General features: G+C 65.7%; 87 protein-coding genes, 1 tRNA gene, 1 pseudogene and 1 riboswitch. Of the genes and pseudogenes, 33 read left to right on the forward strand and 56 right to left on the reverse strand.

What is annotated here, in order from left to right; genetic code table 11:
- A partial coding sequence (recC, locus tag A5766_RS14810; protein WP_231894660.1) for an exodeoxyribonuclease V subunit gamma occupies positions 1–3,011 on the reverse strand: 3,011 nt, incomplete at its 3' end.
- Between the two features lie 18 nt (positions 3,012–3,029).
- Positions 3,030–3,536 carry an acyl-CoA thioesterase gene (locus tag A5766_RS14815; RefSeq protein WP_231894661.1) on the reverse strand — a complete coding sequence of 169 codons (507 nt, stop codon included), beginning with the start codon at positions 3,534–3,536 and terminating at the stop codon, positions 3,030–3,032.
- A gap of 216 nt (positions 3,537–3,752) precedes the next feature.
- On the opposite strand from A5766_RS14815, the gene A5766_RS14820 reads away from it, so the two are divergent.
- Both A5766_RS14820 and A5766_RS14825 read left to right on the forward strand, forming a co-directional pair.
- Positions 3,753–4,370, forward strand: coding sequence for a GNAT family N-acetyltransferase (locus tag A5766_RS14820; protein ID WP_005206823.1), 618 nt, complete (start codon positions 3,753–3,755; stop codon positions 4,368–4,370).
- Between the two features lie 176 nt (positions 4,371–4,546).
- Positions 4,547–6,007 (forward strand): NAD(P)/FAD-dependent oxidoreductase, encoded by a 1,461-nt coding sequence (locus tag A5766_RS14825; protein ID WP_005206826.1) that lies wholly within the window; start codon positions 4,547–4,549, stop codon positions 6,005–6,007.
- Between the two features lie 25 nt (positions 6,008–6,032).
- Here the strand turns inward: A5766_RS14825 and A5766_RS14830 are convergent, their stop codons facing one another.
- The 8 genes from A5766_RS14830 to A5766_RS14865 form a co-directional block, all read right to left on the reverse strand.
- On the reverse strand, positions 6,033–6,740 hold the full coding sequence (locus tag A5766_RS14830; RefSeq protein ID WP_005206828.1) for an urease accessory protein UreD: 708 nt from the start codon (positions 6,738–6,740) through the stop codon (positions 6,033–6,035).
- The gene (gene ureG / locus A5766_RS14835) at positions 6,740–7,426 is read right to left on the reverse strand and encodes an urease accessory protein UreG (RefSeq protein WP_005206829.1); all 687 of its coding nucleotides are present in this window, start codon (positions 7,424–7,426) and stop codon (positions 6,740–6,742) included. The genes A5766_RS14830 and ureG overlap by 1 nt, the downstream gene beginning before the upstream one ends.
- Positions 7,427–7,495: 69 nt before the next feature.
- Entirely contained in the window at positions 7,496–8,164 is a 669-nt protein-coding gene (locus tag A5766_RS14840) for an urease accessory protein UreF (protein ID WP_005206830.1), read from the reverse strand.
- 38 nt (positions 8,165–8,202) lie between these two features.
- Complete coding sequence (locus tag A5766_RS14845) at positions 8,203–9,921, reverse strand: urease subunit alpha (protein ID WP_005206831.1); 1,719 nt, start codon at positions 9,919–9,921, stop codon at positions 8,203–8,205.
- Position 9,922: 1 nt separating this feature from the next.
- Positions 9,923–10,252 carry an urease subunit beta gene (locus tag A5766_RS14850; RefSeq protein ID WP_005206832.1) on the reverse strand — a complete coding sequence of 110 codons (330 nt, stop codon included), beginning with the start codon at positions 10,250–10,252 and terminating at the stop codon, positions 9,923–9,925.
- 178 nt (positions 10,253–10,430) lie between these two features.
- Positions 10,431–10,733 carry an urease subunit gamma gene (locus A5766_RS14855; RefSeq protein WP_005206833.1) on the reverse strand — a complete coding sequence of 101 codons (303 nt, stop codon included), beginning with the start codon at positions 10,731–10,733 and terminating at the stop codon, positions 10,431–10,433.
- Positions 10,734–10,829: 96 nt separating this feature from the next.
- The gene (locus A5766_RS14860; protein ID WP_005206834.1) at positions 10,830–12,077 is read right to left on the reverse strand and encodes a DUF6986 family protein; all 1,248 of its coding nucleotides are present in this window, start codon (positions 12,075–12,077) and stop codon (positions 10,830–10,832) included.
- On the reverse strand, positions 12,074–12,505 hold the full coding sequence (locus A5766_RS14865; protein ID WP_005206835.1) for a PaaI family thioesterase: 432 nt from the start codon (positions 12,503–12,505) through the stop codon (positions 12,074–12,076). The genes A5766_RS14860 and A5766_RS14865 overlap by 4 nt, the downstream gene beginning before the upstream one ends.
- A gap of 252 nt (positions 12,506–12,757) precedes the next feature.
- Between A5766_RS14865 and A5766_RS14870 the strand changes: the two genes are divergently transcribed.
- From A5766_RS14870 to A5766_RS14885, 4 genes are all read left to right on the forward strand, one after another.
- Positions 12,758–13,156, forward strand: a complete 399-nt coding sequence (locus tag A5766_RS14870) for a BlaI/MecI/CopY family transcriptional regulator (RefSeq protein ID WP_064905202.1) — start codon at positions 12,758–12,760, stop codon at positions 13,154–13,156.
- A gap of 99 nt (positions 13,157–13,255) precedes the next feature.
- Entirely contained in the window at positions 13,256–14,206 is a 951-nt protein-coding gene (locus tag A5766_RS14875; RefSeq protein ID WP_005206839.1) for a M56 family metallopeptidase, read from the forward strand.
- Positions 14,207–14,310: 104 nt separating this feature from the next.
- Positions 14,311–15,771: an NADP-dependent phosphogluconate dehydrogenase gene (gene gndA / locus A5766_RS14880; RefSeq protein ID WP_005206841.1), complete on the forward strand. Its 1,461-nt coding sequence runs from the start codon at positions 14,311–14,313 to the stop codon at positions 15,769–15,771.
- A gap of 68 nt (positions 15,772–15,839) precedes the next feature.
- Complete coding sequence (locus tag A5766_RS14885) at positions 15,840–16,472, forward strand: PIG-L deacetylase family protein (RefSeq protein WP_082933814.1); 633 nt, start codon at positions 15,840–15,842, stop codon at positions 16,470–16,472.
- Between the two features lie 259 nt (positions 16,473–16,731).
- On the opposite strand, the gene A5766_RS14890 is transcribed toward A5766_RS14885, so the two are convergent.
- Positions 16,732–17,775: a glycosyltransferase family 2 protein gene (locus A5766_RS14890; RefSeq protein WP_064865207.1), complete on the reverse strand. Its 1,044-nt coding sequence runs from the start codon at positions 17,773–17,775 to the stop codon at positions 16,732–16,734.
- Between the two features lie 148 nt (positions 17,776–17,923).
- On the opposite strand from A5766_RS14890, the gene A5766_RS14895 reads away from it, so the two are divergent.
- The 6 genes from A5766_RS14895 (at position 17,924) to A5766_RS14920 (ending at position 26,588) form a co-directional block, all read left to right on the forward strand.
- Positions 17,924–19,363 (forward strand): GuaB1 family IMP dehydrogenase-related protein, encoded by a 1,440-nt coding sequence (locus A5766_RS14895; RefSeq protein ID WP_039856047.1) that lies wholly within the window; start codon positions 17,924–17,926, stop codon positions 19,361–19,363.
- Positions 19,364–19,513: 150 nt separating this feature from the next.
- A complete protein-coding gene (locus A5766_RS14900; protein WP_005206857.1) occupies positions 19,514–20,920 on the forward strand; it encodes a hemolysin family protein in 1,407 nt (468 codons plus the stop codon).
- On the forward strand, positions 20,913–21,989 hold the full coding sequence (locus A5766_RS14905; RefSeq protein ID WP_005206858.1) for a hemolysin family protein: 1,077 nt from the start codon (positions 20,913–20,915) through the stop codon (positions 21,987–21,989). The genes A5766_RS14900 and A5766_RS14905 overlap by 8 nt, the downstream gene beginning before the upstream one ends.
- Positions 21,986–22,963 carry a hypothetical protein gene (locus A5766_RS14910; RefSeq protein ID WP_064905204.1) on the forward strand — a complete coding sequence of 326 codons (978 nt, stop codon included), beginning with the start codon at positions 21,986–21,988 and terminating at the stop codon, positions 22,961–22,963. The genes A5766_RS14905 and A5766_RS14910 overlap by 4 nt, the downstream gene beginning before the upstream one ends.
- A 141-nt stretch (positions 22,964–23,104) precedes the next feature.
- Positions 23,105–25,321 (forward strand): malate synthase G, encoded by a 2,217-nt coding sequence (locus A5766_RS14915; RefSeq protein ID WP_005206862.1) that lies wholly within the window; start codon positions 23,105–23,107, stop codon positions 25,319–25,321.
- A gap of 67 nt (positions 25,322–25,388) precedes the next feature.
- On the forward strand, positions 25,389–26,588 hold the full coding sequence (locus tag A5766_RS14920) for a substrate-binding domain-containing protein (RefSeq protein WP_005206864.1): 1,200 nt from the start codon (positions 25,389–25,391) through the stop codon (positions 26,586–26,588).
- Positions 26,589–26,598: 10 nt separating this feature from the next.
- On the opposite strand, the gene gcvP is transcribed toward A5766_RS14920, so the two are convergent.
- From gcvP to secA2, 8 genes are all read right to left on the reverse strand, one after another.
- On the reverse strand, positions 26,599–29,493 hold the full coding sequence (gene gcvP / locus A5766_RS14925; protein WP_051993899.1) for an aminomethyl-transferring glycine dehydrogenase: 2,895 nt from the start codon (positions 29,491–29,493) through the stop codon (positions 26,599–26,601).
- A 167-nt stretch (positions 29,494–29,660) separates the two neighbouring features.
- A riboswitch (glycine riboswitch) is annotated at positions 29,661–29,752 on the reverse strand.
- A gap of 26 nt (positions 29,753–29,778) precedes the next feature.
- Positions 29,779–30,450 (reverse strand): MerR family transcriptional regulator, encoded by a 672-nt coding sequence (locus A5766_RS14930; RefSeq protein ID WP_442902961.1) that lies wholly within the window; start codon positions 30,448–30,450, stop codon positions 29,779–29,781.
- A 273-nt stretch (positions 30,451–30,723) separates the two neighbouring features.
- Positions 30,724–31,224, reverse strand: a complete 501-nt coding sequence (locus A5766_RS14935; protein WP_005206867.1) for a bifunctional nuclease family protein — start codon at positions 31,222–31,224, stop codon at positions 30,724–30,726.
- A 117-nt stretch (positions 31,225–31,341) separates the two neighbouring features.
- Entirely contained in the window at positions 31,342–32,028 is a 687-nt protein-coding gene (gene ftsR, locus A5766_RS14940; RefSeq protein WP_064865221.1) for a transcriptional regulator FtsR, read from the reverse strand.
- A gap of 43 nt (positions 32,029–32,071) precedes the next feature.
- Positions 32,072–32,521 (reverse strand): glycogen accumulation regulator GarA, encoded by a 450-nt coding sequence (gene garA, locus A5766_RS14945; RefSeq protein ID WP_005206869.1) that lies wholly within the window; start codon positions 32,519–32,521, stop codon positions 32,072–32,074.
- Between the two features lie 212 nt (positions 32,522–32,733).
- Entirely contained in the window at positions 32,734–33,138 is a 405-nt protein-coding gene (gcvH, locus tag A5766_RS14950) for a glycine cleavage system protein GcvH (RefSeq protein WP_005206871.1), read from the reverse strand.
- 28 nt (positions 33,139–33,166) lie between these two features.
- A complete protein-coding gene (locus tag A5766_RS14955) occupies positions 33,167–33,757 on the reverse strand; it encodes a CDP-alcohol phosphatidyltransferase family protein (RefSeq protein ID WP_064865224.1) in 591 nt (196 codons plus the stop codon).
- A gap of 31 nt (positions 33,758–33,788) precedes the next feature.
- Complete coding sequence (gene secA2 / locus A5766_RS14960; protein WP_064865213.1) at positions 33,789–36,242, reverse strand: accessory Sec system translocase SecA2; 2,454 nt, start codon at positions 36,240–36,242, stop codon at positions 33,789–33,791.
- 131 nt (positions 36,243–36,373) lie between these two features.
- Between secA2 and A5766_RS14965 the strand changes: the two genes are divergently transcribed.
- The 4 genes from A5766_RS14965 (at position 36,374) to A5766_RS14980 (ending at position 39,298) form a co-directional block, all read left to right on the forward strand.
- Positions 36,374–36,868, forward strand: a complete 495-nt coding sequence (locus A5766_RS14965; protein WP_231894662.1) for an META domain-containing protein — start codon at positions 36,374–36,376, stop codon at positions 36,866–36,868.
- A 114-nt stretch (positions 36,869–36,982) separates the two neighbouring features.
- Entirely contained in the window at positions 36,983–37,969 is a 987-nt protein-coding gene (locus tag A5766_RS14970) for a malate dehydrogenase (RefSeq protein WP_005206879.1), read from the forward strand.
- A 94-nt stretch (positions 37,970–38,063) separates the two neighbouring features.
- Positions 38,064–38,918, forward strand: a complete 855-nt coding sequence (gene ppk2 / locus A5766_RS14975; protein WP_005206882.1) for a polyphosphate kinase 2 — start codon at positions 38,064–38,066, stop codon at positions 38,916–38,918.
- Positions 38,919–39,001: 83 nt separating this feature from the next.
- The gene (locus A5766_RS14980; RefSeq protein ID WP_005206883.1) at positions 39,002–39,298 is read left to right on the forward strand and encodes a DUF503 domain-containing protein; all 297 of its coding nucleotides are present in this window, start codon (positions 39,002–39,004) and stop codon (positions 39,296–39,298) included.
- 55 nt (positions 39,299–39,353) lie between these two features.
- Here A5766_RS14980 and mug read toward each other — a convergent pair whose 3' ends face one another.
- Positions 39,354–39,923, reverse strand: coding sequence for a G/U mismatch-specific DNA glycosylase (mug, locus tag A5766_RS14985; protein WP_005206885.1), 570 nt, complete (start codon positions 39,921–39,923; stop codon positions 39,354–39,356).
- Between the two features lie 70 nt (positions 39,924–39,993).
- On the opposite strand from mug, the gene A5766_RS14990 reads away from it, so the two are divergent.
- Both A5766_RS14990 and poxB read left to right on the forward strand, forming a co-directional pair.
- Positions 39,994–40,395 (forward strand): hypothetical protein, encoded by a 402-nt coding sequence (locus A5766_RS14990; RefSeq protein ID WP_064861235.1) that lies wholly within the window; start codon positions 39,994–39,996, stop codon positions 40,393–40,395.
- A 96-nt stretch (positions 40,396–40,491) separates the two neighbouring features.
- The gene (gene poxB / locus A5766_RS14995) at positions 40,492–42,225 is read left to right on the forward strand and encodes a ubiquinone-dependent pyruvate dehydrogenase (protein ID WP_064905205.1); all 1,734 of its coding nucleotides are present in this window, start codon (positions 40,492–40,494) and stop codon (positions 42,223–42,225) included.
- Between the two features lie 12 nt (positions 42,226–42,237).
- On the opposite strand, the gene A5766_RS15000 is transcribed toward poxB, so the two are convergent.
- On the reverse strand, positions 42,238–43,620 hold the full coding sequence (locus tag A5766_RS15000; protein ID WP_064905207.1) for a DUF4185 domain-containing protein: 1,383 nt from the start codon (positions 43,618–43,620) through the stop codon (positions 42,238–42,240).
- Positions 43,621–43,753: 133 nt separating this feature from the next.
- A complete protein-coding gene (locus A5766_RS15005) occupies positions 43,754–44,566 on the reverse strand; it encodes a shikimate 5-dehydrogenase (RefSeq protein ID WP_064861237.1) in 813 nt (270 codons plus the stop codon).
- Positions 44,567–44,684: 118 nt separating this feature from the next.
- Here A5766_RS15005 and A5766_RS15010 point away from each other — a divergent pair, with 118 nt between their 5' ends.
- Positions 44,685–45,488 (forward strand): SGNH/GDSL hydrolase family protein, encoded by an 804-nt coding sequence (locus tag A5766_RS15010; protein ID WP_064861236.1) that lies wholly within the window; start codon positions 44,685–44,687, stop codon positions 45,486–45,488.
- On the opposite strand, the gene A5766_RS15015 is transcribed toward A5766_RS15010, so the two are convergent.
- Positions 45,460–45,876 carry an NUDIX hydrolase gene (locus A5766_RS15015; protein ID WP_064905209.1) on the reverse strand — a complete coding sequence of 139 codons (417 nt, stop codon included), beginning with the start codon at positions 45,874–45,876 and terminating at the stop codon, positions 45,460–45,462. The genes A5766_RS15010 and A5766_RS15015 overlap by 29 nt on opposite strands.
- Positions 45,877–45,962: 86 nt before the next feature.
- Positions 45,963–48,431, reverse strand: coding sequence for a Tex family protein (locus A5766_RS15020; protein WP_064861888.1), 2,469 nt, complete (start codon positions 48,429–48,431; stop codon positions 45,963–45,965).
- A gap of 175 nt (positions 48,432–48,606) precedes the next feature.
- Here A5766_RS15020 and A5766_RS15025 point away from each other — a divergent pair.
- Positions 48,607–50,500, forward strand: a pseudogene (locus A5766_RS15025) (acyl-CoA thioester hydrolase/BAAT C-terminal domain-containing protein).
- A gap of 59 nt (positions 50,501–50,559) precedes the next feature.
- Here the strand turns inward: A5766_RS15025 and A5766_RS15030 are convergent.
- The gene (locus A5766_RS15030) at positions 50,560–51,591 is read right to left on the reverse strand and encodes an LLM class flavin-dependent oxidoreductase (protein ID WP_064861893.1); all 1,032 of its coding nucleotides are present in this window, start codon (positions 51,589–51,591) and stop codon (positions 50,560–50,562) included.
- 178 nt (positions 51,592–51,769) lie between these two features.
- On the opposite strand from A5766_RS15030, the gene A5766_RS15035 reads away from it, so the two are divergent.
- The 6 genes from A5766_RS15035 (at position 51,770) to A5766_RS15060 (ending at position 59,099) form a co-directional block, all read left to right on the forward strand.
- Complete coding sequence (locus A5766_RS15035) at positions 51,770–53,728, forward strand: hypothetical protein (protein WP_064861894.1); 1,959 nt, start codon at positions 51,770–51,772, stop codon at positions 53,726–53,728.
- Positions 53,721–55,109 carry an MFS transporter gene (locus tag A5766_RS15040; protein WP_064861889.1) on the forward strand — a complete coding sequence of 463 codons (1,389 nt, stop codon included), beginning with the start codon at positions 53,721–53,723 and terminating at the stop codon, positions 55,107–55,109. The genes A5766_RS15035 and A5766_RS15040 overlap by 8 nt, the downstream gene beginning before the upstream one ends.
- 19 nt (positions 55,110–55,128) lie before the next feature.
- Positions 55,129–56,655 (forward strand): pyridoxal phosphate-dependent decarboxylase family protein, encoded by a 1,527-nt coding sequence (locus A5766_RS15045; RefSeq protein WP_064861895.1) that lies wholly within the window; start codon positions 55,129–55,131, stop codon positions 56,653–56,655.
- A gap of 37 nt (positions 56,656–56,692) precedes the next feature.
- Positions 56,693–57,769: a threonine aldolase family protein gene (locus A5766_RS15050; protein WP_039856055.1), complete on the forward strand. Its 1,077-nt coding sequence runs from the start codon at positions 56,693–56,695 to the stop codon at positions 57,767–57,769.
- 126 nt (positions 57,770–57,895) lie between these two features.
- Positions 57,896–58,750, forward strand: coding sequence for a sigma-70 family RNA polymerase sigma factor (locus A5766_RS15055; RefSeq protein ID WP_005206918.1), 855 nt, complete (start codon positions 57,896–57,898; stop codon positions 58,748–58,750).
- A 112-nt stretch (positions 58,751–58,862) separates the two neighbouring features.
- Positions 58,863–59,099 carry a hypothetical protein gene (locus A5766_RS15060; protein WP_005206920.1) on the forward strand — a complete coding sequence of 79 codons (237 nt, stop codon included), beginning with the start codon at positions 58,863–58,865 and terminating at the stop codon, positions 59,097–59,099.
- Here the strand turns inward: A5766_RS15060 and A5766_RS15065 are convergent, their stop codons facing one another.
- Together A5766_RS15065 and A5766_RS15070 are read right to left on the reverse strand one after the other, a co-directional pair.
- Complete coding sequence (locus tag A5766_RS15065) at positions 59,100–59,597, reverse strand: flavin reductase family protein (protein WP_005206922.1); 498 nt, start codon at positions 59,595–59,597, stop codon at positions 59,100–59,102.
- Positions 59,598–59,677: 80 nt separating this feature from the next.
- Positions 59,678–60,100: a nitroreductase family deazaflavin-dependent oxidoreductase gene (locus A5766_RS15070; protein ID WP_005206924.1), complete on the reverse strand. Its 423-nt coding sequence runs from the start codon at positions 60,098–60,100 to the stop codon at positions 59,678–59,680.
- A gap of 104 nt (positions 60,101–60,204) precedes the next feature.
- Here A5766_RS15070 and A5766_RS15075 point away from each other — a divergent pair, with 104 nt between their 5' ends.
- A complete protein-coding gene (locus tag A5766_RS15075; protein ID WP_005206925.1) occupies positions 60,205–61,578 on the forward strand; it encodes an NADP-dependent succinic semialdehyde dehydrogenase in 1,374 nt (457 codons plus the stop codon).
- A gap of 35 nt (positions 61,579–61,613) precedes the next feature.
- Here the strand turns inward: A5766_RS15075 and A5766_RS24430 are convergent, their stop codons facing one another.
- Entirely contained in the window at positions 61,614–62,162 is a 549-nt protein-coding gene (locus A5766_RS24430; RefSeq protein WP_064905211.1) for an Ltp family lipoprotein, read from the reverse strand.
- Positions 62,163–62,459: 297 nt separating this feature from the next.
- Here A5766_RS24430 and thiD point away from each other — a divergent pair, with 297 nt between their 5' ends.
- Together thiD and A5766_RS15090 are read left to right on the forward strand one after the other, a co-directional pair.
- Positions 62,460–63,272: a bifunctional hydroxymethylpyrimidine kinase/phosphomethylpyrimidine kinase gene (gene thiD / locus A5766_RS15085; protein WP_064863332.1), complete on the forward strand. Its 813-nt coding sequence runs from the start codon at positions 62,460–62,462 to the stop codon at positions 63,270–63,272.
- A 138-nt stretch (positions 63,273–63,410) separates the two neighbouring features.
- Complete coding sequence (locus tag A5766_RS15090) at positions 63,411–64,226, forward strand: DUF1684 domain-containing protein (protein ID WP_064863349.1); 816 nt, start codon at positions 63,411–63,413, stop codon at positions 64,224–64,226.
- On the opposite strand, the gene A5766_RS15095 is transcribed toward A5766_RS15090, so the two are convergent.
- From A5766_RS15095 to A5766_RS15105, 3 genes are read right to left on the reverse strand one after another with little or no spacing between them, the layout of a single operon-like run.
- Positions 64,223–64,831: an MSMEG_1061 family FMN-dependent PPOX-type flavoprotein gene (locus tag A5766_RS15095; RefSeq protein ID WP_064863350.1), complete on the reverse strand. Its 609-nt coding sequence runs from the start codon at positions 64,829–64,831 to the stop codon at positions 64,223–64,225. The genes A5766_RS15090 and A5766_RS15095 overlap by 4 nt on opposite strands.
- 50 nt (positions 64,832–64,881) lie before the next feature.
- Positions 64,882–66,024, reverse strand: a complete 1,143-nt coding sequence (locus A5766_RS15100; RefSeq protein WP_064863351.1) for a sensor histidine kinase — start codon at positions 66,022–66,024, stop codon at positions 64,882–64,884.
- A complete protein-coding gene (locus A5766_RS15105; RefSeq protein WP_064863333.1) occupies positions 66,024–66,713 on the reverse strand; it encodes a response regulator transcription factor in 690 nt (229 codons plus the stop codon). Before A5766_RS15105 ends, A5766_RS15100 begins: the two co-directional genes overlap by 1 nt.
- 160 nt (positions 66,714–66,873) lie before the next feature.
- Between A5766_RS15105 and A5766_RS15110 the strand changes: the two genes are divergently transcribed.
- The gene (locus A5766_RS15110) at positions 66,874–67,338 is read left to right on the forward strand and encodes a DM13 domain-containing protein (protein WP_005206938.1); all 465 of its coding nucleotides are present in this window, start codon (positions 66,874–66,876) and stop codon (positions 67,336–67,338) included.
- Positions 67,339–67,373: 35 nt separating this feature from the next.
- Entirely contained in the window at positions 67,374–67,853 is a 480-nt protein-coding gene (locus tag A5766_RS15115; RefSeq protein ID WP_156527465.1) for a DoxX family membrane protein, read from the forward strand.
- On the opposite strand, the gene A5766_RS15120 is transcribed toward A5766_RS15115, so the two are convergent.
- The 4 genes from A5766_RS15120 to A5766_RS15135 all read right to left on the reverse strand — a co-directional run bounded on the left by A5766_RS15120 (position 67,818) and on the right by A5766_RS15135 (position 70,157).
- Positions 67,818–68,711, reverse strand: a complete 894-nt coding sequence (locus A5766_RS15120) for an exodeoxyribonuclease III (protein WP_064863335.1) — start codon at positions 68,709–68,711, stop codon at positions 67,818–67,820. The genes A5766_RS15115 and A5766_RS15120 overlap by 36 nt on opposite strands.
- Complete coding sequence (locus A5766_RS15125) at positions 68,708–69,055, reverse strand: VOC family protein (RefSeq protein ID WP_039856015.1); 348 nt, start codon at positions 69,053–69,055, stop codon at positions 68,708–68,710. Before A5766_RS15125 ends, A5766_RS15120 begins: the two co-directional genes overlap by 4 nt.
- A gap of 47 nt (positions 69,056–69,102) precedes the next feature.
- Positions 69,103–69,684 carry a dihydrofolate reductase family protein gene (locus tag A5766_RS15130; RefSeq protein ID WP_005206944.1) on the reverse strand — a complete coding sequence of 194 codons (582 nt, stop codon included), beginning with the start codon at positions 69,682–69,684 and terminating at the stop codon, positions 69,103–69,105.
- 77 nt (positions 69,685–69,761) lie between these two features.
- Complete coding sequence (locus A5766_RS15135; RefSeq protein WP_005206945.1) at positions 69,762–70,157, reverse strand: tautomerase family protein; 396 nt, start codon at positions 70,155–70,157, stop codon at positions 69,762–69,764.
- A gap of 77 nt (positions 70,158–70,234) precedes the next feature.
- Between A5766_RS15135 and A5766_RS15140 the strand changes: the two genes are divergently transcribed.
- Positions 70,235–71,902, forward strand: a complete 1,668-nt coding sequence (locus tag A5766_RS15140; RefSeq protein ID WP_064905213.1) for an ABC-F family ATP-binding cassette domain-containing protein — start codon at positions 70,235–70,237, stop codon at positions 71,900–71,902.
- Between the two features lie 191 nt (positions 71,903–72,093).
- The gene (locus A5766_RS15145) at positions 72,094–72,780 is read left to right on the forward strand and encodes a DUF899 domain-containing protein (protein ID WP_064905214.1); all 687 of its coding nucleotides are present in this window, start codon (positions 72,094–72,096) and stop codon (positions 72,778–72,780) included.
- A 128-nt stretch (positions 72,781–72,908) separates the two neighbouring features.
- Here the strand turns inward: A5766_RS15145 and A5766_RS15150 are convergent, their stop codons facing one another.
- The 21 genes from A5766_RS15150 to A5766_RS15250 all read right to left on the reverse strand — a co-directional run bounded on the left by A5766_RS15150 (position 72,909) and on the right by A5766_RS15250 (position 93,265).
- Positions 72,909–73,469 (reverse strand): dihydrofolate reductase family protein, encoded by a 561-nt coding sequence (locus A5766_RS15150; protein ID WP_064905216.1) that lies wholly within the window; start codon positions 73,467–73,469, stop codon positions 72,909–72,911.
- 12 nt (positions 73,470–73,481) lie between these two features.
- Entirely contained in the window at positions 73,482–73,961 is a 480-nt protein-coding gene (locus A5766_RS15155; RefSeq protein ID WP_064905218.1) for an SRPBCC family protein, read from the reverse strand.
- A complete protein-coding gene (locus A5766_RS15160; protein WP_005206954.1) occupies positions 73,961–74,347 on the reverse strand; it encodes an ArsR/SmtB family transcription factor in 387 nt (128 codons plus the stop codon). The genes A5766_RS15155 and A5766_RS15160 overlap by 1 nt, the downstream gene beginning before the upstream one ends.
- A gap of 240 nt (positions 74,348–74,587) precedes the next feature.
- Positions 74,588–74,661: transfer RNA gene (locus A5766_RS15165), tRNA-Pro, on the reverse strand.
- 87 nt (positions 74,662–74,748) lie between these two features.
- On the reverse strand, positions 74,749–75,015 hold the full coding sequence (locus A5766_RS15170; protein ID WP_005206956.1) for a GlsB/YeaQ/YmgE family stress response membrane protein: 267 nt from the start codon (positions 75,013–75,015) through the stop codon (positions 74,749–74,751).
- A gap of 48 nt (positions 75,016–75,063) precedes the next feature.
- The gene (gene der, locus A5766_RS15175) at positions 75,064–76,512 is read right to left on the reverse strand and encodes a ribosome biogenesis GTPase Der (protein ID WP_064905220.1); all 1,449 of its coding nucleotides are present in this window, start codon (positions 76,510–76,512) and stop codon (positions 75,064–75,066) included.
- A complete protein-coding gene (cmk, locus tag A5766_RS15180) occupies positions 76,509–77,207 on the reverse strand; it encodes a (d)CMP kinase (RefSeq protein ID WP_005206959.1) in 699 nt (232 codons plus the stop codon). The genes der and cmk overlap by 4 nt, the downstream gene beginning before the upstream one ends.
- Positions 77,204–78,274 (reverse strand): pseudouridine synthase, encoded by a 1,071-nt coding sequence (locus A5766_RS15185; RefSeq protein ID WP_005206960.1) that lies wholly within the window; start codon positions 78,272–78,274, stop codon positions 77,204–77,206. Before A5766_RS15185 ends, cmk begins: the two co-directional genes overlap by 4 nt.
- 3 nt (positions 78,275–78,277) lie before the next feature.
- Positions 78,278–79,054, reverse strand: coding sequence for an SMC-Scp complex subunit ScpB (gene scpB / locus A5766_RS15190; RefSeq protein WP_156527466.1), 777 nt, complete (start codon positions 79,052–79,054; stop codon positions 78,278–78,280).
- Positions 79,051–79,974, reverse strand: coding sequence for a segregation and condensation protein A (locus A5766_RS15195; RefSeq protein ID WP_064905222.1), 924 nt, complete (start codon positions 79,972–79,974; stop codon positions 79,051–79,053). Before A5766_RS15195 ends, scpB begins: the two co-directional genes overlap by 4 nt.
- A complete protein-coding gene (locus tag A5766_RS15200; RefSeq protein WP_039856066.1) occupies positions 79,971–80,918 on the reverse strand; it encodes a ParA family protein in 948 nt (315 codons plus the stop codon). Before A5766_RS15200 ends, A5766_RS15195 begins: the two co-directional genes overlap by 4 nt.
- A gap of 103 nt (positions 80,919–81,021) precedes the next feature.
- Positions 81,022–81,954 carry a site-specific tyrosine recombinase XerD gene (xerD, locus tag A5766_RS15205; protein ID WP_005206967.1) on the reverse strand — a complete coding sequence of 311 codons (933 nt, stop codon included), beginning with the start codon at positions 81,952–81,954 and terminating at the stop codon, positions 81,022–81,024.
- A complete protein-coding gene (locus A5766_RS15210) occupies positions 81,951–82,604 on the reverse strand; it encodes an NUDIX domain-containing protein (RefSeq protein WP_005206968.1) in 654 nt (217 codons plus the stop codon). The genes xerD and A5766_RS15210 overlap by 4 nt, the downstream gene beginning before the upstream one ends.
- A complete protein-coding gene (locus A5766_RS15215; protein WP_005206969.1) occupies positions 82,601–84,355 on the reverse strand; it encodes a CTP synthase in 1,755 nt (584 codons plus the stop codon). The genes A5766_RS15210 and A5766_RS15215 overlap by 4 nt, the downstream gene beginning before the upstream one ends.
- Before the next feature lie 219 nt (positions 84,356–84,574).
- On the reverse strand, positions 84,575–85,510 hold the full coding sequence (locus tag A5766_RS15220; protein WP_005206970.1) for a copper transporter: 936 nt from the start codon (positions 85,508–85,510) through the stop codon (positions 84,575–84,577).
- A gap of 3 nt (positions 85,511–85,513) precedes the next feature.
- On the reverse strand, positions 85,514–86,695 hold the full coding sequence (gene steA, locus A5766_RS15225) for a putative cytokinetic ring protein SteA (RefSeq protein ID WP_197501469.1): 1,182 nt from the start codon (positions 86,693–86,695) through the stop codon (positions 85,514–85,516).
- A gap of 92 nt (positions 86,696–86,787) precedes the next feature.
- Entirely contained in the window at positions 86,788–88,611 is a 1,824-nt protein-coding gene (gene recN / locus A5766_RS15230; RefSeq protein ID WP_064863780.1) for a DNA repair protein RecN, read from the reverse strand.
- Complete coding sequence (locus tag A5766_RS15235; RefSeq protein ID WP_064863787.1) at positions 88,611–89,693, reverse strand: NAD kinase; 1,083 nt, start codon at positions 89,691–89,693, stop codon at positions 88,611–88,613. The genes recN and A5766_RS15235 overlap by 1 nt, the downstream gene beginning before the upstream one ends.
- Positions 89,694–89,729: 36 nt before the next feature.
- Positions 89,730–90,626 (reverse strand): TlyA family RNA methyltransferase, encoded by an 897-nt coding sequence (locus A5766_RS15240; RefSeq protein WP_064863781.1) that lies wholly within the window; start codon positions 90,624–90,626, stop codon positions 89,730–89,732.
- A gap of 44 nt (positions 90,627–90,670) precedes the next feature.
- Positions 90,671–90,928 (reverse strand): hypothetical protein, encoded by a 258-nt coding sequence (locus A5766_RS15245; protein ID WP_064863782.1) that lies wholly within the window; start codon positions 90,926–90,928, stop codon positions 90,671–90,673.
- Between the two features lie 12 nt (positions 90,929–90,940).
- Positions 90,941–93,265 carry an HAD-IIA family hydrolase gene (locus A5766_RS15250; RefSeq protein WP_064863783.1) on the reverse strand — a complete coding sequence of 775 codons (2,325 nt, stop codon included), beginning with the start codon at positions 93,263–93,265 and terminating at the stop codon, positions 90,941–90,943.
- Positions 93,266–93,426: the final 161 nt, after the last annotated feature.

Below are 93,426 nucleotides of genomic sequence, written 5' to 3' on the forward strand. Positions count from 1 at the left end.
AACCTGCCCCCATACGAGTTCGGGCGCCGTGAGTTGGTCGAGATCTCCGAAACGGTGTCACGTGTGTACGACGCGGTCGCCTCGGTACGCACGCAGCCGCCGGTCACCCGCGACGTCGTCGTCACATTGCCCGACGCTCGTCGCGTCCATGGCAGCATCGCCGACATCGTCGAGAACTCGCCGTTCGGAACGACTATCGTCACCGCGTCGTACACACGTGACACCGTTTCGGAGATCTCGACCAACTCACGGCGCCCGAACTCGTATGGGGGCAGGTTGCCACGTCGCAGCTCTGCTGCCTGACAGGTGACGAGATCGTCGCCCGCGAGCATCTGTCGTAGGAATCGGTCGCCGACGCCCCACCTGTCGAGAGCATCGAGTTCTACGTCGAGTTCGTCGGTGTGCGCCCGATCGTCGTCTGGCATTCGTGCCCCGAGTCGCTGACGCACGAAGCCCTCGATCGGATTCGCGAGGAACGCTACGAGGTCGCGCAACTCGATGTCGGTGGGTTCGAGATCGCCGACCTCGGCGTCGGACAATCGCGCGGACGGCACCGCATCTGCGTCGAGAGCCTGTGCGCCCGCGAGCAACTCGGCGTCGAAGCTGAACGGTGTCGGGATCGAACCGATCGCGCCGGGGGTGAAATTCAACCTATCGAATCCGTGCAGGGTGTGGGTGATGACGACGTCGGACGGGTTGTCGAGTCCTCGCAGGGTGGCGACACTCTCGGCGAGTTCGCTGACGACCACCGCGGGCGGGATGCGGCTGCCGTTCACCGGGTCGGCTCCGTTGTAGAACACGAGTAGCGAGTCCCCGGCGGCGCCGATCGCATCGAGGAACAGCTGCCTGTCCTCGTCGCGCGGATTCCGTTCCCCGACGAGCGGATCACGGCCCAGGACATCGTCGCCGTCGGTGCGCTGTGCGCGCGGGAAAGTGTCGGCGTCGACTCCGAGGAGCACGATCACACGGTGTGGCACCGAACGCATCGGCACCATTGTGCAGACCGTCAGTTCGCCGGTCCGGAAGTTGGCGCGCGTCGGTCTCCCCGCCACCACCCCGGCCACCAGGTCGCGGATGTCGGCGAGCAGCAGATGCTGCGAATCGGACTCATCGGCGTCAAGAGCGTCGGTGATCACCCGGACCGCCTGTGCCCGTTGCCATTCCTCGCCCGGATCGGACAGCGTGAGCTGGTCGACGACGTCGATCAGCGTCTGTTGCCACGCTGCACGCGAGGAACGACTGCCCATGCGGTCGAAGAGGTCTGCGAGCCGGTCGACGAATTCCGTGAACCTGCCGGCCAAGTCGATCTCGGTACTCTCCACACCTGCCAGCGGGAGCGCGGTGCCCAACCACTCGCCGTCGGCCTCCTCGGCGACCGCTCCGAGAGCGATGCGATCGACTCCGCTCGCGAAAGTCCCCTGCCGGAAGCCGGACAGTCCGAATCGGGCGCGTTCATTCTCTCCGAGACCCCAGCGAATGTTGCTGTGCGCCAACCACTCCCGAATCATGTCGAGATCGTCGTCGTCCATCGCGAACCGGGACCGAACCGGCGAACGGCTCAACAGGTCGACGACGTCGCCTGCCGCTGCTCGACTGGCGGCGAGTTCGACGATCGACGCCACCACGTCGAGGACGGGGTTCACCTGACGGGGACCGCGGTCGGCGAGGCGCACCCGGAGGTTGAACGCCGGGTGGTCGAGGCCGGATTGACCGAAGGCACCACGGATGAGCGGCGCGAACGACTCGACGTCGGGACACATGATCAGGACGTCGCGCGGTTCGAGCGTCGCATCGTCGGCGAACAGGTGCAGCAGTCTGTCGCGCATGACCTCGACCTGCCGCTCGGCGCCGTGGCACGCGTGTATCTCCAGCGACGAGTCGGCCGACGCGGTACCCGGGCGCACGGTGTCGTCGCGTAGGTCGGCCTGAAGGCGCGGCAGCAGACGTGCCGGATGGACGCCCGCCTCGACTCGCGGCTCGTGATGGATATCCCTGTCGACGATCGGAGCTATGCGTTGCTGGAGTTCCTGGACGTCGCGCGACAGCCCGGCGAGCAGCGGATGATCGATCGCGGGGATCGGCCGGTCGGCGCGGCGCGGCACCTGATCGACGGTCTCCGATGCCACTGCGCCTGTCTGTGTAGTGGCGCCCGTCTGTGTAGTGGCGCGCGCCACCGATGACCAGAGTGCGGGCGAGGGGTGCGGGAGGAAGAGGTGCACATCGCGGTGCGTCGCGAGCGCCGACAGTATTTGTCGGAATGATTCGGTGACGCGAGTCGTGCCGAAGACACTCAGTCGTTCGGGAAGGTCGACAGAATCCGGATCGGTGCGCACGCGTGCGCACACGTCGTCGAGGAGAAGCGCGGGATGGTCGACGCCGGTCCGCGCGTGCACCGCCCGCCAGAAACGTGCCTGCCACACCATGTCCGATGCGAGTTCGGTACCGGTTCCGTCGGTGTCGCGGCCGGTGGCCCATTCGACCAGCATCGCGGGACGCTGGCGCCCGTATCGATCGAAGAGGTCGGCGAGATGACGGGCAGTGGCGAAGCGCCGGCCGACCCGCAGGTCGTTGTCGCCGCCCGTCGCGGCGCGGCCCGAACGGCCCGTCCCGGCGCGACCCGAACCGATATGTCGCGCAATGATGTCGAGTGCCGGATCGTCGATGTTCTCGTCGAGGACGGCGAGGACCTGCCACACCATTCGCCCTGGCTCCCAGGGATCGTGACGGCCGTACGGTCCCGCATGCGACCGCGGCGTTGTGCGCACGGCATCCACCACGGCCTCGCTCAGTGCCGCAGGTGACGAGAAGTCGATGTTCGCGGCGATCCCGTCGGTTCCGCCGGCGCCTGCACCCAATGTGGTCGCGAGGTGTTGGGTCAGCCATCGTTCGACGCCGCGCGCAGGCACTGAGATGACCTCGGTTGCCATCGGATCGGCAAGCGGAACCCGCAGTACGTCGGCGAGTGCGTCGGCGAGGGTATCGCTGCGCTCTGCGCGGTGAAGGGTCAACACGGGTGATTCCGACCGCGGTCAGTTCGTGTGCATCGGCTGCGGCTCGATGCGATGCGATTCGAGAATGGCGCGGGCATCGTCGGAGAGGGGTCGCGGGCGAGAAGTACTCGGGTCGATGGCGACGAGCGTGGTCTCGGCAACGGCGCACACGAGACCGGACGGATCGGTCAGGACGGCGGACATCGTGTACGACGTCCGCCCGATTCGCGAGACGCCGGTGGTAATGGTGACCGGGTCGAACGAGTACTCGAGCACTGCGCGGAACTCGATGATCTGACGCGCGACCAGTATCGGTAGCACTACCGATACCCCCTCGAACCACTCCGCGAACGTGCGCACACGACTTTCTTCGAGCAGTCGAGCGAACTGCACGTTGTTGACATGTTTGTTGACATCCATGTCGCCCCAGCGCAACTGTAGGGAGACCGTGGTTGCACCCGACGGCGACACCGTGCCGGGGCTGGCGTCGGCGGCTGTTTCGCTACCGGGCCCGCCACCGACGATCGGAATAGTGGTATCTGACACGCTCCGCAGCCTATCCGGCGGAACCGACATCGGCGGCGGGGAGTCTTCGACAGGCGCCGCGTCGGAGACGCCCCTGGCACACCGCGTCGGAGACGCGCACGACACACCGCGATGATCTGACCCGGCTCGGGCTGAGACTACGTAGACTCCCTGACCGGGGAGAGACTTGCAGGGGGCCACGAACCACCCGGCACGCTCGGTTTTCTTGGGGGATGTGTGAACGTTGAGACTCGCCGTCTACGGCTGCGACCGGTCGACTCGACCGACGTCGATGCACTCGTGTTTCTCGACTCCGATCCCGAGGTCATGCGATTTGTCTCGGACGGGCGCCCGACGCCGCGTGCCGAGATCTCCGACTGGGTCATTCCCCGCGCCCGAGCGGAACTGAGCACCGGTCGGGGTGGGATGTGGATCGCCATCGACCAGCGCTATCAGGCATTTCTCGGCTGGGTGCTCCTGCGGGCGCCGCGTCACAGTCAGCGCTCGGAGATGGAGCTGAGCTATCGGCTGCGCCGCGACACGTGGGGCCGTGGCCTCGCCACCGAGGCTGCCCGCGCCGTCGTCGGACTCGCATTCGACGAACTGCACACCGAGCGTGTCTTCGCGAGCACCACTCTGCGCAATTCCTCGTCGCGACGTGTGATGGAAAAGCTCGGTATGCGGGTGTCGGGCGTTCGCGCGGGCGGCGACCACCTCGGCAGGCGGTACGAGCATGCTCACGGGAATCGCGACAACCTCGGAGAACTCGAGTACGAGCTGCTCAGACACCATTGGGAAGCGCTGGTCATGGGCGCCGACGCACGTCGACACCAGGTGATGAACCTTCCGGCGTGACGTCGGGGTGACGTGCCACATCAGACATACGTGACGCCGTCCGCAACACGGCCGCGCGAGCAGTTCGGCGTCAACCCAAGGCTCACCGCGACCTACGACTGATCATTGACTACCGTTGAGATGTACGCGCGCCCTGCGCGTCGTTCCTGCAATGCGCGAAGGAGATGTTCTCGATCATGAGCAGCCCCGCTCCGACAGCCCCCGCTCGTCCCCGTGTCGTCATCATCGGCTCGGGATTCGGCGGATTGTTCGCCGCGCAGCGACTCCGCAAGGCCGACGTCGACGTCACGTTGGTTGCCAAGACCACGCACCATCTGTTCCAGCCCATGCTCTATCAGGTTGCGACCGGAATCGTCGCCGAGGGTGAAATCGCTCCGGCAACCCGCGTCGTACTGCGGAAGCAGAACAACACCGCCGTCATCATGGGTGACGTCTTCGAGATCGATCTGAAGAACAAGGTCGTCAAGTCACGTCTGCTCGAAAGAGTGACCGAGACACCCTTCGACAAACTGATCATCGCGGCAGGCGCCGACCAGTCGTACTTCGGCAACGACCAGTTCGCCGAGTTCGCCCCCGGCATGAAGACGATCGACGACGCGCTCGAACTGCGAGGTCGGATTCTCGGTGCATTCGAGCAGGCAGAACTGTCCGACGATCCGGCCGAGCGCGACAAGTTGCTCACGTTCGTCGTCGTGGGAGCCGGACCGACGGGTGTCGAACTCGCAGGGCAGATCGCCGAGATGAGCGACAAGACCCTAAAGGGCGCATTCCGCAACATCGATCCCACCCAGGCGAGGGTGATCCTGCTCGACGCCGCGCCCGCCGTCCTTCCGCCGATGGGTCCGAAGCTCGGATCCAAGGCCGCCAAGCGCCTCGAGAAGCTCGGCGTCGAGATCCAGCTCAACGCAATGGTCGTCGACGTCGACTACGACGGTCTCGTGGTGAAGGAGAAGGACGGCACGACCCGTCGAATCGAGTCGCAGTGCAAGGTGTGGTCGGCCGGTGTTCAGGCCAGCCCACTCGGCAAGCAACTCGCAGAGCAGTCGGGCGTCGAACTCGATCGCGCGGGCCGCGTCAAGGTGCTCGCCGACCTGTCGATCCCCGGCTACCCCGACGTCTTCGTCGTCGGCGACATGATGTCCGTCGAGGGTGTGCCGGGCATGGCGCAGGGCGCGATCCAGGGTGGTCGGTACGCGGCCGACTGCATCAAGAACGAGCTCAAGGGTCAGACCCCGCAACAGCGCAAGCCGTTCTCGTACCACGACAAGGGTTCGATGGCGACGGTCTCGCGCTTCTCCGCGGTGATGTCGGTTCCGATTCCGGGTACCGACAAGCGGTTCGAGACCGAAGGCTACTTCGCATGGGTCGGCTGGTTGGCGCTGCACCTGGTCTATCTGGTCGGCTTCCGTAACCGCCTCAACACGCTGATCAATTGGTTCTTCGCGTTCAGCACCCGCGGTCGCACACAGCTCGCGGTGACCGAGCAGCAGGTCTACGCCCGCACCGCCATCGGGCATCTTTCCGAACTCGAGAACAAGCCCATCTACGAGGTGGAGGGCGAATCGGTCGGTGCCGACGCGAAGAAATCGGAGGCCGACGCCGAGGTCGCGAAGAAAACCGATACCAAGGCGAGCTGACCGCCGGCTCGACTTCTGGTTCAGGTCACGGCGCCATCGTCGCGAGTTCCATCTCGTCGACGAGGCGCCGTGTCTGTGCGACATTCTCTCCGAGTGCGGTAGCGAGCGACCCGCCCGATGCCAGGCTCAGGCGGGCGGCGAAAGCCTCTCCGTCGACCTGATCATCGCGCGTATCCGGGTAACGGAAGACGCTGCTGGCCGCGCGAAGGCCGGTCCGATGGGCGCTGGAGCCGACACCTAGCGCGACCCGGTGTCGCAGCGCGGGGGCGTCACCGACATCGACGTGCAGTCCGCCCTCCCAGCGCCCGGCGGCGTCCTTGTCGCCGAATTCCGCAGAACGTCCGATCTGCACGTCTTCGGCGAGGGTGAGGATCGCGTCGTCGGCCATTCCGACCACGATCTCCGACCGATGATCAGCACCGGCCGCGACGACGGTCGGCTCTGGATGCAGGTGCAACCGGGCACCTGGCCCGAGTTCGATGTGCCACGACATCGTCGAATCGACACGCCGCGTCGACGGCAGCGCGATGGTCGCGGCAACACTGCCGAGGTCGAGGTGGGCGCCCGCTTCGACGATGACGCGCACCTCGATGTCGTCACCGCCGAGCGGAGTTGCCGCCGTTCCGATGAGATGCGCTGCCTGCGAACCCGTTTGGCGCACAGCCAGTCCACCGGATGCCCGGTGTCGGAAGCGCCGACCGGGCTCGACGACGATCTCGACTCTGGTACGCATTACCCCGTCGCCACGGGGGCCGCGAGTTGCGTGCGAACCCACGCCAACACATCGGTGGCCGCCGGGTCGTCGGTCAACGAGATCATCGCGGTCGGTCGGTCGTCGCGAACCTTGGCGGCGTCGCGACGCATGACGTCGAGATCGGCATTGACCCGCTCGGCGAGGTCGGTCTTATTGATCACCAACAGATCCGAGAAAGTGACGCCCGGTCCGCCCTTGCGGGGCACCTTGTCGCCACCGGCGACGTCGATCACGAAGATCTGCACGTCGATCAGGCCGGTCGAGAAGGTTGCGGTGAGGTTGTCGCCACCGGATTCGACCAGAATCAGATCGAGCGGTGGATTCGCTGCGACCAGGTCGTCGATCGCGTCGAGATTCGCCGTGATGTCGTCGCGGATCGCGGTGTGCGGACAACCACCCGTCTGCACAGCGGTGATGCGCTCGTCGGGCAGAACGGCGTTGCGCCGCAAGAAGTCTGCGTCCTCGGTGGTGTAGATGTCGTTGGTCAGGACCGCGACGGAGAGTTCCTCACGAAGCTGACGGCACAGCGCGGCAACCAGAGCCGTCTTGCCCGAGCCGACCGGCCCGCCGACGCCGATCCGCAACGCCTCGCCCGGCTCGCGGTGGCGTCGCGGACGATCGTGATCGTGGCTGTGCGGCTCTCCGTCGATGAGATGCGGTGGCATGGTGATCCTTTCGGTGACTGTGGACAGTGCGGGTTGGACTACGTGAGTTGAGCGAATCGAAAGACAACGTCAGGACATGAAGAGTGGCATCGGTTGTCGCTCATGGCGTTCGGCGAACACGTCGAGAACCGGATCGGACAGATCGGCGAGACCCACCGCCGCCGACGCCGCGACACGTTCACACTCGGGACCGAGGTCGGCGATCATGAGCGCCACGTCGGCGGGGTCGAGTGCGAGGAGTCGCTGGCCCGCGGTCGCCGAACCGCTCATCGTCGTGTACACGAGCACAAGGGCGGTGTGAAATCCCGACAAGGCGCTTGCCGCACCCACCGCGCCACTGATGACCGGCAGATGCGTCGTCGGCGTGTGCGAGGACCAATCCCGTTCCGGCCACATGCGTTTGGCCAATCGGAGCATTCCTCGGCCCTGAGCAATCGACGCTTTGCGAGCGGCCGCCGACGGCGTGCGTGCGTCCGTTTCCTGCAGCGCACGCTCGACGTCGAGGCCGCCGTCGGCGACCGCCGCCGCGATGGACGCAGCAACCAGACCGCTCGTGGTGACACGGCGATGGAGGAAGGACGCGAGATCGCTGACCCCACGGATGAAACCGTCGGCGATGGCCTGTTCGACACCCCCCGAGTGCACGTGCCCGCCGACGGGTAGCCGAGAATCGGCCAGCGACAACATCATTGCCAGCGGCGCGCCCGCGTAGCGCGATGGTTGGTCAGGTGGGGTCATGGTGTGGTTTTCGAGATCGGAGCGGGAGCATGAACAACTCAGAACAGGAAATAGCGTTGTGCCATGGGCAGTTCGGTGACGGGCGGCGCATCCCACACCTCGCCGTCGACGGTGACGGTGAACGTGTCCGGATCGACGGTGATCTCCGGCCGCGCGTCGTTGTTGGTCATGTCGGCTTTTCCGATTCCGCGCGTGTCGGTGACCGGAACGAGTTTGCGTCGCACACCGATTCGCTCGGCGAGGTCGGGATCGCAGCCCGGTGCGACGAAACTGATCGACGTCGCGGCAGCCAACGGTGCGCTCGCCCCGAACATCGGACGCGGTAGTACCGGCTGCGGTGTGGGGATGGACGCGTTCGCGTCGCCCATCTGTGCCCACGCGATCGCGCCACCCTTGATGACGAGATCCGGTCGGACACCGAAGAATGCGGGATCCCAGAGCACGAGGTCGGCGAGCTTACCCGTCTCCACCGACCCGATCTCGGAATCGAATCCGTGCGCGACGGCCGGGCAGATCGTGTACTTGGCGATGTAGCGCTGCGCGCGATTGTTGTCGGCTGCGCCGTCGCCCGGCAGTGATCCGCGTTTGCGTTTCATCACATGCGCGGTCTGCCAGGTACGCAACACCACCTCACCGATGCGACCCATCGCCTGCGAATCCGAACCGATCATCGAGATCGCCCCGAGGTCGTGGAGCAGGTCCTCCGCGGCGATCGTCGACGGTCGGATACGACTCTCGGCGAACGCGAGATCCTCGGGCACCGTCGGATTGAGGTGGTGGCAGACCATCAACATGTCGAGGTGCTCGTCGAGTGTGTTGACGGTGTGCGGGCGCGTCGGATTCGTCGAACTCGGAAGCACATTCGGAACCGATGCGACAGTGATGATGTCGGGTGCGTGCCCGCCTCCGGCGCCTTCGGTGTGATACGCGTGAATGCTGCGTCCGGCGATCGCACCGAGCGTCGACTCGACGAAGCCCGCCTCGTTGAGGGTGTCCGAGTGCAGGGCGACCTGCACCCCGGTCTCGTCGGCGACGCGCAGGCACGCGTCGATCGCGGCGGGGGTACTCCCCCAGTCCTCGTGCAGTTTGAAGCCCGACGCACCCGCCCGGATCTGTTCGTGCATCGCCTCGGCACTCACGGTGTTGCCCTTGCCGAGCAGCGCGATGTTCATCGGCCAGCCGTCGGTGGCGGCGAGCATCGACGCGAGGTGCCACGAACCGGGCGACACCGTGGTCGCCTTACTCCCCTCCGCCGGACCGGTGCCGCCGCCGATCAGCGTGGTGATGCCGTTGCCGAGCGCCTCGTCCATGATCTGCGGGCAGATGAAGTGGACGTGGCAGTCGATGGCGCCCGCGGTGAGGATCTTGCCGTTGCCCGCGATGATCTCGGTGGAGGCGCCGATAACCAGATCGGGATGGACACCGTCCATGGTGTCGGGGTTACCCGCCTTGCCCAGCGCGACGATCCGGCCGTCGCGAATACCGACGTCCGCCTTGATGATTCCCCAGTGATCGAGGACGACCACACCGGTGATGACGGTGTCGGGAGCGCCGTCGGCGCGCGTGGCGCGACTCTGTCCCATCGACTCACGAATCACCTTGCCACCGCCGAAAACCGCTTCGTCGCCCGCGAGACCCGGTCCGCCGGAACGATCGTCGGTCACCTCGATGAGCAAGTCGGTGTCGGCGAGGCGAATTCGATCGCCGGTCGTCGGACCGAACAGCTGTGCGTAACGGTCGCGTCCCAGAATTGCCATGTCAGTCAACCTTTCCAGGCGCGTCCAGCGAAATCCCGTACACCTCACGGGTTCCGCCGAGCGGTACGAGTGTCACGGTCATCTCGATGCCGGGTTCGAATCGCACCGCGGTGCCGGCGGCGATGTCGAGTCGACGGCCACGCGCGGCGGCTCTGTCGAAATCGAGCGCCGAATTGGCTTGGGGGAAGTGCACGTGACTCCCGACCTGGACGGGTCGATCACCCGAGTTCACGACGGTCAACGTCACGGGGTCGGCTCCTGCGTTGAGCTCGATGGTTCCCGGTGCGGCGATCACCTCGCCGGGGATCACCGCGGGATTGTTGTCGGACATGGCACCTCTCGTTCTGGCAGCCGCGCGGGTGTCGCCGACACGCCGAGACACGGCATCACGAACTCGGAAAACGTTGTCGTCGTGCGCTTCTGCGATGCTCTGCGCTGGGGCATCGATGCTCTGCGCTGGGGCATCGCCGTGCTCGTCAGCGTCGCGGGCGCGCGGTGGTTCATCAGGATCACCCGATCGGATGATGCACGGTGACGAGCTTCGTCCCGTCCGGGAACGTCGCCTCCACCTGAACGTCGTGCAGCATCTCGGGCACACCGTCCATCACGTCGTCGCGAGCGAGTACCTCACGCCCAGATGCCATGAGTTCGGCGACGCTGCGTCCGTCCCGCGCACCCTCGAGCACGTGATCGGTGATCAACGCGACGGCCTCGGGATGATTCAGCTTCACGCCCCTGCCCTGCCTGCGCCGGGCCAGTTCCGCGGCGTAGGAGATGAGCAACCGTTCTTGTTCATGTGGCGACAGCCGCACCTGAACCCCTCTTCACGACGATCCGGGGTCGACACACCCCACTGCTGGTGTGGTCATACTGCCACGCGCGCTGCGCGGCGGCGCGTCGAAGCGCCGTCACTCGTCGACGAGTGCACCGCCGGTGGCGCGCAACTGCGCGAGGCGGGTCACGGTGCACTGCGGAGCGATCGCGGTGACCTCGTCTTCGGTGAACGCACCTGCCGCCAACCCTCGGCCGACGACCAGCGCCAACGACATCGCGGTGGCCGGTTCGTCGACGACGTCGCCGCCTCGTCGCTCGAAATAGCTCTGCAGTCGGGTCACCGCGGTCGGCATCGCCGACCGGTAGAACCCGGTGACCGCGGCCCATCGGGTGATCAGATGCCCCGGATGCATATCCCATCCCTGGTAGTAGCCGCGCTCGAGCGAGCGCAGCACCAGCGAGTGGTGACGCCGCAACGCGGCCGCGACCTGGGCGTCGTCGCCGGTCGGCATGACCTGCGTCGAGCCGTCACTGAGCCAGACGCCGGTCTGCGCCGCCGCGGCCTGCATGACGTTCTTGGCGTGATCGGCGACCGGGTGCGCAAGCGACTGCTGAGCCGAGACGATTCCGCATGCTGCGCTGTAGTCGTAGGTGCCGTAGTGCAGGCCACTCAGCCGCGGGGCACCCCGATGCACCGCTTCGGCAACCGTTGCGCTCCCGTCCGGGCCAAGGATCGCCTGCGGGATCTCGATTTGCAGTTCGTATCGCAACGAGCCGACGGGCACGCCGTGGACGCGCTCGAACTCGGCGCACAGCAGATTCACGGCGTCGACCTGCCGCACGTCGCGCAGCTTCGGCACCGTGAACACGAAACCGTCGGGGATACCGCCCGCGGCGTCGAGGACCAGTTCGAGCGTGCGCAGACCGCGGCTGCGCTCGACCGCTCCGAGTCCCTTGGCCCGCACACCCGCGGATCGAGGTGCGTGGGGTCGTTGGCGAGTCCAGGCGGCGAGGGTCTCGCCTGCCCGGCGGGCGTCGGCATCCTCGGTGGCGTCAGGACGCCATCCGTAACCGTCTTCGAGATCGATCCGCAGATCCTCGATCGGGTTGGTTCGTAACCGCTCGAGCGCGATTCCGACCACGTCGTCGTCCGCGAGTTCGCCGAGGACACCCGACGCAGCGTCGGCGATCCGGAGCGCCTCGTCACCCCACGATTGCGGCGTCTGTTCGTCGACGTCTGCCGCGCTCACGTAGACGGTGTGCACCGGCTGCGGATCAGTCCGATCGCCGGGGTAGTGCGCCGCGAGATCGTCGTCGACCGGCGCGAGCAGCTCTTCGACCGAGCGCCGAACGTCGGCGCCCAACGTGTGCCGCGAGGTCACGCGCCCGCAGGCATGTCGATGTTCTGGAGACGCACCTGCGACGTGGCAAGCAGGCGACCTGCGTCGTCGGACATCTCGACACGCCATAGCTGCTGCCGGCGTCCGCGGTGAATGGGCGACGACTTTGCGGTGACGACGCCACTGCTGACCGAACGGAGGAAGTCGGTGTTGTTGTTGACGCCGACCGCGGTCTGACCCGGCCCCTGCTTGGACAGCCACACGAAGCCACTGGTGCTGGCAACGCTTTCGGCGATCGCGCAGTAGATACCGCCGTGCACGATGCCGAACGGCTGGTGATGTCGCGAATCGATCTCCAAGGTCGCGGTGACCGCGCCGTCGTCGTCGATGTCGGTGATCTGCAGGCCGAGCAGGGCGTCGAGACCCTTGCCCGCGAACTTCGAAAAATTGTCCGTGTCGTCAACAGTCATGCGAACAAGAGTGTCACGACTCACGTGGCCGAGCATCGCTGGCCCTGTGGACATCCCCGGGAACCAGTAAGCCCCACATCCCGTTGGGGATGTGGGGCTTACCGCGACGTGGACCGGGGGTCTCTGCAGCCCTCAGGACTCTCGCGCGGTCCGACGTTGTGATTAACGTAGGCTAGCCTTACCAACATTGTCAAGGCACCCCGCGGGACAAGTTGGCCCCGGCGTCGAGCAAGTAGAGGAAACGGCAGTAAAATGCGAAAGATGAACGGATTGGGCGATCTGGAGCGTGCGGTGATGGACTCCCTTTGGAAGAGTCCCACGCCTCAGACGGTTCGCCAGGTCCACGCGGATCTATCCCGCGACCGCTCGCTGGCCTACACCACGGTGATGACCGTGCTGCAGCGTCTGGCGAAGAAGAACCTGGTCACGCAGATCCGCGAGGACAGAGCCCACAAGTACGTTCCCACCCATCCACGCGAAGACCTCGTGGCGTCGTTGATGGTCGATGCGCTCAGCGAAGCGCACGCCCCCGGCTCTCGGCACGCGGCCCTCGTCAGCTTTGTCGGTCGAGTAGGCGCCGACGAAGCCGCCGCGCTGCGTCGTGCGCTCGATGAGCTCGAAGCAGCCCGCGGTACTCAAGAGACCAGCTAGATTCGCTTTAGTACCGTTGATTCACTCGCTTTCGTTCTATGTATTTACTTGCACGACTGATTCACCCTGCTATACAGCCCACCGCTAGGACAGCACTCGATGACCGCACTGCTCTTCGGCATCATGACGCTGGTTTTCGTCGGCCCTGCCCCTGAGGCGTTGTCGCGAGCCCAGTGGCCGATTCGTGCACCCCGGGCGGCCATGACGCTGTGGCAGGCCATCGCACTCGCTGCCGTGCTGTCTGCGTTCAGTTGCGGTCTGGCAATCGCGGCGAATCTGCTCTCCCCCGGCCCCGACGGCGCGCCGACGACCCATCCGCTGCGGGAGATCGAACGGGTCGGACTTCCTCTGTGGATCGCCTATGTGGGCGTCTTCGCGCTCACGCTGCTCATCGGCGCCCGCCTGATCTTCACGGTCGTTCGCGTCGGCGTACGCACCCGTGCTCGACGGGCGACGCATCGCCAACTCATCGACATCCTCGACCGATGCGACCGCTCCGATCAGTCGCATCCGCTGTTCGGTCGCGATATCCGCATGATCGACGTCGAGCAGCCACTCGCCTACTGCCTGCCCGGCATTCGGCAGCGCGTCGTGCTGAGCGAGGGCGTCGTGGCCAGGCTCTCGCGGGACGAACTCATCGCCGTCATCGCACACGAGCGTGCACACCTGCGCGCACGCCACGACCTCGTCCTCGAAGCGTTCATCGCGCTCCATGAAGCGTTTCCCCGCTTCGTACGTAGTTCCTCCGCGCTCGGTTCGGTCGAGCTTCTCGTCGAGGCCCTCGCCGACGACCAGGCGGTTCGAGCAACCGCACCGACGACACTCGGGCGCGCGCTTGTTGCATGCGCCGACGCCGTCGCACCACGCGGCGCGATGGCCGTCGGCGGGCCGACAACGCTGACCCGCGTCCATCGCCTCCGGCACGACCGCGCGCCGATCTGGCTGGTCACGGTGGCGTATTCGGGCGCGACCGCGATCCTGGTGGTGCCGACGCTGGCCGTCGCAATCCCCTGGCTGACCGAACTGAGCAGGCTCGTCGCGGCTCACTGATGCTCTCGTGCGCCGGGTCGGCGTGCGACACCGTCGACCGGTGTGGTTGCGACACTTCGGACACCACAGAACACAGGACGCCGCCTAGGCAATAGGCTGGTGACATGACCAACTCCGCCACACCGTCCGCGTCGTCGAAGGCCCAGATCGGAGTCACCGGCCTGGCAGTCATGGGCTCCAACATCGCCCGCAATTTCGCCCACCACGGCTACACCGTTGCACTCCACAATCGCTCCATCGCCAAGACCGATGCTCTCCTTGATGAGCACGGCAGCGAGGGCAACTTCATCCGCACCGAGACGATGCAGGAGTTCGTCGACGCGTTGGAGAAGCCACGTCGCGTGTTGATCATGGTCAAGGCGGGCGACCCCACCGATGCGGTCATCTCTGAGCTGGCCGACGTGATGGAGAAGGGCGACATCATCATTGATGGCGGCAACTCCCTCTACACCGACACGATCCGTCGCGAGGCCGCGATGGCCGAGCGCGGCCTGAACTTCATCGGCGCGGGCATCTCCGGCGGCGAGGAAGGCGCACTCAACGGTCCGTCGATCATGCCCGGCGGCCCCGCGGTGTCGTACGAATCGGTCGGTCCGATGCTCGAGAAGATCTCCGCACACGTCGACGGCGAACCCTGTTGCACCCACATCGGCCCCGACGGCAGCGGCCACTTCGTGAAGATGGTCCACAACGGCATCGAGTACGCCGACATGCAGCTCATCGGCGAGGCGTACGACCTGATGCGTCGCGGCCTCGGCATGGAACCCGCCGAGATCGCCGACGTCTTCGCCGAGTGGAACAAGGGCGAACTCGAGAGCTACCTGGTCGAGATCACCGCGCAGGTGCTGGCCCAGGTCGACGCCGAGACCGGAAAACCACTCGTCGACGTCATCGTCGACCAGGCGGGCCAGAAGGGCACCGGCCGGTGGACGGTGAAGGCCGCACTCGATCTCGGCATCCCGGTGACCGGGATCGCGGAGGCGGTGTTCGCCCGAGCGCTGTCGAGTGCTGCCGACCAGCGGTCCGCGGCAACGTCGCTGGCGTCGGGAACGCTCGCAGAGGCTCCGAAAGACAAAGAGCAGTTCGTCGAGGACATCCGCCGCGCGCTCTACGCCTCCAAGATGGTCGCCTACGCCCAGGGATTCGACGAGATCAGCGCGGGCAGCCAGGAGTACAACTGGAACGTCGACCGCGGCTCGCTCGCCACGATCTGGCGAGGCGGCTGCATCATCCGCGCGAAGTTCCTCAACCGTATTCGCGACGCGTACGCCGACAACGCCGACCTGCCGAGCCTGCTGCTCGCGCCCTACTTCACCGACGCCGTGGAGTCGTCCCTCGACAGTTGGCGACGAGTGGTGTCGGCGGCGACGCTGATGGGAGTGCCCGTACCGGCGTTCGCCTCATCGATCTCCTACTACGACGGATTGCGCAGCGACCGGCTGCCTGCCGCCCTGACGCAGGGCCTGCGCGACTACTTCGGCGCGCACACCTACAAGCGCGTCGACAAGCCCGGAACCTTCCACACGCTCTGGGGCCAGGATCGCACCGAGGTGAAGACCGACTGAACGTCGAGGGTGAAGACAGTCTGAACGCAGCGGGCGGAGAGCGACTCGACCCGGAGGATCTGTCGCGGGTGCTTATCCTCTCTCCGCACCTCGACGATGCGGTGTATTCGGCTGGTGCGGCGCTGTCGGCGATGGACGACGTCATCGTCGTGACGATGTTGGCCGGTCGGCCGGATCCGCCTCAGCACACGGAGTGGGATCGCTCGACCGGCTTCGCGTCGTCGACCGAAGCACTCGACGTCCGCCGAGCAGAGGACGAGAAGGCCGTCGCGACGATAGGTGGTCGCGCGGTGCACCTCGACTTCCTCGACCAGCAGTACGGTGGCGCCGACCTCGGGGCGCTGAGCGGCGCGGTATCCGAACTGGTGGAAACCCACCGACCGCAGATCGTCATCGGGCCGCTCGGTGTCAGGCATGCCGACCACCTGCTCGTACGCAACGCGGTTCTGGCGGCTCGGGTGCCGGTCCCCCTGTGGATGTACGCGGACCTGCCGTACTGCAACTACAGCCGCAGCGACGAGATGGCCAGCCGCGACGTGTTGCGTTGGCGCGGATGCGTGCTCGACGATGTGCAACCGGCTGCTGGTTCGATGGATCTCAAACGCGCGGCCGTCGAGTGCTACCCCACCCAGAACACGCAGTTCGGCATCGACAAAATTGTTGCGCCCGAACGTTTCTGGGCCGTCTCGCGTGATCTCTGACGGCGTCCGGGTGCGCAGCACCCGCGCCTGATCTCACGCGGCGACCTGCGGGAGGCGCAGGCGTCGGCCATGCGCTCCGTCACCCCAGGTCGGGCGATTTCGCGTAATGCTGGCCCGGGCGCGGTCCATCCTGCAGAGGTGCGTACACAACTGTGACGTCAGCGGGGCGCCGAGACAATTATTGTCGTGGCGCCGCGCTGACGACCGGATTGTGTACGTACCGCGGCCGTGCTCCCACGAGCGCGCGCGTTCACGGCGGTCAGCGAGTGCTCAGCACCCGCGCGTACGCCGACGGCGAGGCCGCCATGCCGACCGCGAACGCCGCGGAACGTAGCTGACCAGCGGCGACCAGCGGTACGACGTCGACGAGCGACGACCTCTGACGCGACTCCGCGATCAGGGACCGCACGACGTCGGGGTCACCGGTGCCGGCCTGCGCAGCGCGCATGGCCATGTGTGCGGCAGGTATGAGCACCTCTCGGTAGCGAAACGCGCGGGCGAGCGAGCGGTTCCGACTCGATCCCCAACGACTCGATCCCCAGAACGCGTCGCGCTCGCGAAGTTCCGGGGCAAGCCGGGCCACCTCGTCGCCCATCGCGAAGACCTCGGCGGTGTGCGTGCAAGTGACCTGCGACGTCGACTCGGGATGCTGTCGATACCAGAGCAGCGGCTCGTCGACCAGGGCGACGCGGTCGGCCCGCAGCGCGATGCGCAGCGTCGCGGCCATATCCTCATACGCCCTGCGCTCGTCCCAGGGTGCGTCGCCGAGCACCGCGCGGCGGAACAATCGTGCCGGCGGATACGCCTTCACCCTGCCCCGCATGAGCATTCGGGCGAATTCGTGGCCGTCGACAAATCGCCGCCGCATTCGACGTTCGGCAACGCCGAGAGCAGCCCCAGCAGGATCGACGAACATCGTTCGGCAGGAAGCGAAGTCGGCATGTTCTCGGACCAGCGCGTCGAGCATGCGCGCGGTGAATGTGGGGTCGGCGAGGTCGTCGCTGTCGAAGAACCAGATCACGTCGCCGGTTGCTGCACGCACGCCGGCGTTGCGCGCATAGCCCGCGCCACGGTTGCGGTCGAGTTCGACAACGCGGTGGTCGACACCAGCCGACGTGAGGATGTACGTCGCCACCGCGATCGACCCGTCGTCGCCACGGTCGTCGACCAGGACGACTTCGTCGACTGGCCTGACTTGCCGCAGGATCGCGCGCAGAGACGGCTCGATGTACCGCGCACTCCGATACACGGGTATGACTACGGACAGGCGCGTCTGATCGGGCGTCGGCGCCACCTTGCCCACGTCACTCCTCGCCCTCAGTCACTTCACAGCGGTTTGCCAGCAAAGTTAGCCTAGCCTTCCCCGCAAGAAAAGACTCCGATCGCCCGACGCGCCGAACGGCAACAACCCGCGATCGCAGCCGAGTCATCGCCGGGTACAGTGTGTGTACGTGCGCTTTCTCTCGGGACACTCGCCCGCTTACGACCTCACCTACGACGATGTCTTCGTCGTTCCGTCACGCAGTGACGTGATCTCCCGCTTCGACGTCGACCTCGCCTCCTCCGACGGCTCCGGCACGACCATCCCCGTCGTCGTCGCGAACATGACCGCTGTCGCCGGAAAGCGGATGGCTGAAACCGTCGCCCGCCGGGGCGGATTGGTCGTGTTACCGCAGGACCTACCGATCCCGGCCGTGGAGTCGAGCATCGCGTTCGTCAAGTCGCGCGACCTCGTCGCCGACACCCCGGTCACGCTCGAACTCGACGATTCGGTCAGCGACGCGCTCGCACTGATCACCAAACGTGCGCACGGCATCGTCGTGGTCGTCGACCGTGACGGGCGGCCCGTCGGCACCGTCGACGAGGCGGCCTGTACCGACGTCGACCGCTTCACCCGACTCGGCGACGTCCTCGACCGCGGGTTCGTCTCAGTGGCTGCCGGAACAGACGTCCGGGAGGTCTTCGAGATCCTCGACGCCGCGCACCAGCACGCGGCGATCATGCTCGACGGCGACGGACGCCTCACCGGCGTGGTCACCCGGACTGGCGCACTGCGCAGCGGCATCTACCGCCCTGCCGTCGACGACGAGAACCGCCTCCGCATCGCGACAGCCGTCGGCATCAACGGCGACGTCGTCGGCAAGGCGAAGGCACTCGTGGCCGCCGGTTCCGACCTCCTGGTCATCGACACGGCACACGGCCACCAGGAGAAGATGCTCTCGGCGCTCGAAGCTGTCGCAACGGCCGACCTCGGCGTCCCGTTGGCCGCCGGAAACGTCGTGTCGGCCGCGGGCACACGCGACCTCATCAACGCCGGAGCCGACATCGTGAAGGTCGGCGTCGGGCCCGGCGCGATGTGCACGACGCGGATGATGACCGGCGTCGGACGGCCGCAGTTCTCCGCGGTCGCCGAATGTTCAACCACCGCAGCAGAACTCGGCAAGCACGTGTGGGCCGATGGAGGTGTCCGCCATCCTCGCGACGTCGCGCTTGCCATTGCCGCAGGCGCGTCGAACGTGATGATCGGGTCGTGGTTCGCGGGGACCTACGAGTCGCCCGGCGACCTCAAGCGCGACGCGTCGGGCGCGCTCTACAAGGAGAGCTTCGGGATGGCGTCCAAGCGCGCTGTCGCAGCACGCACCTCTGCCGACAGCGCTTTCGACCAGGCCCGCAAGGCTCTGTTCGAGGAGGGCATCTCCAGTTCACGGATCAAGCTCGACGCCGAGCGTCCGAGCGTCGAAGACCTCATCGACCACATCTGTTCGGGTGTGCGCAGCACGGCGACCTACACCGGCGCGCGATCACTCGGCGAGCTGCGCGAGCGCGTGGTTCTCGGAGTGCAGTCGCCCGCAGGCTTCGCCGAGGGCAAACCGCTACCGACAGGTTGGTGAGCCCTCGCCACCGACGCCGCACCTAGAATGGTCTGCGTTGCCCACGGAGTGCACCGACTCCGTGGCGCTGTCCCCAGCCACTCGGTGCGTCATGGAGGGATCGCCTGTGCCACAGGCACCGGACGCTCTACCTCGACACGAAGGTGACACGTGCAGGCGCTGATCATCGTCGCCAGCCTGATCGGCTTCATAGCGCTGACACTTGGTACCGCGATCTTCGTCGCAGCCGAGTTCTCCCTCACGGCGCTCGAACGGTCAGCTGTCGAATCCGAGGTCGCCACGCGCGGCGACCGTCGTTCACGCATTGTGCAACGCGCGCACAAGACGCTGTCGTTCCAGCTCTCGGGCGCACAGCTCGGTATCACGATCACGACGCTGATCACCGGCTATATCGCCGAGCCGGTGCTGGCACAGATCCTCGGTCCCGTATTCCGCGCGATGGGCGTGAGCGAATCGGTCGCGTCGGTCCTCTCACTCGTTTTCGCGCTGCTCATCGCGACGTCGCTGTCGATGGTGCTCGGCGAGCTGGTCCCCAAGAACATCGCCATCGCACGTCCGATGGCGGTGGCACGCGCCACCGCAGCCCCTCTCGCCTACTTTTCGCTGGCGTTCCGCTGGGTCATCCGGGGTCTCAACGGCGCCGCGAACTGGATCGTCCGTCGGATGGGTATCGAGCCCGCCGAGGAACTGCGGTCGGCGCGGTCACCGTCGGAGTTCGGTTCGCTCGTACGCAACTCGGCCAAACAGGGGTCGATCGACCCGGAGACCGCGATGCTCGTCGATCGGTCACTCAAGTTCGGTGAACTCACCGCAGAGGATCTGATGACGCCGCGCGTCACGGTCGAATACCTCGACCGCGACGATACGATTCGCGACCTCGTCATGGCGACGTCGCGGACCGGACATTCACGCTTCCCGATCGTCAACGACGGCGATCTCGACGACATGATCGGCGTCGTCCACATCAAGCAGGCGTTCACCGTCGCCCCGGAAGAACAACTCTCGACGTCCCTCTCGTCGATAGCGCGCTCGGTACCCACCGTCCCGACGACTCTCGACGGCGACGCGCTGATGGAGCAGATCCGTGCCGACGGCATGGAGGTCTGCGTCGTGATCGACGAGTACGGCGGCACTGCCGGCATCGTGACGACCGAGGACCTCATCGAAGAGATTCTCGGCGACGTCACCGACGAGCACGACGACGAGCGCGCCGACGTCCAGGTCGACGCCAACGGATACCTGCTCTCGGGACTGCTCCGCACCGACGAGGTCGCAGACGCCACCGGCTACCGCGCTCCCGATGGCCCGTATGACACGCTCGGCGGGCTTGTGATGAACGAACTCGGTCGCATCCCGGCAGCAGGCGATTCCGTCGACCTCCCGATGGTCGTGTCTCTGCGCGACGACGACGAAGACGAATCCGACGAGGAGTTCGACACCACCCCGTGGAATGCGACCGTCGTCGCGATGGACGGTCGACGCGTCGACGTCGTGCGACTGACACCCATCACATCCGACGACGCATCGAGCGACAGCCCGGGAGCTCATGATGAATGACGCATGGGCAATCGTTCTCACCGTGGTGTTGCTCGCGGGCAACGCATTTTTCGTCGGCGCTGAATTCTCCCTCATCTCGGCACGACGCGACCGACTGGAAGCGCTCGCCGAGAGCGGAAAATCGCGGGCACGCACCGTGATCCGCGCAAGCGAGCATCTCTCGCTCATGCTCGCGGGCGCGCAGTTGGGCATCACGATCTGTTCGATCCTGCTCGGTCGCGTCGGCGAACCGGCCGTCGCACACATCCTCGAGCTACCACTCGAGGTCGCACATGTCCCCGAGTCGCTGCTGCACCCCATCTCGTTCGCCGTGGCGCTCGGACTCGTTGCGGTGCTGCACATCCTGCTCGGCGAGATGGTGCCCAAGAACATCGCGCTCGCCGGTCCGGAACGCGCAGCCATGCTGCTCGTCCCTGTTCACCTCGGCTTCATCAAGATCGTCCGCCCGCTCATCGCGTTCTACAACTGGCTGGCGAACATCACGCTTCGCGCATTGCGCGTCGAGCCGAAGGACGAGCTCGATTCGACGGTCTCGCCCGTCGAACTCGCGCAGATGCTCGGCGAGTCCCGTGAGGAAGGCCTGATCGACGCGGAGGAACACGAGCGTCTGACCCGCGCACTGCGGTCGGTCGCCCGCACGGTGTCGGAGGTGATGATCCCGCTCGATCGGATGCGCAGCGTCGACGTCGAGGTCGATCCGGTGACCGGTGGCGTCGGCCCCACCCTCGGGTCGGTCGAGCGAGCCGTCAGCGACACCGGTTTCTCCCGGTTCCCGGTGCGCGGCCTCGACGGCACCTTCACCGGCTACCTCCACCTGAAGGACGTGCTCGACGACATCCTCGACGGCAACGTCGGCCAGGAGACGATCATCGGCGTCGACAAGATCCGTCCACTTCCGGTGATCGGCATCGACACCCCACTCGACGACGCGACGCGCGCCCTGCGCCGCACCAGCTCGCACCTCGGCGCGGTGGTCGACGACTCGGGACGCACCGTCGGCATCGTGGCGCTCGCCGACCTCGTGGAGGAGTTCGTCGGCACCGTCCGCGACGAGACGCACCGGGTGTGACCACGGCGCACGCGACTCCCAGCCCTGTCGAGCTCTCGAACCCTGTCCTCTCCCCCGACGTCTTATCCCCCGACGTCTTATCCCCTGCCGTCTTATCTCCCGACGTCTGGCAGGCGCGTCGCGCCGATCACGAGGCGCGCGTCGAAGAACTCGTCGGGCCCTACCTGCGGTCGAGGGCGCAGGGCGAAAAGCACCCCGTCCTCGACTTCTTGTTCACCTACTACTCGGCACGCCCCTCCCACATACGACGCTGGCACCCCGGCTACGGCGTCGTGCTGGCGGCACCGGGAACCACGGGCGACCGCGGCCAAGCGCGCGTCCTCGAAGAGCTGTCGACCCTTCGCGGCTACACCCGGACTCCCGGCGGGGGCGTGACGGTCGACCCGGCGTTCCTGACCGAACGGCGTGGTGCGCTGCTCGCCACCTGTGCACTGCTCGACGCCACCGCCTCCCGCCCCGCCCGCCTGGGATGCTTCGGTCTGCACGAGTGGGCGATGGTCTACCGCACCGACGCTCCCCGACATTCCGTCCCGCTGCGGCTCGGACCCGCGGCGACCGACGCCGTCGTCGAATCGATGCCGTTGCGGTGCACGCACTTCGACGCTTTCCGCTTCTTCACCGACGCGGCTCGTCCACGAAACGAGTCGACGTTGTCGCGGCAGACACAGATCGAGCACGAACAACCCGGCTGTCTGCACGCGACCATGGACCTGTACCGCGCATGCATCAACCTCGCGCCGCTGATTCCCGCGGAGCTGACACTCGCCGCGTTCGAGCTCGCACTCACCGCCCGCGAGCTCGACATGCGAGCGAGTCCCTACGACCTGCGAGACCTCGGCTACGCGCCGGTCGAGATCGAGACGCCCGCGGGGCGGGCCGAGTACGTCCGCGAGCAGTCGGCCATCGCCGATCGTGGCGCCGAGCTGCGGGGCACGCTGCGTTCTCACCTCGGCGTGCTGCTCGACGCCTGCTGACGACGCGATTTACCTCGCGGGTAACATGGAGCGCGTTCACGATCGCCCCTGTTGTCCCGATGAGGGCTGATGACGTGCGCGGATTCGACACCGAAGCCGCAACGCCACCGGCTTCCGGGCCACCGGAGAAGGAAGGCTCTTATGTCGGACCAGACCCCTGCCGTTGACTCCACCGCCCGCACGAATGTGGAGGGCCTTCAGGTTGCCACCGTCCTCTACGACTTCATCAACAACGAGGCGCTTCCGGGCTCGGGTGTCGACAAGGACACCTTCTGGAAGGGCGCCGCTGCCGTCATCAACGACCTCGCACCCCGCAACCGTGAACTGCTCGCGGTGCGTGACGACCTGCAGAGCAAGATCGACGCGTGGCACCGCGACCACAAGGGCGTCGACTTCTCCGACCCCGCGGTGTTCGGCGAGTACAAGCAGTTCCTCACCGAGGTCGGCTACCTCGCCGAGGTGCCCGCCGACTTCCAGATCGGCACCACAAACGTCGACCGCGAGATCTCCGAGACGGCCGGACCTCAGCTCGTCGTGCCGATCCTCAACGCGCGATTCGCACTGAACGCGTCCAACGCACGCTGGGGCTCGCTCTACGACGCCCTGTACGGCACCGACGTCATCAGCGACGAGGGCGGCGCCGAGAAGGGCAAGGGCTACAACAAGGTTCGCGGCGACAAGGTCATCGCGTACGCAAAGAGCTTCCTGGACAAGGCTGTTCCGCTCGAACAGTGCAGCTACACCGACGTCACCAAGATCGCCGTGGTCGACGGCGCGGTCCAGGTGACGCTCGCCGACGGCACGACGTCGACCCTCGCCGATCCCTCAGCGTTCGCGGGCTACACCGGCGACGCGGCGTCCCCCGCGTCGGTCCTGTTGCGCCACAACGGCTTGTACCTCGACATCGAGATCGACCCGTCGTCGCCGATCGGGCAGACCGATCCGGCAGGCATCAAGGACGTCGTGATGGAGTCGGCGATCACCACGATCATGGACTTCGAGGACTCGGTCGCCGCAGTCGACGCCGACGACAAGGTCCTCGGCTACCGCAACTGGCTCGGACTCAACAAGGGCGACCTGTCCGAAGAGGTCAGCAAGGGCGGCAAGACGTTCACCCGCGTGCTCAACCCCAACCGGACCTACACCGCGCCCGACGGCACGGGCTTCGACCTGCACGGTCGTTCGCTGCTGTTCGTGCGCAATGTCGGCCACCTCATGACCAACCCCGCTGTTCTCGACGCCGAGGGCAACGAGGTGCCCGAGGGCATCCTCGACGCTCTGGTCACCTCGCTCGCGGGCATTCACGGATTGAGCGAGGACGGTCTGCAGAACTCGCGCACGGGTTCGATCTACATCGTCAAGCCCAAGATGCACGGACCCGACGAGGCCGCGTTCACCGTTGAGTTGTTCGGTCGTGTGGAGAAGGTTCTCGGCCTGCCGGAGAACACCCTCAAGGTCGGCATCATGGACGAGGAGCGCCGCACCTCGGTGAACCTCAAGGCCTCGATCAAGGCCGCAGAAGACCGTGTGGTGTTCATCAACACCGGCTTCCTCGACCGCACCGGCGACGAGATCCACACCTCCATGGAGGCGGGTGCGATGATCCGCAAGGGCGAGATGAAGAAGGCCAAGTGGATGGTCACCTACGAGGACTCCAACGTCGACATCGGTCTGCACGCCGGTCTCCAGCACAAGGCGCAGATCGGTAAGGGCATGTGGGCCATGACCGACCTGATGGCCGACATGGTCGAGCAGAAGATCGCACAGCCCGAGGCCGGCGCGAGCACCGCGTGGGTGCCCTCACCCACCGGCGCGACACTGCACGCGATGCACTACCACCTCGTCGATGTGTTCGAGCGCCAGGACGAGATCGCCAAGCGCGACCCGGCATCGGTCGACGACATCCTGACCATTCCGCTGGCACCGAAGACCGACTGGTCCGACGCGGAGAAGAAGGAAGAACTCGACAACAACTGCCAGTCGATCCTGGGCTACGTGGTGCGCTGGATCGACCACGGCGTCGGCTGTTCCAAGGTTCCCGACATCCACGACGTCGCGCTCATGGAAGACCGCGCAACGCTGCGCATCTCCAGCCAGCTGCTCGCCAACTGGATTCATCACGGGATCGTCACCGCCGACGACGTCGTCGCTGCGCTCGAGCGGATGGCCCCGGTGGTCGATCGGCAAAACGCTGACGATCCGACCTATTCGCCGATGGCTCCGGATTTCGACACGAATATCGCATTCCAGGCCGCCAAGGAACTTATCCTCGAGGGAGCGAAGCAGCCGAGCGGCTACACCGAGCCGATCCTGCATCGCAAGCGCCGCGAGTACAAGGCTGCCGCGGCCAAGGCGTGAACACGCGTGAGGTCCCGGACGGACGCCCTTTCTGTCCGGGACCTCGCACGCGACAACGGAGGCGGTAGTGGCGCATCATCGGGTAACCGGTGGCGGAAGCGGAATCAGGCAGCGGGGGATCAGCCGCGGGCTGGTGTTCGTATTACTCGCTCTCGTGCTGATAGCCGCCGTGATCGTGGCATGGCAGCAACTCGGCGACCACCTCGACAAGCAGGCTGATTCTGCCGCTGCCTCGTGCATCGAGGGGCCCGCGACGGTCGACGTCGTAGCCGACGCCGACGTCGCTCCGGCACTGATCGCGATCGCTCGCGAGTTCGGTGCGAGCAAACCCGTCGTCCGCGACCACTGCATCACCGTCGCCGTGCGTGCGGGCGACGCGAAGACCACCCTGGACGGGCTGGCCGGAAATTGGGACGCCGCGTCGATGGGCGCGTTTCCCGCCGCGTGGATTCCGCAGTCGTCGGTATGGGCCGCAGAGTTGGCTCAGGCGAAACCGTCGGCACTCGAGGGCACACCGACGTCGTTGGTGACCTCACCGGTGGTTCTTGCGACGTCAGCAGAACTGGGCAGCAAGATCGACGGCAAGATCGACTGGGGCCAGGTCCCGACGCTGCAGCAACGCGACGACAGCCTCCGCGACTTCGACATCACGGGCTGGGGTTCGCTGCGCATGGCGATGCCGCTCGGCGCGCAGTCCGACGCGTCCTCGCTCGCCGCACAGGCGGTAGCCATGCGCGTCATGCGCACCACCGGGCCACTGACCAACGACGACGCCTCATCCGATCGCGTCGCGTCGAGCGTCGGTGCGATGCTCGACGGCGCGCCCCAATCACCCGACGGCAGCCCTGTCGGCGCGGCGACGGTCATGCGCGACGCGACCGACGCGAAAACCTCGCCCATCCACGCTGTTCCGATCACCGAGCAGCAGCTCTACAAACTCACCCGCGAGGATGCGACGGCCCGACTCGCCGAGATCGTGCCGAGCGGCCCGACACCCTTTGCCGATTTCCCGATCATCCGGCTCGCCGGTGATCAGGTCTCGCCCGTGTCGAGCGCCGCGATCGCCGACTTCTTCCGCTTCGCCCAAGACCAGAAGCACCTGTCGTTGCTGACGTCGCAGGGATTCCGCGGCAATGCACCGCTACCGCCCGCGACCAAGACCGTCGGATTCCCGATCACCAAGGAGCCGATGCCGCAGCCCGAGAACTCGGCCATCGTGACGATCAACAAACTCGTCTACGGACGCGACTTCGGCCCCTCCGCCTGAACCGAGACGGTCAGTCCGCGAACGCCTCGATCGGCGGGCACGAGCAGACGAGGTTTCGGTCTCCGTAGGTGCCGTCGATACGACGCACCGCCGGGAAGACCTTGGCGCGCGCACCCGCGGACGGCAATCCCTGGGGATAGACCGCTTCTTGGCGGGAGTAGGCGTGATCCCATTCGGCGACAAGGCATTCCGCGGTGTGCGGTGCTCCGCGCAGCGGGTTGTCGTCGACGGTCCAGGTGCCGTCGCCCACCTTGTCGATCTCGGCACGAATGGCGATCATCGCGTCGCAGAAGGCGTCGATCTCGTCGAGGTTCTCACTCTCGGTCGGCTCGACCATCAGGGTGCCCGCCACCGGGAAGCTCATCGTCGGCGCGTGGAAACCGTAGTCGGCCAATCGCTTTGCGACGTCGTCGACGGTCACGCCGGTTTCCTTCGTCAGCCCGCGGAGATCCAGGATGCACTCGTGCGCGACCCATCCACCGTCGCCGGTGTAGAGCACCGGGTAGTGATCGCCGAGGCGTCGGGCGATGTAGTTTGCCGACGCGATCGCGGTTAGTGTGGCGCGACGCAGCCCGTCGGCGCCCATCATGGCGACGTAGGCGTAGGTGATCGGGAGGATCGACGCCGAGCCGTACGGCGCCGCCGAAATCGTTGCCGCACCGGGCAGTTCGTCGGCGAGGGGGTGTCCGGGCAGGAACGGCGCCAGGTGCGAGCGCACCGCGATCGGCCCGACGCCCGGACCACCACCGCCGTGCGGGATGCAGAAGGTCTTGTGCAGATTCAGGTGACTGACGTCGCCGCCGAACCGACCGGGGCGCGCAACTCCGACCAGCGCGTTGAGGTTCGCACCGTCGATGTAGACCTGACCGCCTGCATCGTGGACTGCCGCGCAGATGTCGCGGATGTCGTGCTCGAACACACCGTGGGTCGACGGGTAGGTGATCATGATCGCTGCCAGTGACTCACCATGAGCGTCGATCTTGGCGCGCAGGTCATCGACGTCGACATCACCGTTCTCGCGGCACGCGACGACCACGACGCGCATGCCCGCCATCACCGCGGACGCCGCGTTGGTGCCGTGCGCGCTCGACGGGATCAAGCAGATGTCACGAGCCGCGTCGTCCCGGCTGAGGTGATACTGGCGAATCGCGAGCAGGCCGGCGAACTCACCCTGCGAACCGGCGTTCGGCTGAAGGCTCACGCTGTCGTAGCCGGTGATCGTCACCAGCCACTGTTCGAGGTTGGCGATCAGTTCGCGAATGCCTGCGCCGTCGCTGTCCGGCGCGAAGGGGTGCAGCCGGGTGAATTCGGGCCAGGTGATGGGCTCCATCTCGGTGGTGGCATTGAGCTTCATGGTGCACGACCCGAGTGGAATCATGCTCCGGTCGAGCGCGATGTCCTTGTCCGACAGGGCACGAAGGTAACGCAACATCGACGTCTCGGTGCGGTACCTGTTGAAAGCCGGATGCGTCAGGAACTCACTCGTCCGAGTCTCGATCGACTGCGCGAAACCGCGCGGCGTCACACCTGCCACCTCGAACACCTCGAGGACCCCATCGATGTCTGCGGCCGAGGTGGTCTCGTCGCACGCGATCGACACCGTGTCGGCATCCACCCTGCGCAGGTTGATTCCCGCGCGGTGGGCATCGGCGACGATGGCGTCTGCGCGACCGTCCACGCGGACCTGCACCGTGTCGAAGAAGGTCGCGTGTTCGACGCTGAATCCGGCGGCGCTCAGACTGTCGGCGAGCGTCACGGCATGTGCGTGTACCCGACGTGCGATGGCGCGCAAGCCTTCTGGGCCGTGGTATGCGGCATACATCGCCGCCACGATAGCCAGCAGCACCTGCGCGGTGCAGATGTTGCTTGTCGCCTTCTCGCGGCGGATGTGCTGCTCACGTGTCTGCAGCGCCAACCGATAGGCGAGGTTGTCGTCGGCGTCCTTGGAGACACCGACGAGACGCCCGGGGAGCTGACGAGAAAGCTTGGCGCGCACCGACAAGTAGCCTGCATGCGGTCCACCGAAGCCCATCGGCACGCCGAATCGCTGGGGGGTCCCGAAGCACACATCGGCACCCTGCTCTCCGGGCGGCGTGATGAGGGTCAGTGCGAGGAGATCGGCCCCGACCGTGACCAGAGCACCGGCCTCGTGCGCGGCGTCGATGATCGGCGCGACGTCGAGGATTCGACCCGACGCTCCCGGCGTCTGGAGGATGACACCGAAATAGTCGCCGTCGGGAAGCCCACATCCCGGCAGCCCCGGATTCAGCGTCGCCTCGACGACCTCGATACCGAGCGGCAGTGCGCGGGTGTCGATGACAGCCCTGGTCTGCGGGAAGAGATCGGAGTCGACGACGAGCCGAGTCGACTTCGACTTTCCGGCACGCCGCATGAGCGTCATGGCTTCGGCGGCGGCGGTGGCCTCGTCGAGCATCGACGCGTTCGCCACCTCCATGGTCGTGAGGTCGGAGACCATCGTCTGGAAGTTCAGCAGCGCCTCGAGCCTGCCCTGGCTGATCTCCGGCTGGTACGGCGTGTACGCGGTGTACCAGGCCGGATTCTCGACGACGTTGCGCAGGATGACGCCGGGCGTGATGGTGTCGTAGTAGCCGAGACCGATCATCGACCGGTTGACGGTGTTCTTCGATGCCAGCGCCGACAGACGCTCGAGCGCCTCCTGCTCGGTCAGCGGGGCGTCGAGTGCCGACAGCCCGTTGTCCGACGGATCGTCGAGGATCAGTGACGGCACGACCCGCCGAGCGAGGTCGTCGAGTGACTCGACGCCGAGGAGCGCGAGGATTCTGGCGGTCTCATCCGCGTCCGGCCCGACGTGGCGGTCGACGAAGGCAGCAGACGTGAACTCGGAGCCGCGGATCTCAGGGGTCGAGGCATCGACGGATGTCATGGGGTGGAACCTCTCGCGCGCACCGGTCGTACCGGCGGGTCGGCCCTCCCCCTCTGTCATGCCGCGGGGCGGCGCCTGAGAGATTCAGTCATCGTGTCAGCGATGACACGAGAACCTTTCACCGTGGGCGGGTAACGGCTTGGCCGTCACCACTTTCCAGAGACGCCGTCGACAGTACGGTCCGGGTGCCTGAGAGTTTGACGAGGAGGTGTTGCTCCTTCGGCGGCCATTCGAGATGACGCTCTCCCGTACTGCAGCGACGCGTTGTTCAGTCTACCCGTACGCTCATCCGGTTCGGCGAGTGCGGTTCTTGCGACGCGCTGCGAGTTCGTCTTCGGGGGCCGACTCGGTGACTCCACCGTCGGCTCGTTCGCCGGGGAAATCGGCGATGGCGCCGGTCAGCTCGCGCATGGCACCGTTGACCGCGATGCCGAACACGCCCTGTCCGCCCTGCAGGAGGTCGACGACCTCTTCGGCAGATGTGCACTCGTAGACGGTGGTGCCGTCGGAGAACAGGGTGATCCCGGCAAGATCTTCGACGCCGCGCTGGCGCAGGTGATCGACGGCGACGCGGATGTTCTGCAACGAGATACCGGTGTCGAGCAGACGCTTGACGATCTTGAGGACCAGGATGTCCTTGAAGGAATAGAGGCGCTGACTGCCCGAGCCCGCCGCACCGCGGATGGACGGCACGACGAGTGACGTGCGTGCCCAGTAGTCGAGTTGTCGGTAGGTGATTCCGGCGATCTGGCACGCGCTCGGCACCCGGTAGCCGACGAGTTCGTCGGGAACGGTGTCGTTGGGGAAGAGTCCCGGTGCAATGTCGTCGAGGCTGCCCTGGGTAGCCCTGCGACGCGGGGTCGGGTCGTCCGACGGGTGCCCGGCTTCCACGCCGACGCTGCCGTCGGTCGTCGTCTCGCTGTCTGACGGCTGACCATCTTCACCGTCGAACGGCATATCGCCCACTGCAGACTCCCTCGCCACGCTCGGATCGGACCGGTGCGGACCTGCAACCACGATACGCCGCCGAACCCGATCTGCTCTCCACCATCGGGTGTGTCCCCGACGATCACGTGCGTGACCGTATGTCGCGGCGATGCACCGAATCAATGCGACGCGCCCTAAGACTCAACCTCAACTTGAGATCGAGACAAACGGTGATCTCCGGGATATGGAACCGTGACGTGTCGCTGCAGCGCCGTACAGAAAGCTACGAAACCATCCGCCGAGTCAGGCTCCGCCGCTGGCCTTGAAGTCGTCGGGCGAAACGTTGTCGAGAAATTCGCGGAACTTCTCCACCTCGTCCTCTTTCGCCTCGGGACCGTCTTCGGATTCCTCGTCGGGAATCAACAGGCCCGCCTCGGCAAGGACTTCCTCGTCGGCGATGATCGGCACCTCGGCGCGCATCGCGACCGCGATCGAATCCGACGGACGCGCCGACACCCGCACATCGCCGGAGAAGACCATCTCGGCGTAGAAGGTGCCCTCCTGCATGTCGACGATGCGCACCTCGACGAGTGTCTGCCCGAACTCTTCGATGAGGTTCACGATCAGGTCATGGGTGAGCGGCCGGGGCGGCTCGATCCCTTTTTGGCGCAACGCGATCGACGCCGCCTCGCTCTGCCCGATCCAGATGGGCAGGTAGCGCTCGCCGTCTACTTCACGCAGAAGCAGAACCGGCTGACTCTGCGGCGGCTCGACTCGAATGCCCACCACACGCATCTCGCTCATCTCGCACCTCCCGAGCCGTCAATGATTGCCATCGACGCTACACCGACTGGACCCGCAGCGGCGTCGTGGCGAGATACACAGCACCGGCGCGCCGTGTCGCAATCGTCGAGAAGGACGTCAATCGAGCACGCCGCGCACGGCCTGCTTGACAAGTTGCGTGTGCAGGGTCACCGAGAGTGCGGCGATTTCGCGGATGAGTTCCTCGGCACGGTCACGGGCACCGGTGCCCTTGCCCTTCGCGATCGGGTTGGCGATCTGCGCGACGAGTCCTGCCTCACGATCCGCGGACACCTTGAACGCGCGCAGATGTCTGGTCTCCACGCCGTAGTTGGCGAGGGCCGCTGCGGCTTCGACGAGCCGTACCGCGTCCTCGTCGAAGAATCCTGCAGGTCCGGATGTCAGTAGACCGTTGCGCTGGAGTTCGGTCACGAACGCCGAATCGACTCCGGTTCGCTCGATGAGAGTCTCGCGGGAGACGCGACCACCACGCGCCGAGAAGTCGGTGGCCGGTGCGACGACGCTGCGCGCCGTCGACAGTGCAGGTGTGCCACCTGCGCCGAATCCCCCGTCGCCGTGGTCGATGGCGTCGAGTTGCTCTTTGATGACCTTGAGCGGCAGGTAGCGATCGCGCTGTGCCGTGAGCACGAAACGCAGGCGCTCACAGTCGGACTGACTGAATCGCCGGTAGCCCGACGGCGCGCGTTCGGGCGTGACAAGCCCTTCGGCTTCGAGGAAACGAATCTTTGAGATCGTCACATCGGGAAAGTCCTCGCGCAGCAGCGCGAGGACCGACCCGATGGACATCGATCCCCCGCCGCGCGCGTCCGCAGTCGAGGCCGGCACGGTGTCAGGCGCCGGAACCGTCGCGCGGACCACTCAGGAAGACCAACCGGAACTTTCCGATCTGGACCTCGTCACCATTGCTGAGAGCCGCGCTGTCGACGGGCTCGCGATTGACGTAGGTGCCGTTGAGGCTGCCGACGTCGACAACCTGGAACTCGTTGTCTCCCAACCGGAATTCGGCATGTCGACGGCTCACCGTGACGTCGTCGAGGAAGATGTCGCTGTCGGGGTGCCGCCCCGCCGATGTGGTCGGCTGGTCGAGCAGGAAGCGAGAACCGGCGTTCGGGCCACGCTTCACGACGAGCAATGCGGTACCGGGCGACAACCGCTCGACACCCGTGTCGGCCGGCTCGCTCGAGGTCGCCGCGCCCGCGTCGAGTTCATTGATGAACTCTTCGCGAAACACCGATGTGGTTTCCACCGGCGCCTCGTAGCCGTTGTCGTTATCGCTCACCGCTTCTCCTTCGTCCTCATCCGTTCGTCACCTTGAGTGCACTCACCGTCGGCGTCCGCGCTCACGCGCTGCGAGGTCTCGCACCAGGCCACCCGACGCCGCAGATGCGACGTCGATTTCCGTTGGCTAAACCGTACCGCCTGTGCCGAACGCAACCACGTGCGACTCGGCCACGACAACGACGATCATACTTTCCCATACCCCGGGAATGGTCAGCCTTCGATCACGGCCCGGTAGCCATCAGCATCGAGCATGTCGGCCAGTTGCGCGTCGAGGACCGATGCGTCGTCGAGGCTGATCTCGACGAGCCAACCGGAGTCGTAGGGCTCCGAGTTGACCAGGTCGGGCGACGAGTCGAGTTCGTCGTTGACCTTCGAGATCGTCCCGTTGAGCGGCCCGAAGATATCCGAGACGCTCTTGGTCGATTCGACCTCGGCAAACGACTCGCCCACCTCGACCTCACTGTCGATCTCCGGGAGCTGCACGAACACGACGTCGCCGAGCTGTCCCTGCGCGTAGTCGGTGATCCCCACTCGGACCGTGGTCGGACCGACCTTGCGCACCCACTCGTGTTCGGGGGTGTAGCTCAGTTCAGCCGGCACATTGGTATCGGTCACGTCGACCCCTTTCTAGTCCACCGAGACTTTAGGCCATGTCCCTGCCGGTCGGCACGCCAGCACGCGGCATCTTCGTTACCACTGCAATCGTCTGCGCCCAGTACAGCAGGAATGACCACACGTACAGCGCGACGCCCCAGATCAGGAACGCCCAACCGATCGGATAACAGATCGTGCCGATCACCGAATCCAATTGTCCCGCAAGCAACCACGGGAACGCACTCATCAACGCGAATGTCGCTGCCTTGCCGATGTAGAGCACCGGTAAAGCCAGCAGTCCCCGACTGCGCAGCAGCGGACCGGACGCGAACAGCAGCACGTCACGCGCCACGATGATGCCGATGATCCACCACGGGATGATCCCCCTGATCGCAAAGGCGACCGGAATGATCACGATGTAGAGCCGGTCGGCCAGCGGATCGAGCAGTTCACCGAGCCGCGACGACTGATTGAGCAGGCGAGCCAGCTTGCCGTCGGCCCAGTCGGTGAAGCCCGACAACATGAGTACCCAGAACGCCCAGGCATCGGCCTCGACGTCGAGCAACAGCCACAGGAACACCGGGATGAGCGCCAGACGCAGCACGCTCAGCACGTTCGGAACCGTGACAATCCGCGACATCGAGCCCACGGACTCGGGGTGGTCGTCCACGTCAGCGGAAGATGCCGATGACGCCCTGCAGGGTCTTGGCCCCGCCCGACGCGAACAGGTTGTCGTGGACCATGTAGGTCCACGTGGTCGTCGATCGGTGGAGGTCGGCGGAACCGAGGTCGACGCCGTCGGCGGTGATCGCAACGTCACGGAACGTTGTACGCGCATTCTCGACGGCCTCGTTCGGCAGTTCGCCGAACTCGGCGAGGATCAGCCGATGGAACTCGTCGAGCGGGCTCTCCTTGCCGATCGCCCTCAGGTGGATGCTTGCGCGCACATCCGAGACGAAGGCGAGGTGATCGGCCCAGGCGCGGTCGAGGTGGTAGAGCATGATCTCGCGGGCCGCCTGGACGAGAACATCGCGGTCGACCGGCTCGACGGGTGTCGCGGGGGTGGATTCAGCCTCGTCGGTCGTGTCGGCCACCGCGTCGTCCGGGTCCTTGTCAGCCGCCGACTCTTCCGCCGCCGCCTTGTCGGGCTTGCCTGCCTTGTCTGCCGTGTCTTCGCGGTCTGCCGACGGGCTCGCGGTCCCGGTCAGTTCGGCGTAGCGCTCCGGCTCGAGTTCGGCGAGCTCCTCGAGGGCGGTGTCCGTCGTGAGCAGCTTCATCCGACGTGCGACGACGATCTCACGCTGCTGATTGACCAGCTTGTTGTAGCGCCAGGTGTTGGCGTGGAGTTCGAGCATCACGCCCTCGGCGACACGCTGAGCCTGCTCGATCAGGTCGATACCCTTCTGTCCCATCGATCCGTCGGGTTCCGACGAGACCGGGTCCCGCTTGAACGCCAGGTTCTTGGTGACGACCGGATCCTCGAGACTGCTGAAGAACACCGCAGAACCCGGGTCTCCCTGACGGCCTGCACGGCCGCGGAGCTGATTGTCGAGCCGTTCGGTGTCGTGACGGCCGGTTCCCACCACACACAGGCCGCCGAGTTCGACGACCTCCTCACGTGCCGCCGGATCGTCGTCGGAACCGCCGAGCCTGATGTCGGTGCCTCGGCCTGCCATCTGGGTCGACACGGTGACCGCGCCCTTCACACCCGCCTCCGCGATGATCTTCGCCTCCTCGACGTCGTTCTTCGCGTTGAGGACGACGCTCGGGACACCTGCTTTCTCGAGGAAGTAGGCCAGCTCCTCCGATTCGGCGACGTCGTGGGTTCCGATCAGCACCGGTTGCCCGGTCTCGTGGATCTCCTTGACGTAGTTGACCACCGCTTCGACCTTGTTGGCCTTCGTGTCGTACACACGATCGGGAAGGTCGGTACGGATGTTGGCGGTGTTCGGCGGGATCTGCGAGACGCGCAATTCGTAGAACTGGCGCAACTGCTCGCCTGCGGCGAGCGCTGTACCGGTCATGCCGCACACTCGCGGGTAGCGGCCGATGAGCGCCTGCACGGTGAGCGTGTCGATGACCTCGCCCGAATCCGTCTGTGCGAGTCCTTCTTTGATCTCGACCGCGGCCTGCACGCCGTCGGGCCACCGCTGCAACTGCGCGACGCGACCACGCGAGGCGTTGATGAGATGGACACCGCCGTCGCGAACGATGTAGTGGACGTCGCGCTCGAGCAGGTAGTGCGCGTGCATCGCGATGTTCACGTGGACGAGCGTGGTGCCGACGTGTTCTTCGTCGTAGAGGTTGATGCTGCCGAGTTCCTCTTCGACGAAGGCAGCGCCCTCGTCGGTGAGAGTCACGTTCCGGCCTTCGGCGTCGATGTCGTAGTGCTTGTTCTTCAACCGCCCGACGACCTCGTGGATCGCCTGATCGGGAACCTCGGCCTCGGTCGAGCCTGCGAGCACCAGCGGAATGAGCGCCTCGTCGACCAGCACGGAGTCGGCCTCGTCGATGATTGCGACGTCGGGCGTCGGCGAGACCAGATCATCCTCTGACTGTGCGAGCTGGTCGCGCAGCACGTCGAACCCGATCTCGTTGACCGATCCGTAGGTGATGTCGCCCGCGTAGGCCCGCTTGCGTTCTTCGCGAGTCGAGTTCTCCGACACCGCGCCTGCGACGATTCCGAACGAATCGAACAGCGGTTTCATCCACTCCGCGTCACGAGTGGCCAGGTAGTCGTTGACCGAGATGACGTGCACCTGATGGCCGTCGAGGACATAGCCGACGGCAGCGATCGCGCCGGCGAGGGTCTTGCCCTCACCCGTACCCATCTCGATGACGTCGCCCTCGAGCAGACGTAGCGCGCCCTGGAGCTGGACGTCGAACGGCCTCAGGCCCAGTGTGCGATCGGCAGCCTCCCGAGCCAACGCGAGAAACTTGGCTCGGTCCTTCTCGTCGGCACTGATCTCGAGTTTCTCGGCCTCTTCACGAAAGTGCTCGGTGTCCAAGCCCGCGGCCCAGTCGGTGTAGTTGTCAGCCTCTTTGATCAACCCGACCGACTTGGACTGGTTACGTGAGGACTGGGCTCCCAGCAACCGCCACATGCTGTTCGTCAGCTTTCCCACCGAACGATTCTCCTACCTCGTCGTTTCATCCGAACTCCGACGTCACGGCCCGGATCGACAACCACGGTACGCGGCCACGCGGCCGCGAATTACGACGCATCCAACAGACGCTTTCGACTACCGTGAATCACGTGAGCATCCGACGCCGGGGTTCGACGTGTCAGTACCGACCAGCACCGTCTCGTTCACCGGTGGGACTGCTCGTCGCGTCGTTGGTCGCTGCATGTGTCCTCATCCTCGCCGCCTGTGGTGGGAGCACGGACTCGGCATCACGAGAGGTCGACCCTGGCGTGCTGGTCGGCAAGAACTACTCGTCGACCTCGGTGACCGGTACACCGATTCCCGGCGGCGGGCCGATGCAGGTCTCGTTCCCCGAAACCGGGCGAATCTCGGCAACGGCAGGCTGCAATCGCCACAACGGTGCGCTGACCTTCGTCGACAACACGTTCCGAACCGACAAGCTCGCCACCACGATGATGGCGTGTCCCCCGCCGCGTGCCGGCGCAGACAAGTGGTTGACCGATTTCCTCTCCGATTCGGTCACCTGGGATCTGCAGGGAAACACGTTGACCCTCACCCACGGCGACACGAAAGTCGTTCTGACCGAGGGTTCTCCACAGACCTGACGTATTCCCGCCGACCTGACACCTCCCCACAGACCTGACCGGCCCCACAGACCTGACCGACGCCGCCTCGGGTACACATCGACACGTCACCTACAACGAGACAGGAAATCGAAGATGACAGACACCACCCCTGTGGTCGTCACCGTGACCGGCGCCGCCGGAAGCATCGGGTACGCAGCAGTGTTCCGCATCGCCGCGGGCGACATGCTCGGACCCGACCGCCCGATCAAGCTCCGGCTACTCGAACTCCCCCAGGCGATCTCCGCGGCACACGGCACGGCCATGGAGTTGCAGGACGGAGCATTTCCGCTGCTGACCTCCGTCGACATCTTCGACGACGCGCGTGCGGCCTTCGACGGCACCGACTTCGGGCTCCTCGTCGGCGCGAAGCCGCGCTCCAAAGGTATGGAACGTGCGGATCTGCTGTCGGCGAACTCGGCCATCTTCGCCGAGCAGGGTGCTGTCATCAACGACGTCGCGGCCGACGACATCCGCGTCATCGTTGTCGGCAATCCGGCGAACACCAATGCGGCGGTCGCGGCGGCGAGCGCCCCCGACGTGCCCGCCGAGCGATTCACCGCACTGACACGACTCGACCACAACAGGGCCATCGCGCAACTCGCGGCACACACCGGAGCCCCCGTGCGCGACATCAGCAGGGTGAGCATCTGGGGCAATCACTCGGCGACGCAATACCCCGACATCTTCCACGCGCGCGTCGGAGATCGCAGTGGAGCCGACGTCGCCGCGGACACCGACTGGCTCGTCGACGACTTCATTCCGACGGTCGCCGCGCGAGGCACCGCCATCATCGAGGCGCGGGGCGCGTCGTCCGCGGCGTCGGCCGCCAATGCGGCAATCGATCACGTGCGCGACTGGGTCCTCGGTACCCCCACCGACGACTGGACGTCGGCCGCGGTCAGTTCCCCGGGTGCGTATGGAGTTCCCGAAGGCCTGATGTGCTCGTTCCCCGTCCGATCGGTCGACGGCGCGTGGCAGATCGTCGACGGCCTCGAGATCAATGAGTTCTCGCGAGCCCGCATCGACGCGTCGGTGGCCGAACTGCAGTCAGAACTCGACGCGGTCGCCGCACGGCGCTGACGCGGGGGCAGCTGAGTACCACGCCGGGTACCACTAGGTCTCCTGTTGGTCACTCTTGACTACCCAATCGTTCACGGCAGCTTAAACTTCCGACATGTCAAAGAAGTCGACGTCGAAAAAGTCGCAGTCCGCCGAGCCCAAGCAGAAGAAGATCTCCAACAAGGTGTACGAGGCCGAGCTCTTCCGGCTGCAGACCGAAATGGTCAAGCTGCAGGAGTGGGTACGCGAGACAGGTGCTCGCGTGGTCGTCGTCTTCGAGGGCCGCGACGCAGCCGGTAAGGGCGGCACCATCAAGCGCATCACCGAGTACCTCAGCCCTCGGATCGCGCGCGTGGCCGCTCTGCCCGCCCCCACCGATCGTGAACGCGGCCAGTGGTATTACCAGCGCTACGTGGCTCAGCTGCCCGCTCCCGGCGAGATCGTGCTATTCGACAGGTCCTGGTACAACCGTGCAGGAGTCGAAAAGGTGATGGGCTTCTGCACCCCCGAAGAACACACCCGCTTTCTCCGACAGACCCCGATCTTCGAACAGATGCTGATCGACGACGGAATCCTCTTGCGTAAGTACTGGTTCTCGGTGTCCGACGACGAGCAGCTCCGCCGGTTCCGCTCGCGCATGAACGACCCTGTGCGACAGTGGAAATTGAGCCCGATGGATCTGGAGTCCGTCTACCGATGGGAGGACTACTCCCGCGCGAAGGACGAGATGATGGTGCACACCGACACCGCGCTGAGTCCCTGGTTCGTCGTCGAATCCGACATCAAGAAGCATGCGCGACTCAACATGATGTCGCACCTTCTCTCCACCATCGACTATCACGAGGTTCCACGCCCGCAGGTCTCACTGCCGAAGAAGCCGATCGAGAGCGGTAACTATCACCGCCCGCCGCGCTCGTTGTCGAAGTACGTTCCCGACCACGTCTCAGAACTCATGGGACACAGTGATTGATGAACACCGGTGATTGATGAAGACCGGTGACTGACCCGAAAACCCGGCGACCAGAACGGAACACCTGCGTAGCATGAGTCGCGATGTGGATCGGTATCGCTGAATTCGACTTCCTGCTCGGTGACGTGCACTCGCTCAAAACGAAACGCTCGCTTGTCCGCCCGTTCGTCGCGGAGTGCAAACGACGTTTCGCGGTGGCAGTCGCAGAGGTCGGCCATCTCGACGCCCACCGGCGCACGACGATCGGGGTCAGCGTCGTCGCCGCCGATCGGGGGCATGTCGTCGAGATCCTCGATTCGGTGGAGCGGTTCGCGGCGGCGCGCCCCGAGGTCGAGCTGCTGTCGGTGCGCAGACGTGAACTGTCGTCCACCGACATCTGACCGGCACGCAGACCGCTCACTCAGCAGACATCGCCGACTCAGCGGGCTGACCGACTCAACGGTCGACGATTCCGGCCTCGGCAGCGACGACGCGATACGCCGCCGCAAGGGTGTCGACGGTTTCGTGTGCGTTGAGTCCGCTCGGGTTGGGCACCACCCACACCCGGGCGGCGCCCCAGCGTTCGCCCTGATCGCCCGGCTGTGCGTGGCGATCGCCGAATGCGCTGCGGTACGCGGTGATACCGGCAACAGCCACAACCTCGGGACCGATGTGTTCGACCCTCGCCCGCAGTCGTTCGCCGCCCGCGACGAGCTCCGCCTTGTCGAGTTCTGCGGCTGTCGCCGTTGCCCTTTCGACGACGTTGGTGATTCCCACCCCGGCGCCGATGACCTCATCGCGATCGGCGTCGCTCATCCCGGCCGACGCGTCGACGACGTGGTCTGTGATGCCCGCTCGATACAGCGCAGGCCAGAACCTGTTGCCGGGTCGGGCGAAATGCGCGCCGGTTGCCGCGCTCCACAGACCGGGATTGATGCCGACGAACAGTAATCGGCAACCCGGCCCGACGAGGTCGGGAACCAGCCGATCGCTATACGTAGCCAGTTCGGCTTTGGTGAAGCCCATCTGGCAGACGCTACGCGCGTCACCTCGTTACGTGCTTGACTTCCTGCCGTCGGGCGCATTCCATGGGTAGATGAGCTTCGACGACGCCCCGCGTTCAGCGCTTCCCCTCCTTGTCGTCGACGCCGCCAACGTCGTCGGTTCGGTTCCCGACGGTTGGTGGCGGGACCGTCGTGCAGCGACCGAACGCCTCCTCGACTCGGTGGCACCGTTCGCCCACACCGGCGTGCCGGGTATGCCCGGCCCCGTCGACATCACGGTTGTCGTGGAGGGGCGCGCTCGCGGGGCCGTGGGCCGGCCGGGCATCCGCATTGTCGAAGCGACTGGATCGGGCGACGACACCATCGTCGACGTGGTGTCGGAGAACCGTGACAGGCAGGTCGCGGTGGTCACCGCCGATCGCGAATTACGTTCTCGGGTAGAAGCTTTGGGCGCTGAGACCATCGGCCCAAAGGTGATCCGAGAGGGGGCGTAACCGACGCAGGCGCGGCAGGTACCGCGCGCGGCGTGCCTACGATGGGATCAGAGCACGCCGAACTGAACGCCCCGTCCCCGATCAAGGAGTGTGCACGTGGCACGAACCGTGGCCGACAGCATCATCGAAACGCTCGATCGATCCGGAGTGCAGAGGGTCTACGGAATCCCCGGCGACTCGTTGAACGGATTCACCGATGCGTTACGCAAGGATCAGCGGATCGAGTGGGTCCACGCGCGCCACGAGGAAGGTGCCGCATTCGCCGCCTCTGCGGAGGCGGCACTCACCGGCGAGCTCGCGGTGTGCGTCGGAAGCTGCGGGCCGGGCAATCTGCACCTGATCAACGGTCTCTTCGACGCGCAGCGCAGTCGCGTGCCGGTGCTCGCGATCGCTGCGCACATACCGGCCGCGGAGATCGGCAGCGGATACTTCCAGGAGACGCACCCCGAGCAGTTGTTCGTCGAGTGCAGCGACTTCTGCGAAATGGTCAGCACCCCAGCACAATTGCCCCGCCTGCTGGACATCGCGATCCGCACCGCCGTCGAACGACGCGGTGTTGCCGTGCTCGTGATCCCCGGTGAGAACTTCCTCGAGAAAGAGCATCACCGTCGGGGTGGCGCCGCGATCCGCGCCATCGACAGGGTCGTCCGCCCCACCGACGCCCAATTGCGCGACGTCGCGGCCGCGCTGAATGCTGCCGAGAAGGTCACCATCCTGGGAGGCGCAGGCACCGCGGGCGCCCACGACGCCGTCGTCGAATTGGCAGGAGCTCTTCAGGCACCTGTTGTCCACGCGCTGCGCGGCAAGGAGTTTTTGGAGTACGACAACCCGTACGACGTGGGGATGACCGGACTGCTCGGCTTCAGCTCGGGGTATCGCGCCATCGAGAAGTGCGACACGTTGTTGATGCTGGGCACCGACTTTCCGTATCAGCAGTTCTTCCCCTCCAAGGCGACGATCATCCAACTCGACATCCGCGGCGAGCAGATCGGTCGACGCACACCGGTCGACGTCGGGCTCGTCGGATCGGTTGCCGACACGATCCCTGCCCTACTCCCCCTCATCGACCGGAACCGCAGCTCGGAACACCTTCGTTCGTCGCGTGAGCACTACATCAAGGCGCGCGCGTCGCTGAACGACCTCGCCGTGAACGACGGCAAGACGCCGATCCACCCGCAGTATCTGGCCAAGTTGCTCTCCGACCACGCCACCGACGACGCCGTCTTCATCCCGGACGTCGGCTCGCCGGTCGTCTGGGCAGCGCGATACCTCGAGATGAACGGGAAACGGCGACTGATCGGCTCGTTCACGCACGGGTCGATGGCGAACGCGGTGTCTCAGGGAGTCGGCGCGCAGGCAAGCTACCCCGGTAGGCAAGTCATCGCCATGGCGGGCGACGGCGGGCTCGCCATGTTGCTCGGCGAGCTGCTGACACTCACGCAGAACGCCCTGCCGGTCAAGATCGTCGTCTTCAACAATTCGTCGCTGAACTTCGTCGAGTTGGAGATGAAGGCCGCGGGGTTCGTGAACTTCGGTACCGACCTGGAGAACCCCGACTTCGCCGCCCTGGCGCGTGCGATCGGGATCAAGGGCGACCGCGTCGAGAACCCCGGCGACCTCGACTCCGCGATACGCGAGTTCCTCGCTCACGACGGGCCTGCGCTGCTCGACGTCGTCACCGCGCGACAGGAGTTGTCGATCCCGCCAACGGTGTCGGCAGCGCAAGCGAAGGGATTCACGCTGTACGCGATCCGGACAGTTCTCTCCGGACGCGGCGACGAACTGATGGATCTGGCCGAAACGAACGTCTTCCGCAGGCTCTTCGACTGAGGCCCGCAGCGCTCAGTGCGGCACCTTGCTGAGGTCGGCGCGCACCAGCATCACGTTGTAGTCGCTCCAACGCGAGGCGTTGAAGAACAGTTCGGGCGATGACCCGACGACTGCGGGCGAGTGCGGTTGGATCATGGGTCCGTACAGGACGACGGCGCCCGGCACCACAAGGTAGGTCGGCGCGCTCCACGGACCTTCCGGTTGGTTCGCTGTGCGGATGCGAATCCCGTTGTCGCCGTCGAGCATCATGTACTTGTTCAGGTACGGACTCCACGCCACCGACAGTTCCGTGACTGGAGCGGGCACGACGATCGCCGATCCGTCGTCGGGCACCTCGGCGATCTTGTCGACCCACTTGCGATCGCGACCTGCCCAGTACTGGTACTTGGTGACGTCGAGGATGTCGGTCGGCTTGAACCGGGCGAGGAAGCCCGCGCCGAATCGTCCGTTGGGCGTACCGAATTGGTACACATAGTCGCTCTGCGCGCCGTGCCCGCGCACGTAGGCGTTCTGCTGAAACCTTCCATTGTTGGGTTCCGCCGGCGGCAGATCGAACGGAAGGGCCGCGGCCACAGGCGAATTCACGAGGATGGTCCCGCGATCGACCGTCCAGTTCTGTCCGTTGTCGTCAGAGTGCGCGACGGCTGAATAGTTGGTCACCCAGTGACCGGCGGAACCCCACGACCGTACCGACATGAAGTTGATGAACTGCCGGTACCCCGATCCCCAGGGCAGCGAGATGGCGGCGGTGGGGATGGTGGTCGTCTCGATGGGACTGACACCGAGTGCCGAGATCAGTTCGCGCGCAAAGGTGGGACGGGCAGCGTCGACGGGACTGCCGGACTGCACGTCGCCGGGCACGCCGGGCGGGACGCTCACGCCGTCATCGAACTTGGTGTCGCGGGTCCGCATGAGCGTGTTGTGTCGCCACTCCTGACCTGCCGCGTTGCAGTCGCCGAAGGTGTCGCCGAACGCCATCAGCGTCTGTCCGGAGCCGTTGTCCCAGGAGATGCCGAGGTCGGTGCCGCTGATCGTGAATCGACTGAACGTACGGTCGATGCTGCGTGGCCCCGTCACCCACGACACCGTGCGGGCGCGTGGGGTGATGTAGATCGGCAGCGGGCCCTGGGTTCCCAAGCCCGGTCGCGCACCGGACGAGCCAGAACCGAGGGAACCCGAGCCCAATGACCCGGTTCCCAGAGAGCCGGTCCCCAGGGAGCCCGTCCCGCCCAGCGACCCGGATGCGCTGCCGAGATCGGGAAGCGAGCCGTTACCCGCATTCGCGCAGGGCGCCGCCGTCGCACGTCCCTCACCAGCGACGACAAAAGCGCCCACGGAGGTCGCCACGAGCGCCGCGACGACGAGTCTGCGTGCACCTGCTCGGGTTCGGAGCATGGTCGATGGTCCTCTCGATGAACGGTCCGACTGTGGGTCGGCTGCAGCACACCTGTGACGTGTGTGGCAGATGTGATTCAAGAGGCCATTGTGGCGTATGGGTATTACCATTCACACATGGGCACGGTCACGATCACGTTTCGGAGCGCGAGAACTCCGACGCTCGGGCGACCTGATCCGCGGTCAGTACCCTGCCGGTGTACTTCTCGAACTGCGCCGCCGCCTGTAGTGCGATGACCTGCGCACCGGTGATCACCGGTGTCCCCGCTGCCGAGGACGCGCGGATCAGGGGCGTCTGCGCCGGCAGCGCGACGACGTCGAATACGAGATCAGCAGCGGCGATCGCGTCGTCGTCGAACGACTGCACGTTCTCGTCGGCGCCCTGCATGCCCAGCGGGGTCACGTTGACCAGGATCTGCGTTCCCGGGGCTTGCGCGCTGTCGGTCGCTCGGTAGCCGTACTTCGACGCCAACTCCTCGCCCGCCGTAGCGTTACGAGCCCACACCGTCAGATCGTCGAAACCTGCGCCACGAAACGCCGCCACCACGGCTTTCGCCATTCCACCTGATCCCCGCACCACGACCGAAGACGCGGGATCGATGTCTGCGATGAGTGTGGCCACCGCCTCATAGTCGGTGTTCGACGCCCTGAGATGGCCGTCGTCGTTGACGATCGTGTTCACGGAGTCGATCGCCGCCGCAGACTCCTCCACCTCGTCGACGAGGTCGATGACAGCCTCTTTGAACGGCATCGACACCGAACACCCACGAATGCCGAGCGCACGAACACCGGCAATCGCGCCGTGGATGTCGGTGGTGGTGAATGCCTTGTAGATGTAGTTCAGACCGAGCTCGTCGTAGAGATAGTTGTGAAACCGCGTACCGATGTTCGACGGCCGCGCGGCGAGCGAGATGCACAGGGTCATGTCCTTGTTGAGAATCGGCATGCGCGCCACGCTACTGCCCGCATCGCCACTCAGACCGACCGAACGACGATGTGACAGCACGACGAGTCGCGTCGTAGCCTCGTCGTTAGTCGCACCGAGACATCAGGAGGTCGATTCTGTGGGCTGGAACACATATGTGGCACTTGGTGATTCGTTCACGGAGGGGGTCGGCGATCCGGACCCCACCCGCCCCAACGGGTTACGCGGATGGGCCGATCGTGTCGCGGAACAGCTCGCCGTCGATAACCCCTCGCTGCGCTACGCCAACCTCGCGATCCGTGGGCGCCTGCTCGATCAGGTGCTCGACGAGCAGATCGACCGCGCCCTATCGCTGCAACCCGATCTGATCACCATCTACGCGGGTGGAAATGATCTGATGCGTGGCTCCGTCGACCTCGACGCCATGATGTCCCGCTACGAGAAGGCTTTGGCCCGACTGCGCTCGACGGGTGCAACGGTCATCGTGTTCACCGCGTACGACGCCGGCTGGGCTCCCATCTTCCGGCTCACTCGCGGTCGGAGCGCCATCTACAACGAGCTGCTGCGGGCGATCGCTGAGCGCCAGGGCGCGCGCATCCTCGACTTCTGGCGGCTCGCCGGATACGACGACTACCGCATGTGGGACACCGACCGACTGCACATGTCGTCGCTCGGACACGCACGCATGGCATCCGAGGTACTCGACCTGATCGGCGCAACGCACACTATCGACGTACCCTCACTGGCCCCGCTACCAGTGCAGACACGTGAGCAACGGCGACGCGACAACGTCGAGTGGGCGCGCACGTTTCTCTATCCCTGGCTCATGCGTCGTGTGCGAGGGGTGTCGTCGGGTGACAGCATCAGTCCGCGGTGGCCCGAGCCGGTCGTCGCTGCCGACGCGCTCAGTGACGTCAACGCCGAGCCAGCAACAGCGGGATGATGTGGTCGGCGAGCAGCGGCGCCAACGGGACATTCGCCGACGCGACGTCGATCCACTGAAGTTCCGCGATCTCGGCGGCGGGCGCGTCGACGCGGACGTACGGATGCTCGAACACAGTGGCTTCGACGAGATGGCCGACCTCGTTGGCGGCGTCGGCGCGAAACACACCCAGTTCGACGAGGTCATCGGCGCGTAGCTCGACCGCCAATTCCTCCCGGGACTCGCGCAGCGCCGTACGTCGACCATCCTCCCCCGGTTCGGGCTTACCGCCGGGCAGCATGAATCTGACGGCTCCCTTTTTCCGGACCGTCAGCAACCGACCGTCGTCGTCGCGGATGACGACCGCAGCAACCGTGATGACCGGGGCGGGCCCGCCGGGCGACGTCATCGGCTCGCCGTGCTCATGGATGACCAGTCACGCTGCGACGTAAGCGAAGTCGTTCCCCGAGCTCGCGTCATGTCCACACACCCGCGTCATTTTCCGAAGCCCGCGTCGCGCAGCGCCTGGGCCATCGATCCGTTGATCGGCTGGGACTCTCGTCGGTCCCGTCCCTTGCCGTCACGTCCCTTACCTCCGCGCGGTTGACCGCCACGAGCCTGCCCGTTGCCTGCGCGGCCTCGATCGGCACGGCCGTCGTTTCCGCCGCGTCCGTTCGCAGAGCCGCCACGTGGGGCTTGGCGCGAGTCCTGACCCGTGCGGGCGTCGTTGCGGCGCGCGCCACGATCGCCGCCCGGTGTGCGCACCTCGTCGTCGAGTCGAAGACTCAGGCCGATGCGCTGTCGGTCGACGTCGACCTCGACGACCTTGACCTTGACCACCTGGCCGGACTTGACCACCTCGTGCGGGTCGGAGACGAACCGAGTCGCCATGGCCGACACGTGGACGAGCCCGTCCTGATGTACTCCGACGTCGACGAACGCGCCGAACGCGGCGACGTTGGTGACGACACCTTCGAGGACCATGCCGGGCTGGAGGTCGGAGACCTTCTCGACGCCCGCGGCGAAGGTTGCGGTGGTGAAGGCGGGGCGCGGATCGCGTCCCGGCTTCTCGAGCTCGCCGAGGATGTCGGTGACCGTCGGCACGCCGAACCTCTCGTCGGCGAACTCTGCGGGCTTCAACGACTTCAGTGATCGCTCGTCGCCGATGAGTCCTGCGAGTTCGAGGCCTGTGCGGTCGAGGATGCGACGCACCACGGGATACGCCTCGGGGTGCACGCCCGACGCGTCGAGCGGGTCGTCGCCATCGGTGATCCGCAGGAATCCCGCGCACTGCTCAAATGCCTTGGGCCCCAATCGAGGAACCTCGAGCAATGCCGCTCGACTGCGGAATCGGCCCGCGGCATCCCGATGTGCGACGATGGCCTCGGCGAGTGTCGGTGCCACACCCGACACCCGGGCCAGCAGCGGCACCGACGCGGTGTTGAGGTCGACGCCGACGGCGTTCACCGCGTCCTCGACCACCGCGTCGAGGCTACGGGCGAGCGTGCCCGGCGTGACGTCGTGTTGATACTGACCGACACCGATCGACTTCGGATCGATCTTCACCAGTTCTGCCAGCGGATCCTGCAGGCGGCGCGCGATCGACACCGCGCCACGGATCGAGACGTCGAGGTCGGGTAGCTCACCCGACGCGTACTCCGACGCCGAGTAGACCGATGCTCCCGCTTCGCTCACCGTTGCCTTGATCGGCGGCCGTGCTCCCGATGCCGAGATATCCGAGATGAGTTCGGCGGCAAGTGAATCCGTCTCCCTCGACGCCGTGCCGTTTCCGATAGCGATCAATTCGACGCCGTGGCGCGCCACCAACGCGGCCAACGTCGCCTTCGCCGTGTCCCACTGCTTCTGCGGCTGATGCGGAAAGATCGCGCACGTGTCGAGCACCTTTCCGGTGCCGTCGACCACGGCGACCTTGACGCCTGTCCGGAACCCCGGGTCGAGGCCCAGAGTGGTGCGGTTGCCCGCGGGTGCTGCGAGGAGCAGGTCTTTCAGGTTCTTCGCGAACACCGCGACGGCGTCGTCCTCGGCGCGCTGACGCAGACGGACCCGAGCGTCGACGGCCGTGGAGATCATGAGTTTGGTGCGCCATGCCCATCGCACGGTGGTGGCCAGCCAGGTCGACGCCGCGCCCTTCCCGGACAGGTCGACGCCGAGGCTCGCCGCGACCATCGACTGATAGCCCTCGTCGTCGCCTCCGGTGAGGTCGACGGCGAGCACGCCCTCCTTCTCGCCGCGCAACACGGCGAGCACCCTGTGCGACGGCATCTCGTCGAGCGGCTCCGCGAAGTCGAAGTAGTCGCGGAACTTCTGTCCCGCAGCGCTTTTCGCGATCTCCTCCGAGCGCGGGGCGCTGGCGCACGATCCCTGTCGCCAGAACGTCTCGCGCACCTCGCCGACGAGTTGTGCATCTTCACTGGCCCGCTCGATGAGGATGTGTCGGGCACCCTCGAGTGCCGCAGCGGCGTCGGTTACCGCGTCGGAGACGAATTCGGCTCCGATGACAGTGGGATCGAGCGATGGGTCGCTGAGCAATCGGTCGGCGAGTGGTTCGAGGCCTGCCTCGCGCGCGATCTGCGCCTTGGTTCGACGCTTGGGCTTGTACGGCAGGTAGATGTCCTCGACGCGCGACTTGGTCTCCGCCGTCAGCAGAGCGTTCCGCAGCTCGTCGGTGAGTTTGCCCTGTTCCTCGATCGACGCGAGCACAGCGGCGCGTCGTTCATCGAGTTCGCGCAGGTAACGCAGCCGTTCGTCGAGCAGTCGCAGTTGCGCGTCGTCGAGCGAGCCGGTCACCTCCTTGCGGTAGCGCGCGATGAACGGAACCGTCGAACCCTCGTCGAGGAGTCTGACCGCCGCAGCCACCTGATGCTCGCCGACCTGGAGTTCGTCCGCCAGGCGTGCGTTGACCGACTTGATTCCGGAAACCGTCTCGGATGCACTCGAAGTCACCCGGAGCACCCTACCGAAGCGCGCCGACAACGATCCGTGCGGTGGATGTGCGTGTCGTCGACGACATCGTCGCGGATGCGGCAAGCGATTCCGTCCCGCACCTCCGGGACCAGCCGTAAGATCGGCCGGTGGGGGTCACCACCATTGGGTCCGCTATCCGAGAATCGAGTGCCACATGGGATTCCTGATCGGCTTCTCCCCCTGGATCATCTACTGGATTCTGGTCGGCAACACCTCGTTTCGCGTCGCCGTGATCGTCGCCCTCTGCCTGGCCGTGCTCGCTGTCGCGGTGCAGCGGCTGCGTCGACAGCCCTGGCACACCCTCGAGGCCGGTGCTGTATTGGTTTTCGCGATGTTCACCGTCCTCGCATTCACCGTCAGCGACTCGTTTCTGGAGCGCTGGCTACAACCACTGGGCAACGCCGCGATCTTCCTCATCGCCCTCGTCGGCATGGTGATCGGTCGACCGTTCGTCCGCGAGTACGCGCGTGCGTCCGTCACCGACGACGTCGCGCGCAGCGACGGATTCCGCGTGATCACCTCTGCGATGACGTGGATGTGGATCGCGGTCTTCGGAGTGATGACAGTGGTGTCGCTGATCCCGCCCCTCGTACAGGGCGAGGCGACGATCCGCGACGGCGCGTCGACATTGTCGATCGTCTGCTACTGGGTTGTGCCGTTCACGCTCCTGGGTGTCGCAGGCACCGTCTCCGGGGGTCTTCCCCGCGTGGTTCTCGTCGCACACCGATGCGATCAGCAAGCGACAGGACGCGACGCATCCGGGTGATCCGGTCGCCCAGCCCGACGCTCCTGCCGACGATCAGGACCCCCGCGTCGTCGTACGCGCGCCGTCGACCAGCCGCCACGACGAACCGTTCTCCATCGGCGTCGACGCCCCCGGCATCCCCGACATCGCGGTGTCGGTGTCCGGGCAGGATCTCTACGGCCGACTCTGGCGGTGGCAGGGCCGCCTGGCCGGCACCGGACAATCCGTCGACGACATCCTCTGGGCAATGGCATTCACCGGCGAACCCGACCGCGCCGACCTGTTCATTCCTCCCGCGGAACCGTGGCAGCTTCGCATCGAGGCGAGAGGAGGCCAGCATCGCTCCGACGTCACGCGACTCCGGTCCGCAACAGCTCCCGGCGTTCGCGTCAGCGAGGTCGACGTCGACGGCAGACCCGGTCTCCTCGCACTGCCGGCAGAGGGCCATGCCCGACGCGCCGTGGTCTGTTTCGGTGGTTCGGAGGGCGGATACGACTCCCAGCGGGCGACGATCTGCGCACTGGCATCGCGCGGCATCGTCGCCCTTGCCTATGACTGGCTCGACGCCGACCCGGAAGCAGTTCCGGTCGCAGGCATTCCACTCGAGCGCTTCGCCACCGCGATCTCGTGGCTGTCACGGCGCACCGAGGTTGATTCGACCACCGTTGCCGCGCTGGGCATCTCCCGTGGAGCCGAAGGCGTGGCGGCCACCCTCGCGCGCGAACCCGACCTTCCCGTCGGAGCCCTCGTCTTGTTGAGCCCGAGTTCGGTGACCTGGCAGGCGATCGGCGACGGCGGCGAGATACCCGACACCTCGTCGTGGAGCTACCGCGGCCAATCGTGCTCGTACGCGCCGCTGCCGAGCGGAGTCCTCATGCCACAATTGATCAGCAACGCATGGCATCTCTCGCGAGATGTCGCACGCAACAAGCCGACGTTGCTGAGGTTGGCACCCGCATACAGTGCGGGCCTCGACACCGTGTCACGTAACCGCTCGCAGACGGCAGATGCCGTCATCGCGTGGGAGAAGATCGCGTGCCCGATCCTGTGCGTGAGCGGCTCCGACGATCACCTGTGGCCATCCGAGCAGATGGCTGACGCGCTGCTCGGCCGCCGAGGGTCGCAGTCCGATACGCATATCCGCTACGACGGCGCGGGGCACCTCCTGCGTCCTGGTCTCTACCCGTCGCAGGTCCAGGTGGTCGGCGGGATCGATCTCGGTGGCCAACCACGCGAACACGGCATGGCCTGCCTGGCGCTGACAGCCGAGATCACCGAATTCCTCGACTCCACCCTGGCGTGAACCCGACTGCCCATGGCCCCCAACTACCTACGGCCCCCGACTGCCTATGACCCGACCGCCTATGACTCGGTGGTCTTGGGTATCCAACCCAGCGCTGGTCCGAGATGCTGCGCCATGTCGGTGATGATCTGCTCGTAGTCTGCGGCGTCGAAGGTAAAGGGCAACGCGAACGCCACCTCGGTCGCTCGTTGAAACCCCTTGTGCGAGAACAGCTTCTCAGCCAACTCAGCGGAACTTCCGACATAGTCCGGCGAGAACATCATTCCGCGCGGACCCTGCGGGCTCAGCGTCCGCTCGAAGCGAGACTGCGCGTATGCCTCGTATTTGCGTACCTGGTCGGGTGTCGCGGAGTCCGTCGGGATCACCACGAGCCCTTGCGACACGCGCGCCGACGACGGATCGGGATGGTTTGCCCGGTAGGCGTCGATGTGTTCGGCCTGAATTGTCGCGAAGTCCCGCGACGTCGTGCCCTCGATACTGACCACCGAGGAAGTCAGGTAGTTCAATCCGTGCTGAGCGGCCCACTTCGCCGATTCGAGTCCGCCGCCATACCAGACGCGGCCGGCCAAACCCGGTGACTGCGGCTGAACGCTTCGGGAGAAGGTCTCGATCCCGACGGTTCCCTCGAACTCACTCACCGGTTCACCCCGCAGATGCGACAGCAGCCGCAGCACCCGGTTCTTGGAGAAGTCCTCACGGTCGTAGGTGTCCGGGTAGAGCGCGGTCTTGAAATCGTCGTATCTCATCGGAGTACCCACGGACACACCGGGATTGATACGACCGCCGGAGAGAAGATCGACCGTGGCGAGGTCTTCGGCGAGGCGGAACGGATTCTCCAGTCCGAGCGGTATCACCGCCGTACCGAGTTCGATCCGCGTCGTCCGCATCGACGCGGCCGCGAGCATCGCAACCGGCGACGAGATGCCGTGCTGCAGGTGCCGGTCACGCAACCACACGCTGTCGAAGCCGAGTTCTTCGGCCGCCTCTATCGTGCGCAGCGTCTCGAGGTGACCAGCCCTCGGGTCGGCCTCGTCGAACCGACCTATCGTGAGGAACCCCATCTTCTGTAGTGATTCGCCTTCGCGCGGCATCACATCTCCCATCGTGATTCTGCTCTCCTGTCAGTGATACCCCGTCCATCCCTGCCGCGCGTCGCGGAGCGTCGTCGCAGGAAATGCACGTCGGTGCGATGACCTGACCACGTCCGACTTTGGCTCACCGGTATCGAAAAGTCGGCGGGTACAAGCGCGCTCGGTTACCGTGCCGGGAATGACCAGAACGGCGACGCCTCGCCTTCACAACCGCGTTCGGGTCGCACCGACCGCACTCATCCTCGCGTGCTGCCTCGCCGTCGGCACCCTCACCGTCCTTCTCCCTGCACGTGCGGGAGCGGTCACGGGCGACGTCTACGCCCTGGCGAACACCTGCGTGCAGATCGCCGATCGAGGCGGGAAGAACGTGGGCGGGCAGTCCGGGCCGTTCACCGCCAAGGCCGCAGGCCTCGGCAGCTATCTCTTCTCCGGTAGGGGCGAACGTCTACTCACCGCGACTGCGGGCACGCCAACACTCACGCACCCCGTCAGCCCTCGCGCCCAGTGGAATGTGACAGGCAGCGGTCGCGACTTCACACTGACACCCGCCGTCGCAGGAAGTGGCGGACCTCGAGAAGTACATCTCACGCCCGCGATGGGATGTCGACCGTTTCCCGAACCGGAGATCGACGTGACCGGTCCCGTCATGCGTGGCACCGACGCCCAGGGCAATCTCCGCGGCTTCGTCGACTCGCACGCGCATCTGCTTTCCGAGCAGTTCCTCGGCGGAGAACTGCACTGCGGTAAGCCTTTTGATCCGCTGGGTGTGACGGTTGCGTTGCGCGACTGCCCCGACCACGAGCCCGACGGCATTCCCGCGGTGTCCGAGCAGGTGCTGTCGCGCCCCGGCCCGCACGCCACCGACGGCTGGCCGACGTTCTCGCAGTGGCCGAGATGGGATTCACTAACGCACGAGCAGACCTACTACCGCTGGATCGAACGTTCCTGGCGGTCGGGACTGCGCATGATCCAGAACTACTACGTGCAGAACCGCGTGCTGTGCGAGAAGTACTGGCGCGGCGATCAGCCGTGCAACGAGATGGAATCGGTGCGCATCCAACACCGGCTGTTACACCAGCTCGTCGACTACGTCGACGCCCAAAATGGTGGCCCCGGAAAGGGATTCCTGCGCATCGTGTCCTCGGCGGCAGACGCCCGTCGAGTCATCGCGGACGGCAAGGTGGCCGTGACTCTCGGCATCGAGATCTCCGAGCCGTTCGGGTGCCGTGAGGTCTCCGGTCGTTCGCTGTGCTCGCGCACCGATATCGATCGAGGACTCGACGAACTGAAGTCGATGGGCATTCGCCAGGTGATCCTCACGCACAAATTCGACAACGCGCTCGGCGGAACGCGATTCGACCAGGGCGTCACCGGAACCGCCGTCAACACCGGCGAGCAGTTGTCCAACGGGCATCCGTGGCAGGTCGAGAAGTGCCAGACCGCCGAGAAGGACAACCCGGTCCTCGGCTACCCGCGCGGGCAGCAGTGCAACGTTCGCGGGCTGACGTCGTTGGGCGCGTACGCGGTCAACGGACTCATCGACCGCAACATGGCCATCGACATCGACCACTTCAGCGCCAAATCGGCCGAAGCCGTCCTCGACATCATCTCCAGGCGTCACTATCCAGGAGTGATCTCGTCGCACACGTGGACCGATCCGCGCAACTATGGCCGCATTCTCTCCGCCGGCGGCATCGTCGGATTGTTCGCGACACCTGCCGAGGGCAAACCGGGTGAGAAGGGGCGACACGGAGACCTTCCACCCGACTACCTTTCTGCGTGGCGTGTGCTGCGCGAGCAGCGCAGTCCCGACTATTTCTTCGGTGTCGGGTTCGGCCCTGACATGGGTGGTCTCGGCGCCCAGGCACACCCGCGACCGTCAGCGAGTCGCAACCCGGTGAGGTATCCGTTCCGCGGAGCCGACGGTGTCACCGAGATCAGCAGGCAGGTCTCGGGGAAACGCGTCTTCGACGTGAACGTCGACGGCACAGCACATTACGGACTTCTGCCGGACTGGATCGAGAGCCTTCGCGTCCAGGCGGGGCCGGTCGACGGCCCGCGCGTCGTCGACGACCTGTTCGCCGCCGCGGAGGCGTACACCCGAATGTGGGAACGGGTCGAGGCATACCGTGGCTGACCGACCCGCGGCACCTGCAGACGTGCTCGGACGTCGAACGCTGCTGTCGTATGCCGCGGGCAGTGTCGGTACGGGTGGTTTCGGCACGCTCCCCGGATTGGTACTGGCGTACTACCTCACCGACACGCTTGCGGTTGCGGCGACGGTTGCCTCGATAGTCGTGGTCGCACCGAAGATCATCGACGTCGTGGTCAACCCGATCATCGGTGCCCGCTCGGATGCACGCGCAGCCCGCACCGGGAGCCGACGCTCCTTCATGGTCTTCGGGGCGCTGGCACTCGTCCCGTTGTTCGTACTCACGTTCCTCGTCCCACCGAGCGCGTCCCCTGCTCTGGCCGCCACCTGGGTGTTCGTGTTCTTCACGTTGACGGCTATCGCCTACGGCTTCTTCCAGGTGCCCTACGTCGCGTTACCCGCAGAGATCACGCACGACTATCACCAACGGACCCGCCTCATCACCACACGAATCGCGGTCCTCGCGCTCGCTATTCTGCTGGTCGGCGCGGGCGGTCCCGCGATCCGCGACGCCGCGGGCGGCGGCCACGTGGGGTACGCGGTCATGGCTGTCGTGGCAGCACTGGTCCTCTGCACCGGAATGCTCATCGCGACATTCGGCGCAGCACCCCGATCCGCTGCGGCGTCACGAGTCGCCGAACCTCCCAGAACCCGCCTGCGCGACGGTGTCGCAGCGCTGACACAGGTACGCAACTTCCGACTCCTCGTCGCACTCTTCGTGATTCAGGCACTCGCGAGCGCGGTCATGCTCGGTGGCGCGCAATACGTAGCGACGTATCTCCTCGGCAACAAGTCCGCGCTGACGTACATGTTCGTCGCGCTGGTCGGACCCGCGCTGATCGTGATGCCCCTCTGGTATCGACTCGGACACCGATTCGGGAAGGTGGCCGGGCTGGTCCTGGCGTCGGTATTGTTCATCGCCGCAACGGCGTCGTTGCTGGTGGCGGCGTGGGCCCCCGGCTGGTGGATGCTGGCGTCCGTGGCGGTTGCAGGCGTCGGATACGCGGGCATGCAGGCGTTCCCGCTCGCGATGCTCCCCGACATCATCGAATCGGATCGCCGTACCACCGGCCACGACCGGGGCGGTGCCATGTCCGGGGTGTGGACCGCCTGTGAGACGGTTGGCCTCGCTCTCGGCCCGGGCGTGTTCCTGCTGATTCTCGCGATCGGCGGGTTCGTGTCGTCGAGCGGCGATACCGCAGTCGGACAACCGGATTCGGCGCTCACGGCTATCGCACTCGCCTTCTCGCTGGTGCCGGCGCTGCTTGTCGTGTTCAGTCTGCTGTTCCTCCGCGACTACCGCGACGACGCCGGCGTCGACGCTCTGACCGCTCACCCCAGCACGACGGGGCACCCCACTCAGTGACCCGAAAGGACCGATGTCGATGACCTCCAGCCCCGACGCAGCCGACCCGGTGGATCCACGAGCTCAGGAACCGCCGAACCTGAAGGATCGAGCCGACGCGGCTCTGCACGAACTGACTGACTATCGATCGACGGATGCGCCGACGCACGGCGGACATGTGCTGTCGTACGTCTACGACTCCGGACTCGAGGTGCTCGACGAGGTCGCGGCGTCGGCCGCACGAATGGTGCAGTCGGTCAACGGACTCGACCCGACGGTGTTCGGCTCCGTGGCGGCAATGGAACGCGATCTGATCGAGTTCGGCCGCGCCACTTTTCATGGTCCGGACGCCGTGGGGTCGGTCACCTCTGGTGGCACCGAGAGCTGCCTGCTCGCCGTGAAGGCTGCCCGCGATCGCGTGGGCGCTGCACCCGGGCAGTCGTCGATGGTCCTGCCGACGACCGCACACGCGGCATTCCTCAAGGCCGCCGAACTGTTCGGTGTCGAGGCGATCCGGGTGCCCGTGCCGACGGCATCGACTGCGGTGCGCGCCAACGACATCGCCGATGCCATTCGGGACGACACGATTCTCGTCGTGGCCTCGGCACCCAACTACCCGACGGGAGTGCTCGATCCGATCGCCGAGATCGCCGAGATCACCCGGTCGCGCGATCTCGCCTTCCACGTCGACGCCTGCCTCGGCGGTTTCGCACTGGCGTGGTGGGATGGTCTGCCTCCCTGGGATTTTCGAGTCGACGGCGTCACCAGCCTCTCCGCCGACCTGCACAAGTACGGCTACGCACCAAAGGGCTCGTCGCTCCTGCTGCACCGCGACCGCGACCGACACCGCGCCCAGTTCTTCTCCATCACCGACTGGCCCGGCTACCCGATCGTCAATCCGACGCTGCTCGGCTCCCGCTCCGCCGCGGGACTCGCCTCGGCATGGGCGGTCAGCCGGACCCTGGGTGCCGACGGCTACGCCGCATTGACGGGACGAATCCGACACGCGTTCGATGCCGTCGTCACAGCCATAGACGGGATCGACGGGCTACGCGTCGTCGGCGCGCCGTCGGGACCTGTTCTCGCCGTACGCACCGACCCCGAGGCGGCCGAACCCGTCGACACCCACCTGTGGGGCTCCGCAGTGTCGGCGCGCGGATTCGCACTGCAGGCACAGCCCGCGTTCACGCAGCCGGACGGCACAGTCCTGCCTGCCACCACACACCTGACGATCACACCGGTCACCGATTCCGTCGTCGACGAACTCGTCGAGGTTCTCGCGCTCGCGGCCGAGGAGGTCCGCGGCGCGCCCGCCCGGCTGGCGCCCGAGGCACTACGTGAACTGGCCGGAGCGTTCGACAGCGGCGCCGTCACTCTCGACCAGGCGCTCGCATTGCCCAGTGCGGCAGCGGAAGAGGTTCTGATTGCTGCCGGGATCAACCCGCATCGGCATGGTGGCGCGTCAGACCTGGACATGCCCGCGATCATCGCGGCCGTCGAATCACTGCCACGCCCCGTCACCGCCCGCCTGCTGGCCGAGTTCCTCGCCGCGTACTGCAGCCCGTAGATTGAGCCGGCTCGCCGAGAGTGACAACGTGGACAGCGTGACCATCTCTTCGCTACACGACGACAACCACCGCTCCTTCGCCAGCGACAACTACGCGGGAATACATCCCGACGTGCTCGCAGCGCTCGCAGCCGCCAACGGCGGACACCAGTCTCCGTATGGCGCAGACGAGTACACGCGCAGTCTCCGCGACGTGGTCCGTGGTCAGTTCGGCGATCGTGCCGAGGTCTACCCGCTCTTCAACGGCACGGGCGCGAACGTCGTCGCACTCTCGGCACTTCTTCCACGGTGGGGTGCTGTCATCGCGCCATCCAGCGCACACATCAACACCTCTGAAGGCGCTGCGCCCGAGCGTCTTTCGGGCATCAAGGTGATCGGCATGAGCACCGGCGACGGCAAGCTCACTCCGTCGCAGATCGAAGCAGGAGCTGACGCGCTCGGCGATGAGCAGCTCGCACAGCCTCTGGCGGTCAGCATCACACAGGTTACCGAACTCGGAACCCTGTACACCGCAGCAGAAATCGCCGACCTCAGTGAGACGGCACACCGATTCGGAATGGCGGTCCACGTCGACGGGTCGCGGCTCTGGAACGCCGCCGCCGCTCTGCGGCAACCGTTTCGAGAGTTCCTCACCGACGCCGGTGTTGACATCGTGAGCCTCGGCGGGACGAAGAACGGAACCATGTCCGCCGAGGCGGTCGTGGTGATCGACCCCGACCGCGCTCCCGGCGCCGGATTCCTCCGCAAATCGACCACCCAACTGTCGAGCAAGATGCGGTTCACCTCCGCACAGCTGCTCGCGCTGTTCGACGACGACCTCGGTCTCCGAAACGCCGCGCACGCCAACGCCCTGGCGGCCCGGCTGCGCGCCGAGCTGGAGAAGGGCATCGACGACGGCTCACTCGCCGGGCTCACGTTGACCCAGAAGACTGAGTCCAACACCGTCTTCGCCCGACTGCCGGTCGACATCGCCGACCGCATCCGCGAACGCGTGCACTTCTACGACTGGGACCGAAGCGTCGGCGAGGTGCGCTGGATGACCGCCTGGGACACGACCACCGACGATGTCGACCGCTTCGTCGACGCGATCCGCTGGGGATTCGCGACGACGTGACCCGTCCTCGCCGCGGAGCTGTCACATCTGCGTGCTGTGAACCGTCAACAAGGTGTGAGTCAACAACAAGACACTGGGACTGGACACAACGGGCTGGGACCAGCCAGCCAGAGACGAGGTGGTGACATGGTTCTGAACTCGGATGATCGCGCCCACCAATTCGAGGCGGAGCGCCCACGCCTGATCCGCGTGGCCGGCCGCATTCTGGGCGACGACGCCGAAGCCCAGGATGTTGTGCAGCAGGCCTGGCTGCGAATGAACGCGACCGAGACCGACATCGAAAATCTGCCGGCTTGGCTGACCACCGTCACCAGCAGGCTGTGTCTCGACCGACTGCGGGCCCGAATCCCCGAGGCCGCAGAACCCGCGATCGACGAACACTCCGAGGATCCCGATCCCGCTGACGTGATCGCGCTGTCGGATTCAGTGGGGATCGCGCTCACCGTGGTTCTCGACCGCCTGTCACCCGCCGAACGCGTCGCGTTCGTCATGCATGACACCTTCGGTTTCGAATTCGCGACCATCGCGTCAGCACTCGACATCACGCCCACGGCCGCACGCAAACTCGCCTCGAGGGCCAGGGCAAAAGTTCGCCAACCCGCGGCCGACGACACCCTCGCCGACTGGGAGGTCGTCGACGCGTTCATGGCTGCAGCCCGCGACGGTGACTTCGAGCGTCTTCTCGAGCTCCTGGCTCCCGACGCCCAGGTCAGAGCCGACGACGTTGCGATAGCCACCGGCACCCCCGCCCAGATCGACGGCCGACGCAGCATCGCCGATTTCTTCAACGGGAGCGCCAAGGGCGCGCTGGCGGTCTTCGTCGACGACCGCCCGGCGTCGGCGTGGTTCCGTCGCGGCGCCGCGATGGTCCTGTTCGACTTCGACGTGGTCGACGGCATGGTCGCCCGGATCACGTTCCGCGCCGATCAGGACGTTCTCGGCCGTGTTGTCCGACGCGAGAAGAACGAGTACCGCGCCTGACCTCGTTCGGTCACATTCGAGGCCGCCGATTCGTCATCCCTGTGCAGCACCAAGAAATCTATGACCAAGAACCGCCCGTACACAAAGCACGGCCCTTTATTGAGGAGATCCGATGAAAACCATGACCTGCACGCAACTCGGCGGCCCCTGCGAGCTGGCGCACCACGGCGCGACCGCCGACGAGATCATCAAAGCGCAGGACCAGCATCTCAAGGATGCCGAAAAAGCCGGTGACACAACACATCAGGACGCGCGCGACGCGATGAAGGGTCGCTGGCGCCACCCTCGTCAGTCGATAGGTTGGTACAAGGGCGTCAAGCAGACGTTCGCAGGGCTGCCCGAGGACTGATCAGGTGAGCCCGTGGAAAGCGCGGTCGCGGTAGACCATCGGCGGTTGCGTCGACGAACCGAGCCGCGTCTCGAGTACCTCGGCAACGACGAGGGTTGACGATCCCACCGCAATCGTTTCGACGACGACACACCGCAGCGCAGCGGTTGCATCACGCAGGACCGGCTCGCCCGACTCGAAACTGGTCCAGCCCTGATTCGTCGTGAATCTGGGTGCCCCTGGACGGGCAAAGGCGTCGGCAACGTCGACGTGTCGGGCGTCGAGCAAACTGATTCCGATGGTGTCGGCGCCGAGCACCGCGCCGGCGCTCCCCCGCGAACTGGTCACAGAGAACGAAACGGCGAGCGGGTCGACGGACACCGACGCCAGGCTCGAGACCGTCAGGCCCGCGAGACCCCCAGAAGTCTCGGCGGCGACAATGGCAACTCCCGCAGGGTGAAGACGAAACGCGGTGGTGAAGGCAGTGCGCGCATCCACCGCGTCAGAAAGCGACTGCATACCGTCGACGATAAAACCTCAACAGCACTTCAAGTCCATGAGATGGGAGGCAAATCACCCCGCGGGAGCTGCCGATATCGTCATTCGAGCACGAACACCGGGATCTGACGATCGGTCTTGGTCTGGTATTCGGCGTAGGGCGGGTATGCGGCCACCGCGAGCTCCCACCAGTGCTCACGCTCATCGCCCTCGACCTCGCGGGCGGTGAGTTCGTACACCTTGTCGCCGTCCTGGACTGTGATCTGCGGATTCGCCTTGACGTTGAAGTACCACGCCGGATGTTCGGGAGCGCCACCCTTCGACGCGACCATGGCGTACTTGCCGTTCTCCTCGACGCGCATCAATGGTGTGTAGCGCTTTTTCCCCGACTTGGCACCCGTCGTGGTGAACAGCACGACGGGACGATCGGCAACCAGCACACCGTCGGTCGTCCCCTGCTCGAGGATCTTCTTGGTCTGATCACGTACCCAGTCGCTCGGGCTCAATTCCGGTTGTTCGCTCATGGGTCGCACAACGCCCTCCGCGCCGCGCTGATTCCGCATCGACGCAACGTTTCGATCACGAGTGGTAGGCATGAGAGGGGACCCGACGCGGAAGGACCAGCGACATGGCCATTGCCACCACCAATCCGGCGACCGGAGAGATCGTCCGGGAGTTCGATTCCCTGACAGAAGACCAAGTCGACGAGGCGCTCGACCGAGCGGTCAGTGGTTTCGCGAGCTATCGCACCACCTCGTTCGAGCAGCGCGCGACCTGGCTGCGCGCCACCGCCGACCTACTCGAAGCCGAAGCCGACGGCGTCGCAGCCATGATGACCGAGGAGATGGGCAAGACCCTCGCCTCGGCGAAGGCAGAAACACTGAAGTGCGCGAAGGGCTTTCGCTACTACGCCGACCACGGCGCCGCCATGCTCGCCGACGAGCAGGCCGACGCCGAAGCTGTTGGCGCCAGTCGCGCATATATGCGCTATCAACCACTCGGCGTCGTACTGGCGATCATGCCGTGGAACTTCCCGCTCTGGCAGGCGGTGCGCTTCGCGGCACCCGCGCTGATGGCGGGCAACGTCGGCATTCTCAAGCACGCCTCCAACGTTCCGCAATCAGCCCTGTATCTCGAAGACGTCCTGCATCGAGCCGGTTTTCCGGAGAGCTGCTTCCAGACGCTCCTGATCGGTTCGGGAATGATCGAGTCGATCCTGCGCGATCCGCGGGTCGCCGCGGCGACACTGACCGGAAGCGAACCCGCGGGTCGGTCGGTGGCCGCGATCGCGGGAGACGAGGTCAAGCACACCGTGCTCGAACTCGGAGGGAGCGACCCCTTCATCGTCATGCCCAGCGCCGACATCGCGGCCGCCGCGAAGACCGCCGTCACGGCACGAGTACAGAACAACGGCCAATCCTGTATCGCCGCAAAACGATTCATCATCCACGCCGACGTATACGACCAGTTCGTCGACCATTTCACCGAGGGATTCCGCGGCCTCGTCATCGGAGATCCCACCGACGACGCCACCGACGTCGGACCGCTCGCCACCGAACAGGGGCGCACCGATCTCGAAGAACTTGTCGACGACGCTGTCGGCAAGGGCGCGAAGGTACTCATCGGTGGCAGCAGAGTCGAGCGGCCCGGATGGTTCTACCAACCGACGATCCTCGCCGACATCACCGACGACATGGAGATCTACTCCGCCGAAGCGTTCGGTCCGGTAGCAGCGCTGTACCGCGTCGAGGACATCGACGAGGCGATTGCGATCGCCAACGACACCACCTTCGGCCTCGGCGGAAACGCCTGGACCACCGACGAGGCCGAACAGGATCAGTTCATCGACCGGATCGAATCGGGCCAGGTGTTCATCAACGGCATGACCACCTCGTATCCAGAACTGGGATTCGGCGGGATCAAGCGATCAGGCAATGGCCGCGAACTGACCTCCCACGGCATCCACGAGTTCTGCAACATCAAGACGGTGTGGATCGCCTGATCGGCCGGCTTGATCGTCGGGCGTTCAGGTGACGGTCACACTCCCGCACCGGTCGCGCCCGCCTCGGCCTGTGCGGCTGTGAAGCCGTCGTACTCGAGCTGTTCAACCAGCCCGGAGTGGCTGAATGCACTGATCTCGAGATACGACTTACCCTTTCGTACCGCTTGTGCGGTCCAGTCGGCCCCGCAGTTGTCGGCCGCGTATGTTGCGTCGGAATTCGAGAATCCCTCGTACTCGAGTTGCTCGATCAATTCGGTGTAGCTGAAGCCTGAGATCTCGAGATATGAGTGGGCCTTCGAGAGAGCGTTGCGCTGTCCCGACGACGACCCAGTGGACCCGGTCTCGTCGGCCGGCGCAGCGACCGTTGTTGGACCAGTGACTGTCGGTTCGGTGATTGCTGGCTCGGTGGCTGTCGGTTCGGTGACATCAGCATCTGTGACGGCTGTCGCCGTATGTCTGTGGTCATCTCGGTCTCGGTGGCCTCGGGCGCCGCGGTCGCGGTAACCGTCGTGGTCGTCGGTGTCACCGTCGCGATCTCGGTGACGGTGGCGGTGCTTGCCGAAGCAACCTTGCCTTCCTTGCACCCTCCGACACCGAGAACGATGACGACAGCAGCAAGGGGCACTGCGATACAAGCGGTAGATCTGGTCGAGCGTGTCATGACTGGTCCTTCGTCAAGATGAAACTTTCGCCGCGGCTGCAACGTGCGACACGGATGCAACAAGCACGGATGCAACAAGCGCGGCATGTGCGAATCATCATGACGTCGACCACCGACAAGCGAGACTGTGCTCGGCTCAGACGTAGGCCGATCGGCAGACGGCGTCGCTCTCGTGAAAGGCGACTTCAGGCCGCGATCTGCGGAGTCGTAGGCTTGATGTGTGGTTGATTTTGCATATGTCATCGCCGGTTCGGAAGCGACTGGCGGCGCCGGGATTCAAGTCGATCTGAAGACCTTCCAGGAGTTGGGTGTCTACGGAGTCGGCACCATCACCTGCATCGTCTCGTTCGATCCGAAGAACGGGTGGGCGCACCGGTTCGTACCCGTCGAACCGGACGTCATCGCCGACCAGATCGAAGCGGCAACCGCCACCCATGATCTCGACGTCGTGAAGGTGGGCATGCTCGGCACGCCCGCGACCATCGACGTCGTCGCCGACGCGCTCGCCGCCCGGGACTGGCGTCACGTCGTCGTCGATCCCGTCCTCATCTGCAAGGGCCAAGAGCCTGGCGCTGCACTCGACACCGATACCGCGTTGCGCGAGAAGATCATTCCGCTCGCGACGGTGGTCACCCCGAATCTCTTCGAGGCGCAGATCCTGTCCGGCATGGACGAGATCACCAGCGTCGAGGATCTCGCTGAGGCCGCGCGTCGAATCGCCGATCTCGGTCCGAAGTACGTCATCACGAAGGGCGGCGTCGAACTTCCCGGCGACGACGCCGTCGACGTGCTGTTCGACGGCACGGACGTGACCGTGCTGGCCGCGCCGAAAGTCGGGTCCGAGCGGGTCTCCGGGGCCGGATGCACGCTCGCCGCCGCCATCACGGCCGAGTTGGCGAAGGGCGCCGAGATCGGTGAGGCTGTCGCATTCGCCAAGGAATTCACCACGGCAGGCATCAACGGCCGCGTGTCGGGGCACACCCCGTTCGACACGGTGTGGCAGGGCGCTTTCGTGGACGCGCTCGAGGGCTGACCCGCACGCCGTCAACGTGAGCCCAGAGCGATCGAACCCGGCGTCAAGGGTTGCGCCCAGCGAACGCGAATGGCCATGGTTGGGACGTCGTCGACGTTGCAGAAGAAGTCACATCCGCGACGACTCAGGGAGCACCGAATGACCGGAGCGCTGTCCACCTCGACGACACCAGCCGACGGCGACTTCGCCGACGAATGGCAGCAGTGGCACACCATTCGCGAGCGTGACCTCGCCGCTCCCCTTGGATGGCTGTCGATCAACCGCCTCGAATGGCTCGACACGGAACCGTCGCGTTTCGAGGGGCTGCCGGGAACCTGGTGGTTCGACGGCCCGACCGCCCACCTTCGACCAGGCGACGGCGGGTTCTTCGACACCCGCGATTTCGACCTCGAACCGACCGGCCCGGGTGAGGTCGTGGACATCGACGACGTGCACATCGAGGTCGCACGCCGCGGCGACGGCTACCTGATCCGCGTGCACGACGAGAACGCGCCCACGGTGCGCAATTTTCGTGGCGTTCCGGCATATGACGCCGATCCCGCGTGGGTCGTCGAAGCGCGGTTCGAGCCGTACGACCAGCCGCGGCCGGTGACCGTCGGCGCCGTCGCGGAGGGCTTGGCCCACGTGTACGTCTCCCCCGGTGAGCTGGTCTTTGACCACGACGGGCAGCAGCGTCGACTCATTGCCTTCAACGGCAAGCAGGGCGGGCTGAGCGTTCTGTTCACAGATGCCACCTCGGGAATCACCACGTATGCGGCGAATCGAAGCCTGGCCGTCGAGGCTGCCGACGAGGTGCTGCGCAACGGCGGACGTGTGGTGCTCGACTTCAATCGCGCGACCAATCTGCCGTGCGCGTTCATCGACTTCGCCACGTGCCCGCTGCCGCCCGCTGGCAATCACCTCGATGTCGAGGTCACCGCTGGCGAGAAGACGCCGTACGAGCGCTCAGCTTAGTAGAGCCACGGTCGGTACGCTTCGTCGCCGAACTCCTCGTCCGGAATGTCGTCGAGGCCCGCCATCACCTGCTTGGCGAGCTTCGCGGTGCTCGGCACCCTGGTGGGGTCCCACGTCTCGGGCTTCCAGAGTTCGGACCGCATGAATGCCTTGGAGCAGTGGAAGAACACCTCCTCGACGTCGACCTCGACGGCGAGGATGGGTCGCTTGCCGCGGACCGCGAGCTGATCGAAGTACGGACCATCGTCGACGATGCGGGCCGATCCGTTGACCCGCAACGTGTCGCCACGCCCCGGGATCACCGCGATCGCGCCGACGTGCGGATTGGTGAGGATGTTCTCGTAGCCGTCCACGCGCCGATTACCTGGGCGCTCGGGGATCGCGATGGTGTGTTCGTCGATGACGTGAACCACCTTGCCCGCGGGATCGCCCTTGGGTGATACATCCACGCGGCCCGACGCGTCCGATGTGGCCAGGAAGATCATCGGTGTCGCGGCGAGCCATTCGACGTGCGCCGACAGCAACTGCGGCATGGCTTTGTTCGCGATGATCTCTGCCGGATGCCCGACGATCTCCCGCAACTGTGCCTGCGTGGTGACCTGCATACCCTCCATGATGCCCAGTCGACTCGATGCCCAGTCAACTCGATACGCGGTCACCCGGCTGCGGCGGTCGGCAGTTCGAGATCCAGTTGAAAGCCGGCGGCCGTGCGTTGCGCCCGAATGGTGCCACCGTGCGCTTCGACGATGCCTCGCACAATCGCGAGGCCCAGACCGGCCCCGGTCCTCGCGGAGTCGTCGCGGTCAGACGTGCGCGCGGTGTCCGCGCGCCATCCGATGTCGAAGATCGAACCGAGGTCTTCCGACGACACTCCCTCGCCCTGATCGACGACGCTCAGGACGAGCATCGCGTCGTCTCCGACTGCACGGACGGTGATCGTGCTCTCATCCGGCGCATGCCGTACGGCGTTGCTCAGCAGGTTGCCGATCGCGCGCGTGATCTCGCGGGGATCCGCCCAGACGACGTGCCCGTCAATTCCGTCGTCGACGATGCGTATACCTCGACCGGCCGCGATCGCCTGAACGTCCGCCACGGCGTCGCTGACGAGATCGCGTAGGACGACGGGCTCGCAGCACAGCTCCAATGAACCGGTCTGAAGCTTGGACAGCTGGAACAGGTCGTCGACCATTTTGTTGATTGTGTCGACCTTCGTGCGGATCGTCGCGATGTAGAGTCCCGGCTCGGCTGCCGTGCCATCCTCGAGTGCCTCCGCCATCGCCCTCATTCCGGCTAGAGGTGTTCGGAGATCATGCGAGATCCAGGCGAAGAACTGCCGTCGCGCCGCGTCCAGTTCGGCAATCTGTGCGCGGGCGTCTGCCAGGCGTCGCGATGTCTCGGCCAATTCCGCTGACACCTCGTCGAATTCGCGCCATCCGGTGAGCGACGCGGTAACAACGTCACCGTCGCCGACCCGGCGGGCATCGGCGACAAGCGCCTCAACCGGCGATCGAATGGCGCGCCCCGTCACCGCCCAGCCGGCGATCATGCTCATCAGCGCCGAGATTCCGATGACATACGCGAGCACGACGACGTCGTGCCCGGACAGATACATCTCCGCGGCAACCGCCAGGGTGGACACCACGATCGACACCAACGATCCCGCGAGGACGACAGCGCATCGTACAGCAATACCGCTGTGCGGCGTGAGCCTGAGGACCAGCACCGTAAGGATGGTCACCAGCGCGGTCGCCGCGAACGTGGTGCCCGCGATCAGCAGGACTTCATACGGGCCCAACATCATTCGCCCCGTGCGGTGAATCGGTATCCAGCGCCCCACTCGGTGTGCAGAAAGCGCGGAAAGCGCGGCTCGGGTTCGATCTTCTCGCGCAACCGTCGCACGTGAACTGTCACCGTCGATGCGTCGCCAAAGGCCCACTGCCACACTTCGCGCAGGATCTCCTCCCGGCTGACAACCCGATCCGGAGTGCGCACCAGATAGAGCAGGAGTTCGTACTCGCGGGCCGTCAACGCGATCTCCTTACCGTCGACCCACACTCTGCGATGAGCGGGATCGACGCGGAACAGCCCCGCCGTGAATGTCAACGGCGCACTGGTGTTGGCGCTACGGCGCAGCAACGAGTTCACTCGAAGCTGCAACTCCCGCAACGCGAATGGCTTCCCGAGATAATCGTCGGCGCCTCGCTCGAGTCCGGCTATTCGATGGTCGGGTCCATCGAGCGCCGTCAACATGATGATCGGTACCTCAGACACTGCGCGCACTCGACGACACAATTCGTCGCCGTCGATCAGGGGGATCATGCGATCCAGAATCAGGAGATCGGGCATCTCCGCGCTGAGCGCAACCCACGCCTTCTCCCCATCGGCGTGCATCGCGACGTCGCACCCCGCAGCACGAAGGTGATCGGCGACGACGGTTCGGACCGCCGGGTCGTCCTCGACGACCATCACTCGTGCCCCTTGCTGCATCAGTCGAGCGTAACCGCCAAGTGGCTTGTCGCCCGGCGAGAATTATTACGGTGCTGAAATCTGGGCTTACCGCGCTGAAATCATCGCCGGTCGCACCCGCTGTGATTGCTGTAATTCCTGTCGTGCCGAGTCGGCACATCCACCACGTCAGGAGAAACACATGCGGATCAAGACCTTCATCGCCAGCGCCTTCGCAGCCTTTGTAGTCGTCGGCGCCATCGCCGGATGCAGCGATCAGAGCACATCTGCGACGACGACCTCGGCGGCCCCGATGTCCGCATCGGCCGAGACGTCGATGGCCCCCATGAGCTCGACAGCTGCAGCACACGGAGCGTTCGCGGGACTCAACGACAAAAAGGTGTCGGGCACAGCGACTCTCACGGCGGGAAAGGTGGAATTGTCAGGCTTCTCGTCCGACGAAGGTCCCGATCTGCATCTCTACCTGGCCAAGGGCACCTCGGAATCAGACGTCAGCAACGGAGTCGCACTCGGTAAAGTCGCCTACGACAAGGCTTCTCAGTCCTTCGAGGTGCCCACCGGCGTCGATGCTGCCGCCTACTCGGACGTGGTGGTGCACTGCGACAAGGCAAAAGCCGTATTCGGTGCCGCAGAGCTGATGAAGTGACGACAACGGATTCACGCGTCGCGCGCAGTGCGAGGGTGGCAACAGTTGTCTCCGCCACCCTCGCACGCGTGGCACTCGGCGCGCTCTGGCTGCACGAAGGGATCGTCAAGTATCACGCCGGTTTCGGGCGGGCCGACATTCTTCTCGTCGTGCAGAGTGCAGCAAGCAACGAGCGAGTACCCGGCTTCTACCGCGCGTTCACCCGCGACGTCGTCGGACATGTTCCGACTGCCTTCGGCGTTGGCGTCCCGCTGCTCGAAGTGGCACTGGGTATTGCGCTGGTCCTCGGACTCGCCACATTGCCTGTGGCGCTGCTGTCAGCGTTTCAGCTCTGCAACTACTGGTCGGCGGATCAGCTCGTCACCCAATACCCGATCATGCTCGCGCTCTCGGTGGCCGTCGCGGCGTTCGCGTCGACGGCGTCACGAGTAAACCTGCGCACCTCGCTGGCGGCCGTCCACCAGTTGAAAAGGTCGTCGCTAGCGATAGGTCACCACGAGCGGCGCGTGGTCTGACAATCGCTGCGCCGGCGATGGTTCTTTGTCCACTGTCACCGACACGGCGCGGCGAGCCAGACCTGGCGTGGCGAGCTGATGGTCGACGCGCCAGCCGACGTCCTTGGCGAACGACTCCCCCGCCCAGCTCCACCAGGTCAGCGGTCCGGGTCGATCACCATGGACACGCCGGACCACGTCGACGAGTCGACGCGAACCCAAAACCGAATCGAACCAGGCGCGGTCTTCGGGCAGGAAGCCGTCCATCGACCGGGCAGCGCGCCAGTTGGTCACGTCGTGTTCGGTATGGGCGATGTTCAGATCCCCGACGAGCAGAAACTCCCGACCGTCACGTTGGGCCGACAGGCGATTTCGGTTCAGCTCACGAGCGAATGCACTCAGGAATCGTTGCTTTCGGTCGTACTTCGCCCCACCGTCGGGGGCGTCGCGCATGGCTCCTGTTCGTTGACGATGCGCGGGCAGTCCGCCCTTCGGCAGGTAGAGGCACCCGACAGTGACCGGTCGGTCGGCGAGGTCGACTTCGATGTACCTTCCGTGCGTGGCGAATTCGTTGAGTCCGCGTGCTTTCGGCGGATCGGTCAGCCAGGTCCGCACTGCGGTCGGTGGTGTCTTGGTCAGAATTGCCACGCCGTTACGTCCGGCAATCGATCCGACGTCGAGCGCGATCGAGTAGCCGGGAAAACTGCCGACTTCCGTTGCCGGAGAGCGCAGTTCCTGAAGCGCCACGACGTCGGGGCTTCGTTCTGCCAACCACGCGTCGAATCCTCGACGTCGCGCTGCTCGAATCCCGTTGACGTTGAATGACACAACCGTGAAAGGGTCAGGCCGGTTGTGGGACGCGGCCCCGCCGTCGTTCATTGCGTGTGGGTGCCGACGTTGATCACGCGACCGTCGGATGCCCGGTAGAAGAATCGTGTGACGCCCCACGGTTCGTCGGTCAGCGGGTGCACGATCTCCACTCCCGCGGCATGCGCCTGGGCGAGCGCTTCTCGGACGTCGTCGACGAAGATCGAGACGTCGGGGTTGACCGGCGCGGACGCGTCGGAGGTCATGACGCTGAGCTGATGCCCGTCGTCGTCTCCCAGAGTGACGATCCATCCGTGATCCATGAGGACGCGCAGGCCGAGGATCGCAGAGTGCTCAGCAACGGCCTGGTGGAGATCCGAGACGGTGAGATTGGGAACCACTCGATCAACATGCATACTCCCACTCTCTCACCGACCGCCCGGCCCGACGGCCGGGGCCGGCGTCAGCGGCGGTCGTAGGTGAGCACCCGTACACCGCCGGGGAGATCTGTCTCGTCCACCGGGGTGAACAGGGTCGGCGCGAACGGCCCGTTGAACAACGGCACCCCACTGCCGATGATCGACGGGTTCACTTTGAGCACCAACCTGTCGATCTCGGGAAGCAACGCATGTGCCAGCGTTCCGCCGCCGACGAGCCAAATGTCGAGTCCCTCTTCGCGTTTGAGTTCGCGCACTGTCTCGGCGGGTTCGTCTCGCACGATCTCCACGGCTCCAGAGTTGCTCCCTGGAAGAGTCGTCGAGAACACCAGGTGACGAAGATGTGGGTACGCGTCGGGGATACCCGCGGCAAGACCGAGTTCGTACGATCCACGCCCCTCGACGACCGTGTCGAAAACTGTTCCCGCACCGTCGATTCCGAGCGCTGTGCGCACCGGGTCCGGTAGCGTCTCGGGATAGTTCTCGACGATGAACTGCACAACGTCGTCGGTGATCGGGAAGAAGTCGGCCCCGGAAGGGTCACCACCGTCGGGTCCAGCGATGAATCCGTCGAGCGTCGTTGCCACGTAGTAGACGAGTCTGCGCATCGGTTGATTCTCCCATAACGGACATGAGTCGACGATGTCTTCTCACGCGCGTGCGTCGCGGCGAGCGTGCGCTTCACTCACACGTTGACGTCGAAACCCAAGTCCACATCGCAGGCGGCCTGCCCGCCTCGAATACCCCAATTTGCCATCTCGATATCGCGAACGATGACCGTGATGTGGTCGGCCGGGATGCCGAGCACGCCCAGTCGTCGTGAAACCTCTCGGTAGAGAGCACGTTTGGCGTCGACGCTCCGGCCGGCAAAGCAGTCGACGACAACGAGGGTGTACGCCTCCGGAGACGACAGGGTCGGCGGTACCGCGAAGCGATGAGGCTCGTGCACAACAAGTCTCACGTGTTTGTCTTCGACGGGGATCGCGAACGCTGCGACCAAGGAGTCGTGAACCGCGTCCAGAATCGCCGCCTCGGTCTCTGGGGCGTACGTCCGACGAACTTCGACCTGGGTGCTTGGCATCAAGAAACGATACCGCCTGCACACCACGGCCGGACTCGGCGAGCATGTCGCAACGACGTGAGTGCGACGATATAGCAATGACCGCATCACTCGTCGCCAAGGACATCGCCGGCGGCTACGCCCATCGTGTGCTGTTCGATCATCTCGATCTGACGGTCGCGCCGGGCGACGTTGTCGGAGTTGTTCGCGCCAACGGCGCGGGCAAATCGACGTTGCTGGCGGTCCTGTCGGGCAGCCTCGCTCCGCTCGAGGGCACTGTCACGCGCGCGCCGGCCGACGCCTTCGTCGGGTGGCTGCCACAGGAGCACGAGCGCGTGCCGGGTGAGACGGTCGCCCAGTACGTTGCTCGACGAACGGGCTGCGCTGCGGCCAGCGAGGCCATGGAGCTAGCAGCGGCAGCACTGGCCGACGAGGCGCCGGCGTCGGGCGCAGAGGATGATCCGGCCGATGTGTATTCGGCGGCGCTCGACCACTGGCTGGCCACCGGTGCCGCCGATCTCGACGAGCGACTGCCGGCCGTACTCGCCGACGTCGGCCTACGAACCGGCAACACTCCTCCCGAAGACGCGCTCATGACCGGACTGTCGGGAGGCCAGGCCGCTCGCGTGGGGTTGGCCGCGCTGCTGTGTTCACGTTTCGACGTCGTGCTCCTCGACGAACCCACGAACGACCTCGATCTCGATGGCCTCGCGCGACTCGAAGAAGTCGTCAGCGGCATGCGCGGTGGCGTAGTGCTGGTGAGTCACGACCGAGAGTTCATGGCGCGCTGCGTGACTCGCGTTATCGAACTCGACCTCGCCCAACACACCAACACGGTCTACAACGGCGGCTACGAGAGCTTTCTGGAGGAGCGCGAGGTCGCGCGGCGCCATCGCCGCGAAGAGTACGAGGAGTTCGCCGAGAAGAAGGCCGACCTCGTGGCGCGGGCGCGCACTCAACGAGAGTGGTCGAGTCAGGGTGTGCGCAATGCGATGCGCAAGGCTCCCGACAACGACAAGATTCGACGCCGCGCGGCCAGCGAGTCCAGCGAGAAGCAGGCACAGAAGGTGCGGCAGATGGAGAGTCGGATCGCTCGACTCGACGAAGTCGCCGAGCCTCGCAAGGAGTGGGTGCTGGAATTCACCATCGGATCGGCGCCGCGATCGAGCTCGGTGGTCGCCACCGTCGCCAACGCCGTCGTGCGACAGGGAGCCTTCACCCTCGGGCCGGTTTCGCTCCAGGTCAACGCCGGCGAGCGGATCGGCATCACCGGACCCAACGGAGCCGGAAAATCGACGCTCCTACGCCTCCTGACTGGGACCGTAACGCCGGACGAGGGCACAGCAAGTCTCGGCGCAAGTGTGGCGATCGGCCAAATCGACCAGGCGCGTGGACAATTCACCGGTCCACAACCGCTCGCCGACCGGTTCGAGGAACTCGTCCCCGACTACTCGACCGAACAAGTGCGAACACTACTGGCCAAGTTCGGCCTCCGCGCCGACCACGTCGACCGCGCCGTCGGCGACCTGTCGCCCGGCGAGCGCACCCGCGCGGCATTGGCACTGCTTCAGGCGCGCGGAGTCAACGTACTCGTGCTCGACGAACCGACCAACCATCTCGACTTGCCCGCGATCGAACAGCTCGAAGCGGCACTCGAGTCGTTCGACGGCGCGCTGCTCCTGGTCACCCACGACCGTCGGATGCTCGAGAAGGTGCGCATCGACACCCGATGGCACGTCGACGGCGGGCACGTGACCGTCGAGTGATCCAGGCGGCGACCGCGATAGTTGTTGCGCCGGATTGGCGGCAGATTTCCCGGCAATCTACCCAAATGGGAACAATGCGACGTCCGGTGGTGCTGAATGGTGGACATCACGGTGAAGGGTGGACGCAGAATGCTCGCATCGCTCAAGGCATGGTTACAGCGCGGTAGTGACGGCACGGAAGAGGTGCGCCGATGACGAGCAGCGACCCCGACTGGCCGGCCATCGTCGACCGCGCTGCCTGGGACGACGCCAGGAGTGTTCTGCTGCAGCAGGAGAAGGCGCTCACCCGCATGAAGGACGCGGTCAGCGCGGCACGACGCCGCATGCCGATGGTCGAAGTGCGCTCGGACTATGCCTTCGAGGGCGCGAATGGGCGCGTGACACTGCTTGACCTGTTCGACGGACGGCCTCAACTCATCGTGCAGCACTTCATGTTTGGCCCTGACTGGGAGGAAGGCTGTGACGGCTGTTCGATGATGGCCGACCATATTGGTCCGCTCTCCCACCTCCACGCTCGACGGACGTCGTTCGTTTTGACCTCCCGTGCACCACTGGATCGGCTGAGTGCCTTCAGGGATCGCATGGGCTGGCAGCTGCCGTGGTACTCGACCGTCGGCGACGCATTCAACACCGACTTCGGTGCGACCGTCGACGGCGAGGAGCGCCAGGCGATCAGCGTCTTCCTTCGTCGGGGCGACCGTGTATTTCACACGTGGTCGACGTTTAGTCGAGGCGAAGAGCCATTCATGCTCGTGTTCGATCTTCTCGACCTCACACCGTTCGGTCGTCAAGAGGACTGGGAGAACTCGCCACCCGGCGTCCCGCAGGAACCGACGTACTCGTGGATGCGCCTCAGCGACCGGTACGAGAACGACTAGCGCTCCTGCCGACGGCAGGACCTCCCAGCCCGCCGCGCCCTGGCGGTGCCGCTTGCGGTTGCCCACACGCGCGGAATCCGCGCTTCTGGGCAACCGGAACTCGACTGGCCATTGGCCCCGGCGGCGGCTCAGGTCAGAACGCGATACCGAAGGCGAACTACACCGTTTCCGAAACGGTGCTCGTCGAGCAGTTCGAGCTCGGCTCGAACGCCACGCGACAGAGCTGGCTTACCGCCGCCGACAACAATGGGGAGGACGAAGAGTTCGCACTCGTCGACCAGCCCTGCATTGAACGCCGCCGAGGCTACCTGTGCGCCGCCGATGGTGAGATTGCTGGTGGCCGCTGCCTTCATTTCGCGTATCGCTGCGGCATCGAACTGGCGCTCGATTCGCGTGTCACCGGTTGCCACGTCGGTCAAGGTGGACGAGTACACGACTTTGCTCGCCGCCTTCCATACTTTTACGAACTCGGCCATGAGGTCCGATTGTTCTGCAAAGGCGGGATCGGTCTCCCAAACGGACATCGCTTCGTAGAGGCGCCGGCCGTAGAGGAAGGTGCCCGCGGAGCGAAGAAGGTCGGTGTGCGCCGCAAAAACTTCATCGTCGACGGGGAACCAATCGAACTTGCCACTTTCGTCTTCCACGTACCCGTCAAGCGACATGTTGTTGGCGTAGATCAGCTTGGCCATTTCACTGTTCTCCTATCTCGGATGATGGGGTCTGGCCGCGAGTAGCTCGGCGTCCAGTTTGGTCAATGCCTCGCTCCAGCCTCGCCGAGCATTGCCCCGTTGCTCTGGAGGGAGCCATTGGCGGATCGTGAGCCGAGTCCGTCCATCGTTCTCGTCGGAAAACTCGTACCGAATCCTGGTCTGGAATGGCTCAATCCCTCCCGGAAGCTGACCACCGACATGCATCAGACCGTCGATGAGTTCGCCCTCCACCACGTCGGTCAAATCGACGCGCACCCGGACGCGGATGTGTGGATCGGCGGCGGATACCTCCGTCCATTGCTGATAACCGCCTGATCGGATATCGAACTCGATCTCGCTTGCGGGCAAAGTGTTGCCGGCCGGGCCCCACCAGGCCGCGAAATGCATCGGATCCGTGAAAACTCGAAAGGCAAGATCCCGAGGGGCCGCGAGCACATGGGTGATGTCGATCTGCGGGGTTTCGGTATGCATCAGAGTTCCTCCTCGCCAGAGGTGTCAGTGGCTTCCTGGCACGAGGGGCGCGTGGGAGCCGCCTCCTGGATGGCTGCAAGATGAGCATCGAGCCGGGTAAGAGACGAGTCCCAGAACTCTTTGTATCGAGCGATCCAATCGGCAGCTTCGCGAAGCGGCTCGGCTTCTAGGTGGCTAGCTCGCAACTTGCCTGAACGTGTACGCGAGATGAGTGCGGCTTGCTCAAGCACCTTCAGGTGTCGGGAAACAGCAGGCATGGACATGGGCAGCGGTGCAGTCAGTTCAGTGACTGTGGCGTCGCGCTTCGCCAACTCAGCGAGAATCGCACGCCGAGTCGGGTCTGCCAGCGCCGAGAACACGACGCTGAGTTGATCCGTCCCAGCCATATCCACCTCCGGTCATTTAACGACTTTGTTAAGTATCCAATACTGGAGCGAGTTCGTCCAGCGCAGGTCGGAAACTGACCTCAAATGCAGGCTGGGTACGCGCACTGACCGGACCATCAGCTCTTGCAGCAGCGGAGTAGGACTGACGAGTGCGGGGCTCGACCTGACCGGTCACCCAGAGGGGTCCACGTCTGAATACAAAAAAACCCAGGCGAGAGACTCTCTCACCTGGGTTTTACGTCGGGCTGACAGGATTTGAACCTGCGACCACTTGACCCCCAGTCAAGTGCGCTACCAAACTGCGCCACAGCCCGTTGCCCTCTCGCGAGGGCCTCGACAACATTAGCCGACGGCGGCCGTTGGAGGCTAATCGCCTGGTCACGGCCGCGCCGACGGTTCTGCTAAGAGACCGTGGAGCGCTTCCGGTACCAGATCCAGCCACCGGTCACGATGAGTGCGCCGACCAACGATCCGATGATCCCGCTCGGACGCAACGACAGTCCGTCACCCGAGAGCAGGCTGATCAACAGTCCGCCGACAAAGGAGCCGACCATGCCCGCGACGATGGCCAAGGTCCAGTCGATGTTCCACATGTTCTTGCCACCGATGATCAGCTGCGCGAGGGCGCCGATAACCATCCCGAATACGATGATCGCCAAGATAAGCACGCATGGGAGTATGTCACGACTTCGGGCGGGACTCGCCGTCTGGGGCGGTCAACGCTTCCGGCGGTCCCGCTTGTCGCGCACGCGCACGTTGATCCGGACCGGCGAGCCGTCGAAGTTGAATTCCTCGCGGAGGCGACGCTCCAGGAAACGGCGGTAGCCCGCCTCCAGGAATCCGGTCGTGAATAGCACGAACGTCGGCGGTCGCACCGATGCCTGGGTCGCGAACATCACGCGCGGCTGCCGTCCTCCGCGCAGCGGAGGCGGATTCGACGCGATGACGTCTTTGAGCCAGTTGTTGAGCTGGCCGGTGGAGATGCGCTTGTCCCACGACTCCAGCGCACCTTCGAGAGCAGGCACCAGCTTTTGGACCGCGCGTCCGGTCATCGCCGAGATGTTCACACGCCGTGCCCACGGCACGCGCGCGAGCTCGCGGTCGATCTCCTTGTCGAGCTGGTAGCGACGATCCTCGTCGACCAGATCCCACTTGTTGAACGCGATCACCAAGGCACGTCCGGTCTCGATGATCAGCGACAGCACACGTAGATCCTGCTCGGTGATCGGTTCCGAAGCGTCGATCAGCAGGATCGCGACCTCGGCGGCCTCAAGCGCCGACCTCGTGCGCAGCGACGCGTAGTACTCGTGCCCGCTGGCGGTGTGCACCTTGCGGCGCAAGCCCGCGGTGTCGACGAACAGCCACGGCCGTCCGTCGAGTTCGACAAGCTCGTCGACGGGGTCGACGGTGGTGCCCGCGACATTGTCGACGACCGAACGGTCGGAACCCGCGAGCTTGTTGAGCAGCGAGCTCTTCCCGACGTTGGGCTTACCGACGAGCGCCACGCGACGGGGACCGCCGAACGCAGGCGCAGCATCCCGCGGGGTCTCGGGCATCTTCTCCAGGATCACGTCGAGGAGATCACCCGCTCCCCTGCCGTGCGCAGCGGAAACCGTATGTGGTTCACCGAGTCCCAGCGACCAGAGTGATGCAGCCTCGGCCTCGAGCTTCTCGCTGTCGACCTTGTTGGCGACGAGGATGACCGGCGTCTTGGACCGTCGAAGCACGCGCGCAACGGCCTCGTCTGTCGCGGTGGCGCCGACCGTGGCGTCGACGACGACCACGATGACGTCGGCGGTTTCCATCGCCGATTCGGCCTGTTTCGCGACGGCCTGTTGCAGGCCCTTGGCGTCGGGTTCCCAACCGCCCGTATCGACGACGGTGAATCGGTGTCCCGACCACGACGCCGAATACGACACACGGTCGCGGGTGACGCCGGGGATGTCTTCGACGACGGCCTCACGGCGGCCGAGGATGCGGTTGACCAACGTCGATTTGCCCACGTTGGGACGGCCGACGATCGCGACGACGGGGAGGCGCTCGGGTTCGCCACCTTCCTCGCCGAGGTCGAATTCGCTGAGTTTCCAATCGGTTTCGTCCGACCAGATCCCGTCGCCTGGTTGGGCGGTTACGTCGGTAGTGATGAAGTCATCGTGCTCGGTCACACGGCACCTCCGGTTCGTGTCTGGACCAGTCCGGCGAGTTCGTCGAGAACCTGCTCGAGTGACAGGTCGCTGGTGTCGACGATGACCGCGTCGTCTGCTGGTCGCAGCGGCGATACGGTGCGCGTCGAGTCGAGATGATCACGGCGGTTCACACTGTCGAGAACCTGCTCGAAATCGCTGTCACGACCGGCGGCAAGGTTCTGCCGATGTCGTCGTAGTGCTCGCGCCTCGGGCGTCGCGGTGAGATAGATCTTGACCTGCGCGTCGGGAAAGACGACGGTCCCGATGTCTCGGCCCTCGACGACGACGAAATCGTCGACGGCGTGAAGCCGTTGCAGCGCAACCATCTTCGACCGCACGGCGGGTACCGCAGAGACCGCGGAGACCGCGTTGGTCACCTCGTCGGTGCGAATCGGCGCCGACACGTCCTCACCGTCGAGGAACACCCGGGATCCACCCGATCCGTCTGCACGCAGTTCGATCCGCGCGTCTGCGACGACCGTGGCGATCGCGTCGGGAGCATCAGGCGAGACACCTGCCCGCTGCACGGCGAGCGTCGCGGCACGGTACATGGCCCCGGTGTCGAGGTAGTGCGCACCGACCCGCTGCGCGAGAAGCTTTGAGACAGTGGACTTTCCAGTCCCCGCGGGTCCGTCGATCGCGATCACGCGCGATGACGTGACGGACTCGCTCACATCCCCACCGCCTTGTACAGCGCACCGACCTCGTCGCGACCGAGCACTCGCAGCGTTCCTGGACGCTGCTCGCCGAGCGCCACGTTGCCGATGTGGGTGCGCACCAACGAGGTCACCGGGAATCCGACGGATTCCATGAGTCGACGCACGATCCGATTTCGGCCCTCGTGCAGAGTGATTCGCACCAGCGACTGTCCCTCGTTGACGTCCATCACGGTGAATCCGTCGACAGACACCGGGCCGTCGTCGAGTTCGACGCCGTCGCGCAGCGCGCGCGAGAGTCCACGAGGAACCTCGCCCTTGACCGTCGCGAGGTAGGTCTTGGGGACCTCGTAGGACGGGTGCATCAGCCGATGGGCGAGCTCGCCGTCGTTGGTCAGCAGCAACAAACCCTCGGTCTCTGCGTCGAGTCGGCCGACGTGGAAGAGGCGCTGACCCGCCATGACGCGTTCGGCGACGATGTCGCCGACGCACGGGCGGCCTTGGTCGTCGGCCATCGTCGACTGCCAGCCCTTGGGCTTGTTCAGCGCGAGGTACTGCTTGGTCTCGTCGATGATGACGCGGGCACCGTCGACGCGAATGACCGCGGTGTCGGGGTCGATGCGCAGCCCCTGCTCGGTCACGACCTCGCCGTCGACCTCGACGCGACCGGCGGCGATCATCTCCTCCGCGCCGCGACGCGACGCGACGCCGGCCTGTGCGAGAATCTTCTGGAGTCGTACGCCGTCGTCGACATAGGTTGCGTGGCCACTCTCGTCGGAGCCGCCCTGGTGACGGGCTGGTCGCGCGTTGTTCAGCCTGATGCGCCCTGCCTCGACGTCGGGCGTCGAACGGCCTTTGCGGTGCCGCTTCTTGGTGCTGGGCTGCTGGCCCTTATGCGCATGTCCCTTACCGCCCGCGGGGATGCTGCGACCGCTCGCGGATTTGCCTGACGCGCCGCGTCCGGCCGACCCGCCTGCGGAGCGTTGCCCGCGCGGGTTGTCGTTGGAGGTGTTCTTTCGGTTGGTGCGACCCGCATTGTTCTTCCTGCGGTCGCCCGGTGTGCCGTCACGGCTAGCGGATGCCATATGTCATTCCTGGTCGTCGATTGTGGTTCCCGACGAGGCGTCGGGTGTGTCGTCTCCCTTTGAGTCTGAACGCCCACTACTCAGTTTGGCGAATCGCGGGTCAGACAGGAGCTCTTCGTCGAGGTCGTCAATGAGGTCGACGTCGGGCAGCAGCGGGGCCAAATCGGGTAGTTCACTCAACGACGCGAGCCCCAGACGCTCGAGGAACAGCTCGGTTGTCCCGTAGGTCGTGGCACCCGACGCGGTATCGGACCCGACCTCGTTGATGAGTCCTCGGGCGACGAGTGTGCGGACGACGCCGTCGACGTTCACACCTCGGATCGCGCTGACGCGCGCCCTGCTCACGGGCTGTCGATACGCGATGACGGCGAGCGTCTCCAAGGCTGCTCGGGTCAGTTTCGAACGCGCCCCGTCGAGGAGGAGACGCTCGACGTACGGCGCGTACTCGGCTCGTGTATAGAACCGCCAACCATCACCGGCGAATCGAAGGTCGATGCCGCTGCGCGCTTCGGTCAGGTCAGCCGCCATCTGGGTGAGCGTCGAATGCACGCGTGCGCGATTGTCGCCGACCGCCGAGGCGAGTTCGTCGGCGGTCACCGGCGTGTCGACGACGAGCAGCACGGCTTCGAGCGCCGCACGCAGACGGGCGTCGTCGAGAACTGGTTCGGAGTCTGCCTCGTCGACGACCACGTCGCCGACGTCGAGCGTCGTCTGCTCGGGCGCAACGCTCTCGGACGAGTCGGCGCCTGGATCGTCTGGACCCGCGTCGATGTCGGTCATTCGTAGTCCTCTGCTTTCTCCATGCGTAGTTCGTCGCGGTTGCGCTCGCCTGTCCACGACACCTGGAGTTCTTCGAGTGCCTCGGGCTGCTCGAAAGTGACCGCACGCTCACGGAAGAGTTCGAGCAGTCCGAGGAAGCTGCCGACAACCTCGAGTCCGTTCTCACAGTCGGCGACGAGCGCGCGGAAGGTGAGCCACTCGCCGGGCTTGGCAGCCAGCAGCGCGGCCATGCGTCGCGCCTGCCCGGGCACCGACACCTTGTGCATGTCGTGAAGGTGATCGAGGCCGACCGTCGGAATAGGTCGCGGGGTCAACGCCGCGACGGCGACCTCCGCGAACCCGTTCGCGTCGACGCCGAGTGTCACCTCGGGCAGCAGATCGGTGAACTGCTGCTCCAACGACACCGCGCGCGGATAGCGCTGCAGCGCCGCGGCTTCGAGTTCACCGAACAGCGCGGCCACCTGCTTGTACGCGCGGTACTGCAGGAGCCGCGCGAAGAGCAGGTCACGCGCTTCGAGCAGCGCGAGATCCTCCGGGTCGTCGACCTCTCCGGTCGGCAGCAGCCTCGCCGCCTTGAGATCGAGCAGGGTTGCCGCGATGACCAGGAACTCGGTGGTCTGCTCGAGTCCTAGCTCTGAACCCATCTCCCGCGTGTACGCGATGAACTCGTCGGTCACCGCATGCAGCGCGACCTCTGTGACGTCGAGACGGTGCTGGCTGATCAGGTTCAGCAGCAGATCGAACGGACCCTCGAAGTTGGCGAGCTTGACCCGAAAGCCCTGCTCCTCGGCCTCCGTCGCCCCTGCCTCGGGCGTTGCTGCCTCTGTGGTGCCTGCCTCTGGGGCCTCGACGTCGGTCGTGCCAACCTCCGAGTTGCCAACCTCAGCGGCGTCGGCATCGGCGGTGCCGGTCTCGGTCATGCCTGCTTGACGTTGCGCGCGATGACCTCGCGCGCCAACGCGCGATACGCCTTGGCGCCCGCGGACTTCGGCGCCCACGACGTGATCGGTTCGCCCGCGACGCTGGTCTCCGGGAAACGCACGGTGCGAGCGATGACGGTGTCGTACACGGCGTCGCCGAAGACCTCGACGACGCGAGCCATCACCTCACGGGAGTGCAGGGTTCTGGCGTCGAACATCGTGACGAGGATGCCGCCGAGGGTGAGACGGAAGTTGAGTCGGTCGCGCACCTTCTCGATCGTGTCGGTGAGCAGCGCCAGACCGCGCAGACTGAAGTACTCGCACTCCATCGGGATGATCACTGTGTCGGCGCAGGCAAGGGCGTTCACGGTGAGCAACCCGAGCGATGGCTGGCAATCGATCAGAACGACGTCGTAGCGGTCGAGAACGGGATGCAGCGCCCGGCCGAGGGCTTGTTCGCGTCCGACTTCGCTGACGAGTTGGATCTCGGCGGCAGACAGATCGATGTTCGACGGCAGAAGGTCGAGGTTCTCGACGCGCGTACGCATCAGCACATCCTCGATCGACGCGTGCGGCGGGACCAGCAGGTTGTAGACGGTCTCGTCGAGTTGGTGATGCGGCACGCCGAGACCCGCGGACAACGCACCCTGCGGATCGAGGTCGACAAGCAGTACGCGTCGCCCGTACTCGGCGAGCGCGGCACCCAGGTTGATCGTCGACGTCGTCTTGCCGACGCCGCCCTTCTGATTGCACACGGCGATGACGGTCGCCGGTCCGTGTCGGTCGAGGGGCGCAGGCGTCGGAACGTCGCGGTAGGGACGCCCGGTGGGGCCGATCTCGTCGTCGGGATGATCGCCCTCGTCGATGTCGATGCCGGACGTCACATGAAGGCGGTACTGATCGTCGGTATGACCTCCCGACCGCGGTGTACTCGGTGTGCTCACGTACCCGCCTTTCTCACTGATCACGTATCGACGCCGCTTGTCAGCCTAATGGTTCACTGCACTGAAGCCGTGGAGCATCGCCGCACGGCCCTTTCGACGATGCTCAGCGCGCTCTCGGATGGGCCGTGGCGTACACCTCACGCATCGTGTTGACGGTGACGAGGGTGTAGACCTGCGTCGTCGTCACCGAGGCGTGCCCGAGCAACTCCTGGACCACTCGCACATCGGCGCCGCCATCGAGGAGGTGCGTCGCGAATGAGTGCCGGAGGGTGTGCGGTGAGACGGCCGTACCGATTCCGGCCCGCTCGGCAGTGTCGGCGAGCACCTGCCACGCGCCCTGACGAGTGAGCCTGCCGCCACGCGCGTTGAGGAACAACGCGGGCGTCGAGCGTGTCACCAGAGCGGGCCTGCCACGCACCAGGTACGCCTCGATAGCGCCGACGGCGGGTCCGCCGACGGGCACGAGACGTTCCTTTCCGCCCTTGCCTCGCAGCAGGGCGGTGCGAGCATCGGTGTCGAGGTCGTCGACGTCGAGCGACGTCGCCTCGGTGATTCGTGCTCCGCAGCTGTAGAGCAGTTCGAGAAGCGCGCGGTCGCGCAGCGCGCGCGGATGGTCGCCCGCACCCGCTTCCTCCAGGATCGCGACGACGTCGTCGACGGGCAACGCCTTGGGGAGGCGTCGCGCCGGACGCGGTGGCCGCACCCCGTGCGCGACGTCGGCGGGCACGACACCTTCGGCAGCGGCGAACTTGTGAAAACCTCTGGTGGCCACCAGGGTTCGTGCCACCGAGCTGTCGGCGAGGGGTGTTGTCCCGGCTTCCTCGTCGCCGCGTCGCAGATCGACGAGGAACTCGCGCACGTCGTTCTCGGTGACCTCCGCGAGATCGACGATCCCCCGCCCGGTGAGATAGCGACGGTAGCGGTCGAGGTCACGGCCGTAGGACGCAAGCGTGTTGGGCGCCATGCCGCGTTCGACGGTGAGGTGGTCGAGGTACCTCGACACCACGTCGTCGACTCGCGTCCCGGTGGTGGTCACGTCGACGCCTTACCCGCCTTGCGATCGGCGAAGGCGTGGGGCTTATCGCGCCACGGCGAATCCGGCGTCCGTAACGGCGTCCCGGTGCGGTCCGCGGCGTCGAGCGCGAGAATCCCCGATGCCGCGGTCGCGTTCACGATCTCGCCCGACAGCACCATCGCCACGGCATCGTCGAGTGCGACCCACTCCAACGACATGTCGGCCTCTTCGTCCTCGCGTTCGGCCACGTGGTGCTGAGACAGTTCTTCGGCGAGGTAGACGCGCAGCGCTTCGTCGGTGAACCCAGGCGAGAGGTCGAGGTCGACCAGAACCTGCCAGCGTTGCGCCCGCAGGTCGGTTTCCTCCGCGAGTTCGCGCTGTGCGGCGGCGAGCGGCTGCTCCACACCGCCCTTGTCGAGCAGCCCCGCGGGAATCTCCAACAGCCTGCGGCCGACAGGATGCCGGTACTGACGCACCATCGCGATCCTGCCGTCCTCATCGCGCGCGACGACGGCAACGGCACCGAAATGCTCGACGACTTCGCGTTCGGCGACCCGACCGCCCGGCATCTCGACCTGATCGAGGCGAAGCGCGAGGATCGCTCCGTCGTAGACCACTTCGCTCGACTTCACCGCGAAGACGTGGGCGCCGGGTCCGGTGCTCTCGCTCAAGCGTCCTGTTCCTCGACCTCGACGGTGACGTCGTCCTCGACCGCAGCCGCGGGCGGTGGATCGTAGTCGCCCAGGTCCACCGGAAGCCGTTCTGCTGCTTTGTATTTCAACGAAGCGTCGATGAACGAACGGAACAGCGGATGGGGCCGCGTCGGCCGGCTCTTGAGTTCGGGGTGAGCCTGGGTGCCCACCAGGAACGGATGAATCGACGTGGGGTACTCGACGAACTCGACGAGGTGGCCATCTGGCGAGGTACCGGAGAACACGAGCCCCGACGCCGCGATCTTGTCGCGGTAGGAGTTGTTGACCTCGAAGCGGTGCCGATGCCGCTCGGACACCTCTGTCGAGCCGTACGACTCGGCGACGATGCTGTCGGGCTTGAGCGTCGCCGGGTAGGCACCGAGCCGCATCGTGCCGCCGAGATCGGCTTCTCCGGCAACGATCTCGGTCTGGTCGGCCATCGTCGAGATGACGGGGAACGGGGTGTCGGGATCGAATTCCGTCGAGCTCGCGTCCTCGAGGCCCACTGAACGCGCAGCCTCGATCACGATGCACTGCAGACCGAGGCACAGGCCGAGTAGGGGAATGCCTCGACGCCGCGCGTACCGGATCGCGCCGAGCTTGCCCTCGATCCCCCGGATGCCGAAGCCACCGGGGACCAACACGCCGTCGACGTCTCCGAGCGCTGCCTGCGCACCCGCTTCGGTGGCGCATTCGTCGGACGGAACCCACTTGATCTCGGTCTTGGCGCGCCACGCGAATCCGCCCGCGCGGATCGCCTCGGTCACCGACAGATACGCGTCGGGCAGGTCGACGTACTTGCCCACCAACGCGATTCGCACGGTCTCACGCGGCTCGTGCACGCGGTTGAGCAGTTCGCCCCACACAGTCCAGTCGACATCGCGGAACGGCAACCCGAGCTTGCGCACGACATAGGCGTCGAGTTGCTCGGAGTGCAGCACCTTCGGGATGTCGTAGATCGACGGGGCGTCGGGCGTGGAGATGACGCCGTCGATGTCGACGTCGCACATCAGCGCGATCTTCTTCTTGAGTCCCTCGGGGACGTCGCGATCGCACCGCAGGATCAGCGCGTCGGGCTGGATTCCGACGTTGCGCAGCGCGGCGACCGAGTGCTGGGTCGGTTTGGTCTTCAGCTCGCCCGACGGCGCGAGATAGGGCACCAGCGAGACGTGGATGAAGAAGACGTTGTCGCGGCCGACGTCGTGTCGGATCTGGCGAGCGGCTTCGATGAACGGGAGCGACTCGATGTCGCCGACGGTTCCACCGATCTCTGTGATGACCACGTCTGGTGGCTCACCGTCGTCACCGGGCGCACGCATCGCGAGCACCCGCGATTTCAGCTCGTCGGTGATGTGCGGGATGACCTGGACGGTCTCGCCAAGGTACTCGCCGCGTCGCTCCTTGGCGATGACTGTCGAATACACCTGTCCGGTGGTGACATTCGCCGACTGCGAGAGATTGCGGTCGAGGAAGCGCTCATAGTGTCCGACGTCGAGGTCGGTTTCGGCGCCATCCTCGGTGACGAAGACCTCACCGTGCTGGAACGGATTCATCGTGCCTGGATCGACGTTCAGATACGGATCCAGCTTCTGCATGGTCACGCGCAGACCGCGCGCTGTGAGTAGTTGGCCGAGGCTCGACGCCGTCAGACCTTTTCCGAGCGACGATGCGACGCCGCCCGTAACGAATATGTGCTTCGTGCCTTCATGCACGTGGCGAAGTGGTCGCAAAACCCGTCTCTCCCGTCGGCTGGATCAGGCCGGAAAACCTGTTGACCTACGGGACTCCAGGGTAACACCCATCGGCGGTTCTCCGCTCCGCCACACCGGAAGCGTGCTCGCGGGAGGTGTGATCCGCGTCCTGATCTCTCCGGCCGGCCGGGCTGGAGTCGTCCTCTTGGAAGTCCTCTCGGAAGTCCTCTCGGACAGCCCTGCCCGGGCCGCCATCAGTCAGGTCGACGGTCGGTCGGTGGCCCCGACCGTGATCGCCTTGGCACCCGCGCCGGTGCCGTAGGCGCCGGTCCGTCCGCCCTTCTCCTCCTGCAGGACCAGGATCGACGTGATGCGCCCGGTCTGCTGATCGACGTTGTCGACGGTCGAGACGGCGTTGCCCAGACCGGGGTCCGAGCGAACGACGGCAATCGGCGAGCCACCAGCGGTCGAACCCGTCCGACCGAGTAGCGCTCCCCCATCGCCGCGCCCCGAGAGTGCTGCGGAGAAGCGGGCGACGAGTTGTCCCTGCGCTCCGGAATCCTTGGGGTAGCCACCGCCTGTCACCACGACGGCGAGATCGGCAGGTGTCGAGCCCGCCCCGTCGTAGTCGATGAACCCGCCGTCGCGTAGTGCCTGCAGTCCGGTGCGCCTGTCGTCGGCCGACGCGGCACCCTTCCCACCTCGGTCGAGCGTCAGAGCGCCGAGCAGGTCGCCCGTGCGGCCACCGGAATCGACCAGTTCGGCGCGCAGCGTCGACCCCGGAGGAATCGTCTGGTCGATGATCGTCGAGAGTTGCTCGGATTTCTGATCAGCGACGAACTGCGGCGTCAACGCGATCTGACCCGACACCTTGGCGCCCGCGCCGGCGATCGCGTCCTTGACGGCAGCGACGTCGGCGTCGACCGCGCCCGGCGCGGTCACCACCAAGACCGACTGCCCGCGCAGCGTTCCGTCGATCACCCGTCCGGTGATCGCGGTGTCAAAACTGTTGGCGCTGTTGAGCTGATCGTTGAGTTGATCACGCTCGTCCTGCAACGCCCCGATGCGATCGCGACTGGTGCCGGTCAACGAGTTCATTCTGTCGCCGACGAAACCGGAGCCGATGAACAGGCCCACCGCCAGTGCCAAAAACACCGCGGCGAGCGAGATCGCATGCTGCCGAACCGAAATCATTGCCTACCTGTTCCAGACCCCGCGGGCCCACTCGACGAGCTGATGCCACTGTGCGACAACCCAATCGGTCACTTCGCCGCCCGCGCTCGACAACATCACCGCGGCGATCACCGCGATCAGCGCAGCGAGCACCACGAAGGCCACGGCGGCTCCCGACACGCGGCTCCGGTACAGCGTCGCAACGGCTTTCGCGTCGACCAGCTTGGGTCCGACCTTCATCCGGGTGAGGAAGGTCGACGGATTGCTCTCGCGCCGCGAGCGATCGAAGAAGTCGTCGAGGGTGCCGCCATAGCCAACGGTGACGATGAGGTCGGCACCGTGGTAGTCGGCGAGCAGCAGAGCGAGATCCGACGCCGCGCCGGCAGCGGGGAACGTGGTCGCCCCGATTCCGAGGTCCTGGATTCGCTCGAGCCCCGAGGCATGGCCGTCGGTGTCTGCCGGAAGCACCAGTTGCGCACCGCATTTCAGCGTCGCAATCTTCATCTCCTCCGGATCGCCGACGATCAGCGAGGGCTTGTACCCGGCCTTCGTCAGCGTGTCCGCGCCGGCACCGACACCGATGATCACCGGTGAGTACTCCTTGATGAACGGCTTGAGCGCGCGCAGATCGGCGGCACGGTCGGGACCGTCGCCCACGATCACGACGTGCTTGCCGACCAGCGAGGCGTCGATGTCGGGCACGCCGACGCCGTCGATCAGCAGTGGGGACTCGCTCCGAATGAACTCGATCGTGTTGCCGGAGAAGGCTTCCAGGTGATCGACGAGCCCCGTCTTGGCCTCGATCATCATGTCGGCGATCTCGTGCTCGTCGAGCGTGGTGCCGCGCGCGAGGCGTCGCTCACCGACGAACACCTTGCCGTCGTCGACCCGGAGTTTCGCGCCGTCCTTGACTCGCTTGAACACCTCGGGTCCGACCTCGTCGACGAGGACGATCCCGGAGCCGACGAGCACCTCCGGTCCGAGGTTGGGGTAGCGCCCGCTGATGGAGCGGGACGCATTGACCACGGCGACGACATTGGCCTCGACCAGTGCGTCGGCGGTGACGCGGTCGAGGTCGACCTCGTCGAGGATGGCGATGTCGCCCGGTCCGACTCGGTCGAGGAGGCGGCGGGTGTTCTTGTCGATCCTGGCGATACCGGACACGCCAGGCAGTTCTTCGGAGTTACGTGCGAGCAGTGCGGGCATCTTCATGCACCACATGATTGACCGTGCGCCGCACTGCCTCGGGGAGGCGCGCCGCAACATGGGCAACTTTTGTCACACGAGTATCAGCTGTTTCAGCGCTTCTTGCGGGTGCCCTTCGCTTTCGTCGCTGCGCTCGTCGCCTCGTCTGCCGACGATCCGACCGCGTGCGCCTTCTCGCTGTCGGCGGTGGCCAGCAGCTCTTCCGCGTGTGCTCGGCCAGTGTCGGATTCGCCGAGGCCTGCGAGCATCCGCGCCAATTCGGCGATGCGCGCGTCACGGTCGAGTGGCCGCAGCGTGCTGGTCTGCGCACGATCGCCGGATTTCGAGGTCTTCCCGATCACCAGGTGGTTGTCGGCGAAGGCCGCGACCTGTGGGAGATGGGTGACGACGATGACCTGGTGTGCCCGTGCGAGTCCCGCGAGCCTGCGCCCGATCTCCACCGCTGCCCGTCCACCGACACCGGCGTCGACCTCGTCGAAGACCATGACCGATCCCGACGTCGGCTCTGCCAGAACCACTTCGAGCGCCAGCATCAGTCGTGAGAGTTCGCCGCCGGACGCCGATTTCGCGATCGGCAACGGATCGGCTCCGGTGTGCGCGACGAGCGCGAACTCGACACGGTCGGCGCCATCGGCACCCGCGTGCGCGGCCGCACCGTCGACCGTGATCGTCAGCCGATCGTCGGGCGCCGCGGTGTCGGGGATGACGTTCACCGACAGTGCGGCGTCGCCCATGGCAAGGCCAGCCAGTTCGGCCGACACCTTGCTCGACATGGATGTGGCCGCCTTACGACGGATGGTTCGCAGCGTCGACGCCGCAGACTCGACGTCGGTGCGTGCCGATGCGGCCGCCACCTCGAGTTCGTCGATCGAGCCCTGCGGGTCGTCGATCTCGGAGAGTCGACGTTCCGCCGTCTCGCGCCACGCGATGACGCCGTCGATGTCGGGTGCGTATTTGCGCACCAAAGCCTTCAGTTCACCCTGGCGGGCGAGCAGCTTCTCGAGTTCGTCTGCGTCGCTGGGTAATCCGGACAGAAACGACGACAACTCGTCGCCGATATCCGTGACGACGGTCAGTGCCTCCGACACGCGACCAGCCAGTGTCCGTAGTTGCGCGTCGGCAGCGGACTCGAGCAACGAGCGAACCTGCCCGAGACCGTCGACGAGTGAGCTGTTGTCGCCCGCGACGACGTCGTGCGATCCCGCAGCCGCCGAACGGATCGACTCGAGATCGGAAAGTCTGCGGATTGTGTCGGCGAGCGCGTCGTCTTCTCCCGGCTGCGGGTCGACAGCGGCGATCTCGTCGATGCCGAAGCGCAGTCGGTCGGCCTCCTGCGCGAGTTCACGATGGTTGGCGCGCCGCGCGTCGAGTTCGTCGAGAACCGCGACCCAGCTCTCGCGCGCCGAGCGATACCGCTTCAGCGCCGCGGTCGCCTTGTCCCCGGCGAAACTGTCGAGGGCGTCACGCTGATGGTCGGGACGAAGCAGGCGCAGTTGGTCGTTCTGGCCGTGAATCGTCAGCAGCGCACCCGTGAACCTGCCCATCACACCGACCGGCACCGACCGCCCGCCGAGGTGCGCGCGCGAACGACCATCGGATCCGACGGTGCGGACCGCGATGACCGAGCCGTCGTCATCGAGTTCTGCACCTGCGGATTCGACGATGTCGGCGACGGCGGCACGAGTGGCGGCGTCGGCGGACTCAGCGAGTCGGAACCGCCCTTCGACGGTGGCCTTCTGGCTTCCCGAACGCACTCGCCCGGCGTCGGCACGTGCGCCCGAGAGTAGGCGCAGACTGGTGACGATCATCGTCTTGCCTGCACCGGTCTCGCCCGTCAGAACGGTGAAACCGGGACTGAATTGTGCGGAGGCCTGATCGATGACGCCGAGGCCGGAGATCGACAGCTCTTCGAGCACTAGTTCCCCTCACCCTGCCGACCGCGCCAACCGGTCACCGGCAGGTCGAATTTCGTCACGAGCCGATCGGCAAACGGATCGGAATCGATGCGTACCCACAGCACCGATCGGTCGCTTCGGACCACTTCGACGCGTCCACCTGCTGGGACGAAGATCTGACGTCGACCGTCGCACAGGGCGATCGCCGATCGTCCGTGCTTGTCGATCTCCACCGCGATCCGCGACCGAGGGCTGGTCACCATCGGTCGGGCGAAGAGCGCATGCGCATTGCTCGGAACGATCAGGATCGCTTCGAGGTCGGGCCACATCACGGGCCCGCCGGCGGAGAAGGCGTAGGCAGTCGATCCTGTGGGAGTCGACACGAGTACGCCGTCGGCTCCGAACGCGGACACCGGCCGACCGTCTACTTCAGTCACCAACTCGAGGACGCCGTTATTGGTTCGGTTGAGGATGGCGACCTCGTTGAGTGCCCAGCTACGGCGCACCTCGTCCGGTTTGGTCGGATGGCTGATCGAGATGTCGAGGGTCATGCGCGGTTCGACGCGGTAATCACGCGAGATGAGCTGTGCCATCACGTCGTCGATGCGATTGGCCTCGGCTTCGGCGAGAAACCCGATGTGTCCGAGGTTGATTCCGAGCACCGGAACACCCGCCGGATAGGCGAGTTCTGCTGCGCGCAGGAATGTTCCGTCGCCCCCGAGCACGATCACCACCTCGCACCCCACGGCCGATTCCGGGTCGCCCATCGCGACGGTGACGTCTGCACCGAGTTCGCGGAGTCCGTCGATGTCGAGCGGATGGCTCGGTGGCCGCTTGGGACCATGATCGCGGTTGGCGGGACCGTCGTCATCGCTCGCGTCGTCGTGACCTACCCGATCGTCTCGTCCATGAAGGTCGACGTCGTCCTGCGTCGCGGGATTGTCGGCAGTGAGGTCGTGGTCGATGATGCGTAGGCCGACGCCCGCGGCTGCGCAGTGGCGTGCGATCGATTCGACCGTACGGGTCACCACGGCACGTCCGGTGTGCGCCACCACCATGAACTCGCGCTGACCGGACACGGCGACCACTGATTCGTCGATCACCTTGTTCCTTTCACCATTCCCGATCTGCGGGCACACTCAGCGAGGTCCCCCGTCGACGGCACGGTGGATCATCCCCCGCAACTGCGCATCATCCGCAATGTCGGCGACATCGTGTGCGCCGCCACCAGTCTCCCCGAGAGTATCGCTCGAGGGAACGTCGGCCCGTGCGTGGTGGTCAGTGGGACGGTATGTCAGCCACAAGAAGTATTCGACGTTGCCCGACGGCCCTGGCAGCGGGCTCGCCACGACGTCTCTGGTGATCAGTCCGAGCTTCGCCGCGTCACGTGCGACGTGGTACACCGCCTCGGCGCGCAACTCGGGGTCGCGCACAACGCCACCTGAGCCCACCCGGTCCTTGCCGACCTCGAACTGCGGCTTGACCATGGGCAAGAGGTCGGCGCCAGGTCGGACACTCGCGGCGAAAGCCGGTAGGACCAGCGACAGCGAGATGAACGAGAGGTCGGCGACAACGATGTCGACGGGGCCACCGATGTCGTCGGCGTTCAGGTGACGAACGTTGGTACGGTCGTGCACGTCGACACGGTCGTCGGACTGGAGCCGCCAGACGAGCTGCCCGTAGCCGACATCCACCGCTACAACCTCGGCCGCCCCACGTCGAAGCAGGACGTCGGTGAACCCTCCGGTCGACGCCCCCGCGTCGAGACAACGCTTGCCGGCGATACTCAAACCCTGCGGCTCGAATCGTTCGAGTGCACCGAGTAGTTTGTGCGCACCGCGCGACGCCCAGTCGTCGCGGGGACCGTCGTCGGAGACGAGGATGGGGGTATCGCGAGACACATTGGTCGCGGGTTTCGCGGCGAGCACCCCATTCACGGTCACCTGCCCGGCCTCGATCAGCTCACGAGCCTGCTCTCGCGAGCGCGCCAGCTTCCGGCGGACGAGCTCGGCGTCGAGCCTTGCGCGCGTAGCCACTCAGTGGGCCCTGAACAGGTTGATGATCCTCGACAGGTTGGCTGTCATCGGGGATCGACCTCGGCCAACGCTGCGGTGAGTACGTCATGAGCCTTCTCCAGCAATTCGCTCTGCCGCGCGAGCGCCGCGAGATCGAAGGTGCCGCCTGCCTGCTCACGAATGTGGTCGACCTCGTCGAGCAACGACTGGACCGACTCCGCGACGGGTATCTGTGGCTCGGTCGCAACGTCGGAGGGTGCGGCCACCTGCGGCCCTGGCCGCAGGTGTGCACCGGGAACGGGGCGCGGTTGCTGGTTGTTCATGACACGACCACGCTAGCGCAGGTCACCGACACCGAGCTTGTCGATCTGCGCTCGAACATTCGGATCGTCGCTCGTGATCGTGACATCTGATGGATCCACCGATTCGGCGTCGACGTCGCGGCCGTCGATCAGTGCCCACGCGGTGTTCGCGAGTGCAGGCAGAAGCGCGGCGTGCGCGGGCTGCTTCCCGGTGGCAGTCACCGTGATGGTCGAACCGGACACCGTGACGCTCCAGTCCGGCTGCTCTCCGATGCGGACCGACGCCTCGTCGTCGAGCAGGCCGGTCAGATCGTCGATCACGTGTGAGGGTCGCTGCTCGGGTGGTGCAAGCAGCAGATCCTTCGGAGTGCTGACACCTGTCAGGACGAGCGCGCTGTCGAGGCCCACCGAATGCGCTCCCTGGATGTCGGTGTCGAGGCGATCGCCGACGACCAGCGAATTGGTGACTCCGCTGCGCTTCATCGCATCCGCCATCAGCGGTGCAGCAGGCTTACCCGCGACGAGAGGTTCGGCACCGGTCGCGTTGGCGACGGCGGCGACCAGTGACCCGTTTCCGACAAGCAGTCCACGCTCGGAGGGCAGCGTCGCGTCCGTATTGGTGGCAATCCACAGCGCACCCGCGCGGATCGCGAGAGCGGCCTCCGACAGCGTCGACCAGTTCGTATCCGGCGAGAATCCCTGGATCACGGCGGCTGGACGGTCGTCGGCGCTCCTGGCGACGCCGACTCCGACCTCGCGCACCTCCTGCGCCAGTCCGTCCGTACCGAGCACGAGCGCACGCGAGCCTGGCTCGACGTGTTCGGAGAGCAGACGAGCCGCGGTCTGGGCGCTTGTCACAACCTGATCGTCGGTCGCCGAGAAACCCATCGAATTCAGATGTGCTGCAACTTCATTCGGACGTCGGCTCGCGTTGTTGGTGACGAAGATCTGGGGAAGGTCGAGAGCGTCTAGGGTTTCTCGCGCTCCGTGAGTCGGCTCCTTGCCTGCGAACACGGTGCCGTCGAGATCGAGGAGCAACGCCTCGTAGTGATCGGCCAGCGACCCTTCCGGCGGAGCCTGCGGCTTCGGCGAGGATACGTTCGACGCTGCTGGTGTCGACGTCGTGGCGATGTCAGCCTGTTCAGTGGAAGCCGTGCTCGGCGTAGAAGGCTCGGCAGCTGGTGCCGAACGCTCCGCCACCGGCGTCGACGGTTCAGGAGCTTGCGTCGACGGTTCAGGAGCTTGCGTCGACGGTTCAGGAGCTTGCACAGGAGTTGTAGGCGTCGAAGCCGTGCTCGAGGGAGCCGATTCCTGATCGGATGGTTCTGTAGCCGACGTGGTTGCGGCTTCCGCAGCCGCGCTGGAGGTCTCCGACCGGGCAGCATCATCTACTGCGTCATCGACCTGCTCGTTCACCGACGCGGCGTCTGCACCACCAGCGGCCGCAACCACGGTGTCGTCGGTGTCGTCGGTCGCTTCGGTCTCTTCGGGGGCACCGACGACGTCGACGACATCTCCCCCATCGGAAGGCTCGCCTTCCGATGGGGTGTCGGGACTCATGTCCTCCGAGAGCTCCATCAGGCGGAACTCCGCATCGGTGGCATCGTCGACGTCTGCGGCGGCGGCGTTCATGTACCAGGTCACCGCATCATCGCGACGGTCAGCGGCCAACAGTGCGGATGCATAGGCGTAGAACAGCCGTGCGGCCATCGTGCCCGTCCGACCTGGTGCGAGATCTTCCGCCTGAAGCGTCACGAGTGCTTTCGCGGGTTCGCCGGCATCGATGCGAGCGCCTGCCTCGACGATGTGCATTTCTGTCGCCTCGTCGCCGGTGAGCGAGCGCCCCTCTTCACTACGAGCGATTTCGATGGCACGTTCTGGGCGGCCGAGTCCGCGCTCCGCGTCGGCGATCAACGGCAGCAACGATGTACCGCCGTTGATTCTGCGTGCGGCACGCAACTCGGTCAGAGCTTCTTGCCACTCACCTGCGTTGTACGCCGCTATTCCTGCGGTTTCACGGACCAATCCGACCCTGGAGGCGCGTTCCCGCGCTGCACGTGCGTGAGCAAGCGCCAACTCCGGATCGGAATCGAGCAGTTGAGCGACCATCACCAGGTGACGCGCCACCCGATCTGCGTTCGCCTTGTCCAGCGTCAGCAGATCCCGACGGACTTCTTGGTCGAGATCCGACGCCACGACGTCGTCGGGCAACGGCGGACCCGCCGGCCGACCCTCCGAGCCCCGCCGGTCCGAACCACGTCGATCCGACGCGCGTCCTCGCCCGTCAGGCCCTCGTCCGCGACTGTCCGCCCCACGCCCGCGGCCTCGTCTGTCTTGTCCCCGATCGCGATCGTTCATGACTCTCAATCTATGCCCTGCGGGGTCCTGGTGCGGAATCCGCAGCGACCCGGAGCTCCCGCGTGAGTGAACTGTAAATGCTTCTGAATGCAGTAATGCCCCGCACCTTGAGGGGTGCGGGGCATTACTGGAATGTTGTGCTCGGCGGTGTCCTACTCTCC

This window comes from Gordonia sp. 852002-51296_SCH5728562-b (genome assembly GCF_001665475.1).
Taxonomy (GTDB): domain Bacteria; phylum Actinomycetota; class Actinomycetes; order Mycobacteriales; family Mycobacteriaceae; genus Gordonia; species Gordonia sputi.

Coding starts and splice junctions, on each gene's coding strand:
- A5766_RS14825 (WP_005206826.1), top strand. CDS start 4,547: ATGAGCAGCCCCGCTCCGACAGCCCCCGCTCGTCCCCGTGTCGTCATC.
- A5766_RS14830 (WP_005206828.1), bottom strand. CDS start 6,740: ATGCGTACCAGAGTCGAGATCGTCGTCGAGCCCGGTCGGCGCTTCCGA.
- ureG (WP_005206829.1), bottom strand. CDS start 7,426: ATGCCACCGCATCTCATCGACGGAGAGCCGCACAGCCACGATCACGAT.
- A5766_RS14840 (WP_005206830.1), bottom strand. CDS start 8,164: ATGACCCCACCTGACCAACCATCGCGCTACGCGGGCGCGCCGCTGGCA.
- A5766_RS14845 (WP_005206831.1), bottom strand. CDS start 9,921: ATGGCAATTCTGGGACGCGACCGTTACGCACAGCTGTTCGGTCCGACG.
- A5766_RS14850 (WP_005206832.1), bottom strand. CDS start 10,252: ATGTCCGACAACAATCCCGCGGTGATCCCCGGCGAGGTGATCGCCGCA.
- A5766_RS14865 (WP_005206835.1), bottom strand. CDS start 12,505: ATGACTGTTGACGACACGGACAATTTTTCGAAGTTCGCGGGCAAGGGT.
- A5766_RS14870 (WP_064905202.1), top strand. CDS start 12,758: ATGCGAAAGATGAACGGATTGGGCGATCTGGAGCGTGCGGTGATGGAC.
- A5766_RS14875 (WP_005206839.1), top strand. CDS start 13,256: ATGACCGCACTGCTCTTCGGCATCATGACGCTGGTTTTCGTCGGCCCT.
- gndA (WP_005206841.1), top strand. CDS start 14,311: ATGACCAACTCCGCCACACCGTCCGCGTCGTCGAAGGCCCAGATCGGA.
- A5766_RS14905 (WP_005206858.1), top strand. CDS start 20,913: ATGAATGACGCATGGGCAATCGTTCTCACCGTGGTGTTGCTCGCGGGC.
- A5766_RS14915 (WP_005206862.1), top strand. CDS start 23,105: ATGTCGGACCAGACCCCTGCCGTTGACTCCACCGCCCGCACGAATGTG.
- gcvP (WP_051993899.1), bottom strand. CDS start 29,493: ATGACATCCGTCGATGCCTCGACCCCTGAGATCCGCGGCTCCGAGTTC.
- A5766_RS14930 (WP_442902961.1), bottom strand. CDS start 30,450: ATGCCGTTCGACGGTGAAGATGGTCAGCCGTCAGACAGCGAGACGACG.
- A5766_RS14935 (WP_005206867.1), bottom strand. CDS start 31,224: ATGAGCGAGATGCGTGTGGTGGGCATTCGAGTCGAGCCGCCGCAGAGT.
- ftsR (WP_064865221.1), bottom strand. CDS start 32,028: ATGTCCATCGGGTCGGTCCTCGCGCTGCTGCGCGAGGACTTTCCCGAT.
- A5766_RS14955 (WP_064865224.1), bottom strand. CDS start 33,757: ATGTCGCGGATTGTCACGGTTCCGAACGTGCTGAGCGTGCTGCGTCTG.
- A5766_RS14970 (WP_005206879.1), top strand. CDS start 36,983: ATGACAGACACCACCCCTGTGGTCGTCACCGTGACCGGCGCCGCCGGA.
- ppk2 (WP_005206882.1), top strand. CDS start 38,064: ATGTCAAAGAAGTCGACGTCGAAAAAGTCGCAGTCCGCCGAGCCCAAG.
- A5766_RS14980 (WP_005206883.1), top strand. CDS start 39,002: ATGTGGATCGGTATCGCTGAATTCGACTTCCTGCTCGGTGACGTGCAC.
- mug (WP_005206885.1), bottom strand. CDS start 39,923: ATGGGCTTCACCAAAGCCGAACTGGCTACGTATAGCGATCGGCTGGTT.
- A5766_RS14990 (WP_064861235.1), top strand. CDS start 39,994: ATGAGCTTCGACGACGCCCCGCGTTCAGCGCTTCCCCTCCTTGTCGTC.
- A5766_RS15000 (WP_064905207.1), bottom strand. CDS start 43,620: ATGCTCCGAACCCGAGCAGGTGCACGCAGACTCGTCGTCGCGGCGCTC.
- A5766_RS15005 (WP_064861237.1), bottom strand. CDS start 44,566: ATGCCGATTCTCAACAAGGACATGACCCTGTGCATCTCGCTCGCCGCG.
- A5766_RS15015 (WP_064905209.1), bottom strand. CDS start 45,876: ATGACGTCGCCCGGCGGGCCCGCCCCGGTCATCACGGTTGCTGCGGTC.
- A5766_RS15030 (WP_064861893.1), bottom strand. CDS start 51,591: ATGCCGCGCGAAGGCGAATCACTACAGAAGATGGGGTTCCTCACGATA.
- A5766_RS15035 (WP_064861894.1), top strand. CDS start 51,770: ATGACCAGAACGGCGACGCCTCGCCTTCACAACCGCGTTCGGGTCGCA.
- A5766_RS15045 (WP_064861895.1), top strand. CDS start 55,129: ATGACCTCCAGCCCCGACGCAGCCGACCCGGTGGATCCACGAGCTCAG.
- A5766_RS15055 (WP_005206918.1), top strand. CDS start 57,896: ATGGTTCTGAACTCGGATGATCGCGCCCACCAATTCGAGGCGGAGCGC.
- A5766_RS15060 (WP_005206920.1), top strand. CDS start 58,863: ATGAAAACCATGACCTGCACGCAACTCGGCGGCCCCTGCGAGCTGGCG.
- A5766_RS15065 (WP_005206922.1), bottom strand. CDS start 59,597: ATGCAGTCGCTTTCTGACGCGGTGGATGCGCGCACTGCCTTCACCACC.
- A5766_RS15070 (WP_005206924.1), bottom strand. CDS start 60,100: ATGAGCGAACAACCGGAATTGAGCCCGAGCGACTGGGTACGTGATCAG.
- A5766_RS15075 (WP_005206925.1), top strand. CDS start 60,205: ATGGCCATTGCCACCACCAATCCGGCGACCGGAGAGATCGTCCGGGAG.
- A5766_RS15090 (WP_064863349.1), top strand. CDS start 63,411: ATGACCGGAGCGCTGTCCACCTCGACGACACCAGCCGACGGCGACTTC.
- A5766_RS15095 (WP_064863350.1), bottom strand. CDS start 64,831: ATGCAGGTCACCACGCAGGCACAGTTGCGGGAGATCGTCGGGCATCCG.
- A5766_RS15100 (WP_064863351.1), bottom strand. CDS start 66,024: ATGTTGGGCCCGTATGAAGTCCTGCTGATCGCGGGCACCACGTTCGCG.
- A5766_RS15105 (WP_064863333.1), bottom strand. CDS start 66,713: ATGCAGCAAGGGGCACGAGTGATGGTCGTCGAGGACGACCCGGCGGTC.
- A5766_RS15110 (WP_005206938.1), top strand. CDS start 66,874: ATGCGGATCAAGACCTTCATCGCCAGCGCCTTCGCAGCCTTTGTAGTC.
- A5766_RS15120 (WP_064863335.1), bottom strand. CDS start 68,711: ATGAACGACGGCGGGGCCGCGTCCCACAACCGGCCTGACCCTTTCACG.
- A5766_RS15125 (WP_039856015.1), bottom strand. CDS start 69,055: ATGCATGTTGATCGAGTGGTTCCCAATCTCACCGTCTCGGATCTCCAC.
- A5766_RS15130 (WP_005206944.1), bottom strand. CDS start 69,684: ATGCGCAGACTCGTCTACTACGTGGCAACGACGCTCGACGGATTCATC.
- A5766_RS15135 (WP_005206945.1), bottom strand. CDS start 70,157: ATGCCAAGCACCCAGGTCGAAGTTCGTCGGACGTACGCCCCAGAGACC.
- A5766_RS15140 (WP_064905213.1), top strand. CDS start 70,235: ATGACCGCATCACTCGTCGCCAAGGACATCGCCGGCGGCTACGCCCAT.
- A5766_RS15145 (WP_064905214.1), top strand. CDS start 72,094: ATGACGAGCAGCGACCCCGACTGGCCGGCCATCGTCGACCGCGCTGCC.
- A5766_RS15150 (WP_064905216.1), bottom strand. CDS start 73,469: ATGGCCAAGCTGATCTACGCCAACAACATGTCGCTTGACGGGTACGTG.
- A5766_RS15155 (WP_064905218.1), bottom strand. CDS start 73,961: ATGCATACCGAAACCCCGCAGATCGACATCACCCATGTGCTCGCGGCC.
- A5766_RS15160 (WP_005206954.1), bottom strand. CDS start 74,347: ATGGCTGGGACGGATCAACTCAGCGTCGTGTTCTCGGCGCTGGCAGAC.
- A5766_RS15185 (WP_005206960.1), bottom strand. CDS start 78,274: ATGGCATCCGCTAGCCGTGACGGCACACCGGGCGACCGCAGGAAGAAC.
- scpB (WP_156527466.1), bottom strand. CDS start 79,054: ATGACCGACATCGACGCGGGTCCAGACGATCCAGGCGCCGACTCGTCC.
- A5766_RS15195 (WP_064905222.1), bottom strand. CDS start 79,974: ATGACCGAGACCGGCACCGCCGATGCCGACGCCGCTGAGGTTGGCAAC.
- A5766_RS15220 (WP_005206970.1), bottom strand. CDS start 85,510: ATGATTTCGGTTCGGCAGCATGCGATCTCGCTCGCCGCGGTGTTTTTG.
- steA (WP_197501469.1), bottom strand. CDS start 86,695: ATGCCCGCACTGCTCGCACGTAACTCCGAAGAACTGCCTGGCGTGTCC.
- A5766_RS15245 (WP_064863782.1), bottom strand. CDS start 90,928: ATGAACAACCAGCAACCGCGCCCCGTTCCCGGTGCACACCTGCGGCCA.
- A5766_RS15250 (WP_064863783.1), bottom strand. CDS start 93,265: ATGAACGATCGCGATCGGGGACAAGACAGACGAGGCCGCGGGCGTGGG.